Below are 115,343 nucleotides of genomic sequence, written 5' to 3' on the forward strand. Positions count from 1 at the left end.
AACCGCATATAAATCTTAGGAAGATAACAGCAAGATGATGAAAGGAGATTTTACCATGCCAATAAAGCCTAACCGTCTCCAAAAAGGAGATACAGTTGGAGTCATTGCTCCTGCCAGTCCCCCCAATCCTGAAAATCTGAAGAAATCTCTTCATTTCCTGGAGGAGCTGGGACTGAAAGTGAAAATAGGGCAGCATGTTGAAAGGCTGAATGGATATTTGGCGGGTTCTGATGAAGAAAGGCTCCAGGATGTTCATGATATGTTTTTAGATCGTGAAATAAAAGCCATCTTTTGTGCCTGTGGAGGCTACGGCACAGGCAGGATAGCTGCAGGAATAGATTTTAATATCATCAAAGAAAACCCAAAAATATTCTGGGGATACAGTGATATTACCTTTTTGCATAATGCCATCAATCAGCAGACAGGCTTGGTGACTTTTCATGGGCCTATGCTTAGCTCGGATATAGGCAAGGAAGATGCAGATCCGCTTACAAAACGATTATTTTCCCAATTATTTGTTCCAGGAGAGTTCACATATACAGAAGATATTTCGCCATTAACATCTATGATTTCAGGAAAAGCCCGCGGACAGCTTGCAGGAGGGAACCTGACACTGCTGTGCAGCACTCTTGGCACACCTTATGAAGCGGATGTTAAAGGAAAAATATTATTAATTGAAGATATCAACGAAGAGCCGCGCAATGTAGACAGGATGCTCAATCAATTGCTGATGAGCGGAAAACTGAGAGATACAGCAGGCATTGCAGTCGGAGATTTTAACCAATGTGAACCGGATAGGGAGCAAAGCTTAACACTTGATGAAGTGATCGATCATTATATCGCTTTGGCAAATGTGCCGGCAATCAAAGGATTCAAGATCGGGCACTGCTCGCCGAATGTATCAGTTCCTCTTGGAGCTTATGCGGTCATTGATGCAGATGAAAAAAAATTAGCCATAGAAAGCGGCGTTCTATAAGGAGTGACCAGCTTGAATATTATTAAAATCGAAACTTTTCGAGTATCGGTTCCGTTAATTAAACCATTCAAGACAGCTCTCCGGACGGTGGAAATTGCAGAATCCGTATATATGAAATTGACCTGCGATAACGGCATATCAGGATGGGGCGAAGCGCCGCCAACCCTTGTCATAACAGGTGAAAGCATGGACAGCATTGAATCTTCCATCCACAAAGTCTTAAAGCCGATGCTGTTAAATAAAAATCTTCTGCAATATGAATCTATTTTCCAGGAAATGAAATCAGTGCTTACTGGAAACTCCAGTGCGAAGGCCGCAGCGGATATGGCTATTTATGACTGTCTTTCGCAATATTGCAAACTGCCTCTCTACCAGTTTCTGGGCGGATACAGAAAAGAAATAGAAACAGATTATACGGTAAGTGTGAATGGTCCTGAAGAGATGGGCGAAGATGCGGTTTCATATATTAAGCGGGGCTTTAATGTTCTGAAAATAAAGGTCGGCAAAGATCAGGCAGCTCTTGATATAGACAGAATCACAGAAATCCGCAGCCGTACAGGCAAGGATATTAAAATCCGCCTTGATGCCAATCAGGGCTGGACACCAAAGGAAGCCATCCGGACGATAAAGACATTGGAAGACCGCGGCTTGGATATTGAACTGGTAGAGCAGCCCGTGAAGGCTCATGATATTGAGGGGCTAAAGCAGGTAACAGATTCTGTAGAAACTAAAATTATGGCAGATGAAAGCATCTTTACTCCAAAGCAGGCTTTTGAGGTATTAAAAACGCGCAGTGCTGATTTAATCAATATCAAACTCATGAAAGCTGGAGGCATTTATCAGGCACAAATTATTAATAACCTGGCAGAAGCATGCGGGGTGGAGTGCATGGCAGGAAGCATGATTGAAACCAAACTCGGGCTGACAGCGGCAGCGCATTTTGCCGCAAGCAAAAAGAATATCACCCGATTTGATTTTGATGCCCCGCTTATGCTTGCAAGAGATTTGGTTGAAGGGGGCATTGTTTATAATGGGCGCAGAATTTCCCTTCCAGAGTCCCCTGGTCTTGGAATAAGCGCGGTACACGCAGAAGGAGGAAAAGGTATTGAAAGTGCAGGCTGAAATGATTGTTAATGTGCCGGTAGCAAATGTATGGACTTCTTACGGATCGCCGAGGGAAATAGACGAAGATGCTCTTTCGCTGCCCATGAAGCTGGAGTCCTGGCTGACCAAAATGTCGTTTGAGCAGAGACTGGAATTATGCAATGCCAATCTCCTTCAATCACAGGCATTATATGGACAAAAAGTGCTGGTGATTAATGAAAATGAAGACTGGGCAGAGGTCTGTATACCTGAGCAGCAATCAAATAAGGACGGAAGAGGCTATCCTGGTTGGATACCTAAAAAACATTTGGCATCACTGGCGGAGAACTTCGAACAGCATACTGGGCATGCTGCAATCAGAAAGAAGAAGGCGTGGCTTTTAGATGAAAAAAATCGCCAGCCCCTGCTTCAGCTGAGCTATGGAACGGCCCTGCCGGCAGCTGAAGTACAAAATGATTATGTAAAAGTAAGGACACCAGATGGATATGGTTTTTTTAGACGAGAAGATGTAGATATAATAGAAGATTTTAAGAGTGAAAAAGGCAGCGGCCAGGATATCGTGGATTCAGGCAAACAATTCCTCGGTCTTCCTTATTTATGGGGAGGAATGAGCAGCTTTGGCTTTGACTGTTCAGGTTTCAGCTATACGATGTGCAAAATGAATGGTTACCTTATTCCAAGGGATGCCGGAGAACAGGCTCAAAAAGGAAAGAAAGTAGAACTGGATCATATTCAGCCGGGAGATTTGCTGTTTTTTGCATATAACGAAGGCCAGGGAGATTTGCATCATGTAGGAATTTATTATGGAGATGGCAAATTGCTTCACTCGCCAAAAACGGGAAAAGACATAGAAATCATTTCGATAGCGGGAACATTTTACGAAAAAGAGCTTTGCACAGCAAGCCGTTATTGGCAGGAGACGAGGGCATAATCATGGAAAAACTATTAGAAGTGAAGAACCTGAAGAAGCATTTTTCATTAGCAAAAGGGGAATCTCTTAAAGCGGTTGATGGAATTTCCTTTTCTGTTAATAAAGGTGAAACATTTGGAATAGTAGGGGAATCAGGTTGCGGGAAATCTACGGCAGGAAGAACGATTATGGGTCTATATAATAAGACAGATGGTGAAGTTCTTTTTCATGGAAACGATATTCATTCACTGAAGGAAAAAGAAAAATTGAACTTTCATAAAAATATGCAAATGATTTTTCAGGATCCTTATGCCTCATTAAATCCGAGATCAACAGTCAGTGAGATTATATCTGAACCGTTGGAGGTACATGGCTTATTTTCGTCTAAGAAGGATAGGATGAACCGGGTTTATCAGCTGCTGGAGGATGTGGGGCTAAACCGTGACCACGCAAACAGGTATCCACATGAATTCAGCGGCGGACAGAGACAAAGGATTGGAATCGCCCGTGCACTCGCCTTGAATCCTGAATTCATTATAGCGGATGAACCGATTTCTGCCCTTGATGTATCTGTGCAGGCACAAGTGGTCAACCTGCTGAAACGCCTTCAGAAAGAAAAAGGGCTTACATACTTATTTATTGCCCATGACCTTTCGATGGTCAAACAAATCAGTTCTCGCATTGCTGTGATGTACCTGGGACATATCGTTGAGCTTACAACAAGCAGCGAGCTGTACAGCAAACCGCTCCATCCCTATACCCAGGCACTTTTATCTGCGATTCCGATTCCTGACCCGGATATTGAGGATAAACGGGAACGGATCATTCTGAAAGGGGAACTGCCAAGTCCGGTTAACCCACCGAGCGGTTGTGTGTTCAGAACACGCTGTTCTTTTGCCATGGATGCCTGTGCCGAGCATAAGCCAATATGGCAGGAAAAAGAGCCGGGACATTTTGTTTCTTGCCATCTGTATAATCCCGATATAATGCGTGACGGGAATCAGAGCAGTAAAGCCCTTGCCTTTAAATAGGAGGAAATCACTTAAAATGGATTTATCAAACCTGCAAAAAAAAATCGAATTGCATATTGCAGAATTCCCTGGCAGGATCAGCTATAAAATAGAAAGCGAAGATCAGTCCATTCAAAAAGATGCGGGTGAAGGTTTTCAAGCAGCAAGCTTGATTAAGATTCCAATTATAATGGAAGGTTTTCGCCAAATTGAAGAAGGCAAGATCCATCTTAATGAGCGTGCAGAGATATCAGACAGTGATCTTGCAGGCGGCTCGGGTGTCCTTCAAGCATTAAGTAAGTCAGGTTTCACGATAGAAGATATGCTGACACTTATGATTATCGTATCCGATAATACAGCAACGAATATGCTGATCAGGAAAATGGGAATAAATATAATTAATCAAACAATTGCTTCGCTCAATTTGAAAAAGACCATACTTGGCAGGTATATGATGGATTTCGATGCCATTGAAAACGGCTTTGATAACTATACTTGTGCAGATGATATGGTGACCTGTTTACGGAGTATCCATCAGGGAAGTTTTCTTTCTGGTGAGAGCAGGCAGCATATTCTCAGCATCATGGAAAAGCAGCAGCTGATCAGCAAGCTGCCAGCAATGATGAATTTGAATAAAGTGAAAGTTGCCAGTAAAAATGGAGCAATACCGGGAGCAGAACATGATTCTGCCATTATTACCAGGGGAGATGTAACGGTATTTGCAGCTGTATTAACGGACAGCCTGGAAAATGAGGAAGACGGAAGGAGAATCATTTCTCAGATTGGCAGGTATATTTATGAAGAAATGATGTTATCCTTTAAATGAAGAAAGGGAGTGCACACTCCTTTTCTTTATTTTTTAACGCATAGCAGTTTTCCCTTCATTCCTTCATGAAAAGGGGTATTCCGCTTCGTTTTTCTGCATGTATATTCTGCTGTGTACATTGCTTCAGTTTATTCCCCCAAATGCAATTACTCCCTATTATGGGACTGGAAAATCCCGTTCTATTGTTTTTTAATGCAATTTTAATGTTATTTTCATTTGATATTCACAGTACTTCTCTACACTTATAACAGTTAACTGCCAAGCGTCAAAAAGGGAAATACAGACCTTATCGAAAAAATTATTTCCATAAATGTAAGAAATAAACTATTATTTAACTAATGCAGCTTTTAGGCTGAAATGATAAGCAAGGATTATTTTTTTTGGCAGCATGAAGATTTGCCAAAGAAAGCGAGGTCACATGTGATTTTTTTTCTTTTGCTGATTTTACTTGTATTGGCCATTGTGGCATATGGTCCGCTTTCAACTATTATCATTAGAGTGTTTTCACTTGGAATATATAAGCGAGGATTAAGGGATAAGGGCATATGTCTTACATTTGATGATGGTCCGCACCCTGTTTACACACCTCAATTACTGGATCTATTAAAAAAATATGAGATTAAAGCTGTTTTTTTTGTAGTTGGTGAGCTTGCCAAAAGGTATCCGGCGCTTGTAAGGCGAATGAGAGATGAAGGGCATGAAATCGGCATCCATCATTATCGGCATGTAAGCAGCTGGATGCTGCTTCCGCATCAGCTCAAAAAAGAGATTCAGGAATGCTCGAAAATCATTGAAATTATAACAAATAAGGAACCGTTATATTACCGGCCTCCATGGGGACATTTTAACCTTTTTACGTTACTGCTTTCTAGGGGGTATAAGAAAATTTTGTGGTCTTCAATCTCAGGAGACTGGAAAATACAGAAAGAAAATGATCTTATAAAGCGGATCACTGCAAGTGCCTCTGACGGCACAATCATCCTATTGCATGATAACGGAGATACGAAGGGCGCTGATCCTGAAGCTCCAGCTGTCATGCTGAAGGCACTGAATCAAAGCATTCCTCTGTTAAAACAGCAAGGTTTGCGGTTTCTTCCGCTGAATTCGCTGATTAACGGAAATAAAGGGACAGCAGGTATAAAGAATGAGCATTGAACAGATTATGCCTTATTTGCAGGTGTATGGTTACTGGATCATCCTTCTCATCCTTTTTTGCGGCATCGTTGGCATACCTGCGCCGGAAGAAAGCTTTATGGTGTTTCTCGGGGTGCTGTGCGGTGCACATCAATTGAACTATTCATTAAGTGCATCCGCTGCAGCCATTGGGGCGGTAAGCGGAATGATTACGGCTTATTGGATAGGCAGGACACTAGGGCAATCTTTTATCCGCAGGTTCGGGAAATATATCAAAGTGACACCTGAGCGCTGGGAAAAAGTTGAAGGCAAGTTCCAAAAGCATGGAAAATACTCACTGCTGATTGGCTTTTTTCTGCCGGGTTTAAGGCAGCTGAATCCATATATTGCCGGGACAAGCGGGTTTTCCTTTCCGGTTTTCCTCATTCTGTCAGCTGCCGGAAGTGTCATTTGGGTAATTACATTTGTGACACTGGGCTTTTTTCTTGGTGATAAAATACATGTCGCTTATATACCGCTGCTCGCTGCAGCATTTGTGGCAATCCTGCTGCTGTATAAATGGTTTAAAAAAAGGCATAGCGCATAAGCGGCCCAAAATATAAAATACATTAAAAATGTAAGTGTACTCTCGCTGGGAGGGAAAACTATGAAAAAAATTCTTATCATGCCATTGTTGAGAATGCCATCTGGCCATCATCAGGTAGCAGAGGCCGTTGCAAATATGATACAACAGCAAAAAAAAGATGTTGAAATAAAAAAAATAGACTTTATCAGTTACACAAGCGGGATTCTGGAAGCGATAGTCACGAATCTCTATTTAAAATGGATCCGATATACACCGGGATCTTATCAATGGGTATACGGCAAGTATGTGAATGCCGATTCCAAAGAAACGGCCCTTCTGAAGTTTTATAAACATCTTTTTATGAAAAAAATGAAACAATTGGTGGCTGAGGAAAAGCCGGATTTAATCATCTGCACCCATGGCTTTCCATCTCTGCTGCTCAGCCAGTTAAAAGCTGACGGCAAGCTTAGCATCCCGGTTGTCAATGTATATACAGATTTCTTTATGAATGATATGTGGGGTAAAGAAGCCATCGATGCCCATTTTGTACCAAATAAACAGGTTCAGCTATCTTTAATGAATAAGTTTAAGGTTCCGAAAAAAAACATCTTTATAACAGGCATACCTGTACACAGTGAATTTTTGCTGAAGAAAAAGGATGGACTGCAAAGGGGCGGGGAAAATCGGAAAAAGGTCCTGATTTGCGGAGGCAACAGCGGATTAGGGGACATTATCAATCTTCTTCAAGATGTAAAAGATGCCCGGGACTTCGATTATCGGGTATTATGCGGAAACAACCAAAAATTATTGAAACAGATTCAGTCATGGAAACTGCCGCATATTACCCCGATATCTTATATTACGTCCAGAAGCGCAATGAATAATTTATACAATGAAGCAGATGCAATCATTACCAAGCCTGGTGGAGTGACCATCAGTGAAGTGATCCGGAAAAATATCCCAATCTTTATCCATTCTGCACTTCCCGGCCAGGAAGAGGTCAACCTGAAGTTTTTGAAAGACAGGGGCCTTGCATTTGAATTCATGCCTGATCAGCCAATTGAAAGCCAGCTGGCTAAGGTGATTGGCAATGATAAGAAGATGTCCACTTTTAATAAACATCTGGCTGCCTATAATAAGGAGCTGAATGTTAAAGAAAAGGATATTGCCAGCTTAATTGAATCACTGCTGGAGAATCATGCATATAAAGAAATGAGACAAGCAAGGAATGATAGTTTTTACGTATCAACTTCATATTGATGAATGCCGTATACGCCAGGATATCATGTGCCTGAACGGGAGATTTAACTCCCTAGTTATTATCCGGCCCTATAAAGTTTTATATTCAATTAAGGCTCCGGCGATTGCCGGAGCCTTAAAGGGAAGTCTTTAAACTTATGCAACGAGGGTAGTGCTTCTGGCACTTAGCGTGCTTGCAGTTCATTTAGTATCTGTCTGAGGCTTCCCCTGATATTGAACGATTGAAAATCAAGACCCAGCCTTATGATGGTTTGGGCGATTCTGGGGCGGATTCCCGTCAAAATGGCTTCAACTCCCGTAAGTTTGAGCGCATTGATTATTTCTCCTATTTTATGGGTAGCTGTTTCATCAATCATCGGGACACCGGAAAGGTCTATTATTAAAACTTTCAGGTTTAACTTGGTACTTTCCCGCAATGTAATATCCATGATTAATTTTGCACGGTCAGGATCAATTTCGCCGATGACCGGCACGATTGCAGTGTTTTCATAAACTGGCACAATAGGTACGGATAGCTCTTCAAGAGCAGAGTATGCTATATTCATTAGATTTTTATTATGTTTCTCAAATTCATCGCCAAAAGTTTCGGTGATGGAATCAAGCAGCGGATCGATTTTTTTGCTTACATCAAGCATGGTAATGGCTGCGAATTGACGTTTCTCCAGCTCCTCAGTAAAAGCATCCCAAATGACGGAACGATAATAGGTTAGAGCTCTTAGAGTATCAACAAGCCGAACGTGATTTCGGATTGAATATTCTCCGATCATCATGGCCCAGTCCTTTACCTTTTTCTCTATCTCTTGCTTGTTGCCGTACAGAGACTCCCCTAAATAGGATATAAGCATTGATCTCCAATCAATAAGCTGTTCCTCGGAAGCGTTGCTGGACCTTAAACGCTCTCTATACTCACTATCCTGAATTGAACCCAGGTTTTGTGCTAATTTGAGCTGATTCTCAACAATTTTTTTGCCGATATACTGTAACTCAAATTCCATCACGTTTTCTCCTAATAAAAAATAGTATCATTTAGTGAAAATGATTCATTAGTATTATGATAATAGTTAAGTCCATTATCATCAAGATATAAGCGTAAAAAACCGTTCATTCGCCAATAAGCCGGATTGCAGCATACTAGCTTGATGCATAAAGCGGGCAAACGGAATAATTGATTAAAGGATAGGGAAAGCCGATGAAAAGAAGGAAGAAAGTTATGCTGGCATTTGCTGCTATTTGTCTTATATATCTCATATTCCTCCAAGTGAAAATATATCAGGCCAGCACCGGGGCTGTACCAAAAGATGCTTCGTACCTGATCGTGCTGGGAGCGAGAGTAAATGGAACGATTCCATCCCTAGCTCTCAAAAACAGAATACACTCTGCTGCCCATTATTTGCGGGAAAATAAAGATACCATTGTAATCGTATCTGGAGGAAAGGGTCCTGGCGAAACGATTTCTGAGGCAGAATGCATGAAGAGGGAGCTTACTGCACTGGGCATTGAAGCTTCCAGGATCATTATGGAAGACAAGTCAGTCAGCACCTATCAAAATTTAGCTTACTCCAAAAAGCTGCTGCCTGATACGAAAGCAAGAGGTATCTTGGTTTCAAATGATTTTCATATTTATCGCGCAGGTTTAATGGCTGAAAAACAAGGCCTTCATGTAACAGGGCTTCCTGCAAAAACACCGAAGGTAATCATACTGAAAACGTATCTCCGTGAATATCTCGCTATTACAAAATTTTATATAGCAGGCTCGTAATGCGATAGGGCGAAATAAAAAATGATGCCTTACAGGCGTCATTTTTTTATGTTCCTGTTTAAGCTTAAAGCTGATTAAGTTTAGCAGCATTTAGATTATGTCTGCTCAATATGTGGAAGGTTCACGGATGAAAAAATGATTAAAATAGGATTAAAATTTCATGATATTCAGCGTTCAGTGCTACATTAATAAGAAGAGATTGTACAAAAGAGCTATATGCTGAAAATAGTGTAATCAGCAGCTGCATCAGAGGTGAGGAAAATGAAGAAGAAGATATTGGTTGTTGAGGATGAAATGCAAATAGCCAAGGTATTGAAAATAGAACTGGAATATGAGGGATACGAGGCGGCTGTTGAATATGATGGCAAGTCTGGTCTTCAGGCTGCATATGATTTTAACCCTGATTTAATTATATTGGATATCATGCTGCCTGAACTGAGCGGCATTGAGGTTTTGAGGAGACTGAGAAAAGAAAATAATCATGTTCCGGTCATCCTGTTAACAGCAAGGAATTTAACGATGGATAAAGTTCTTGGTTTAGATCAGGGTGCCAACGATTATATAACAAAGCCTTTCGAGATTGAAGAATTGCTTGCAAGAGTCCGTTCCTGTATCCGCCATTATGCTTATGATAAAAATGGAAGCATCAATGAAGACGGAAGCAAGGTCCTGCATATAGCAGATCTTAAAATTCATTTGGAGACCCGTGAGGTAATACGGGAGGGTACCCAGATTATCCTGACTCCAAAGGAATATGATCTTCTCGTTTATTTAATCAGCAATAAAAATAAAATAGTAACTCGTGAAAATATCCTCATCAATGTCTGGGGCTATGAATATGAAGGAGAAACTAATGTCATTGATGTCTATATCAGGCATTTAAGAAAAAAGATCGATGAATGCTTTTCATCTCCAGCGCTTATTCAGACCGTTCGCGGTGTCGGGTATACGGTAAAGGAGAATTAACTTTGAAGATCACAACAAAGATCAATCTTATGACAACAGCATGGCTGATGTGTATTTTAATCGCAATCAATGCGGTTGTGCTATTTTCATTCATGAAAATCACTGTAAATATGGAGCAGGAAACTGCTCTTCAAAAAGCGGATTCCATTATTAAAGAAATTAATATCCTGGATACCCCCCTGCAAACAAAAGAAAAATTGAATCCTTTCTTAACGAATCATTCGTTTATCAGGATTGTTCAGCCGGGTCCAAAAATCCTGAGTCAGGCAGCCAACGATAAGCATCTGGCTGAAATAGGGGCGAAATTCAGCGATAAGGTGAGTACCCAGCGGCGGGTGATGCATGAAAAAGAAGGAGAAGAACAGGTACTGATTGTCAGAGTGCCCATTCATGATAAGCAAAAAGTGATAGGGACGCTTGAAATTGGTGAAAGGCTTTTGGGCCTCGAAGTAAGAAAGGACATTCTTCTGTCCATCCTCATTACCTGCACGGTCCTGGCTGCCATCCTTTCATTATTTGGCGGTGTGATCTTATCAAATATCATTATACGTCCTATCACCAATATGGTTAAAACAATGGAGGATATCGAACAAAGCGGAATTCCCCAAAAAATCGTGATGCAAAAGAAAGCGAAAGACGATCTGCAGAATATGGCAGATACATTCAATCGGATGATCATGAGATTAGAAGATAACATAGAAAAACAAAAGCAATTCATTTCGGACGCATCACATGAAATTAAAACGCCTCTGACAGTCATTAAAAGTTATGCAAACCTTCTTAGGAGGAGAGGCATGCAGAATAAGGAAATTACAGATGAAGCGATAGATTCCATTCTTTCAGAAGCTACACGGATCCAAAAAATGACAGAGAATTTTCTTGACCTGGCAAATACTGAAAATGAGAATGCACTGGACATCAAACAAGTCCATATTACATCATTGTGCCAAAGTATCTTGAAGCAGTTAAAAGGAGCCTATAAAAGAGAACTCCTGCTTCATTATAAAGATTCCCAAACCGTTATTCAGGCAGATGAATTGAAAATTAAACAAGTCATCATTATCCTGCTTGATAACGCCATAAAATACAGCACGGAAAAAATTGATGTTTTTATTGAAGGTTATGAGCAGCATGCCGTTATCCGGGTGAGAGACAACGGAATCGGAATACCGGCTGATGAACTTAAGAAGATATTTGAAAGGTTTTACCGGGTGGATAAAGCAAGAAGCCGGGAAACTGGGGGAACAGGCCTTGGCTTAGCGATTGCTAAAAATATTGTAATTCAGCATAAAGGAGAAATAAACATAAGCAGCGAGGAAGGAAAAGGGACAGAGGTTGAAGTGATTCTGCCATTAATCCATCCGGCGGATCAAAAACAGGGGAGCTGACCATACACGGGCTGCTCTTTTTGTCTTTTTTAAAGGCACTTTTCTAAAAGATGCTGTTTTTTAAGAGTTCTGTGAGGAAATCATATTTCTAAATCAGCCACTTGTTGAATAGCAACAAATTTTATGAAAACAGCCTTCTAAAATACGTCCAGGCTTGAGTAAAACCTATAAAGCAAAACAGCAGAGCCATCAGTTTAGCAAGCGGTATGCCGCTGTACACCTATTAGTATTGTTTTAATTAAATTTTAATGTGATTTTCATAGATAATTAAGGCTGGGTTGGTACATTTACTAAAGATCATTAAAATCCTATTCAGAATCAGCAGTGAAGGAAAAGAAATATTTTCAAAGCTGAATGGATACTATTATAGTAAGACACGAAATACTGGAAATCATTTTTCCTGCCAGTGATTATCTGCAGGATAAAATCGCTGTAAAAGCAAGCGGAAAACAATGCCTTTTCTTATTTGGAATGGAGCTGGAGAATATAGAGCATATGGAAAAATTGCTCAAAAAGTCGCATCATTACATATTCATTATCATGTACACTGAGTATGTGACCGAGATAACGACATCTAATCTCAATTCGGCATTATAGGATAACATCAGGGTCTGGTGTTTCCGCAGTAAACATTGTGTGGACAAGGCTTAAGGGAATCCAGAGTTTCAGCAGATATGAGTGGCCGTCTATCAAATAGCAGGTTATTAAATTACCGGAAATGCAGGGTTCTTTCAGTCATGCTGAAAGCCTGGTACCTGGAAGTCTTAAAGTTAAAGAATATAAAAAAGGATTTCATATACAGAATATAGTACAATAAGAAACGATCATTTTATTTACAGAAATGTAAAATATTTACACATTTGATATCAGGGGAAGTACAGCCATAAGCTTAGTTTCAAAAGAATGCCATTTAGCCTGAAGGTACTTAGGATTTTTAATCTGAAGAAGTTCCAAGTGGTTCTTTGGCCTTACATCAGCAGTTTGGCAGTTTCAATGGCGACCCAGCAGAGTTATGCCGGTGCTTATAAAGGGTATATAGCCTTGTGGCGCAATTCTATATTCATGATATGGAGAGGCGTGCGAAGTAACATGGATTTATCTATCATTTTAAGTCACGCGGGTTTTAAGGAAGTGAAGGCCAAAAGGAATGAAAAGCGGAGAAGATAGACGAAATGATTTAATGGGCTGCCTTAGTCCTATGCTGGTTTTGGCTGGCAGTGATTGAGCCGGAAGGTGCGTAAACCTTATAAGCTTAAAAGCTGCGGGCGGTAAGCAGGGTGCTGAAGCGGAAATCAGCAGGGAAGATACTGAAGCCGATAAATAAAAAAATAGTTGGATATAAGGAGAAAATAAGATGAAAAAAATCAGAAAAGCAGTTATACCTGCAGCAGGACTTGGAACAAGATTTTTGCCGATTACAAAGGCTATGCCCAAGGAAATGCTTCCAATCGTGAATAAGCCGACCATTCAATATATTGTAGAAGAAGCTATCGAGTCTGGCATTGAAGATATCATCATTGTGACGGGCAGAGGAAAAAGAGCCATTGAGGATTATTTTGATCATGATCCGGGTCTTGAGCAATTTTTGCGCAAAAAAGGAAATGATGCGCTTTTAAAAGAAGTAGAAAAGGCGAGTGAATTGATCAATATTCACTATATCAGGCAAAAAGAACCAAAAGGTCTGGGCCATGCTATCCTGTGCGCAAAGTCATTTATTGGGGACGAGCCTTTTGCAGTGCTTTTGGGTGATGATATCACTGAGGCTAAAACTCCGTGCCTTCAGCAGCTTATAGAACAATATAATCAGCATAACTCTTCTGTAGTGGGCGTTAAACAGGTGCCGCTTCAATCCGTTTCAAGATATGGGATTATAGATCCTGAAACAAATGAAGGGTTACTGTATAAGGTCAAAAACTTTGTTGAAAAACCTTCTATTGAAGAAGCGCCATCTGATCTCGGTATTATTGGCAGATATGTATTGACTCCGGAGATATTCGGGCTGCTTGAAAGCCAGGAAGCCGGAAAAGGCGGAGAAATCCAGCTGACGGATGCTATTGAAAGATTAAACGCCTTCCAATCTGTCTATGCCTATCAATTTGAAGGTGAAAGATACGATGTGGGCGAAAAACTGGATTATATTCTGACAACTATGTCATTAGCTGTGAAGGATCCGGGTTTAAGAACACCAATTTTGGAAAAAATGAGAGAGATACTGGAAGAATCTAAGCAATACCAAAATTAAAAGTTAGGAAATTGGATAATGAATCAAAATAAGTTTGCAAGCAAAGAACGAATTTTTCTATATGGGGCTTTTGCACTGATTATTCTCTTTCTTTCACCCATGTTCTTTTTGGGTCAGGATGCCCATATGAGGGTTCATGATAATTTGGATTCAAACATTGCCTGGTATAAGGTTCTTCGAAACAGCGGGGAATTGTTCGGCCCTGTTGATGCAGTAATACCTCAAATAATAAATGGATTGCCGCGCAATGCATTTGGAACAGAATTCAGCGGTATACAGTGGCTTCATAACTTGTTTGATCCAATGACTGCATATTCATTGAGCCAGGCACTTACAAGGATAATTGCCTTCATAGGCATGTACATGCTTTTAAAAAGGCACTTTATTAAAGACCAGGATGCATATCCGATTACAATTGGCGTTTCATTGGCATTTGCTTTAACTCCCTTTTGGCCCTCAGGCATGCTGAGCACGCTTGGACAGCCGCTTGCTTTATGGGCGTTCCTGAATATTAGGAAACGCGAAGGAAGCTGGAAGGATTGGCTGACACTCACATTGCTGCCTCTTTACTCTAGTTTTGTATTGGGATTTTTCTTTTTTCTGGCGGCGATGGGCTTGCTATGGCTGCGTGACCTGGCTGTGAAGAGAGAGATAAATGCAAAGTTTTTGGCAGGCATAATGTATATGACTCTGTTATTCTTATTGATTGAATACAGGCTTGTATATTCTCTTGTGATTCCTGAAGCTCCGACAAGCAGGAATGAATTTGTCAGTTCCACTCTTGGGTTCTGGCATACCATTCGTCTTGCAATCAAGAATTATTTTCTTGGACATACCCATGTCATGACCCTGCATACACTTATTATTGTGCCTTTGTCCTTCATTGTGATTTGGTTCATTGCAAGACAGGGAATATGGAAACAGGAAAAGCAATTCGTCCGTCTGTTTATTTTGAATGGAGTACTGTCCATCTGGTATGCTTTTTGGTTTTTTAAAGGATGGGAGCCATTGAAGGAAAAGGTTGGACTCTTAAATACATTCAACTTTGCCCGTTTTCATTTTTTGAGGCCGATGATCATTTATATGATGTTCGGGTCAGGTGCTTATATCTTATGGAAAAAGGGCATGGCTGCAAAACAGCTGGTTAAGATTTTCCTGATCCTGCAAATTGCACTATTATTCCTGGGCAATCCGGAGTTATACTACCGCGTCGTTCATCAGCCATCTTTCAGGGAATTTTATGCTGAGGAACAATTCAGGGACATAAAGAACTACATAGGGAAACCACAATCATCCTATAGAGTCGCCAGCATTGGCATACATCCTTCTATTTCACAATATAACGGTTTTTACACACTCGATACGTACAACAATTTTTATCCATTATCATATAAACATCAATTCCGCAAAATTATAGCAAAAGAGCTGGACAAAAATAAAAAAGAAAAAAGATATTTTGATACGTGGGGAGGAAGGTGCTATATCTTTGTTGCAGAGCTTGGGAAGAAATATGATTATCGTAAAGACAGCAAAAAGAAAATCCACAACCTGCAGCTAAATACGGCAGTTTTCAAAAAAATGGGGGGACGCTATATTATGTCCGCAGTGCCCATCCTAAATGCCGAAGAAGATGGCCTTCATTTCCTAAAGTCATTCAATTCAAGCTATTCAGCATGGAAGATTTATTTATATAAAGTTAAGTAAAGTTTATTGGTACCAAAAGGAGGTCATTGATTTTGCACTATCCCGTATTAACGATTGTAGTGCCTTGCTATAATGAGGAAGAAGTTTTCCAGTCGACAGCAGCACAGCTAACATCTGTAATGGAAACACTGATAAGTGATAAGCTTGTTTCCGAAGAAAGCAAGCTTCTATTTGTCGATGATGGCAGCAAGGATAACACTTGGAAGCTTATTGAGCAGGAATCAGAAAATAATGAATATGTAAAAGGACTGAAGCTTGCACACAATGCAGGCCATCAAAATGCGCTTTTGGCAGGATTAGCGACGGCAAGCAAGCTATCTGACTGCGTCATTTCAATTGATGCAGACCTACAGGATGATGTGAATGTCATTCATAGCTTTGTAGAAAAGTATTGGCAAGGATATGATATCGTTTATGGCGTGAGAAATGACAGAAGCACAGATACGTTCTTTAAAAGAAACACTGCTGTCGGGTATTATCGCTTTATGAACAAAATAGGGATCAGCCTTGTGCCTAATCATGCGGATTTCCGCCTGATGAGCAAAAGAGCTTTGGAAGAGTTGCTAAAATACAAAGAGACGAATATTTTCCTGCGGGGAATCATTCCTTTAATCGGGTTTCCGGCAACAGAGGTGGCGTATGCCCGCAAAGAGCGGCTGGCAGGGGAATCTAAATATCCTCTGAAAAAAATGATCGCATTTGCCCTGGATGGAATTACATCCTTTAGTATCGCACCTATCAGGCTTGTAACTGCAGTCGGATTTCTGGCCTTTTTCATCAGTTTATTGGCAGGAGTCTATAGTTTAATTGTTAAACTGCTGGATCATTCTGTAACCGGCTGGTCATCGCTCATGATGTCAGTCTGGCTGATTGGGGGATTGCAGCTAATAGGAATCGGCATTATTGGGGAGTATGTCGGGAAGATATTTAAAGAAGTGAAAAAAAGGCCGGTTTATGCCATTGAAACGGATCTTTATACACCGTCTTCAGCTGGCCGGCATTCCTACAATTCCTTTAATAACCCGTCTGTAACAGAAGAATGGTGAAACTGCTCTCAGGCTCTTTCATCCGTTTTTTGGCGGTTGGAATCATTAATACACTCATAGGATTGGCTATTATCTTTACATTCATGAATTTGCTTCATTTTTCCTATTGGACATCCACTTTAATGGGCAATATTATTGGTGCTGCAGTAAGCTATATATTAAACAGAAAATTTACTTTTAATAGCACCAAAAATCAAGCAGGGAGTGTATTGAGATTTATCCTTGTTATATTGGCCTGCTATTTTATTGCATACGGCCTTGGCTTAAGAGCGGTTCATCTGGCTTTGGGACATCTTCCAGCCATTCCCCAGCATTTCGAGAAAAATCTTGCCGTGATAATAGGGATGGGGTTATATACCATTTTGAATTATTTCGGGCAAAAGAAGCTGGTATTCTAAAGGCCTGATTAATATGCAAAACGCCTGGATGGTAAAATCCAGGCGTTTTTGCATATTAATTATTAAAAAGCCCAGTCGCCGTTTCTGAATACAGGCTCTGAAGTTCCATCTTCTTTAATTCCATCAATATCCATTTGATCTGAACCGATCATGAAGTCTACATGTGTAAGGCTTTCGTTCAGCCCGTTTTCTTCCAGTTCTTCTTGGCTCATTTTTTTGCCGCCCTCAATGCAAAAAGCATATGCGCTTCCGATTGCTAAATGGTTTGAGGCGTTTTCGTCAAATAGTGTGTTGTAAAATAAAATATTTGATTGGGAAATTGGCGAATTGAATGGTACAAGTGCAACTTCTCCAAGATAGTGTGATCCCTCATCCGTTTCGACAAGCTGCTTTAAAATTTCCTCACCTTCTTCTGCCTTCACTTCTGTGATTCGTCCATCCTTAAAGGTTACAGAGAAGTTATCAATGATGTTGCCGCCATAGCTAAGCGGTTTTGTGCTGGAAACTGTACCATTTACACCGGTTTTCAAAGGAACCGTGAATACTTCCTCAGTTGGCATATTAGCCATGAATTCATGGCCTTTTTCATTGATGCTGCCGGCACCTACCCATAGATGCTTAGACGGGAGCTCAATGGTTAAATCAGTTCCCGGGGCGCGGTAATGAAGTTTTGTATAGCGTTTTTCATTTAAATAATCCACTTTTTCATGAAGGCTGCTGTCATGGGCTTTCCATGCATCTACTGGATTTTCCGCATCAATGCGGGTTGCTTTAAAGATGGCATCCCAAAGCTTATGTATTCTAGTTTCTGCAGCATCTTCAGGGAAAACTTTATCTGCCCATGCCTGAGAAGGAACGGCAACAATTGACCAGCTAACCTTGTCTGACTGCATATATTGACGGTATTTTTTAAGGGCTGTTCCTGCTGCTTTTTGGAAATTGGCAATTCTTTCTGATTGAATTCCTTTCAGGAGATCAGGGCTTGATGAGATGACCGATAAAAAGGCAGCACCATTTTCAGCTAATTCTATTGTTTCTTTAGCTCTATACTCCGGATATTCGCTGAAAACATCGTCAGGAGCCAGTTCATATTTTGTACGTCCGACAATATCATCATTCCAGTTAACAATGACATTGCGCGCTCCTGCTTTGTAGGCTTTTTTTACGATTTCCCTTACAAGCTCGGCTCCTTCAAGCATAGTATTGATAACAAGGGTTTGTCCTTCTTGGACGTTGACGCCAACTTTAACGGCAAGCTCTGCGTATTTTTCTAAATTTGTCTGAAAGTTGCTCATTAATCATTCTCCTTTTTCATTATCTACATTTATTGTACTTATTGTCCTATAAAAAAGATACTATTTACTCTGAAAATTTTCACTATAGAAAGGGGAAAGACAGCAAGATAGCCGCTTATCAAAAAGCGGTCAATCGTATGGCTGACGATGCGCAATACCATGAAAAAGAGCCAAAGAAACATTCTTTGGCTTCTCTCTTAAAATAGGCTGTTTTTCGTAAACTTTGCTGTTTCGGAACAAGGAGGCTGATTTTTGAATCAGCCTCTTTGAGACTGTTATCTGCCAAGATTTACCCAGACGCTTTTAACTTCTGTATAATTATTGAGTGCATAAGAGCCCATTTCGCGGCCCATGCCTGATTGTTTATACCCGCCGAAAGGAGAGGCAGCATCAAAAGCGTTATAGCAGTTAACCCAGACAGTTCCTGCGCGCAGCTTGCTGGCAACATAGTGAGCATTTGAAATGTCTCTTGTCCACAGGCCGGCAGCCAGTCCATATTCGCTTGCATTAGCACGATTAATCACTTCATCAAGGTCTTCATATGGAAGTGCAGCGATGACCGGACCAAATATTTCTTCCTTCGCAATGGACATTTCGTCATTGACCGCTGCAAAGATCGTTGGAGAAACGAAGTAACCGTCCTCCTGGGGCTTGCTGCCGCCCACAAGCACTTCAGCACCTTCATTTAAGCCTTTTTCGATATACCCAAGTACACGGTCCTGCTGTTCTTGAGAGACCAGCGGGCCAATCTGTGTATTAGGGTCAAGTCCGGCACCCTGTTTGATGTTTTTGGCATGGCTTACCATATCGGCAACCACATTGTCATAGTGTTTCTTTTGTATAAATACACGTGAGCCGGCACAGCAGACCTGGCCCTGGTTAAACATAACCCCATTCAATGCTCCTGGGATTGCTTTTGAGAAATCCGCATCAGGAAGTATGATATTTGGAGATTTTCCTCCAAGTTCAAGTGTTACGCGTTTCAATGTATATGCTGCAGATTTCATAATCGATTTTCCGACTTCAGTTGATCCGGTAAAGGCGATTTTATCAACAAGCGGATGGTTTACAAGGGATTGTCCTGCAGTTTCACCGAATCCGGGAACAATATTTACCACGCCTGGAGGGAAGCCTGCTTCATTTATCAGTTCGGCTAAATAAAGAGCTGACAGCGGAGTCTGCTCGGCGGGTTTCAATACAACTGTACATCCTGTAGCAAGTGCGGCACCAAGCTTCCACATTGCCATTAGAAGAGGGAAGTTCCATGGAATGATCTGTCCGACAACACCAACCGCTTCATGCCGGGTATAGTTAAAGTAATTTCCGCTCACAGGAATGGTCTGGCCGACGATTTTCGTAGCCCAGCCGGCATAGTATCTCATATGCTCAACAGCAAGCGGGATATCTGCATTTGTTGTCTCGCCAATAGGCTTTCCGTTATCAAGGGTCTCCAATTGAGCCAATTCCTGTTTGTTCTGTTCCATCAAATCAGCAAGCTTGTACATCAGATGGCTTCTTTTGGCAGCGCTCATTCTAGACCATTTTCCTTCATCAAATGCCTTTCTTGCGGCTTTGACAGCCAAATCGATATCAGCCTGGTCTCCTTCGTATACGTCGGCAAGTTTTTCTCCTGTTGCCGGGTTAGGAGTAGAGAAAGTCTTATTAGAAGCACTTTCAACAAATTCTCCGTTAATAAAAAGTTTTTTCGGGCCTTGCAGGAATTTCTGCAATTTTTCGCTAATTTCCAGCGTAAGATTTGCCATGAATACCCTCCTCATTAATTAGTGTAAATGCTTCTTTTGAAAGCGGTTACAACATCCTTCGGGAATATCATATCGAAAATTAAATGAATATTCAATTAATAATTACCGACAAAAAAAATGAAATTTCGCGTTCCTTACATCATGAAGAGGAATTCAGGGCATAAAAAAATACAGATATTGAATCTGCGGAGGGATTGTGGTAGCATAAAATGAGGTTTAAAACTTAGTTACAAATAAATTATAATTACCCTACTTTATATTATACACATAATGAATGGTGATGTCAATTAAAAATTTGTTGATCAGGAGGCTCGCTATGAGGAATTGGGAAGAAGAAATACAGCAAGAGCAAAAACGGGTGAGTGATGTTGTTCACAGAATCAATATCTCGACAGCGGTATTTATGCAGCAGATAGGTGAAGCAGGAACTGATATTTCGGGCTTGAGAAAAACCTTCTGGGATGATGTCACGGTGAATCTTGATAATCCTGACGATCTTGCAGAAACATACATCAGCATACGTCAGCAAACAGAGCTTTTATCTGAGAGAGAGCGGCGGCAGGATCATTCAAGAAAACAGCTGAAATTGCTAAAAAAACTAAAATACTCCACTTATTTTGGAAGAATAGATTTTATGGAAGCTGGAGAAACAGAGACAGATCAAGTGTATATCGGGATAGGTTCATTTTATGACGATGAGTCAGACTCTTTTCTTGTCCATGATTGGCGTGCACCAATATCCAGCGTGTATTATGACTATCTGCTTGGACCTGCTCATTACGACGCTCCTTCAGGGAGGATGGAAGGTACATTAACGCTGAAGAGGCAATATATTATTAAAGAAGGCAAAATCGTCAGTATGTTCGATGCAGGTATCACGATAGGAGATGAGTTATTAAAAGAGGTTTTGGGCAGCCAGGCTGACAGCCAAATGAAAAGCATCGTTGCCACCATCCAGAAAGAACAAAACCTGATTATCCGGGATGAAAGAAGCAAGCTGCTTATTGTTCAGGGTTCAGCGGGCAGCGGAAAAACATCATCTGCCCTTCAGCGGATTGCCTTTTTGCTATACCGTGACAGAAACAATATGAATGCAGACCAGATTTTGCTTTTTTCCCCTAACGCACTTTTTAACAGCTATGTGTCTAATGTGCTTCCTGAACTTGGGGAAGAAAATATGCAGCAGACAACCTTCGAGCAGTATTTGCTGCAATTTCTCCAGGAAGATTTAAAGATGGAAAGCCTGTTTTCTCAAATGGAATATGTGCTGGCCACATCAGAAGATCCTGAATATCTGTCAAGACTGCAGAATATATCCTTTAAATCTTCTTTAGCGTTCTTAAAAATAATAGAAGAATATCTATTATTTCTTAAGAAGGATGGAATGCTTTTTAAGGATATTATATTTAGAGGCAGCGTGCTTATATCTAATGAGGAACTTAAAGAGCTGTTTTATAAAGAAGGACAATCAATTCCCATTCCAAACAGGCTGGCATTGCTGTCTGAAAAACTGCTCCGCAAAGTCCGGAAAATGGAGATAAATGAAAGAAAGCAATCATGGGTTGAAGAAGAAATGCAGTATTTAGATAAAGAGGATTATTTAAAAAGCTACAGAAAGGCTTTGAAAGTCAAAAATGGCGAGGACAATGATGATTTTTCAGATAGTAAACGGGAAGAAGCCATTTTATCTTCTTATATTGTGAAGAAAAGCTTCAAGCCTATCTATCGTCAAATCAAAACTCTTGGCTTTCTGGATGTTGTCTCTATCTATAAACAGCTATTTCTTGATAAATTGAATTTTGGAGGAAATCCTTCTTTATTTCCTCAGACGTGGAATGAAATTTGTTTAAGTACTGTAAGGATGCTTGATGGAAATGAATTATATTATGAAGACGCAGCACCATTGTTATTTTTAAAAGAAGGCCTTGAAGAAGGAATGAAAAATACAGGAATCCGGCATGTGTTTATTGATGAGGCACAGGATTACTCTCCTTTTCAATTCGCATTCATAAAGAAGGTTTTTCCGAATAGTAAAATGACTGTTCTGGGGGACAGCAGCCAGACTATTTTTGCTCATGGAAATGAATTTGGCATGGATATTCTCTCTGAATTATTTCAGCAGGAAAAAACCAGGAAGATTGAATTAACAAAAAGCTACCGGTCCACACGTGAAATTGTTGAATTTACAAAATCCCTGCTTATTGACGGTGAGAACATAACGCCATTTAACCGGCCGGGAGTAAAACCGGAAATTATTATATGCCGGCAATCTCAGCTTATAGAAGCGGTAATTAAGGCGGCTGAAAGTCTCCGTGAAAGAGGCCATGAGTCCATAGCTGTCATTTGCAGGACTGAGGGAGAAAGTATTCAGGCTTATCAGGAATTAAAAGACAGCATCCCTCTAAAGCTTATCAGACAAGGCAGGGGGGAGTTTGAAGAAGGAATCGTTGTCATTCCTTCTTACCTGGCAAAGGGAATAGAATTTGATGCCGTAATCATTTATAACGGTTCAGAAGCTGTATATAATAGAGAATCCGAACGGAAGCTGTTTTATACAGCTTGCACGAGGGCCATGCATGAGCTATATATTGTTTCTCCCGGCACATTGACTTCCTTTGCAGGTGAGGCTTCAAAATCCTTAGCTAACGTATGGTATCTTAATGCTGAATAATTCAAACGAAAGAGCAATCTTTGAGAGATTGCTCTTTCGTTTTGTATGTATATAGAGAGACTCTCTTACAGCCATTCTCATTTTCTATTGGCTCTGTTATAGTGTAATGCTGATTTCTCGCATTTTGCTGAGTGAAGATTGCTTTACTCCTGGAGGACTTCTGGTACAGGATAGACCCTGCAGGGACCAGGCTGAAGAGGATATGTGAAAAAAAACTATGAACAGAATGATGAAGAAGGAAGGTGTCATGGTTTTTATAGCTGTATTCTTTTTTTGTGTTTTTTGGCTCTTTTCTTACATTATTGTTTTTTTATGTGTTCTGTGAGGCGATTCCATTGTTAAGTCAGGTTGATTGGAGCGTAAGGTGCGAGACTCCTGCGGGCTCACCGCCCGCCCCGCGGAAAGCAAGCATCCTGGAGCGGAAATCAACCACCTTGTTCCATAGCAACAAAGTTTACGAAAAAAAGACTTTTTTTAAAATGAAGAGTTTGGAAAAACAACCCAGGGGTACTAAGTATATGAATTATAAAAACTAAAGGAGGATTCATAACTTATGTTCCGACATCAAAAAGAATTACAATTTGAAGTGAAAGTAGATCGTCCGGATCCGATGCTTGCCCGTCAGATTCAGGAAGTATTGGGCGGACAATTTGGAGAAATGACAGTCATGATGCAGTACCTCTTTCAGGGATTTAACTGCAGAGGTGAAGAGAAGTACAAAGATATGCTTATGGATATCGGGACTGAGGAAATTGGCCATGTAGAAATGCTGTGCTCTTTAATCAGTCAATTGCTTGACGGTGCAACACCAGCAGACCAGGCCGAAGCAGCTAAGGATCCTGCAATTGCAGCGATTATGGGAGGCATTAATCCGCAGCATCTTTTAGTAAGCGGACTTGGAGGGCTGCCTACCAATTCAAATGGTATTCCCTGGAACGGGGGATATATTGTGGCAAGCGGAAATTTATTAGCTGACATGCGTTCAAACCTGCATGCGGAAAGCCAGGGCCGCCTTCAAGTTGCCCGATTATATCATATGACCAAAGATGAGGGAGTTCGTGCCACTTTCCGTAAAATGCTTGCCCGCGACCGTTATCACCAGTATCAATGGATGGCTGCGATAGCTGAACTGGAAGAGAAAAATGGTGTTGTCGTGCCAGCCTCATTCCCGCCGGAAGCGGAAATGGAATCACAGCAGGAAGCATATGAATTCTGGAACCTGTCAGAAGGAGAAGAATCCTCTGAGGGCCTTTGGGCTCAGGGAACAGCCCCTGATAAATCCGGTGATTTTGTTTATGTGGCAAACCCGGTAGCGAAAGGGCAAATTCCTAATCCGGCAATCCCATCTCCTGAACTTCACCATGACCTTGATGATATCAAACAGCGTGTTTCTAATAAATAAATAAATAAATAAAGACCCCGGAAAAAGGATGCTAACATTCCTTTTTTGAAGTGACCCCTAAAAGTTAGACACGGTTATTTCATTAGGCAGCGAGTGTGAAATGAGTTCGGTATTGTACCGGACTCATTTTTAATTTTGCCTTAATCCGTTTAGTATTATAGTAATTGATATATTGTTGTAATTCTCTTTTAAAATGATCAACACTCTCAAACTCCTTCAAGTAGAGGAGTTCAGATTTCATAATTCCAAAGAAATTCTCCATGACAGAGTTGTCGTAACAGTTTCCCTTTCGAGACATACTTTGGACGATCCCTCTTGATTCAAGAGCGTGACGATATTGCTTCATCTGATAATGCCACCCTTGGTCAGAATGCATGAGTAGCTGATTGTTCTCAGGTAAACGTTCAAATGCCTTCTCCAACATGCCTGAAACAAGTGAATAGGTTGGTCTGGAACCAATCGTATACGTGATAATCTCCCCGTTAAATAAATCTAAAACGGGTGATAAATAAAGTTTCTGGCCGAATAATTTAAACTCCGTAATGTCAGTTACCCATTTTTCATTTGGCGCGTCTGCCGTGAAATGGCGGTCTAAAATATTGGGTGCAATTTTCCCCACTGTGCCTTTGTAAGATTTATATTTTTTCATACGTACTAAGCATTTCAAGCCAAGCTCTTTCATAATACGCTGCACTTTTTTATGATTTACCTTTTGTCCACGATCGACCAGCTCATCACGAATACGGCGATACCCATAACGCCCCTCATTTTCTTCATAAATTGCTTTTACTTCAACTTTTAAATCAGCGTCTGGGTCTGGAAGATTTATACGTCTGACTAAATCATAGTAAGTACTGCGCGGAATGCCCGCGAGTCGTACAAGTGCTTTCACCGGATATGTATGCCTTAATTCATAGACTACTTGCGCTTTGTCTTGTTTGGTGATTTTTCTTTGTTTTGAACTAAGGCATTCAACTTTTTTAAATATTCATTTTCCATTTCCAATTGTTTTATACGCGCTTCAAGTGCTTCTTTGGATCCTTCAACTGGTAATTGTTTTGAATGTTGATCAGACTCTTTTTTCAAGGATGGACGCCCCTTTTTCTTTGATTGAAGGGCATCTATTCCTTGTGTTTCGAACTGTTTTCTCCACACACTAATTGTGGAAGGGGCAAGTATTTTAAAAATCGCTGCCGTTTCGTTTAAGGATGTACCATTTTCAATCATAAAATTTAGTACATCCAGTTTAAACTGTTGTGTATGCTTTGTATATGACTTTATAAAAGCGTCTTTGCCATTGTATTCATATTGTTTAATCCATTTAAGAATGGCTTTATGATTAGTTCCTAAAGATTTGGCTATTTCACGTAAACTCTCATTCCCGTTTGGATAACGATTGACCGCTTGTAATTTATCATTGGCAGTAAATTTAACCATATAAAAACTGCACCTCCAACTGTTAGATGGTGTCTAACAATTGGGGTGCAGTTCATTTCCGGGGTCTTTTTATTGGGAATAACTTATCGGCCCATGTCTGAAATGCCGGGGCTATGCATGTTGGGTCTTTCAGGAAGCTGCGGAACCGGGAAGCCATTAGGAGGCTGTACCACGGAAAGCTCTCCGCCATTTCTGCTTGGGGTTTGCCCTGAGAAAATTTCAGCAATCCTTGTTTGATCTAATCTGAAGTTAAATTGTACATTATGGAAGCCCATATCAACATACTTTTTACACTCAGGATATTTGTTAATATCATAATTAGGCACAGGGAAAAGTTTAGCCCAATCGACTCCTAATGTTTCCAATGCTTTAGCAAAAGCATTTTGGTGGGCATTGTCCCTCACTATCAAGAAAGCAACTGTCTCTCTAAGTGTTTTATTTGAGCTCATTTCATAAATTCTGGATTTTTGTAAAACTCCAGTTGATTCCAGTACCAAATTATCCAGCAAATCAGCAATTAGATTTCCGTGGCTGTAAACATAAGAGCCCAGCCAAGGATTTCCATTCGCATCTTCTGCTAGAGAACCGCCCATAATATAGTGGTGCGGCAGGGCATGCTTAATAGCTTCATCAAATGGAGCTCCATCAATTCCGGAATTCCCGGGAATTTGTGATCCAGAGTCATCGAGTAAGGCATTGATGGTATGCTGTACAAGTTCAACGTGAGCTATCTCTTCAAGGAAAATTCCTTTAAGAAGGTCCCGAAATTGCAGTTCTTTACCCCGGAAGTTTGAGCTTTGGAAGAAGAACTGGTTCATAGTCCGCATTTCACCAAACCGGCCGCCTAATATTTCCTGCAAGACCTTAGCTGCTGCTGGATCTGGTTTATCTGCAACAATAGGATTAATTAATTCCTCTTTGTAGTAATACATTATATCCCTCCAAGCCAGTATTAAGTTACCCGATTATTATTCCGGGCAGGCGGGGAGGTTATACATATTTCCGTACAGTTGAATAGCGGGCTGGACTTTAAACCAAACCAGTCATTCAGCGGACAAATAGCCTGGTATATCGCCGGGGTTTAACTTTTAGAGTTAACTGGAAGTTCTCTTTTTACATAATGGCTGTTTACGAAGCTTGCTATGGAACAAAGTGGCTTAGCTCCAATCACCCCGGTTTAAAAGCGGGATCGCATCACAGAACATTTTAAACAACAATCTTTAAGAAAACTTAAAAGGGTGAGGACTTAATGAATAATTAAATCGCCTGCATTTCATAATAATAAAAATGTTAGGTAAGATCCATTCATTTGGAAATGTGGTTAGCAGTGATTTCCAAGATTATGGATTTTAACTGCAAAGGATAAGGTCACAGCTCGTTTGTGAAAGTTAAAATAGAGGGTTTTATTAATGAAGAACAGGGGGGGGTTTCATGAGTCAATCAGAGTGTGGAACAGGCGGAAGTAAACCTGACAATTCAAGTAAAGGGCAAATGAAATGGTGGCAGCTGTCTTTAATGGGAATCGGATGTACAATTGGTACCGGTTATTTCCTTGGATCAAGCATAGGGATAAAAACAACTGGCCCTTCTATAGTTTTTTCCTTTATCTTAGCTGCGATTGGCACCTACATCGTTTTTAATGTGCTGGCAAAAATGACTTCCGATGACCCGCATGAAGGATCTTTTTGTTATTATGCGAAAACTGCTTATGGAAATTGGGCAGGCTTTAGCTGCGGATGGAATTACTGGAGTTCTAATATCCTCATTATCGGGAGCCAGCTGACTGCGCTTTCTATTCTTTCGAAATTTTGGTTTCACCAGGTTCCTCTTTGGGTTTTCGCCGCTGGTTATGCAGTGGCATCGATTGGCGTGGTGCTGCTCGGCACAAAAGGATTTGATAAAGTAGAGGGAATTCTTGCCGTCGTAAAAACGGCTGCCATTTTTATGTTTATTGTTGTTGCGGCAGCTGCTATATTCGGATGGATTCATGGAGATGGAAGCTCTATACATTTTCCGAAGAAGTCTCACGAAATTTTTCCTGAAGGGTTTAAAGGATTTTGGGCCTCACTCATTTATGCATTTTATGCATTTGGAGGCATTGAAGTAATCGGCCTGATGGCAATGCAGCTTAAAAAGAAGGAAGAAGCCCCAAAATCGGGGATTGTCATGCTAATCCTGCTCACCATCATTTATGTCATTTCTTTGGTATTAGCGGTAAGCATGGTTTCATATGAAGGATTCAATGACAAGGAAAGTCCGTTTGTTAAAGCGATGGAAAATTTCCACCTTGCCTTTTTTCCTCATGTATTTAATGGAGCTATCATTATTGCAGGTTTTTCAACGATGACCGCTTCCCTTTTCGGTGTAACCACTTTGCTGGCTACGATGGCGGAGGATGGGGATGCCCCTTCTTTTTTCAGTAAAAAAATAAAGAAAATGAAGGATCTGCCCCTGCCATCCTTAGGTCTTGCGGCAATAGGGCTGCTTGCTTCTATTATTACCGCACTTTTATTGCCGGGAAAAATATACGAATATATTACAACGGCGGCAGGTATTCTGATTCTGTATAATTGGCTGTTCATAATTATATCTTCACTGAAGATCCTGAAAATGAAGGTATTAGCAAAAGTAATGGCTTGCATCGGACTGGCACTGATGCTAGCGGCCATCAGCGGGACGGCTCTGGAGAAAGACATCAGGCCGGGCTTGTTTGTGAGCCTTGGTGTAGTCGTGCTGATTGCCTGTGTAGCGGTTGTGAAAAATAAAATTCAAGGAAAGAAAAAGACTTCGGAAGAATCTTAAATCCAGGATGAATAAGAAATATTCGATGCAACTGAAGCAGATGCGGTATGAATCTTTGCAGCAGGGGAAAATTCGGACAACCGCTGGATGCTCCGGATTTTTTCCTATTTGCTTTTTACACCTATTAAGACTAGAGCAACACCCAAAAATATACAGACGATTTTAACAAGAGAAAGTTTTTCGGATATCCCAATCAGGCCTATCGTTGTCGTGAGTATTAAAACAATTGGCCCGATTAGCGATAGAGAGCTATTTACCATAAGTGCTTTCTCAATATCATTCAGCTTGTACATAAGGATGGCGGCCGATATTTCAATACTTCCGGAGATGAGCCGTAAAAAAGCCATAATAAGCACCGTTTTCTCAATTGCTATAAACATTGACATCCCCCAACTTTAGAATGAGCTAATTCTTGTTTTATGATTAATTAATGGATATGTCACCCCGCCAAAGCTGCTATTCCCTGCAAACCAAAGTAAACGCCAAACCCGATCAGCGATATGCCGCTGATAACTGATATGGCTTTAAGGCTTGTGGTATTTAAAAACTTTCTGAAGCCTGTGGTCAGTGCAGCAACGAAAATATCCCACAAAGTCAAACCTGCAAAAATCATTGAACTATAAATTAATAGTTTGCCGTTTCCATTTACTTGTGCTGTTTTGGCCAAAACGGATCCGTAAATTCCTAGCCAAAATAAGATAGATAATGGACTTGTGATAGACATGATAAAACCTGTTAAAAAGCATTTAAAAATGGATTCTTTTTTTCTGCTTAGTGAGAGGGTAATGGAGTTAGCCTTAAAAATACTTTCTGTCCCGGTATAGATAAGGATAAATCCTCCAAATAGCCACAAGAAAATTTGGACGATGGGTATGGCCAGGAACTGTACCATGCCTAAATACACAAGCAGCATAAAAAAGGCGTCCGCGACCATTGAACCCGCACCAACAAACCAGGCATGCCAAAAGCCGTTTTTAATTCCCTTATCAAGGCGTGCTGAATTAACCGGACCAATTGGCGCTGCTAAAGTTAATCCTAAAAGTATGTAACTGATTAGTATGCTGATACTCAAGGGGACTTGAACACCTCCATAAATTAACAACTTGTACATTTTATGACCTGTCTTCCTTTCTAATGCCTGACAAAGTGAGATGTGTATATTTTTATTGGCCAGAGGCAATCGTCACATTATCCTGATTCATTCATACATTAGACTTAGGTTTTTTAATCGGGTATCCTTAGAAAAACCCAGGTATATTAGAAGCTGGAGGATGATGGAACTGGCCAGATCATTGGAATTGCCGCGTGGATATAGATCAGCATTGAGTGGAATTAATACAGAGAAAGCTATTAAATTGATAAAAAATCATTTTGAAAATGCATTGTCACAAACACTTAATCTTACAGAAGTGTTTGCTCCATTATTGCTGGATGAAGGAACAGGACTCAACGACAATTTGAATGGAATAGAGAAAATTGTCTCCTTTGATGCAAAAGACGTTGACAGGGGAAGGGTGGAAATTGTTCAATCTCTGGCGAAATGGAAAAGGGCGGCGTTAAGCAGGTATGGATTCATGGCCGGTGAAGGCCTTTATACGAATATGAAAGCAGTAAGGGGAGATGAGGAATTGGATAATCTTCATTCTCTCTATGTGGACCAATGGGACTGGGAGAAAGTCATTACAAAGGAAAACCGCAGTCAATATACATTGAAAGATGAAGTCAGAAAAATTTTTTCTGCGATAAAATTAACGGAAAATCATTTATATAAACATTATCCGGAATTTCAGCCGATTTTGCCTAATGACATTTATTTTGTATCTTCTCAGGAGCTAGAGGAACAATTTCCTGAACTATCTCCAAAACAAAGGGAAGATGCGATTGCAAAGGAGCATGGAGCAGTATTTATCATGCAAATAGGCGGGTTCTTAAAATCCGGGCGTAAACATGATGGACGTTCACCGGACTATGATGATTGGACGCTGAACGGCGATATTATATTTTGGAATCCGCTTCTAGAAAAATCTTTTGAAGTCTCATCGATGGGAATCAGGGTTGATGAGAAATCGTTATTAAGACAGCTTAGGATATCCCGCATGGAGGAACGAAGATCACTTGAGTTTCATCAATCCATCCTGAGCGGCAAACTTCCATATACGATTGGCGGGGGAATTGGACAGTCAAGATTATGTATGTTCCTGCTTAGAAAGGCGCATATAGGTGAAGTCCAGGCGTCTGTCTGGAATGAAAGAGAAAAAAAGTGGTGTCTGGATCATCACATTAACCTCCTATGAAATAAAAGGGAGGATATTGTTAAGTCAGGTTGATTGTAGCGGAAAACAGCCACCTCGCTCCATAGAAGCAAAGTTGGCGAAACAGACTAGAACTAATTTAATTAAGAGGGTGCAGGGAGAATTGCCATCTCCTGCACCCTCTTAATAATGTAAATAAAGAAAGTTTATACCTCAATAATAATAGGAAGAATCATCGGCTTTCTTTTGGTTTGCTCGTATAGGTACTGTCCAATGGTCTTTCTGATGCTTTGTTTCATGGCATTCCACTGATAGACTTTGGCTTTTTGAAGATCCTTGACTGTTATCTTCACCATTCTGTTCACTTCACTTAAGAGATCCTCAGAGTCACGTGCAAAAACAAATCCGCGTGAAATGACATCAGGGCCGGATATAATCCTTCTTTCAGACTTGCTGAGCGTGACCACGATTACAAGCATTCCATCTTCCGAGAGAAGTTTACGGTCTCTCAGTACAATATCACCAACATCTCCTATTCCCACTCCGTCTACAAAAATATTCCCTGCAGGCACTTTCCGTATTTGCCGGGCTTCCCCGTTTTCGATATCGACGACTTCACCATTGCTGATAATAAAGGTATTTTCCTTATTAACTCCAACAGACTCTGCCAGCATGCTGTGATGGTGCAGCATCCTGAATTCTCCGTGAACAGGGATGAAGTATTTAGGCTTCATTAACGTGAGCATCATCTTTAATTCTTCCTGATAAGCATGTCCTGAAACATGCATTCCTGTCGAGGAGCCAGAGCCATAAATTACATTGGCGCCAAGCTGAAAAAGGTTATCGATGATTTTCGTAACATCGCGCTCATTCCCCGGTATAGGGGAGGAAGCAAATATAACGGTATCGCCTGGGAGGATTGCGACATCCCTGAAATTTGATGAAGACAGGCGTGATAAAGCGGCCATAGGTTCGCCCTGGCTTCCTGTACAAAGAATGCACACTTTTTCAGGTTCGAAGTCATTCACTTGATTGGCATCAATAAGCATGTTTTCCGGTATGTCTAAATAACCGCGTTCCATTGCAACTGAAACGACGTTCACCATGCTTCTCCCAAGCAATGCAAGCTTGCGTCCGGTCTTATGTGCGGCATCTGCTATCTGCTGAAGCCTGCTAACATTGGAAGCAAAGGTCGAAATGATTACTTTATTTTCGGCCCTTAAAAAAGATTCCTCGATATGAGTGCCTACCACCCGTTCAGAAGGGGTAGAGCCGGGACGTTCAGCGTTTGTGCTTTCAGACAATAAAGCCAATACTCCGTCACTCCCGATTTTAGCCATTTTGTGAAAATCAGGGAATTGATTATTAGTTGGAGTCAGGTCAAACTTAAAATCCCCTGTATGGACCACAGTGCCTTCAGGTGTTTCAAAAACAATTCCGAGGCAATCAGGTATGCTGTGATTTGTGTTGAAAAAACGGAGGCCGATCTTGCCTAATTGAAAAACGGAATCTGAATGAATCTGGATTAACTTGCTTTCTCTAAGAATTTTATGTTCTTTCAATTTCAATTCAATTAATCCCAGAGTAAAGAAAGTGGCATATATAGGGATATTTAATTTTTTGAGAAAGTAGGGAATTCCGCCAATATGGTCTTCGTGACCATGAGTCACAATCATTCCGCGGATTTTTTCTTCATTTTCCTGCAAGTATGTAATATCAGGAATAATCAGATCGATTCCCGGCAATGTTTCATCAGGAAATTTAGATCCGCAGTCAATCACAATGATGTCATCGGAATATTGAAGGACATACATATTCTTTCCAATTTCATTCACTCCGCCTAATGCAAATAACGACAGCATGTCTTCACTTTTTCCCATAAAAGAAACCTCCCAGCTGAAATGTATGTTTCTTAGTATGCTCAGTTTATAAGCTATTAGTCATAATTTAGCAGGTGCCTATCGTCCTATATCTGCGGCTGTGTTTCGGACGTAAATGGCAATAAAATGATTATGTTAAGTATGTCTTTTTTTAGACAGTTTTCGTAAACTTTGTTGCTATGAAACAAGGTGGTTGATTTCCGCTCCAGGATGCTCGCTTTTCACGCAAGCCGGTGAGCCTCCTCGGCTGCGCCTGATCAGGTCTCACCTGTTCTGCTCATCTAAGCAGGAGTCTCGCACCTTACGCTCCAATCAACCTGGCTTGACAATGGGAACGCCTCACATAACATAAAAAAACAACAATCTTTAAGAAATGAGCCTTTTTTAAAAATCACAATGTAGTAGACTCATGATGTAATGCTAAAGGGTGCTGCATTTTGTTATGCAGCACCCTTTTTTCTTCTTAGTCCCAAATGTTAATCCTCGGTATTCCCGCCGTTCTTAAATAATCTAGCAGCTGCCCTGTATGTATTGTTTCGTGATAAGCCACTCGTAATAACATATCTCCTAAATTTCTGATATACCCTGCATCAGAGCGGTCAATTTTTATATTCTCTAAGTCATTTTCTGAAAATGACCTGATTGTATCCATAAACTGTTTTCGGTAAGGTTCTGCAAAACTGATTTCTGACTCTGCTGTAGTATAGGGACGATTTTCAAATGGCGAATGAAACTCAGTTAAACTGCCCTGATTTTTGATGGCCAGGTGATAATAATGGTCACTTTCTAACACATGTCTGATCATTTCCAGACAATTCATGGCTTCGCTGTCTGGCCTCCATTGAAGCCGGTCAGCAGGAATAGAGGTCCACACCTTTATGCTTCTTCTTCTGACTTCATTAAAATTTAAAATAATAGAATCAACGGCATTCATGTAAAATATCCCCCTTTTTAAGAATATATGGTTTAAGTATACACGAGAAGCGGGAGGAAACTGAATAAGATTAAAGATGAACTCCATTGTGACGCGAAAAATTAATCTTATCCTGGTTATCTATCTTCTTATGCCATCGAAATTGGAGCATAAATAAGATGCTGATAAATTCAGAAAATATCTATCCATATATTGACGGGTTTGTAGAGCTGCATTATAATAAAACAAAATTGATAATGATAATCGTTATCAATTAAATTCTGAGACTTAACATGCAATTGAGGTGAAAGATTGATTAATTTTCAATAAAAGCAGGGAGGGATTGCCGATGTCGAGACTATTCACTGAGAATTTAAAAATTGTATACGGTGATCATGAGATTGTAGAAAATCTGAGCCTGGAAATTCCAGACGGGAAAATTACAGCTGTTATCGGGCCGAACGGCTGCGGAAAGTCCACCGTATTAAAGACACTTTCCCGCATACTTTCGGCAAAGTCCGGTGCAGTATATCTGGATGGAAAAGAAATCAGCAAGAAGTCTACTAAAAAAATCGCTCAAGAAATGGCGATACTGCCTCAGTCACCGGATGCTCCGGAAGGCCTAACTGTTTCAGAGTTGGTTTCCTACGGAAGGTTTCCTTATCAAAGGGGCATTGGAAGAAGGAATGATAAAGATAAAGATAAAGAAGTGGTCGAATGGGCTCTTGGGGTTACAGGGATTCATGCATTTAGAGACAAAACGGTGGACGCGCTTTCTGGAGGTCAAAGACAAAAAGTATGGATTTCCATGGCATTAGCACAGGAAACCGATATTATTCTTCTGGATGAACCAACAACCTATCTGGATTTATCACATCAGTTAGAGGTATTGGAGCTGCTTCGGTACTTAAATGAAGCAGAAAAGCGCACCATCGTCATGGTTATTCACGATTTGAACCACGCCGCCCGTTTCGCGGACCATATCGTTGCTTTAAAGGATGGTTCAATCATAAGAGAAGGAACAGCAGAGGAGGTCATGACTCCAGAGGTGCTGCGCCTTGCCTTTAACATTGATGCTGTGATTGGCACTGATCCCAGGACAAATAAGCCAATCTGCTCCACTTATAATCTAATAAACTCACATAAAGTTCCCGAAGTGGTTGTCATCTAAAGGCAGAAGTTACATAGGTATGAGGAAAAAAATGACTAAGAATTTGGAGATGAATAGTATGCGAAAAAAAAGAAATTCTTTATTAAGTATAATTGCCGTGTTAATGATCGGGTTACTCTCGGCGTGCGGCGGCCAATCGGACAAGGAGAAAAAAAGTGATTTAACATCTGATACGGCCCCGGAAACCAGAATTTATCATGGTGAAAAAGGTGATGTAAAAGTACCCGTCAAGCCGAAACGAGTCGCTATGCTGGCAGCAACGTATGCAGGAAACCTGCTTGCGCTCGGCATAACGCCAATTGCAGTCAATGAATATCCAAAGACAAATAAGTTTTATGGACACAAACTGGATCATGCAGAAGTTGTAACAGCAGATTCCATGGAGAAGCTCTTGGCATTAAAACCCGATTTAATCATTACATACTCTGATGACAAAAATCTTAAAAAATATTCTGAAATAGCCCCGACAGCTGTTTTAACTTACGATAAGTACAACTACCTTGATCAGCATATTGAAATAGGGAAAATTGTCGGAAAAGAAAAAGAAGCAAGAAAATGGGTTTCCGAATGGAATGATAAAGCAGAAACTGAAAAGAAAAAAGTACAAAAAGCAATCGGAGCCGATGCAACTGCCATGGTTTTTGAGACCTACGGAAAAGATATGTATGTTTATGGAAAGAACTGGGGCCGGGGTACGGAAGTCATCTATCAGGCACTGGGTTTAAAAGGAAATGATCGATTAAACAAAGATGTTATGGGGCCTGGATACAAGGCGATTTCTGCCGAACTGATTCCTGAATATGCAGGAGACTATATCTTTGTAGGCGAAGGGGCTTCTACTACGAATAACTCATTTATGAAATCTGATGCCTGGAAACAAATACCTGCAGTGAAAAGTGGCCGCGTTATAAATTTTGATTCCAAATCTTTTTACTTTAATGATCCGATTTCCCTTGAAAAAGAGATGGACTATATTGTAAAAGCCCTTACTAAAGTTAAGTAACTGAAAAGGAACTAGCTAATGATGATGAATAAATCCGAAACAGCTCAAGAAAGCAAGGTGTATTCAAGACCTGCGTTAGGTATATCCATTTTGGCTTTAGGGTCCATATTACTTATAGGCAGTATGATTTTGGCGGTTTCTGTCGGGGCAGCCAACATAGACTTTTTGTCAGTTTGGAAATCTGTATTTTCATATGATCATGCAAGAAGAGCCGATCAAATTATTGTCGGCTTAAGGCTTCCGAGGGAATTAGGAGCCGCCATTACGGGAGCCGGTTTTGCTGTCAGCGGGGCAATCATGCAGGGGATGACAAGGAATCCCCTTGCTGATCCCGGGTTACTAGGATTAAATGCTGGGGCCAGTCTGGCACTTGCGATTGTTTTTGCTTTTTTCTCCGGTGCTGGCTTCATAGCCATCATGTTCATATCATTTCTTGGAGCAGGCCTTGGAGCAGGTATGGTCTTTGGCTTAAGCTCATTAAACCGCAAAGGGATGACCCCATTGCGCATTACGCTTGCAGGAGCGGCCGTGTCCGCTTTATTGTCTGCGTTAGGTGAAGGTATTGCAATCTTTTTTAAATTATCTCAGGATCTTGCATTCTGGTCAGCCGGAGGAGTATCCGGAACCACCTGGTTTCAGCTGAAATTGGTCTTTCCTGTTATTATTTCAGGGATTCTTATTGCACTCATGTTCTCAAGAGGATTGACCGTTTTAAGCTTCGGTGAAGAAATGGCAAAAGGCTTGGGGCAGCGTACTGTTTTTACAAAAACGGTCCTGATGATCGTTGTGCTTGTTCTGGCAGGAGCCTCAGTGTCACTTGTTGGCCCTATTGCTTTTGCGGGTTTAATCGTGCCTAATGTTGTCCGTTTCCTAGTCGGGACTGATTATCGGTGGATCATCCCCTGCACGGCCATCTTTGGCAGTATACTCATGGTTGTGGCGGACACAGCGGCTAGAATGGTTAATATACCTTACGAGACTCCTATGGGTGCCATTGTATCCATAATAGGCATTCCTTTTTTCCTTTATCTTGCAAGAAAAAGGGGGAAAAGGCTCTCATGATACAAGTTGAAAAACAAAAAAGAAACAGAATCATAATGATATCTTCCTTTGTCTGCCTGATTTTGGTTTTTGTTATAAGTGTAGCGACTGGATATGTTTCTTTAACACCCTCACAGCTTGGCAGGACAATAATCGGGCAGGGCACTGATAGAGAAAACCTCATTTTATTTGGTTTTCGCTTGCCAAGAATCATGATTGCTGTTCTTGCAGGAGCAGGGCTGGCTGTATCAGGTGCGATTCTTCAGAGCATAACCAGAAATCCTCTGTCAGAGCCGGGAATACTCGGAATCAATGCAGGCTCTGGCCTGATGGTAGTTTTTTATGTTATGTTCTTTTCTGCTGAATCTTCAAATTTTATATACATACTTCCGTTTATGGCTCTAATAGGAGGGGTTTTGACTGCGTTAGTCATCTATTTTATGGCATTTAAGAAAGGGGAAGGCATTGACCCCTCCACACTGGTATTGATAGGTGTAGGGATGGCGGCTGCTCTGTACGGAGCGATTTTGACGTTATCAATAAGATTGGAACGTCAGCAATATGACTTCTTTGCTAACTGGCTGGCGGGAAGAATTTGGGGAGATGACTGGATATTCGTTCTTGCTTTGCTTCCGTGGATTGTCTTGCTTTTGCCTTACGTTTTTATTAAATCAAATGTATTAAACACCTTGAGTTTAAATGAACATATATCTATTGGGCTTGGTGTCCGTGTAGAAAAGGAAAGAGTGGTGCTGATTTTTATTTCTGTTGCCCTTGCTTCAGCATCAGTTTCTGTAAGCGGAGGCATTGCCTTTGTAGGTCTCATGGCACCTCATATTGCCAGGGGTCTTGTCGGGCCCAGGCATCAGACATTCCTGCCGATTGCTGCCTTAATAGGAGCAATCCTGCTTTTAGCTGCTGATACTGTTGGAAGAGTTATCTTAGATCCCAGCGGAATTCCGGCAGGTATCATCGTAACAGTAATAGGTGCACCGTATTTTATGTATTTAATGGTCAAAAAATAGCATTATATATATTATTCCGGCGCCACTTTCAAAAACAGCCTTGTAATCCAGGATTGGAATACACAGGCTGTTTTTTAGAAACTGCTCAGTGTCTTTTACGTTCTTTTATTCAGGTTATTAGCATAAACAATTTCGGGTAGTAAGAGATTTAAAAGCAGCAAAATAATCAGCTGATGACACCCAAAACCACTCGCTTACTGAATGTTAAGATGTTAAAGCAGATGGTTTAATATATTTAGCAAGCAGCCAGCGTGATATCGGTCCAACAATTAACAACTGTGAAGGCAGAGCAACGATAAAGTTCAGACAAGCTGTTTTTATATATGCTCCGAAGATAGAGCCAATAATTCCTGTCGTGCAGGCTGTTAAAATAAGGCCGTATACAGACATTATTAAAACCATCATAGGGACCATGCAAAAAGATAATGCCATAATAAAGTTAATTTCTACTTCGAAAAAGCTCTATGGTATAAATGAATAAGTGCAGGTAGAATAAGGGAAGCAGGTTTAATGTAAATATACCTGAAACAAGATAAATGATCCGTCATTGGGAGGGTTTTATGGAAAAGAAGAAGATTTCGGAAAAAAGACTGCTTGCAGTTGCAGGATTAGGCTGGCTGTTTGATGCGATGGATGTTGGAATGCTTTCTTTTATTATAGTAGCTCTGAAGCAAGAGTGGGGTTTAACGGCAGGGCAAATGGGCTGGATAGGGAGTGTCAATTCTATTGGCATGGCAGTTGGAGCATTGTTGTTTGGGTCTCTTTCTGATAAAGCAGGACGCAAGAATATCTTTATTATTACTTTATTGTTTTTCTCAATTGGCAGCGGTTTATCAGCAGCTGCAACTACACTTGCAGTATTTTTAATATTAAGGTTCTTTATTGGAATGGGACTCGGCGGGGAGCTTCCAGTTGCTTCCACGTTGGTTTCGGAAAGTGTTCCCGCTCACCAGAGAGGAAAAGTCGTCGTATTGCTTGAAAGTTTTTGGGCAATCGGTTGGATTGCGGCAGCCTTGATTTCTTATTTTGTCATTCCTCATTACGGCTGGAGAATTGCGCTTATTCTTAGTGCCATTCCTGCACTGTATACCTTATATCTGCGCTGGAGTTTACCTGATTCACCGCGGTACGAAAGCCTGGAACCACAGCAGAAATCATCCGTTATGCAAAATATGAAGAAGGTGTGGGGAAAAAAATATTTGCGCCAGACCCTTGTATTATGGATACTTTGGTTTTGTGTCGTGTTTTCTTATTATGGAATGTTTTTATGGCTTCCAAGCGTAATGGTGCTGAAAGGCTTCAGTTTGATCAAAAGCTTTGAATATGTCTTGATTATGACTCTTGCCCAGCTTCCTGGGTACTTTACGGCAGCATGGCTTATTGAAAAGGCAGGACGGAAGTTTGTTTTGGTTACATACTTGTTAGGCACGGCTGCTAGTGCATACTTTTTTGGCCATGCAGCAAATTTGCCTTCTTTGATTACGTCTGGAATTTTTCTTTCTTTCTTTAATCTCGGAGCTTGGGGAGCGATGTATGCTTATACACCCGAACAGTATCCAACATCATTTAGAGGAACCGGATCAGGAATGGCTGCTTCATTTGGAAGGATAGGCGGCATTTTAGGCCCGCTTGCAGCCGGCTATCTGCTTGAAAGAGGAGTATCTGTGTCAGCAATTTTCACGATTTTTACCATTTCTGTTTTTGCCGGTGCGGCAGTCGTACTGATATTTGGCAAGGAAACAAAAAATACTGAACTAGCAAAAGGATAGGCAGGGAGCCTTAAGGCTGGAATGCATGCTGTTATCAGACATTTAAATGCTGAGCTGGCTTAAATTGCATCTGCGGGAAGTTTCATTTTATAATGTGCAGTAAAGATGTTTAGAATGAAGCAATAAAAGGTATATAAACTTTGGTGCTGCTTATTTGAATAAAGCTTAATAGGCCTGCCTTTTTTGAATTCCAAGCAAGCCGTCTATTTTAGAAGAGCAGACCTTACTGAGCTTTGCAGCATCATTTACCAGCATATGAAAGGAAAATTTAGAATGAAAGAAACTGTCCCTATAAATGAAAACAGGAAAACATGGCTGATTGAGCAGCTGCTGGCCCAGGGTGTATTCAAAACCTCTGACGAAAAGCATTTATATGATGCTTCCTTAAATATATTGGAAGCTGAACTGGATTCCGTTCTCAAAAAAAAAGAATTCATCATGTAAACGCAAACATTCTGCATTAGTTTACATAGGGTGCCCTCTTGCAGCCAAAGAGGGCACTTTGATTGCATAGGGATATTAACTTTAAAATGATTGGTACATCTTTATTACAAAAATAGTTTTTTGGTAAGTAGATTTACGGCTGAATACGGCAGGCAAAAAATAATTTTTTTAATAGGATTGTAATATTACCCTGCAATCATTGGTTTTTCCCAAATACATACATAGGGTTTAAAAGAATATATGACTGAAAAACTTTGAGAAAATAGTAAAAAATAATGAATTCGCCTTAATTTTTCCCAATATTCTTTCTATTAAAAAGATAGTAAAATAGATTTAAGAAAGGAGGGCACATTTATACTAAATGGTCGAACTTAAATAGTAGGAGGGAATGTAATGAGGAAAAAAGTTGGGAAAGTTTTTGCTGGTTCTATTTTAGGAACTGCCATTGCCACATCCTCTGTATATGCATCCAACACATTCAACATACAAAATCATGTTGAATTCACCCTGCTTAACCAACAGTTTGCCAATCAAACAGATGGTTTAAATAATGCCCGGCCATTGTACAATCCAGATTTGCACAAGTTAAGTTCTGGCATTACGCAGAATAACGGCAGTACTCAAAGTGAACCAATTACAAAACAACATCATTCAAGTTCAGTTCCGCACTTTAATGTCCCCACTTCAGGCAATCATCAGGAAAACGGAACCGATGATCCCGCAAACCGCCGAAAAACTGTGAATAAAATCCCCGTATATGATAAACATGCAGCAGGCATTCAGAAGCCTGTGATTTCTGATAAGTCAGCCTCCATCCTTGCTCATCATCCAGCCCAAAGGAATAGTATTGAAAAAGAGAAGCAGACTGCAGGGAAATACAGAGAAAACAAAGGAAGTATGACGGTCAATAACAGAAGCCAAATAGATGGAAAGAAGACAAATTCCTTATTTGAAGAAGAAGAAGGCAATGGCGTATTGGGTCTCACATATCAAGCCAGCGCGTTGAAGGGATTGTTATTTTATACTGTCGGCATTTCTTTCAGCAAAGAAGCATTAAAACTGGGGGTTGAGTTATTTAACGGAGGCAGGGAAGAAATCGGAAAATATTATGCTGAAGTTCCGGTCAATGGGCTATGGGGAAAGGTTAAGGGAGGCTTTATGAATAAGATTATATTACCGGCAAGGAACTTATTATATAAAAGCCTTATAATGGGATTTCCTTTAGCAGCTAAATATTCCGGACTTGGCTTCAAAGAAAAAGCAAAGTATGAAAAATAAGTGCAAGCCAAAAGCATTCAGCAGTTTGTGCGTTACAGCAAAAAATCAGCCGGACATGGATTAGCTGTCCGGCTGATTCATGGTTTCGGCACAAAAGCAGTTCATTTTATAGAGGTGGCCAAATAGGATGTGCAGATATGGAAGAAGACACTGCTGCATGGGTCAGTCCAGCTGTACCTGAAAACGATAAACTCAATACAGAAATAGCAAGGGCAAACGCTAGCTTTCTCATATTCTTTTCCCCCTATTCACTTTGAATAAAATAATAAATGGCAGGCTCATATTTCCCTGATTCATGATAATACTTGGCGAGCATTTTTGAATAATAATGAAAATCTTGCTTGTTTTCCTTAGCTTGCAGAAAGGGAAGCACTTTTTCTTCGAGATGAACATAAGCAGTATCCTTTTGCTTATGAAGCAAATACAGGTAGAAAGCAGAGAGAAGGCTGTATTCTTGATTGTTTATGCACTTAGCCAAAGCCGATGCTTTCTTAAAATATTTTAAAGCAAGTTCATTCTCCGCGGCTGAATAAAAAGTTTCAGCCAATGAATACACGCTGACCAAATAATTGGGATGCTGCTGATTTTGCAGACTTAGGCTTTTTCTGTATAGATAAATTGCTTCTTCCTGATTCCCCATTTTTTTTCTTAAATCGGCAAAGTTATGATAAATTTGCGGAACCAGTTCTTTATCGCCAAGTATTTCTGTATTTCTCAGCAAATGTTTATAACATTCCATTGCTTCAGCGTATATATCTGACTGGGTATAGTTGATTCCTAAAATCATGTGTGTATGAAGCATTCTTCTGAGGTTAAAGTGATTCGTGTAAAGCTGAAGGGCCTTCCTCGCATAAAATATGGCCTGGCCTGGCTGATTAAGGTAGCCCTTAACCATAGCAAGATGATAATATACCTCTGCACTAAGAAAGAGTTCTCCATGCTGATTATGAATAAGGCTCATCAAAAGTGAATCAGCTTCTGATAATTTCCTTTTCACTATTAAATATATGGCGCTGTAGCAATTATATAAGTATGTTTCATGTTGGGAAAAATTTTTTTTGTGTTTTTGAAGCCATTTTTTCTGATCTTCACTTTCTTGAATTTGATAAGTAAAAAGGCAATATCTGAACTTATACAGTTCATAAAGATAAAGATAGTCTGTGTGGGGGATCAGTTCGAGTTTATCTTGAAGAGTATCATAATCTGCCTGTGCATTTTCTGTTTGATAGAAATGTATATTCTCTATCAGCTGATCAAGAATCTGTTTGATTTTTTGTTCGTTTTTCTCGATATCTTTCACATTCTTGCCCAATTTCTGTAAAAGCAATGCTAAGGTTTCAGCATTAGCCTCTTTTGAATTGTTTTCAATTTTACTTAAATGAGGTATTGAACAAATTCCTTCTGACAATTCGCTTTGTGTAAGCCCTTCTTTAGTCCGGTAATATTTGATAAGAGAACCAATTTGCATGATATCACTCTCTTTCACATTAATACCTTTCATATATTATAAGCGAATGTATGTTTTTTCCCAATTAACCTAAAGAAGGATTTTATAGTTAAATACCTAATTATAAAGAAGGATGTAATTAGGGTTAAGTCAGCAGTGTATTTGGTTTTTGTGGGCTATTTACCCTGATATAGTCTGCATTTCCTATTAGTTTAGTTGTATAGAGGATAATATTGTATGAAAATCTTGATTTTGGTTAATTTTGAAATTATGATAGAGTGGTAAAATTACCTAAATTAATGAAAGGGAAGCAGGGGGATGATTTGTATGGAAGCTGTGGATGCACTTATTGAAAAAAAACGCCAGGAAATGATCAGGATTGCAGGTGTTTGGGGATTTACAAGTCAAGAAACCATTAAAGCCAGCCAGGAATTAGACTCCCTGTTAAACATGGTCCTTTTAACTGATAAATATATAAAAGAAACCGTAAATGTGTAGCGTATTTCATGGGCGGAGAAAAATGGCTTTATATATACGATAGAATCAGCTGAAGAATCCTTTCACTTAAATGCCTTTTTTATTTGGCAGTGATGGAAGCGAAGAGACGATTAGCTTTACGCAGGTTTTGGGCGGGCCTCTTAAGCCCGGAAACTGCTGATTTAATTATTTATATTTTTAAAAGTTACACGTTCAAATGGTGTGAAAAATATAATACATTGGAGGGGGTGGAGAGAAATTCAAAACCTGATCATTATAACGGTTATTTTAATAATTGTCATCGCAGCATTAGCGTCCTATTTATTAAAGAAGCATCCATCTAAGAAAACTTATACACTGCCGGGTTTGATTTTAACAGCGTTATCCTTAATCACAGCAATAATATCTTACTTAACTGCAGATGGCTGGAACGTCATGGGGTATAGCATTTTGTTTGCTGCTGTTGCGATAGCCTCGCTTATAGGAACAGCAGCGGCGAAAATATTTACCAAATAAAAATGGATAGACTTCACTTAAGCCGCGTTTGCCTCATCAGCGCAGCTTTTTTATTGTTCAGCTAAGTTTAAAAGCCTCAATACCCGTTTAAATAGAAGCGACAGGGAAACAGGGGGCAGCTGCGAGGATGCTCACTGCCCGCCCTGAGGAAAGCAAACACCCTGGAGCGGAAATATAAGCTTGCCTTGTTCCATAGTTCAGTCTCTTGATGATACAGAAGCCAGCATTTCGTTAAGTTAGGTATTTCCCAAGAAAATGGAGCGTTTATTAAATAGGTGCGGATTCTCCATCCTTCACAGCTATTGTTCTTGGGTATAACCCCTTTAACCGGAGAACACCAAGGAAATGAAATATGTATGCCAAAAAAGAAGTGGCTAGCTCAAAATCATTAAAGCCAGTCACATTTTGTTCGTTTTGGCTGGTGCTGCTATCTTTTTTCCTAGTATTATTAAATCTCTTTCTTCATCGTCCAGTACTGCAACTCCCGGAAGATGCCCCCACTGTTCAAACCCGAATTTAGAAAATAGCTTCAGGCTCGGCAGATTGTGGCCGAAAATGAAGCCAAGAAGATTTTTGATGCCTAACTGAGGAGATATTTCTATTGCTTTTTCGAGGCATAGCCTTCCAATGCCCATCCCCCTAAAACGGCTGTCCATATAGATGCTGAGCTCAGCTGTACTTTCATAAGCAGGCCTTCCATAAAAGGATTGAAAACTTAACCAGCCGGCTATTTCTTGCTCTGACATAATCAAATATAATGGTCTTTTATTCACTGAATGCTCATGGAACCAGGAAATCCTTGATTCAATGGTTATAGGTGATGTATCTGCTGTAACCATGCGGGAAGCTATGGTCGAATTGTAAATATCAACAATTGCCGGAAGGTCTTCTAATGCAGCTTCTTTAAAAAAAATGGATTTAGTCATAATTGTTCCCGTGCCTTTCTTTGTTACGATATCGGTTGTCTTAAATATGGATCCTTGAAAGATGATTAGCAAGGCAAAGAGCGCGCCTTCTATTTTTTTGCGTCTTATGCTGGTCGAGGGCCCCCAGGACGGGGGTCACAAAGACGTTGCCGCAGGATGCGGCGTTCTTAGTCTTTGTTCCTCAAAACAGCGCTTGCGCTTTTTTGAATCCAGCTCCAGCGCCTAGCCCGCTGAGGCCTGCAGGATGCAGGTCATGAAGGCGTTTCTGCAGTATGCAGAGCACTTAGCCTTCGTTCCTTGAAAGATGTTTTGTTCTCAGAAGGCAAAGAGCGCCTTCTAAGACCAAAACCCTATTTGCTTAGGCCCCCAGGATGGGGGTCACAAAGACGTTGCCTCAGGACGCGGCGTTCTTAGTCTTTGATCCTATGAACAGGCGCTTGCGCTTTTTTTTGAATCCAGCTCCAGCGCCTAGCCTGCTGTGCAAAAGATGATTAGCCCTTAGAAGGCAAAGAGCGCCTTCGAAGGTCAAATCCCTATTTGCTTCGCAGGCTGAACAGGCGCTTGCGCTTTTTTATCATACATGAGTTTTTGTTTTGTGTGCCAGTTAATATTTAACAGCTTGAGGAATGGTTTTTGTTTTTCAGTGATTAATCGGTGTTGTTTCTTTGAGTATCGGGTATATGAATATGAAAACATCTTAGACAAATTTAAAAGGAGATTATCATGAAAGTAATGGCTTGGGGGCTTCTGCTTCTCTCAATTTTATGTTTGATATGGCAGGTGCATTTTTTTAATAAAGGGAAAAACGAGCGGGTGCTGATGGCATTTGGCGATTCTCTTACATATGGATATGGAGACAGGGAGGAAGAAGGATATGTGGGCAGGCTTAAGGACAAGGTGAACTCCCGCAATTCAAAAGGAGATATTCATGTTTGGAATTACGGTATATATGGACAAGAAACGGATGGAGTTTTAAAACAGCTGGATGATTTAAAAATCAGGACAAAATTAAAAGAGGCAGAAAGTATGATTGTTTTTATCGGGACGAACGATTTACTGAACAGCAATGGCGGCGACCTTTCTCCTTTGCATGTAAACAATATACGCAAAGAAAAGCCAGTATACATACAGCATTTACATAAAATACTGAGCATATTGAGGAGTGAAAATAAGCAGGCTCCAATATTGGTGCTGGGGCTTTATAACCCGTATCCCGCCAGCCCTTCAATTGAAAAGCAAATTGATGACTGGAACGATTCCATTTTGGCAGAAACGAATAAACATACTAAAATGAAGTATGTACCAACAAATGATTGCTTTAAACACATAGAAAAAAGTAAATACTTTAGTGATTCTCTTCATCCGAATAAAAAGGGATACGATTTAATAACGAAAAAAATCCTTGAAGTACAGCATTTTTAGGATAAATAACAAGCACATGCCAAATGTCGGCATGTGCTTGTTTGCATGCTGGAGTTTAAATAAGTGTAAGCAGCTGGCTCCTAAAGCAATGCCGCCTTGTGGCTGCAATGGGCCAGGCATTTATTTTTTGTTTTCTTTTATGCCCTGTTTTGGGAATTGCAGATTATGCAAGGTTTTGTATCTGCCCCCTGCTTCCAGCAATTGGCTGTGAGTCCCGGACTCTGCGACTTGCCCATCTTCAATGACAATAATTTGGTCAGCCATTTTTATCGTTGATAGCCTGTGTGCAATTACAATGCTTGTCCGGTTTATCAAAAGGTGTGACAAAGCTTCCTGGATTAAATGCTCGGACTCTGTATCAAGAGAGGCGGTCGCTTCATCTAAAATAATGATTTCCGGGCTTCTTAATAAAGCTCTGCTGATGGCAATTCTCTGTTTTTGCCCACCGGATAGTTTCACACCCCTTTCCCCGACTTGAGAATCATAGCCTTGCGGGAATGCCATAATGAACTCATGTGCATTGGCGGCTTTTGCCGCATTCATTATTTCCTGATCGCTTACTGAAATGTTTCCATAGGCGATATTATCCCTGATGGTTCCATTGAATAAAAAGATATCTTGAGAGACTATCCCTATTTGGCCCCTGAGTGATTTTAAAGTAACATCTCTCAGGTCATAACCATCTATTTGAATGCATCCCTGTACGGGGTCATAAAACCTTACAAGCAAACTGGCAATTGTAGATTTTCCGGCACCTGAGGAACCAGCAAGTGCAGTGAGCTGCCCCTTTGGGATCTTAAGATTGAGGTTTTTAATAACAGGAACATTCTCATCATAAGAAAAATGGACATTTTTGAACTCGATGCCTTCTTTAAGCGGCGGAAGTTCTATTGCCTGTTTTTTATCAAAAATGACAGGTTTGGTTTCAAGTATCTCTGTAATTCTTTCATATGCTGCTGCGGATTGCTGAACAGTGCTTATCACTCTGCTGAAATTACGAACTGGGCTTTGAAGCAGCCTTAAATAGGCCATAAAAGCCACAATGGATCCTATAGTAAAATGGCCGGTCATCACCTGCCATGCCCCAATTACAATGACGGCAATCAGTCCGATATTATTAAATAAGTCGATGATAGGGCCGAGCAAAGCCCTTAGTCGAACTGACTTAAGATTTGCTGACATGTTTTCTTTGTTTTTTTCTCCAAAGCGCGCTGACTCATGTTCTTCGTTTGTAAAAGATTGAATCAGCCTCATTCCGGATATGGAATCCTGCAGCTGATTGCTGACATCTGCAACGGAATCCTGCACAGTCCGAAAAGACCTTCTGATTTTCTTTCCAAATGAACGGGTGAAATATATCATGAACGGAAATGTCAGCAATAAAACAACCGTAAGCTTCCAGTTTATAAAAAGCATATAAACGGCAATGGCGAAGAATGTAACAATATCAGTGAATACCGCAAGCATGCTTGATGATATCAGCTGCTGAAGAATATTAACGTCGTTTGTGACTCGGGACATAATGTCACCGGTTCTGTTTTTATCAAAAAATTTCATATCAAGTGTTTGTATATGGCTGTACATATGGTTGCGCAGATCTAAAATGGCATGCTGGCCAATTACAGATACCATATAGGTGTTAAAGTAGTTCAAGATACCAAGCAATATGGCTGCGCCAAGTATAGCTAGCGCTATAATGATCAATTGGTGAAATTGCTTGCCTGGAATAAGTTTGTCGATTGTGTACTGAGTCATTTGCGGAATGACAAACTCCAGGCATGATATGGAAAGCATGCTAAGAGCAATGCCGATTAAATAAATCCATTTGGACTGCACCCTCCGAAACATTTGCTTGAGCATGCTCCAAATGCTTCCTTTAGAAGGAGCTGCACTCGCTGCACTGCGGCCGCTATGGCTAAAAGGAATATGGCCTGCCAACTTGTTCCCTCCTTATTCGGTAAACAATTTTAAGTAAATTTCTATTTATATGCATCTGAAATTCAATTTAAATCGTTATATTGGCTGAAGTCAAATTTTGATAGGCTATCTGTAAAACTATTACAAAAGACAGTTATACGAAAACTGTTATAATCAGGTGGGATGAATAAAGAAAAAGGAGATATATATGAGTGATGTTGAAGCACAGCTATATCAAAGAATGAAGCTCGGCGATAAGAAGGCTTTAGAAGCTATTTATGACCGATACGCCAAACTCCTGTTTTCCTTTACATACAAAATGACAGGACAAAGCGAGTTATCTGAAGAAATTGTCCAAGAGGTATTTATTAAATTATGGGCCGGAAAAGGACATTACGATGAAGGAAAAGGGAAGTTTTCAAGCTGGCTGCTGACGGTGACCCGAAATACTTGCATTGATCAGCTAAGAAAAAGGAAGGAATCAGCAGTACTTGAAAATCAGGATACCATTCCAAGTGATAATCCGAGTGTGGAAGATTTAGCGGAGTGGAGAGAAAACGGAAGCATTCTCAGGAAAGCTATATCAGAGCTTGGGGAAGAACAGCAGAAAATGGTGGAACTGTTTTATTTTAAAGGATTATCTCAGCAAAAGATTGCAGATTCCTGTAATTTGCCGCTCGGTACAGTAAAAGGAAGAATCCGTCTTGCGCTTGCACACCTAAAAAAACATTTACATGCATTTGGATATAAAGGGGGGGAATACCTTGGAAAAAAAGAATTGTGAACCAATTTTGGATTATATGAATGGCCAACTGAGTGATATGGATAAAAAAAGATTTGAAAAGCATCTTACAGGATGTGAAGAATGCCGTAATGAATTAGACGAGTGGCAAATACTTATACAAGACCTGCCATTTGCATCTGAGCCGATCGAACCGCCAATTGGCATGAAGGAACGTATTCTTGGGAATGTATTCACAGAGGAACCAGCGGCAGAGCCCGCGAAAAAAGCTCCGCGTGAAAATAGCTGGTTAAAGCCAATGCTTGCGGCAGCCCTGTTTTTATCTCTTCTTGGGAATGTCTATGCTGTTGTGAACAGCGGCAGTCAGAAATACAATGCAACAGAACAGGGAAATGCCATAGATAAAGTTGAAAAAGCTGTGAGTTTAAAGGCCTCAGATCACATACAGTCAAATGCAAAGGCACTTATGATCAAGAATGATACCAGTTTAGAATTGGTGGTGCATGCTGATAAGCTGGATAAAATGAAAGGAAAAGAAGTTTATCAGGTTTGGCTTTTGGAAAAAGGAAAGCCATATCGTGCCGGATCCTTTGTGCCAAACGAATCTGGTGAAGGAGGAGTCGTATTTAAGCTGGATTCATTCGGCAGCCATAAGTGGGATACTATTGCCATCACGCTTGAACCTGATGAAAAAAGCCAGACGCCTAAGGGAAGTATTTTGCTGAGCAAACCGCTATAGCATGTAAGTTTTATAGAATTTTAAAGCTTTGTATGTAAAAAAGCTGCAAATGGAGGAGATATAAATGAATGAAAATGATGCTATCAGAAAATCCGTTTTGGAAAGTGTTGAAAATTTACCGCAGTCAAAATTGAATGCAGTGCCAGAAGACGGAGGATGGAGCATTATGCAGATTCTTGAGCATTTATACTTGATGGAACGGTCTATAACCAAGTCGTTTGCAGTTTCACTTGCAGGCAATGAGAAAAAGGAAGTTTCCCCTAAACCGATAGAAATGACAACAGACCGTTCAACAAGGGTCGATGCTCCTCCTTTTGTTATTCCTGAGGATTCCGATATTTCTCTGGATGAAATGAAAAAGAAACTTGAACAATCAAGAATGGATTTTATTAAAGTGACAGGAACCGCCAGTGAAGATGATTTGAACCTAAAATCTTTCAGGCACCCGCTTTTTGGAGACTTAAGCTTAAAGCAATGGGTTCCATTTGTGGGCCTGCACGAAAAGCGGCACCTTCAGCAAATAGAAGAAACCAAATCAAGAATCTAATAAAGTGTTTATTATAAGTTATTCTCTTAAGAATTGTTGGTTTTTAATAAGTTCTGTGGGGTGAGTGGAGCGTAAGGTGCGAAACTCTGCGGGCTCTCCGCCCCCGCGTGGAAAGCGCGCATTCTGGAGCGGGAATCCCCCCTCGTTCCATTGCCGCAAAACTTTTGAAAACAGCCTTGTAATAAAGCCAGGCGATTATTTAGAGAGGAAAATAAGAGTTTGTAAAATATACTAAGAAAATGATTTTTAAATAATTTTTGCCAATAGGGTAAAAAAAGAGTTATATTAGCCTTTATTTGGCATAGGTAAATTACTTTAGTATAATGTAAATACAGAAAAACTTTACGTTGAAAAAGGAGATCGAAAATATGGAAGAAATCAAGTATTGCCGTGATTCACTGGTGATTAAAACCAGCATGGTGCTTCCCCCTGATACGAATAATATCGGGACAATGTTCGGAGGCAAATTAATGGCTTACATAGATGATGTTGCGGCAATTTCTGCAATGCGCCATGCCAGGAATTCTGTGGTTACAGCATCTACAGACTCCGTGGATTTTATGCACCCTATTCTTGAAGGAAATGCCGTTTGTCTTGAATCCTTTGTCACTTACACAGGAAGGTCTTCTATGGAAATTGTTGTTAAGGTTGTGGCTGAAGATCTGCTTTCTGGAGAACGGAATCTTTGTGCAATGTCGTTTTTAACATTCGTTGCAATTGATAAAGACGGCAAGCCGCAGCCTGTTCCTAAAGTTGTTCCGCAGACAGAAATGGAGAAAAGCCTCTATCAGACTGCCAAATCGCGAGCTGAATTGCGAAAAAACAGAAGAAAAGATACCCAGGATATTGCAAGCACGTTTGGCGTTGACCTGCCTTGGTAAACACAAAAAAACCAGCCTTCCAGGAAAGCTGGTTTTTTTTGTGTTTTTTGTCTGTTTAATGTTCTGTGAAACTCTTCAAGCTGTCCCTTAATCGTCGTTTGAGAGGATCCCAAAGAAACGAAGGATATTTATGAAAAGGTTAATGAAATCCAGATACAGATTCAATGCCATCAGCGGCACTTCTTTGGCACTTACTCCATAGTGTTTCATTCTGTTGATATCAAATAAAACATAACCGCTGAATACTAATATTCCAATAAAAGAATAAATCAGCATGGCCATTGAGCTAAGCGGGGAAAAAATATTGAAAATGCCCAGTACCACTAAAGCAAGAAGGGCAGCAAACAAAAATCCGCCAAGAAAAGAAAGGTCACGTTTAGTGGCTGAAGCATAAAGTGCCAACCCGCCAAAAACTGCAGTAGCAGTAACTCCGGCCATTAATACCACATTAGCTCCAGATTCGGCAATATAGTGGGCAATGATCGGATAGGTTGTAATGCCAGAGATAAAAGTGAACAGATAAAGGAACGTATATCCTATGGATTTTCTCTTCCTCATGATAAAGGCTCCGATCAGCATGGCTACTTCAAGAAGGGCTAGAGGGAGAAACAGCGCCTGCGGAATGTACATCCCCGCTGCCATTCCAATAACGGAAATGGCCAGTGATAAAGCAAAAGATCGAAGCACGGAAGGCATATAATTAGGGGCAGTCTGTGTATACATGATTTCACCTCGAAAAAGAATTATATCTATTAAGCTCTGCTTAGCATAGAGCTTTAACAGTACTATTTATTAATACGAAACAAATGCAGATAAGTTTCATTTTTATCATTTTTGGACTAATCTTATTCAGTATCGAAGGAAAATTGGTATGGAGGGAAATTAAAATGAGCGAATGCAAATTGAATCATAGTGAAGCAGATATAAAACTAAAAATTGAACAGCAGCGAAAATTTTTGCCAGAAGATGTTTTAAACGGGCTTAAGCAGTTTACTGTAGTGGAATCTCGCCAGGAACAGCTTAATGAGGTATTTCATTTATTGAAAAAGTATGACCTTTCATCCAAAGAAGAACAAGAGAAAAGAAATCAATTGTTTTTACAAATATTCAAAGAAACACTGTGATTAAAGGAGGCCCGGGATTCCGGTCCTATATTTATGCAGAACTCTTTTCTTAAAGATTGTTGTTTTTAATATGTTCTGTGTGATTCCGTGTTCAATAGCCGCAAAGTTTCTGGTAATGCGTAAGTCATTATAGAATCTTATTCCGGATATAAGAAAAATAAAGATGAAATAGTATTAAATTTTTTGCAAATAAATTGAATTTGAAGATTTATCAAAGTATTGCAATATTTGTAAAAAGCAATAGAAAAAAGAAAATAAAAAAATTTTACTGCAATATAATATCTGAATATTTATTTTTATCTAAAAACGGTAGCGGTAAGCAATCCGCTGTTGAAATAATTTTGTAATCCTATTTCAATACATTAATTATCTCTACAAATGGTAATTGTATCTATTATTTATAGAAAATTTATAATTTTCTAATTTTTTTACAAAACTATTGAATATTTATTAAAAATTGTTTACACTCAGAATAATTATCAGAAAATTTATTATTTTATTAAAAAAGTAAAAGTTAGGGGGGACTTCAATGGGTAAACCAATTCTTCAGCTAGAAAACCTAACAACATCATTTCAAATTGGTGATGAATATCACGCTGCTGTAGACGGAGTTTCATTTACAGTTTATGAAAATGAAATTGTGGCTGTTGTAGGCGAATCAGGCTGCGGAAAAAGTGCACTGGCGCTATCCATAATGAAACTTCATAATCAGAAACGCACCAAATTTGACGGGGCTATTAAATATAAGGAAACCAATATTGTTCCATTGAGTGAATCGCACATGAATAAAATCCGGGGTAAGGACTTAGGGATGATCTTCCAGGAGCCGCTTACAGCTCTTAATCCTCTGATGACAATCGGCAAGCAGATCGAGGAGAACCTGGATTTTCATACCGACTTGACAAAGGAGCAGAAGAAAGAGAGAACGCTTGAACTGCTGGCACAAGTGGGCATTCCCTATCCAGAGCGTACATATAAACAGTATCCTCATGAGCTTTCCGGCGGAATGAGACAGCGTGCGATGATTTCCATTGCGATTGCATGCAGCCCTGCTTTGGTTATTGCTGATGAGCCGACAACGGCCCTTGATGTAACAATTCAGGCGCAAATTCTGGATTTGCTGAAGTCCATCCAGGAAAAAACTCAGATGGGAATCATTCTAATCACACATGATTTAAGCGTTGTTGCTGAAGTTGCAGACAGGATTATAGTCATGTATGCCGGCCAGGTGGTTGAAACGGGTTCAGTGAAGGATATTTTCAATAAGCCCCTTCACCCATATACACGATCCCTTTTAAATTCGATTCCTTCTGCCACAACGAACAAGGACCGTTTGCATGTCATTGAGGGAATTGTTCCATCACTTGCAAATATGGACCGGAAAGGCTGCCGGTTTAAAGAAAGAATTTCATGGATTCCTGATTATGCTCATGAAGAATCTCCTCAGCTGCACGAGGTGGATAAAGATCACTGGGTACGCTGCACCTGCTATAAACATTTTCATTTTCAGGGTGAAGAAGGAGAAGAGATCACACATGACTTTACTCAAAGTAAATGACTTAAAAGTCCACTTTCCAATAAAGGGAGGCTTTTTCAGAAGAGTTGTCGACTATGTAAGGGCCGTTGATGGTGTTTCTTTTGAACTTCAGCAAGGGGAAACATACGGATTGGTCGGCGAATCTGGAAGCGGTAAATCCACAACGGGCAAGGCGATTGTGAAACTCGAAAAAGTGACTTCAGGACAAATCTTATTTGACGGCAAGGATTTGGCAAAACTGAACCGAAAAGAAATCAAGCCTTTCCGGAAAGACATACAAATGATCTTCCAGGATCCTTACTCTTCTTTGAACCCTAAAAAAAGAGTCCTGGATATAATCGCTGAACCTCTTCGCAATTTTGAGAGAATGTCACCAGGTGAAGAAAAAAAGGTTGTCCAGAATTACCTGGACAAAGTAGGGCTTAACCCTGAATCCATTTACAAATATCCTCATGAATTTTCCGGCGGGCAGAGACAGAGGATTGGGATTGCCCGGTCTTTAACCCTTAAGCCAAAGCTGATTATTGCAGATGAGCCTGTTTCTGCGCTGGACGTATCCGTACAGGCGCAGGTGCTGAATTTTCTTCAGGATCTTCAGAAAGAATTTAACTTAACATATCTTTTTGTCGGCCATGACCTGGGAGTAATCAGGCATATGTGTGACAGGATGGGAGTGATGTACCGCGGCCGTCTGGTAGAAGAAGGAACCAGCCAGGAAATTTATGAAAACCCGCAGCATATATACACTCAGCGGCTGATTGCTGCGATTCCTGAAATTCAGCCGGAGGTACGTGAGAAAAGGGCACTTATGAGGCAAACAGTTAATGAAGAATTTAAACGCTCATATTCCTCCTATTTTGATGATAATGGCAGGGCCTATGACTTAAAACCTATTTCCAGCACACATAGAGTGGCATTACCATAGGGGGGCGAAGAAGAAATGTGGAAGTTTATATTAAGACGATTGCTGATCATGATTCCTCAGCTGTTTATTTTAAGTATCATCATATTCCTATTGGCTAAAGCTATGCCGGGAGATGCCCTGACAGGAAAGCAGATGGATCCCAAGGCAGATGCCAAAAGAATCGAAGAAATCCGAAAGCAAATGGGGCTTGATGATCCTGTACCGGTCCAATATGTCCATTGGATTAAGAACATTTCGCACGGAGACTGGGGAGTTTCCTATACGCATAAAACACCAGTGCTGGATGTTATTGGCGACCGGATATGGAATACAATCTATCTGGGCATCGCAACACTTATTCTTACATACCTGATTGCCATCCCGCTTGGAATTCTGAGCGGAAGGTACAATGATTCGTGGATTGATAAGCTTATTACCGGCTATAACTATTTAGGTTATGCAACACCCATATTCATTTTCGCATTGATCGTACTGTTTGTTTTTGGGTTTAAACTTGAATGGTTCCCGACTGGCGGAACGGTTGATCCTCAGGCAGTACCCGGGACTTTTGCCTACTTTACGAGCAAAGTCTATCATCTGATTTTGCCGACCCTAAGCGGAGCACTCATTGCCACAGTGACCACTGTCCAATATTTAAGAAATGAAATTATTGATACGAAGATCAAGGACTTTGTAAGGACAGCGCGTTCGAAAGGGATTCCTAATTCAAAAGTGTATAACCGCCATATTTTAAGAAACTCGCTTCTTCCAATTGCTGCTTTTATGGGATACGAAATTACCAGTATAGTTGTTGGTTCCATTTTCGTAGAATCTATCTTTGGATATCCTGGAATTGGGCAGTTATTTGTTAAGTCGGTTCTGCTTCGTGACTTTAGTGTAGTCAATGCGCTGGTAATCATGACAAGCTTTGCCACACTGCTGGGCACTCTTCTTTCAGACATTATATTAAGTGCGGTTGATCCGCGAATACGCATTGAATAGGAAGAAGGTGAATATACATGGAGATGAAAGTTGAATCGGCAAAACCTGTAAATATTAAAGAAAAAAGCCCCTCAGGCTTCAGGGTCATACTCAGGGAATTAAGAAGAGACAAGCTTGCAATAGCATCCATAATTATTCTGGGCCTCATCCTGATAGCTGTATATGGCACTTCTATTGTTATGGATGTTAATAAAATAGTCAAAGTGGATTTCCTTTCCATCTATATGCCTCCGTCGGCTGAACATTTGCTTGGCACAGATTATGGCGGCCGGGATATTTTTGGACAGCTTATCATAGGTACCAGGAATTCCTTTACAATCAGCCTTTGCATCACGACCATAACGGCTATTGTCGGCCTTATTGTGGGATTGACTGCAGGATATTTTGGGGGAATTATTGACGGCATCATCATGAGGGTCATTGATTTTATTATCATTCTTCCGTTTTTGATGCTGGTAATCGTTATCGTAACGATTATACCGAAGTTCAATGTCTTTGCCTTCATTTTAATTATTTCTGCCTTTTACTGGACAGGCAAAGCAAGGCTGATCCGTTCAAAAGTACTGTCAGAAAGGGAATTGGATTATGTCCATGCTTCCCAGACACTTGGCACGCCGAACTGGAAAATCATCCTTTTCCAAATCCTGCCTAACGTAAGTTCTTTGATTATCGTAAACTTTACACTTAATCTTGCAGGCAATATAGGCATTGAATCCGGCCTGACTTTCCTGGGCTTCGGCCTTCCTGAAAGCACGCCGAGCCTTGGGACACTGGTGGCATATGCAACAAATCCGGATGTTCTGGAAAATAAATGGTGGATCTGGGTACCTGCATCAGGCATTATTTTAGTGCTAATGTTGAGTATAAATTTTATTGGCGAAGCGCTTAAACGCTCTGCTGATGCAAGACAAAGAAGAGGTTAATTAAAGGGGAGTGAATCACAATGAAATTAAAAACTTACAGTAAAGTATTAAGCGCTATGGCAGTATCTGCACTTCTGCTGTCCGCATGCTCATCAGACGGCGGTTCAACGAAGTCAAACGGTAAAGAAAATAATACTGCAAAAGTTGATACTTCAGCATTCAAGACCAAATCATCTAATACTAAAGCAGATGTTGCCGATGGTGTGTTCAATTATGGACTAGTTTCAGATACCCCTTTTGAAGGAATCCTAAACAGAGCATTTTACGAAGGACAGCCAGACTGGGAAGTTATGAAATTCTTTGATGAAAACCTTCTCGGCGCTGACGATAACTTTATTTATGATCAGTCAGGTGCAGCAACCTATAAGCTATCGAATGAAAACAAAACGATTACAATTAAAATCAGGGATAATTTAAAATGGCATAATGGAGATCCGGTAACAGCTGAAGACCTTGAATATGCTTATGAAGTAATAGGGAGTCCGAAATATGCTGGAGCACGCTATGATACACAAATGAGCATGGTTGAAGGAATGGAAGCTTATCATGCAGGAAAAGCCAAGAAAATCTCTGGGATCAAAATTACCGATCCTCATACAATTTCCATCACTTTTACGCAGGCTAACCCGTCCATGCTGACTGGCTTATGGACTGATCCGCTGCCGAAAAAGTACTTAGCAGGAATTCCTATTGATAAAATTGTTTCATCTGATCAAATCCGCAAAAAGCCGATTGGGTTTGGTCCATATAAAATTAAAAGCATCGTGCAGGGTGAGTCTGTAACATTCGAAGCCAACAACGATTACTGGAAAGGCAAACCGAAAATGAAAAGCGTCGTACTGAAGGTTGTCAATCCGCAAATCGCTACTGCTTCTCTTGAAAAAGGCGACCTTGACGCAGTCGGACAGCTTCCAGTTGAACAATATGATCAGGCAAAAGCGCTGAAAAATATTGAAATTTTAGGAACGGTTGATTTGGCTTATTCTTACATCGGATTCAAAATGGGCCATTATGATGCGAAAAAAGGTGTCAATGTAATGGATCCTAATAATAAATTCAAGGATAAGCGCCTTCGCCAGGCGATGGGCTTTGCACTTGATAATAAGACGGTTGGGGAGAAGTTGTATAAAGGGCTTCGGTTCCCTGCAACAACGGTTGTGCCTCCTTCCTTCCCGAAATATTATGACAAGGATGTAAAAGGTTTCACATATAACAAAGATAAAGCGAATAAGCTTCTTGATGAAGCAGGCTACAAGGATACAAACAAAGACGGCTTCCGTGAAGATCCTAATGGCAAGGAATTCAAGCTGAATTTTTCATCTATGAGCGGCAGCGACGTTTCTGAGCCGTTGGCAAAATTTTATATTCAATCCTGGAAGGATGTTGGCCTAAATGTTCAGCTTCTAGACGGACGCCTTCAGGAATTCAATTCTTTCTACGATAAGCTGAAAAAGGATGATCCTAAAGTGGACATCTACGCTGCTGCATGGGGTACTGGCTCGGATCCAGATCCATCCGGCATCTGGGCAAAAGAAGCGCCGTTTAACTACACCCGCTGGGTAAATGATGAAAACGATAAGCTGTTAAAAGAGGGAATCTCTCCAAAATCGTTTGACGAAAGCTACCGAAAAGACGTTTATAACAAATGGCAGGAGCTAATTGATGAAGAAGCTCCAGTAATTCCAACTTTGTTCCGCTATACTTTAGCTGGCTTTAACAAGCGTGTTAAAGGTGCTAAAATGCTCGGCGGCGAAGTGGATGACTGGTATGATGTGTCTGTAACTTCTGAATCACCGGAAAAATAATTAAAAAAAGAGGCGGCAGGTTTCCAACCCTGGCCGCCTTTTTACTTGTAAAGAATTATTTTTTTGGCTCTTTTCTTAAAGATTGTTGTTTTTTAATGAGTTCTGAGAGGTGATCTCATTATTAAATGAGGTTGATTGGAGTGCAAGGTGCGAGAGCGGGAAGGTGAGACCCCGCAGGCATTGCTGTGGAGGTTCACCGCTTGCGTGGAAAGCGTGGACATCAACCCCTTGTTCCATAGCAGCACAGTTTACAAAAACAGCCTTTTATTAGTAAGCAGCAGCCATTAAGAAAGGCTTCTTCTCAAATGTAAACGTTTCATTTGGGTTAAAAGTGGATATATATAGATAAATGTTCTTTGAAGGAGTGGATTTTAATGGAAATCATTAATCCGAATGAGACAAAGAGGGAGCTTGAGAGGATGTTTACCGAAGGCCTTGGAAGAACTCTTTCCCCTTATGAACATGAAATCCTGGATGATATCGTGGCCTATCCAGATGAAAAGAGAATTTCCTTTTTGGAAATGATGAAAGAACTGATTAATAAGCATGCAAGAATCAGCTAATTAGAATTAATCCCAACAAAGGAGTGAAGAACCATGAGCTATGGAGAATGGTATCAAAAGCGAAACCCTATATACACTAAATGGAAGCATCGTTGGAGCAGCAGAGCGAATATGGAAAACGGTTTGCTTTATTCAATACCTTCCGCTATCATGATTGCTCTTCCTTTTATGGTTTATCTTTTTTAGCAGACAGTGAAGAGAGCTCCATTCTCAGGTTGAGGATGGAGCTTTTTAGGTTCAAAAGCATCTCAATTATTATTTTAGTTTAGCATGATGATTCTTGCCTTAAATAGGAAGGAAGCATGATATTTATCTTTTTAAAAAATGAAAAAGAGATATATAATAGAAAACATTCAAAGTATTAGGGGGAGATTAAGCTGACCGGGCTAATTAATGAAAAAGATATTGTTTCATACATAAAAGAATTAGTTGAAATTCCAAGTCCATCGGGGTATACGGAAGCTGCTATTGCACATGTTGCTTCATTCATGCAAGAAAAGGGCATCACCGCACAGATTACGAATAAGGGTGCCTTGCTTGCGAGCATAAAAGGACAAGATGACAGCAAGCACAGACTTTTAACAGCTCACGTAGATACGCTGGGTGCCATGGTGAAAGAAATTAAAGAAAATGGCCGTTTAAGGCTGACTATGATCGGCGGTTTCCGCTGGAATTCAGTGGAGGGAGAGTACTGCAGCATCCATACAGCAGACGGCAGGATTTTCACTGGGACTATCCTGATTGATCAGACATCGGTTCATGTTTACAAAAATGCTGGAGATGCAAAAAGGGATGATAAAACCATTGAAGTCCGCATTGATGCTAATGTCAAAACCAAGGATGATACAGAGAAACTTGGGATTTCTGTAGGAGATTTTATTAGCTTTGATCCCCGCGTTGAAGAAACAGATCATGGCTTTTTAAAATCCAGGCATTTAGATGATAAAGCCAGCGTTGGCATCCTGATGCATTTAATAGATGTAATAAAAAAAGAAGGAACCGAATTGCCGTATACAACACATTTCCTGATTTCTAATAATGAAGAAATCGGCTATGGAGGAAACTCAAATATCCCTGCTGAGACAATAGAATATCTTGCGGTTGACATGGGGGCGATCGGAGAAGGGCAAACCACCGATGAGTACAGCGTTTCAATCTGTGCCAAGGATTCATCTGGTCCTTATAATTATAGATTGAGGCAGCATTTAGTTTCACTTGCTAAAGCAAATGAAGTGGATTACAGAGTCGATATTTATCCGTATTATGGATCAGATGCCTCAGCAGCCATTAGTGCTGGCCATGATGTTGTCCATGGCCTTATTGGTCCCGGTATTGACGCCTCCCACGCGTTTGAAAGAACACATACAAAAGCATTAATCCATACTGCAGGGCTGCTGTACCATTATTTGCATTCCCCGCTTGCGTAACTCTATAGCAAAAGCGGCTCCCTTATCAGGGTGCCGCTTTTGTTTTGACTATTAATGCTAGGCCTGCAGCCAGCACATTATCCGAATTTAATGCTTTGGTTTATCAGTATCTCTCTGGGGATCGATATCCTGCCCGTTTTCTTTTTTCTTATCCTGTTCTACTGAATCATTATCTTTTTTCTTATTTTCTTCCATAAAACATTCCTCCTTAAAATTATCCTGGCTGTTATAATTCAAGTTTTTTTGGACCTTCGCCTTTGCTGTTCATAAGCAGAATGCTGTCTGGAATAATTTCAAGTATTACATAATTGGGATCTTCCGGACCGTCGAACCATGGTTTAAGATGGTCATTCCACATTTTCTTTTTCAATTCAGGAGAATCCTTTACCTGGGAAGTACCGCTGACTTCAACATATGAATCACCGAAACCTTCTCCATCATATCCAAGCAAAACATGCACATATGGGTTGCTTTCAATTTCGTCCACTTTTTCTGTTTCACCGTTTGTGGCGGTATAAAGAGTAGTGCCGTCATTAAAAAACGTCATATATCTCGCATGGGGACGGTCATTTTGTACCGAAGACAGTACTCCGACTTTATTTTCTTCAAGAATTTTTAAGACTTTCTCCTTTAATTCCTGCTGTTCCATTTTACCACTCCTCTTTAGTAACATAGTGTTACTTTTCCTCTAAAAGAAAAAGTCTAAACCTTCTTTTATTATGGCTGTTTTCGTAAACTTTGGTCTATGGAACAAGACGGCTGAGATCCGCTTCAGGATGCCCGTTTTCCGCGAGGCGGGCAGTGATGAGCCTCCCAGAGCTGCTGAAACTGCGGTGTCTCACCTGTTACGCTAATCCTATACAGACTACGCTCCAATTAACCTGACTTAACAAAGGGAATCAGTTCTTGATTTTTCGGACAGATTAGTCAGCACCGCCATGTACCTGGAAGTTACGGAAATGATATTTGCTGATGCAAATTAATTTTATATGAATGAAAGCCTGATAATTTTTGCATACTACAAAGTATGCATTTTTAATCTTGTGTCTTTTGCTGAAAAGGCAATCCAGGATTTCTTACAATTCCAAAAGCAAAGGTGAGCAATCAAAAATGAATGTTGGAGAATTACTTATTATCGGCGGGGCCGAAGAAAAATGTTCTGACGCAGAAATTTTAACAAAATTCATTGAATTAGCCGGTGGAAGAGATGGCAAAGTAGGCATCCTGCCAACAGCAAGCAAAATTCCAGTAGAGGTTAGTGAAGAATACATTAAAACCTTTAAAAAATTAGGAGCCGAAAAAATAGAAGTTATTCACGTGGAATCCAGGGAACAAGCAGAGGATAAAAGGGTCGCCGATCTAATTTCGTCTCTGTCAGCCGTTTTTATTTCCGGGGGTGACCAAAGCCGTTTAACAGACTTGATTGGAGGAACAAAACTTCATCAATCTCTAAAAGACAACTGGAGAAGGGGCATGGTGCTTGCCGGAACATCAGCAGGGGCAAGTATTATGGCAAAACAAATGATTCTCTCTGCAGATATGAAATTAACGGACAATAAGTTGAAGGTCAAGCTTGGAGAAGGGTTCGGTTTCCTGGACACCATTCTGATTGATCAGCATTTTTCTCAAAGAGGGAGATTTGACCGGTTATTAAGTGCAATTGCCCAAAACAAAGATACCATAGGGATCGGTATAGATGAAAACACGGCCATTTTAATTGATAAAGAAAAATTTGAAGTATTCGGCCAGCATCAGGTACTGGTGATGGATGGAATTAACAGTGATTTTATAGACGTCAATATTTCTGAAAACGGCAGCGAAGAACTGACCGTTTCTCAATTTCAAGTAACTGCGTTAACAAAGGGATTTCAATTCGATTTGATAAAAAGAAAGCTAATACACCAAAAGGGGATAAAGGAATGAAGATCAACTGTGTAAAATACTTGAAGGGGCCAAATTATTTTACCTATTCACCTTCAATTTTCATCGAATGTGATATTGGAGAGCTGGAATACCGGCCTTCTGATTCTATCCCTGGTTTTACAGAAACCCTGCTGAAGCTGCTGCCGGGCCTTAAGAAGCACACTTGCTCTCCTGGATATGAAGGAGGATTTGCAGAGAGGCTTGCAAGCGGCACCTGGATGGGGCATATTCTTGAACACATGGCTATAGAAATACAGGTTTCAGCAGGCATTGATGTTAAAAGAGGCAAAACACTGACAGGGAATCAGCCTGGGATTTACTATATTACTTATAGCTATAAGGAAGAGAAATCAGGATTATTTGCCTTTGAGGCAGCTGTTGAAATCATTAAAAGCATACTTGCGGATGAAAAAAATATCCCGGTTAATGGCTATATAGAAAAAACAGCAGACCTTTTTTATAAAAATAAGCTTGGGCCGAGTACAGAGGCAATCTACGAAGCGGCACTTGCTGCCAAAATACCCGTCCAGAGAGTCGGCACCGAAAGTATGCTTAGATTGGGCACAGGCTCCAGGCAGAAATTCATGCAAGCCACCATCAGCAGCCAAACTTCAAACATAGCAGTGGAAACTTCCTGCAATAAGCAGCTGACAAAAGAAACCCTGCAGGCATGCGGGATTCCAGTTCCGCAGGGGGAAGTTGTCTCTTCTATGAGTGAAATATTTCATACTGCAGACAGACTTGGTTTTCCTTTGGTCATCAAGCCTTTAAACGGAAGGCAGGGACAGGGAGTCATTACAAATATAAAAAATAGGGATGAACTTTTTAATGTGGTGAACTGCCTGGACAAGCATGAAGATACCTATATTTTAGAACGATATTTTGAAGGCAATGATTATCGTCTGCTGGTTGTTGATGATAAGCTTGCTGCTGCCAGCATGCGTACGGCTCCATTTATCATCGGCAACGGAAAAGATTCCATCCGCAATTTAATTGAGGAAGAAAATCTGAACCCGCTAAGAGGAGATGGACATGAAAAACCCATGTCAAAAATCCCGCTTAATCATTCGGTTTCCTGTTATCTTGAGAAATTCGATTTAACCCTTGAAAGCATCCCGGAAAAGGGCAAGATCATTGCAGTTGCAGGAAATGCCAATCTTTCTACAGGGGGGAGAGCGAGTGACGTTACAGACCAGGTGCACCCTTCAATAGCTAAAATGGCTATATCTGCAGCGAGAGCTATCGGCCTTGACATAGCCGGAATTGATTTAATTTGCAAGGATATCTCTAAACCAGTGAATATAAATAAAATGGCAATTATTGAAATAAATGCAGCACCTGGAATACGGATGCATCTGTATCCTTCTGAGGGGAAAATGAGAGACGTTGGAAAAACAATTGTGGATTATCTGTTTCCAGACAGAAGGGAAGCTGCCATCCCTATCATCTCAGTAACGGGAACAAATGGAAAAACGACGACCGCCCGCCTCGTCCATCACTTTCTTTCTAAAGAAGGGATAGCAGTGGGAATGGCCAATTCTGATGGGGTTTTTATCGGTCAACAGTGCCTTCATCAAGGAGATTGCAGCGGACCTATCAGTGCAAGACAGGTGCTTAATCATCCCATGGCCGATTTTGCTGTTCTTGAAACAGCAAGAGGAGGCATACTTCGTGAAGGGCTGGCTTTTAGGAATTGTGAAGTAGGGATTGTCACCAATGTGGCGGAAGACCATTTAGGGAGCGATGCAATAGATACTTTTGAACAGCTCGTTAAGCTTAAAAGGCTTATTCCTGAAGTAGTCCATGAAGAAGGATATTGTATATTAAATGCTGATGATGAGCAGGTTGCAAAAATGGCTCCATACTCCAAAGGAGAAATCATTTATACTTCAATTCATGAGCATAGCCGGTATATCCAAAACGCCATCAAAAACGGGAAAAAAGCCTGGTTCTTAAATCATGACTCCCGGGTGGTTTATCATGATGGAAACGAATTAATCATGTTCCTGGATTGCCGGGATATACCAATAACAATCAATGGTTCAGCTAAGCACAATATTTCCAATGTTCTGCAGGCGCTTGCAGCAGCTCATTCACAGGGAATTTCCCTGCATGAATTAAGAAAAAAGGCTAAATCATTCATTCCTGATTCTGTTTTATCCAAAGGGAGATTTAATTATCAGGAAATCAGAGGCAGGAAAGTTCTTGTTGATTATGCTCATAATACCGCAGGGTTAAAAGCCATTTTTGATACGATTGCAGTATTTGATAAAAAGCGTGTCATATCAGTAATTGCGGGGCCAGGAGACAGGAAAGATGAAGATTTGAAAAAAATGGCGAAAATCACAGCGGATCATTCGGATATTTTTATTATTAAAGAAGATGATGACCTGAGAGGAAGAAAGCCTTTTGAAGTCGCGTCAATCCTAAAGGAAACTGCACTGGAATGCAGTATGGAAGAAAATCAGACTCTCATTGTCCCGAAAGAGCTTGAGGCATTCAAGAAAGCCTGGGAGATATCGGTGCCAGGTGATATGCTTTTGTTGTTTTACACAGATTTCGCGTATGTGAAGGAGTTTTTGCAAGGAACCATGAAACAATCATCGTATAAGCGGTAAGAAAAAGGTCCGGCAGGTAAGCCGGACCTTTTTGTGAGTTTTTTATTAGTTTTTGTCTATAGAAGTTTGTCTGCCAGGCTGCGGCAATTCATCCTTCTTGTAGATGCGCTTCAAGACCATGGTCTGGATAATCAGGAATAGTCCTCCTACTGACCAGTATAACGGCAATGCCGCTGGTGCAGTAAATGAAACAAACAATATCATTACTGGCGAAAGAAGGCCCATGAATTTCATGGTATTTTGCTGTTCAACTGGCATCTGCTGCAGGGAAACACGGAATTGCAGGTAGTAGATGATGCCGGCAATGATTGCCATGATATGGCTGGCCTGCCCAAGATTGTACCAAAGGAAGTTATGTGTCGCTATCTCATGTGACCCTTTAATTGCATAATAGAAGCCCATAAGTATCGGCATTTGAATTAAAATCGGCAAACAGCCCATGTTCAGCGGATTGACGCCATGTTTTTGATAAAGCCCCATCATTTCCTGCTGAAGCTCCTTTTGTTTCGCGGGATCTTTTGTTTCTTTGATTTTCTTTTGGATGGCATCCATTTCAGGCTTTAAAAGGGCCATTTTCCCCTTCATCTGATTTTGCGTTTTATATTGTTTCATTGTCAGCGGCATTAATACCAGCCTGATGATAAAGGTCATCATGATAATGCTGATTCCGAAATTTCCATGAAAAAGACTGGCGTTGAATTCAAGCATTTTAGTCATCGGATTAACAAGCAGATTATGAAAAACTCCGGTGCCCCCAGAAGTTGCCTGGCACCCTGATAAAGCAAATAATAAAGTTAATGCAGTTAAAGCAAGTACTATTTTTTTCAATTTCTTTCCTCCTCAAATTGTTTTACATTCATTTCAAGAGAGAAGGAAAGCTTGGTCCATCTGAATCATCAGGAGATTCTTTTCGTCTGACATAAGTGAAAAAGCGCTGCAGGCCCAGCCTGTTAAACTGGAAAGAAACAAGATTTGCCTGCTTCCACTGCTGTGTGCGAAGAAGATAATCGTACTTTTTAAAAGAAACCGAATCCTTTTTATTGATGATATATACAGCCGCAAAAGGTAGCAGGAAGGTTAGCATATAGCCTGCCCACATTGCGCTGCGAAGGGTATTATAGTCTATTTCAAGCATTAATTCCCACATAGGAAACCCTCATTTATTGTATAATGTCGTATCAGTATGCTGTTAGGCTGTTTGTTTGATTGTGTACGTTCAGCCCGATTCATTTTTTCATGAATCATATTTACCACTATAACAGTTTTTGTCCCGAAAACAAAAAAAATTAATGGAATTGTGCAGCCTGTCCTAATAGTAGTATATGATTTCCAGAGATACTGTAAAACATGTTATCAGGGGTGTGAATTTCATATTGGCTTTATTTATCCAAATGGGTGTTTGGGCATGCATCTAAATAAATCAATCTTCATAGTTATATTTAGAGCTAATATTAGGAGTGTGATGCCCATGAACGAATATAACCCGCAGCACCCATGGTACTATGGCCAGTATTTTAAAAAAGAACCTTACAGTACCTTTCAAGAAAGATTCCCGCCATCTGGATTTCCGCAATTTCCGCCGCCAGGTTCTTTCTTTCCCCCAGGCGACTCCCAGAATCCTTTGGGGCCGCAGCATCCTCCGCAAACGGGAGGAGGTCAGGGAGGAAGCCAGCCTCCAGGGCCGCCGCCAGTCCATATTCCATATGAAGCCCAGGGCCCCCAATTGAATGCAGTAGATCCCGGTTCGCTTCGCGGCTGTTTATACAGATATACGTATATATGGCTTCGAGGCGGGCGCTCCTTCTGGTACTACCCGACATACATTGGACGCAGTTCTGTAGCGGGTTACCGGTGGAAACCTAATTCAAGGCAATGGACCTATTATGGAATAGATGCGAATGAAATACGTTCCTTTGAATGTACCTGACGGGGCTATTTAAAAAGAGAGATTTTTAATTTACTGATTTAACAACAGAATGGAAATCACCAAAAGAAAACAGCTGCAGATTTTATCTGGCAGCTGTTTTTATATGCATGGAAGATTACTGCAGATTTTTTAAAAGTAATCAGGGAAATCTGTTGTTATGCCGTTAACACCAAGACGGCTGAATTTCTTGATATACCTTTTGCTATTGACTGTCCAGGTAAATACAAACATATTATGACTTCTTATGCGCTTAATAAGCTTTTTATTGATCATTAGCCATTTAGGATTCACAAAGCTCGCAAATTCGGATATTTCAGCTAAGGTTTTTTCTGGAATTCCCCGCGGCGTATATTTAAAAAGAACGCCCACCTGTATGTCCGGCAATAGCTGATGTACTTTTTTCATTGAATCAATACTAAAAGAATGAATCATGATTTTTTGGCTGCTTTGTACATTGCGCATAATAAGTTCTTCTGCAAGCTTGTTTTCGATGCCTTCATGCATGCCGGGGTGCTTTATTTCAATGAGCAATCCGGCATGGTGCAGGTATTTGTCTAAAACCTCGGCAAGAGTTGGTATTCTTTCATGTTTAAAAGCAGGGTCAAACCAGCTTCCTGCATCAAAACCTTTTAATTCCTGTGCAGAATAATCGCTGACTTTTCCTTCCTGTTCAGTTGTCCGTTTGAGTGTGTAGTCGTGGCAGACGATTAATGTTCCATCTTTACTGAGCTGAATATCAATCTCAATGAAATCAGCACCCATTTGTATGGCTCTGTCAAAAGCGGATATTGTATTTTCAGGGCAATAACCGGATGCTCCCCTGTGCCCTATTTTTAGAGGGCGGTTTTTGTTCTGAATGCGGCTGCCATTCCTGATCTTGCACAGCAGCCAAAAAAAGAGTGCAATACCGGCAGCTCCAGTAATAATCCAGACCATCATAATCCCTCATTTGTATATGGATGAAAAGCACTTAACTGTATTCGTCTGCTGGAATAAACCAGCCATAAAACTTAAGCAAAAGAAGGGACAGCCGCCCGCCCAAAATTAGCGGAATATCAATAAAGAGTGAAGTAACCCGCTGGTGGAAGTGTCACTTTATCATAGTAGATATAATTTGAAGAATCAAAAATTAATTTCATCATTATTTATACTACATGCTGCTTTTCCTCCATTCAAGTATATATAGAGTTTGAAAGGAGGTGAGGATGATGGCAAATGGAGTCCTTTACTCGAGCACACTTAAATTAAGCTTTGACACAGGCATGAATGAAAAGGGAGAAGCTGTGCTGAAAAGAAAGTCGTATGCAAATATCAAAACCCAGTCTGCAGCTGATGAGCTGTTTTCAGCTGCTAAATTGATAGCCAGCCTGCAAGTATATCCGCTTCAGGAGGTTGTCCGTGAAGATGCAGCAAGTCTGCATGAATAAAATAATAGGAGGGATATTAAATGGCTAAAACTCTCGAATTGCTGTTTACCACTCTGCAGGGCAAAACGGTCGTGCTTTCCATCGATGACCCGAAAGAGCCTGTAGATATGGCTAAGGTCAAACAGGCAATGGATCAAATTATTACATTAAATGTTTTTACTTCACGAACAGGAGATTACATCAGCAAAAAAGGAGCCCGTGTAGTAGAGCGAAACGTTGATGATTATGAAATGAATTAAGAATCTAGCTGCTTCCATAAATCGCAGCCGAAGCAGGTGTTTTTGAAATTTTTTGCAGGGAAGTGTGGTGCTGAAAAAATGGATCAGCTTCTTCCATTTGTAAGCGATGTAGGATTTCCTATTATCGTAACCCTTTATTTGCTTCATAGAATTGAAGCAAAACTGGATATGGTGAATGAAACCCTTATTGCTCTGCCAGATCGATTGAAAGATGGAATCCATAAGAAAGCAGGCTGACAGAAGAAAGGCATGATGAGCTGTGCTCATCATGCCTTTCTTCTATTACTGATATAAAAATTACACAAGAATTAATGTTACATCGATATTGTTTCGTGTCGCTTTTGAATAGGGACAAACCTCATGCGCTTTTTCCATGAAGGATTTAGCTTCTTCGCGCTCAAGATCGGGAAGTGAGACATCCAGTCTTACCGCAAGCTTAAAGCCGCCGTCTGCTTCATCTTTGCCAATAGTTACATTTGCTGTAACAGATGAGTCAGTTTTTTTTCGTGCTTTGCTGAGTACAAGGTTAAGGGCGCTTCCAAAGCAAGCAGAATATCCCGCAGCAAAAAGCTGTTCAGGATTAGTTGCATTTTCTCCGGATCCGCCCATTTCTTTAGGGGTTCTTACATCAAAGTCAAGAATGCCATCCTCTGATTTAACATGGCCATCTCTTCCTCCTTCAGTTGTTACAGCCGCTGTGTATAGTGGTTTCATACTGAACATCTCCTTTTTGTAGGTTTACGTATAATTCAATAATTCCCCGCACAGAATTTCTTAAACGGAATTATGTTCAGATGCTATATTTTTTTGTGAAAAGAGCGGGATAAAGGAGCTTTTTCATTAAATTAGGCTCTGTTAATGTATGTTGTTGATTTTCTTCTTAAACTAACAGGGCTTTTTAGTGAAATAAACAGTAACCCGAAAATTTTAATCGTAATGGTATCCACATATGTTAAAATTCAATAAAGTACCGTTATTTGTTTAACGTGGCAAGTAAACAATAATTATGGATAAAGTCGCTTAAAAGTAATAAATACTGAAAACGTTTATAAAGGACTAATATTATGATAAAAATTCGATTATGGCTTTGACTTTTCCAGAGCTTTTTTCAAAACTAGCAGTATCACCTATGTATATTATCGTTTTAGTATTGTGTATTGGATACTTATTTTTCACCTGGAAAGACAAGGGGATCTTCGTTTTTATTCCTAGGATTTATTCAGTTATTATAATTGCTATATATCTTATTTCACTTTATTTTCGTTTCTTTTACTAAGAGGTACTTTATTAAATTGTGAAAAATTTCACTTCAACAAACGGGTACTATAGTTGGAGAAATCACACTTTTTACATACTTTTCTTTTGGTATGGCTTGAGTCAGCGTGCTGATTATAAAAATTGTTTCTGTATTTCTTGCCAATTGATAGGCCATAATCTCGTTATTGTACAAATCTCAACAACACATAAAACAGTCTGAGAAAATTACTCCTCAGACTGCTTTACATCATGTCTCTACTCATACTGCCACAGATTCTACAATAGTAATATCAGCTTTAGATACTATTATTACTCCTCCTGCCTCTAGCTCAATCTCATATATCCAACCATAGTCTCCTACAATCTTACCTTTAATCTCTTCTGTATTTTTGAATAGAATTTTCATCAATTGGATTCTCCTTTTTGAAAATAAGTTATTAAGAATGCACTAGCAAAATAGAAAAAGCCATCGAAGAAGATCTACGGCTAAAGCATATTCCGAATCAAACCTTCCGAAGATTAGCTCCTCACGTTTCTTGTTCAAGAAACGTGACAATGCTGTACCTATTCGATAACAGCCGAAATATACTTTAAAAGAGAGTTAAAGCATATTTCGGAACTTTTCCTTCCAAACGCAGTCTATGATATCTCTTTTCTTGTGCGTTTTACTAATAAAAGTTGCAGCCTCTACTCAATCGGTTAAGAGGAAATATTTTATTATTCTAATATTGTATATGGACTCTAATATAAAGACAAATGCTAAATTTTGGTTTTTAGTATATTTCTTTTTCTTGCTTATCTCTTCTTCCCCAAGATCTGAAATGTGAGATGAATGTAATATTGTAATAGCTGTTGTACTAGAGAGGTGGTTACTTTACTCCCTTTTTTAATTCTAATTACAAGATTGTGATGACGTGTACTTAAACTAACGGGTGATTTTAGTTGAAGCAGATGCCTGCAAGAAGAACTCATAAATGGGTTCTTTACTTTTGATGAAATATCAGCATTAACGTTTAACAGAGCTTTAAATTAAAAAAGCAGAAAAATAGGGGAGCGGCTTCCTGAATAAAAAAATGAAGAGGATGCTGCTTGCAGGCTGCATCCTCTTCATTATGGTTTAATTCCCTAAATTATAATTTCACGACGTTTTTAGCTTGAGGTCCGCGGTTGCCTTCTTCAATTTCGAATTCAACTTCTTGGCCTTCATCAAGGCTTTTAAAGCCTTCACCTTGGATAGCAGAAAAATGTACAAATACATCGTCTCCGCCTGGAACTTCAATAAATCCAAAACCTTTTTCACTGTTAAACCATTTTACTTTACCTGTTACCATTGAAAAATCCTCCTAAAAATAAACAAAAATTAATATGCAATTCCAGCTTCCCATTTGTGAATGTGAAGTGGAAATTCACACATTATCAAACCCCCGCTGTGTAAGGATGCAGATGTTTGATAATGTATGAATTTAAGGAATTTCTGGTAGAACATCAGTTAATAAAATTATAATTCAATATTTGAAAAATAACAACAAATGTGACGGTGAAAACTCATTCCATATCATCTCCTGCTTTTAATGGAATATACATCTGTAAATATCACCGCGATTTTTTTTTGCTGTTTTCCCTGCACTTTGCGCAGGAAGAGTGAAAGCGGCTTCCTGCGCAAAGTGCAGGTTATAATAAGCAAGCCAAAAAGATATGATTGGCTTTGTCGTTTTTTTACCCGCATCGATTAAAATTAAACCCTATAATTTGAATTTTTTTCTGAAGTTTATTTTTTACTTAATAGGAGAAACTCTTTGGAAAAGGAGGCTCTATAAATGTTGAAACTTAATAAATGTATACCTTTTCCTGTACTATGTATGGTTTTGATGGCTGGCTGCGGGGCGGGAGGGAAAAATGATGCTTTGCAGCCTGTCCGGGAGCCGAGTGTGAAGGCAGCACAAAAAGACAGCTTGAATGATACAGACGTACATACAGCAAAAGAACTAAAATCCGGATCTATGGAGGTTTTGTCTCTAATTGAGGGCATGGTAAAAAAAATGAAGCTGTCAAGCGATGCGGAAATCAATAGTATGGGCGCTGAAACAGAAAGAAAATGGGACAAGATAGAGAAGCTGGTAGAGAAAAAGTATCCGCGGGATTACAAAAATATTGAACAAAGTCTGTATCCTCTGATTGCAGAGGCGAAAAAGAAAAAACCCGACAGACAGAAGCTTGTTGAGTTTTCCGAGGAAACTAGACAAAAACTGATTTTGTTTCAGTCACATTTAAATCTTCCTTAAACATTCTCAATTCTTCTCTTCATATTATCATCATGTTTCTTTTTTAGTCTTACGGGTAAATGGAGAGTAAGAAAGGGTGATAAAGCATGGCAAAAGGAATTTTTAAAAAAGTGATCATTGCAGCGGCACCGCTTATAATCAGCCAGGCAGGCAAGTATTTAAGGAACAGGAAAAGAGTAAAAAACATGCAGCAGGCAAATATGGTAAAATAAAAGGCGCTTACTGAGCGTCTTTTTATTTTGACTAAAAACTGGATTCAGCGGCATTCAGTTTGAGAGGTAAACGAACTGAGATGCAGGTTTCTGCATATAATGGCAGGCAATGAATGACTTGGCAAGGTTTACATTTTGATGGGCATGTAGCCAAGGAATAAGCAATTATGATATATTTTTTTATGTGTATAAAAATTTGCATCAGAGGCTACATATAAGGATGCTGACAGGTTTTGGGATGTTACGCATTTTTTGAAAAAGAGAAGGAAAGGTTGCATTCCAATGTAAAGGAATTGAAGGCCCTTAAAGGGCATTACAAATAAAACAGGCAAATTGAACGATGAAAGGATTATGATACATGACTACTTTAAAAGATGAGGTTCAGTCAAGGCGGACCTTTGCCATCATTTCTCACCCTGATGCCGGTAAAACGACACTGACTGAGAAATTGCTGTTATTTGGCGGTGCGATCCGTGATGCTGGAACAGTAAAGGCAAGAAAAACAGGAAAATATGCGACAAGTGACTGGATGGAAATTGAGAAACAGCGCGGAATTTCGGTAACATCCTCCGTTATGCAGTTTGACTATGATGATTTCCGGGTCAATATCCTTGATACCCCTGGTCACCAGGACTTCAGTGAAGATACGTACCGTACGCTTATGGCAGTGGATAGTGCGGTTATGATTATCGATTCGGCAAAGGGTATTGAAGATCAGACAATTAAATTATTCAAGGTTTGCCGGATGAGGGGCATCCCCATTTTCACGTTTATCAATAAAATGGACCGCCAGGGTAAAACTCCGCTTGAATTGCTTTCTGAGCTTGAGGAAGTACTTGGAATAGAATCTTATCCAATGAACTGGCCGATCGGGATGGGTAAGGACTTTGTAGGAATTTATGACCGGTTTAATAATAGAATTGAACAATTTAAGACCGAAGGGGAAGACCGCTTTCTGCCGCTGAATAAGGATGGAGAGCTGGCAAACGGCCATGCTCTGAAAGATTCTCCTTTATATGAACAGACACTGGAGGAAATTATGCTTCTTTCTGAAGCAGGAAACCAGTTTTCTGAAGAAAGCATCGCAAGCGGCAAGCTGAGCCCTGTGTTTTTCGGAAGTGCGCTTACAGCTTTTGGGGTACAGACATTTTTAGATGCTTACCTCCAATTTGCTCCGGCCCCTCAGCCCCGCTCATCATCAGCTGGAGAAGTAAACCCGGTTGGCAATGAGTTTTCCGGTTTTATTTTTAAGATTCAGGCGAATATGAATCCTAAACATCGTGACAGGATTGCCTTTTTGAGGATTTGTTCAGGTAAATTCGAAAGAGGGATGAGCGTATTTTTAAGCCGGACGGGCAAGCCGATCAATCTATCTTCATCCACCCAATTCCTGGCAGATGACAGAAATACGGTTAATGAGGCAGTTGGCGGCGATATTATCGGTTTATATGATACAGGGAATTACCAAATTGGCGATACAATCACGACAAGCAAGGATATGTATCAATTTGAGAGGCTCCCGCAGTTTACACCCGAGTTGTTTGTGCGGGTTACGGCCAAAAATGTCATGAAGCAAAAACATTTCCACAAGGGAATTAACCAGCTTGTACAGGAAGGGGCCATTCAGCTGTTCAAGACAGTAAGGATGGAAGAATATCTTTTAGGTGCAGTCGGGCAGCTTCAATTCGAGGTTTTTGAACACAGGATGAAAAATGAATATAATGTTGAAGTGATTATGGAGAGAATGGGCAGTAAAATTACACGCTGGGTTGAGGATGAAAAACTGGATGAAAATCTGCACAGCTCAAGAAGCGTACTTGTGAAAGATCGTTATGGCAAATATGCATTTTTATTTGAAAATGAGTTTGCTCTTCGATGGTTCAATGATAAAAATCCGGATGTAAAGCTATTTAATCCGATGGATCTTAAATAAGGCCAAAACAAAACCGCACAGCTTGTGCGGTTTTATTTTGGCTTGCGGCAAAAAGCTCTTTTCATCACCCTGTAATTAGGCAGTATTCAGCCTGCAGAAGGCTTTCTGACTCTGCAAAACTCATCACCTGTGAGAAAATGGAAGAATGAATCTTTTTAAAGTTCCGTCTTTGCGTTACAATGATAAATAAAGGAATATTCATAATCTTATTCTAAATAAAGGGGAACGCGGAAGAATATGTTAATCATTATTGTGCTGATTATATTATCCTATCTTTTCGGCAGTATAAACGGCGCCTATTATGTGACGAAGCTTGCCTCCGGGAGCGATATCCGCCAGCTTGGAAGCGGAAATGCCGGTGCAAGAAATGCTGGCAGGCAGCTTGGGAAGTTTGGTTTTTTAGCTGCATTGCTGATTGATGCAGGAAAAACCCTTGTCATGCTTACCATTGCCAGTTCAGTATCACATGACAGGCCATTTATAAATATCCTGTGTGCCGCTTTTCTATTATTAGGCCATATCTGGCCGGCTCAGCTTCGTTTTCATGGAGGAAAGGGTGTTGCTGTTTTGCTGGCATCGGTCCTTTTTCTGGTGCCTGCATCCATTCCCGTTATAGGTGTTTTGATGGCAGTCTGCTGCTTACTGATGAAAAAATTCACCGTTCCCGGTTTGGTTTGCCTGCTGAGCATTCCAGTTACATCGTATATAACTGGAAAACCCGCAGCATATACAATAGGGCTGCTTATCCTCACTGTTTTCGTAATAGCAGCGCATATACTGAAGCTTCATCAAATAACCCCAGCTACTACATAAGAGGAGTGACCAATATGAAATCTTCTTCGTTCATCTACAAAATTGCATCCGAACAGGATGAATTTGAACAAATTAACGAAATGAACTATCAGACTTTCGTTGAAGAAATTCCCCAGCATCAAAAGAACGGGCAATCCAGTCTCGTTGACCGTTTCCATAAAGAAAATACCTATGTGATAGCCAAACAGGGAAATATAGTTGTCGGAATGATCGCCATCAGGGCAAATCGGCCATTCTCCCTTGATGAAAAACTCGGAAATCTTGATGAATATTTACCTCAAGGATCAAAGCCATGTGAAGTTAGGCTGCTTTCAGTCAAGAAAGAATACCGTAAAAGCTATGTATTTTATAAAATGACAGATTTACTTGTATCTCATTGTCTGGAGAACCAATATAATATGGCACTTATCTCCGGTGTTGAAAAGCAGATTCCGCTTTATAAACGAATGGGCTTTGTGGCTTTTGGAAGCATGACGGGGACGGGGGATGCCAAATTCCAGCCCATGTATCTCACTAAGGAAAAATTTGAAAAATCCACAAAAGCCTATAAACGGATGATGGAACGGAAGCAGCAGGAAACAAGACAGTACAGCTTCCTGCCAGGTCCTGTTCCAGTTGGGGAGGAAATAAAGAAAGCTTTTTCCATGCCTGCAATTTCCCACCGGGCAAACAGCTTTCACAGTGACCTCCAGGAAGTGAAGGATCTGCTGGGCCATTTTTTTCAAGCAAATTTTTCAGAAATTACAGTGGGTACAGGCACACTCGCCAATGATCTTGTGGCTGCCCAGATTTCTTCTCTGAACAAGAAAGGGCTCATCTTGTCTAATGGAGAATTTGGCTGCAGGCTCATAGACCATGCTGCGAGATTTCAACTGAATTTCGATTATCTGGAAAAAGAGTGGAACATGCCGATTTCCCATGAAGAAATAAGTGATGTTTTGCAGACTAATCCAGATATCGGGTGGCTATGGACAGTACATTGTGAAACATCTACAGGTTATATGTATGATTTAGAAGCCATCCAGAAGATCTGCGATGCATACGGTGTAGAATTATGTGTGGATGCCTGCAGCTCTCTTGGGACGGTACATGCCAATCTGTCAAAGTGTTATCTTGCTTCTGCGGTCAGCGGAAAAGGACTGGGCTCATTTCCAGGACTCGCAATTGTTCTTCACAGAGAATCAATACAGCCAAATCCCAATCTCCCCCGGTATCTGGATTTGGGATTGTACCAGGAAAAGGACAGTGTGCCTTTCACTCATTCTTCTAATTTGGTAAAAGCACTGAAGGCTTCCTTACATACTCTAAATATTACGGAAAAGAAACGGTTATCTGACTTTGCCAGAAATCAATTGCAGTCAGCCGGCCTAGAAGTTTTAGGGAACTCCGATTACTCTCCGGGCATTATTACAATTGCTATCCCAGCATATCTTTCCTCCCGGGAAGTGGGGGATAGGCTTTCTGAAAAAGGTATTCTATTAAGCTATGAAAGCGAATATTTACTTAAAAAAAATTGGGTCCAGGCGGCATTTATGGGGGAACAGACTCGTGAAGCAGCATTAAATATGGTTACAGAGCTGAAGCAGCTATGCTGTAATCCAAGGGAAGAATCAGTGATATGGTGAAAGGAAGAATAAATCTGCCTCCTGAAAAACTAGTGTTTCTCGCTTTCCTTCTTCTTTGGCTGAAAACAGCCATCGTATCATTTATTGGATTCGATTTCAGTATTGTATCCTGGCTCGATGTGCTTCTTTTAATGATTAATCCAGCTGGCTCGCTTTTGCTGATGCTGGGACTGAGCTTTTATTTTGGGAGAAGGCTGAACAGGATTATCCTGATTGTCATAATGGTTTTGATAACAGGGCTTTTGTATGCAGATTTGCTTTATTACCGGTTTTACATTGATTTTGTTACAGTATCGGTTTTCTTTCAATTCAAAAATGTGGGAGGCATAGGACCAAGCACATTTGAACTGGTAAAGGCCTGGGACCTGCTTTTACTTGCAGATATCTTTTTAATCGCCTGGCTGTCTAGGCGCTGGGACATGCAGAGACTTGTGATACCTTCTATCATCAGGAAACGCTATATTGCTGCAGGTATTGCTCTTGTCCTGCTTGTAGCAGGTTTGGGGCTTTTTCAGTCCTCACGGCTATTCTCTGCTGCCTATAACCGCAGCCAGATGGTAAAAACGATAGGGCCCTACAATTATCATTTGTATGATATTGCTATGGCGCTTCGGCCCCCGCTCGACCAGGCGCTTGCAGATAAATCTGATACTGCTGCCATAAGCCAATATGTGTCATCACATAAACAAAAGCATTCAGGCCTATTCGGGATCGCAAAAGGGAAAAATATCGTGTTGATCAGCATGGAATCGACCCAAAATTTCGTGATTAACCGGAAAGTAGACGGAAAGGAGATCACCCCCTTTCTCAATAAGCTAGTGAAAAAAAGCTATTATTTTAATTCCATTTACGATCAGACTGCACAGGGAAAAACATCGGATGCGGAATTTATGGTTGATAACAGCCTTTATCCGCTATCAGGAGGATCAGTCTTTGTCAGGAGGCCGGAAAATACCTTTAATAGTCTGCCGAAAATATTAAAACAGCATGGAAACTATTATTCTGCCGTTTTTCACGGAAATGATGCAAGCTTCTGGAATAGGGAGAACATGTATGATCATCTGGGATACAATCGTTTTTTCTCAAAAAAAGATTTTACGGTGACCGAGGAAAATTCAATAAACTATGGCATCAAGGATATTCCTTTTTTTGAGCAAAGCATTCCATACCTGAAGAGCCTGCCTCAGCCCTACTATGCGAAGATGATAACATTGACCAATCATTTTCCTTTTTTGCTGAATGAAGAGGACCAGATGATATCAGCAGCAAATACCGATGAAGGTGTTGTAAATAGATACATTACTACTGTCCGGTATGAAGATGAGGCACTGCGGCACTTTTTTCAGAAGCTGAAAAAGAATGGCATGTACAAAAATACGATTTTCGTTTTATACGGAGATCATTATGGGATTTCTGAAAAATACGAAGATGCCCTGAGCACATTATTAGATGAAAAGGATACGCCGGCCAATCACACGAAATATCGCCAGGTGCCGCTTATCATCCATATTCCCGGCCAGGAAGAAAAGACTATTTCCACACTGGGAGGAGAGGTGGATATCAGGCCGACCCTGCTGGATCTGCTGGGGATTGATGACAGCAGGCATATCTCGTTCGGTCAAAATCTCTTTTCAAGAGATCCCAAACATCCTGTCATCTTCCGTAATGGCGGGTTTGCTGCCGGCAATCTGATTTATCAGGATAATATCTGCTATAATGCCAGGTCGGGTGAGGAACTGGAAAGCAAGTCCTGCGAGCCTTATCAGGATACCGTGCATAAGGAGCTTGATTTATCCGATGAAATCATTTATGGAGACCTGCTGCGTTTTAAATGAACAACTCTTGAGCCTGCGTAAAAATACGCAGGCTCTTCTTCGCTATCCTGGCAGTGATTTCTTTATAGAATTATCGAAAAGTAGGGGGGTGGAAAACCGGTTTTTCGAACCTTAAGCATGCGGAAAAAACCTTGCTGCCGGGAGATTTATCTATTCATAGACCAGATGCTGGGGTATGAAAGCAGAAAATGCTATTATTCCGGCAAGCTGGAAATCATACAGTAAATATTAATGGCTCTTTTCTTAAAGACTGTTGTTTTTTTAATTTGTTACGTGAGCCGTTCCCATTGTCAAGTCAGGTTGATTGGAGTGTAAGGTGCGACCTAAGCGGGCGAAGCTGAAGAAGGCTCACCGCTTGCGTGGAAAGCGAGCATCCTGGAGAGGAAATCAACAACTTGTTTCATAGCAGTAAAGTTTACGAAAACAGCCATATTAAAAAAGTCCCGGATTTTTAGCGTGTAAAAACAAGAATTTTAACTTTATATAGGAATAAAGTAACTGCTTTTCTGGCAATATACCAGAATCATCTGTAAAATATAATAGATAAATAAGTAATAAGGAGAATATTATGGAATACGGATGTGCAAGCTGCGGAGTTACATTTAATTTACTTAACAAAGGATATTTATATGTAAAGGGAAGCAGGGAGATACCCAGTATATTTTCTCAGGCAATGCCTTATCTGAAGGGATATGCCATTTCATTCAGCAGTGAAGCAGAATTGAGTGAATTGGTGGAGACATTGTTGTCTTCAATAGGGGACGCGAGCCTTGAAGGCAATATCATGCCTACATTAAATCAATATTACCCCGTGTATCCTCTTGGTGAAATAGCTGTGAGAATCCAGAATTACGAAATTGTAGATATGATTCAGTCTACAGAATTTACAAGTTTTTTCCAGCCTATTATCTCATTGAAGGATGATCGTTTATTTGCCTATGAATCTCTTTTGCGCGATCCAAAAGGAAGAATATCTCCTGGTGATTTATTTGAAGTTGCCCATAATGCAGGAATGCATAGCCTTTTAGATCAAAAAGCGAGGGAAACAGCAATAAGGACACGTTCTGCAAAAATACAGGATGGCATTAAAAGCTTTATTAATTTTTTGCCTTCCACCATTTATAATCCTGAATTCTGTTTGAAACATACTTTTCACAACGTTAAAAAGTATAATGTCAATCCTGATGATTTGGTTTTTGAGGTCGTTGAAACCGAAAAGATTATTGATATCGATCATCTTAAGGAAATTTTCAGAGTGTATAAAAGAGAGGGCATCCAAGTGGCGCTTGATGACTTTGGAAGCGGACATTCAACGTTGGATGTACTGATTAGGCTTGTTCCGGATTATGTGAAAGTGGACCGGTCGAAAATCATGTATTGTGACCAAAACGCTGAAAGTCAAGAATATTTAAGAGAATTAGTGAGGATTTCAAAAGAACTCGGCATCACCGTGCTTGCAGAAGGGATAGAAAGACAGGAAGAGCTGGCATTTTGCAGGGAAATTGGCATGAATCTTGCGCAAGGATATTTTTTAGGCAGGCCGCAAAGCGAACCGGAGATATTCAGCAGCATGGTGTAAATCCTTTGCTTCATACATAAAAACAGAAGGCAGGCGGATTATCCGCCTGCCTTCTGTTCGATACTGCTATAAAAGTACAGTAACTTCTATTTATTGATCGAATGGAATGATTTGCTGCACTTCTGTTTTTTGCTGAAGCAAATTCATGCGCATGACTACATTTTGCAGAATGCCTATCGACAGCATAAGAAGCAAAAGTGAAGAGCCTCCATAACTGATAAATGGAAGTGTAATCCCGGTAATTGGAATCAATCCAGTCACACCGCCTATGTTAATGCACACTTGAATTCCAATCATTGATGAAATGCCGATCAGCAGCAGGCTGCCGAAGGGGTCTTTACATCTTGCGGATAAAGTGAAGCCTCTCATCACGATGAAACCCAGGGTAAGCAAAACAAATAAAACGCCGAAAATCCCTAATTCTTCTGCAATAACAGACATAATAAAGTCTGTATGTGACTCAGGAAGGTAGCCATATTTTTGAGTACTGTTGCCAAGACCGACCCCTTTAAGACCTCCGGATCCTATCGCTAAAAGAGAATTGGCAAGCTGATATCCATCGTCCCCGGCTTTTCCTGCCCCAAAAGGATCGGTTAGCCCGTTAAACCTTGAAAGCCTCTCTTTCGAAAGAACGGACGAAAGGTTCCCGGTTACAAGCATACCGAAAGCGAATATCCCTGCGATGCCAGTACCCAGCACACCGAGCTTTCCGAGGCTCTTCCATGACATTCCTGAAGAAAGTATGATGGTACTTGAAATCGCAAGAATGATTATTGCGCTTCCATAGTCAGGCTGAAGAATGATCAAAAAACAAATTAACACCAAAAAGACAATAGGAGGAATGACAGCTTTGTCGATGTTATTGATCCGATCCTGCCTTTTCCCGTATATGGCCGATAAATAAATAATCATTGCCAGTTTGGAGAATTCGGCAGGCTGTATGGAAGTAGACCCGAATTTAATCCAGCTGGTTGCATTTCCTGCTGTGTGTCCAACAAGTGTAACCAGCAGCAGGAATAGTGACATGCCAAGCATCATAATCATAAGGAATTTTTTACTTTGATACGCCTTATAAGGAAAAATCATGGCTGCAATCATTACAATGAATGAGAAGATCATGGCTAGTTTTTGTTTTTGATAAAAGTAATCCATAGATTGTCCATAACGGGCCACTGCTGTTATCATACTTGAACTGTATACCATCACTAATCCAAATAAGCAGAGTAACACAACAGCTATGAAAATGGGGTAATCGTAAGCTTTTACTATTCTTTTCAATTGTGCTTCACCTCTGATTTTGCGTACGCTTTACATGGAACGCTTTCTTCTATAGTAACTGAAAAAGCGTACAATGATAATAGAATTCTAATCTTTTTTCAAGAACTAAATCAATAATAAATGACTATTAATTGAATGTTAAACCAGAATACCTGCTTTATTTCCGGAATTTAGGTGTGTCCTTTTGTTCGGATACATGAATTTTCCCAGGAGACAATTTTTTTGGAGAAATGAACGCGGAAATTGAGAAAAAAAACGATTGCCATTCTCCATGATTTCTTATATAATATATATAAATTAATACTGATTTCCTTTCAAAGGGGAGTAGCGTTAGGGTTCGCCCTAAAACAAAGTCGTCAATTCGTGGATGCTATATCCATCGGCTTTGTTGACATGATTTCATGTTCAGCAAGACCTTTGCCTATGTTGGCAGAGGTCTTTTTATTTTATCCGGACCGAAGTGCCAATACTGATAGGGAAAAGGAAAAATTCTTATATCGGAGGCTGGGTTATGGATGCTGCAATACTAATGGAATACGGATGGGTACTTTTGATACTTGTCGGCCTTGAAGGGATTTTGGCAGCTGATAATGCTGTGGTTATGGCTGTGATGGTCAAACATCTTCCTTCTGATCAGCAGAAAAAGGCACTTTTTTATGGTTTGCTTGGAGCATTTATTTTCCGGTTCCTAAGCTTGTTTCTAATTTCATACCTGGCAGATGTCTGGCAGGTTCAGGCGATTGGGGCTGCTTACCTGTTTTTTATCGCCGGGAAGCATATATTCAGCAGGAATCCTGCTGAAGAACAGAAAGAAATATCCAAAGAAAAGAAAAACTCGGGATTTTGGCTTACTGTATTAAAGGTTGAAGTGGCTGATATAGCTTTTGCTGTGGATTCCATGCTCGCAGCAGTGGCACTTGCAATAACTCTTCCGGAACTCGGCTGGATGAAAGTCGGGGGTATTGACGGGGGGCAATTCACCATTATGTTCCTCGGAGGGATGGCTGGTCTGATCATTATCCGATTTGCTGCCAATTCTTTTGTGAAATTACTTAAAAAAAGGCCATCTCTTGAAACAGCAGCCTTCTATATTGTAGGCTGGGTCGGTGTGAAACTGGCGGTTTTTACACTTGCACATCCGTCAATAGGAATACTTGATAAACATTTCCCGGAATCATTAGGATGGAAGCTGGTTTTCTGGATTGTTTTAATCGGGATTGCTGCCGGGGGATATATTTTTTCCAAGGAAAAAGACAGCGGTACTCAAGAAGCATAAAGGGAAACCCGGATAAGAGTCATTCTTAACCCGGGTTTTTTTTGTTGCTCTGAAAAAAGTGCCCTCATGGGTAAAGAACCCTTTTGCTTTACAAGGCTTAGTCCCCCGGCTTTTAAAAAAAGTCAGCCGGTTTATGAAGCGTATTTTTAAGAAAATGGTAAAAAAGGTCTATGAACCAGCAAACAAAATAGCGGAAATGGTTCTTTTGGTACTTTTATTCAGGCTTCATGACCCTAAGAATGGATATGTTGGCGTCTTGCAGGCGAAAACAGGAACGGGGTGAGAAGATGCTTGGCATGTTATTTGCGGCATTTAAAAAAGAACGCTCATTAGAGAATACCGTAAAAAAAATACAAGAAGGAGATATCCTCCTTCGAAATGAAGTTATCCAATCCTTTAAGCCATTCATTGCCAAAGCAGTTTCAGCCGTTTGTAAACGATACATAAGCGAGTCGGATGATGAATTCAGCATAGGCATGATTGCTTTTAATGAAGCCATAGATAAATTTACTCCTGAAAAAGGCAGTTCCCTGCTGTCTTTTGCAGATACACTTGTGAAAAGAAGAGTCATTGATTATCTCAGGAGCCAATCAAAAAATAATGAGCTGCTTATAGATGTAACGGCAGATGATGATGAATATAGCCAGTCTTTCATAGAATCAGAAAAGTCCATGCAGGAGTTTGATAAACAAAATGATTCAAAAAAACGAAAAGAAGAAATCTCTTTGTTTCAGGAGCGGTTAAGAACCTTTAATATTTCTTTTTCTGATCTTGTCAAAAATTCACCTAAACATTCTGATGCCAGGAAGGGAGCGATTGGCATAGCTCACATACTAATGGAGGATCCGGGATTAGTGAATGCGGTCTATAAGAGTAAACGCCTTCCAATCAAGCAACTGGAAAAAGTGGTTAAGGTCAGCAGAAAAACAATTGAGAGGAATCGAATTTTCATTATTGCAATGCTGATTATATTGAATGAAGATTTTTTATATCTTGGAGATTACTTGAAAGGGGCAATTGATAAATGAAAAAGGGAATAATTTTATCAATAGATCAACGTTTTATCACTCTATTGACCCCTGATGGCGAATTTTTGCGTATATTTCGCGATAAGCGTGCATATGAAGTGGGAGAGGAAATGATTTTCACGCCAGTTAAACGCCATAACAAGCATTTTCCCATTCCTTTTTCATTTATAAAAACCCCGTCTTTTGCCATTATAGCTATTCTTTTAATTACATGTATTTTTTTTCCTGTAAATGTTGGGAACAGCGTTTCAGCCTACATGACTTTCGATGTGAACCCAAGCATTGAGCTTGCCCTTGATGATCATTTACATGTCATAAATTTAAATGGACTAAATTCTGATGGAAAAAAGGTTATCAGTAAACTTCCTGACTGGAAAGACGCTGATGTAAAAGTAATAACCAGCCAGATTATCAGGACCACCAACCGCCTTGGATATTTTTCGGATAATAAACAGATTGTTGTTTCTACTACAATTCTTAATAGAAATAAAGAGCTTGATAAACGTTTAGATAAAGACTTGGAGGAGGTATCTAAGGATACAGAAGTACCTGATACGAAAATGAAGGTAATCGCGGCTACAGAGAAAGATAGAAAGAAAGCCAAAAAACAGGGCATTTCAACAGGCAGGTTCATAGAGGGCGAAAAGGAAAAAACAGAAAGCAAAAGGATAATGAAGCAGGATGAACCAATAAAAAGGCGGAACACAAGCGGAACAACAAGCAAACAGCACACAGTCCATAAACAAGTTCAAAAACCAATAAAGAAATTAAAGAATAAGTCCTCTGTAAAGGCTGTGTATCCAAAAATATCAAATAGGAAAACACACACTGCTTTTTCACAAAAAGCGGGTATTAAACACAGGAAGAAATATCACACTGCCCCCCGTTTAAAAAAACATGCTGCCGTTTTGAAAAGAACGACAATAACTGCAGCTTATAAAAAAAAGAATCACAGCCATCCTTTCAAGCCAAGAAAGCATGATCAGCATAAGCACGAGCGTACACATTCCTATCACAACCTGCACAGCAATAAAGAATGGGAAAGATCCAGGGGCCATCAATGGAAACATTCCAACAAGAGGGGGGAAATGCCAATTAATAAAAGAAATAAAGCCAAGGACCCGGCATAGCCGGACCCTATAATAGCTTAAGCAAATGTTTGCTTATATATTTTAAAAAATTCCATCATATATTTAATTTTTTGCTTAATCTCTATTCAGCTGAGCTTGTGCTTGCTGCACAAGACGTTTAGTGATTTCTCCGCCCACAGATCCATTGGAGCGTGATACGGTGTCTGATCCTAATGTTACGCCGAATTCCTGGGCAATTTCATACTTGATTTGATCTAATGCCTGCTCGATCCCTGGAACCAGCAGCTTATTTCTGCTATTCGCCACTAGAATAATCCCCCTTCTTTATTTCTTTTGCAGCCATTTTCCGGCTGTAAATTTAGTATGGGCGGGATTTTTTTTTTTATAGATAATTACGGTCATTTTGTAATGGAAGCATAGGCTATAATTGCAAATATCCGATGAGCTGGTCTCGATTAACAGCAGAGAACTGGTGCTGCATGTAATGATTCATATCTCTATAATCATGGCTCTGAACGGACAGAATGTTTTTTGAATTTTCGGTTAAATAGTTGAAATATATAAAGAAAGACGTATACTTAAACTTAATACTGACCGGTTGGTTAGTTGAAATTTGACTGTTATACCGTACCATATGGAGGTGAAAGGAGGATTTATTTGTAAGCGCATTCAAACTGCGATGCCACCTTAAAAATATGACCGTATAAACATTGGCATTTTTTCCTGAAACACTTTTTTACCTTGAATTTCATTGAATGAAGATATTGGAGGGAACTTGATGAAAGAAAAAGTGTGGCTGTCCGTATATCCTGAATCAATCAGCAAAGAAATTGAAATTCCTGACAAAACTCTGCCCCAAATCCTTCAAGAAACAGCACAGCAATTTCCCCATAACAATGCAATTACTTTTTACAGCAGCAAAATGAACTACCATGAATTAAATCATGCAGCGCTCACCTTTGCAGAGGCCCTGCAGACACAGGGAATCAAAAAAGGCGACAGGGTTGCAATCATGCTGCCGAACTGCCCCCAGTATGTCATAGCTTATTATGGAATTCTTTCGGCAGGCGCCATCATTACACAGGTGAATCCCATGTCTGTATCCCGTGAACTGGAGTATATTCTTAATGACTCCGGAGCCGAGATGATTGTCGTGCTGGATGATCTTTATCAAAGGGTAAAAGAAGTGCAGCCGCGTACAGCTATTAAGAAGGCCGTCGCTGTATCACTTGGTGCTCCTGCCAAATTGGCTGAGGAAGACATCACATTTGAGGCTTTTTTAAAAAAGGGAAGCGGACAGCCTGATGTACCCGAAATTGATACAGAACATGACATTGCCGTTCTGCAATACACGGGCGGAACTACAGGGCTCTCTAAGGGAGCAATGCTCACTCATAGAAATATACTGGCCAATGTGATCCAGTCCTATGAATTTTTCAAGCAGGAAATAGAATTGGGCAAAGAAAGATTCTTGACAGTCATCCCATTATTTCATGTGTTTGGCATGAGCTCTGCCATGAACTTTGCTGTATACACAGCAGGTGATTCAATCATGCTTCCGCGCTTTCAGCTCGAAGAAGTATTACATACAATCAAGCAGGAACAGCCGACCATTTTCCCGGGAGTGCCGACGATGTATGTGGCAATTAACAGCCACCCGAATGCAGAGGAATTCGGGATAAATTCAATCAGGGTCTGCAATAGCGGAAGCGCACCGATGCCTTTAGAGCTTCTGAGAGAATACGAAAAGAAAACCGGCTCTAAGATTTTGGAGGGATATGGATTGTCTGAAGCATCTCCTGTAACACATTGCAATCCGATGTTTGCCAAACGAAAACCTGGGAGCGTAGGCATAGGAGTTCCGTCCACACAATATAAAATCGTCGATTTGGCAGCTGGCACAGATGAAGTGGAAGCTGGAGAGCTGGGAGAATTGATTGTAAAAGGCCCTCAAATTATGAAGGGATATTGGAATATGCCACAGGAAACAGCGGCTGCCCTTAAGGATGGATGGCTGTATACAGGAGACATAGCGAAGATGGATGAAGAGGGTTACTTATATATTGTCGATCGTAAAAAAGATCTGATCATAGCGAGCGGCTATAACATTTATCCACGGGACGTAGAGGAAGTCATTTATGAACATCCCTCTGTCAAGGAAGCTGTGGTGATAGGAATTCCAGATAAATATAGAGGGGAAAGCGTAAAGGCAATCATCGTACTTAAGGATGGAAAAACGGTTTCAGAAGATGAAATCAGTCATTTTTGCCGCGAAAATCTGGCCGCTTATAAAGTTCCGCATTTTATTGAATTCAGAAAAGAGCTGCCAAAGACGAATGTAGGAAAAATTCTGCGAAGGGCATTAAGGGAAGAAGCACAGTCACAAATAAGCAGGTGATCTTTGGAGATGATTATCATGCCTGCTTACCATCCGGATTGATGATTTTAAAAACACTGGATGTATGCAGAAGGAGGAGAAACGATGAAAAAAATCGAAAGAATTTCTGTGATCGGGGCAGGGCAGATGGGCCATCAGATTGCCATGCTGTCAGCACTTGCTGGATACGAGACGATTCTTCAGGATGTAGAAGAAAAAGCCTTGAAAAGTGCTGAAGAAAAGCTGCACAGCATTTTAGATAAATGGGCGGCAAAAGGGAAGATAAAGGATGATGAAAAAATGGCAGCGTTTCACCGGCTGCAATATTCAACAAGCATGGAAAAGGCTGCAGAAAAAGCGGACATGGTGATTGAAGCGGTAGTTGAAAAGCTCGATGTTAAAAAGGTGGTTTTTGCCGAGCTGGACAAACTGGCCCCTAGAGACACCATACTCGCTACAAACAGCTCTACCATTGTAAATAGTCTGCTTGCAGAGGCAACAGGCAGACCGGATAAAGCAGTGAATATGCATTTCTTTTTCCCCCCGCTTATCATGGAATGCGTGGAAGTGGTCATGAGTGAAAAAACATCTAAAGAAACAGCTGATGCGGCCATGGAAGTGACTAAAAAGATGAATAAAACTGGTGTTCTTCTTCAAAAAGAAATATCCGGGTTCGTTGCAAACCGCATACTTGGCGCACTTCAAAGAGAAGCCGTTTATTTATATGAAGAAGGAATTGCTGATTTCAGGGACATTGACCTTATTTGCAGGAAAGCCCTGAACCACCCGATCGGGCCTTTTGAATTAATGGACCTTTCAGGAATAGATGTGGGCTATTTTGTTATGCAGCAAAGATATGCAGAAACGGGGCGGCCAGAAGACAAACCATTTGCATGCTTGGAGGAAAAGATGGCACAGGGGCATTTGGGAAGAAAAACCGGTAAGGGCTGGTACGAGTACGGTGCAAAAGAATCGGCAGCAAAATAAGATCGGCTGAAATACACGGTTTTAAATTAAGCTGATGAAAAACCAAAAGACATTAAGGATTTTGCGCTATATAGGTTCGGAGATGAGCGGCCCGCACTTAATGTTAATAAAGCAGAAAAAGTGCCAAGGAGGGAAAGTATGCGGGATATAGAGGTGAATGTAAGATTTTGTGAAACAGATGCACTCGGTCATATAAATAACACAAGCTATTTTATTTATCTTGAAGAAGCAAGAATCAAGTTTTTTGAAAGCTTAGGCTACAAAATGGATGCGAATCATTGGAATTTCATATTAGCATCTGCCCATTGTGATTTTATTAACCAGGGCTACTTTAATCAGCTGCTGACCATTACCACGTATGTAACGGAAATAGGGAATAAAAGCTTTGAGATTTCACATGACATTCTTTGTTCGCAAACAAAGCAGCTGATCGCGAAGGGAAAAGCGGTTATGGTTTACTTTAATTTTGACGAGCAAAAAAGCGAAAAGCTTCCGGAAGCGCTGAGGGAAAACCTGTCCCTTTATATAAAGGCTCCTTCTTTATAAACAAAAAAATACTAAGCCCCTAAGGATGATTATGATGAGATTTCAGCAATCAATTGCATTGGTTACAGGAGCAGGCACTGGTATTGGCAAAGCTGCTGCATTAAGGCTTGCGAGTGAAGGTGCCAGGGTAATTCTGACAGGCAGGACGAGACAGACGCTCGAGGAAACAGCACGTGAAATAAACGATGGAAAAGAAAGGAAAGCTGAGATTTTCTGTGCTGATGTGACGAATGAGAAAGATATTCTTACCTTAACGAATTATATTAAAGAAGCATTTGGAGACTTGCAGATTTTAATCAATAACGCAGGAGGATCCAAGCAGACAAACATTCTTGAAACCACAGAAAGAGAGTGGGACATGGTTCAGAATGTGAATTTGAAAAGTGTTTTTCTGGTATCTAAGCATATTGGCAGGCTGATGTACGAGTCAGCAGAAAAAAGCGGCACACCCTGGAAAAACAGGGCTATAGTGAATGTGGCTTCGTTATCCGGCCACCAGGCTGGGGCTAATATCCCGCACTACAGCGCAGCTAAAGCAGGTGTTATGAATTTAACTAAATCGCTCGCATTTGAACTTGCTCCTGCTGGCATCCGCGTCAATTCAGTTTCACCAGGATTCGTTGAAACTCCTCTTACTGAAGAGGGCCTTTTGAATGAGCATTTTCAGAAATCAATTAAGAGGAATACAGCTTTAAAGCGGGTTGCCAAACCTGAGGAAATTGCCAATGTCATAGCTTTTGCAGCTTCAAATGAAGCATCCTATATGACGGGCAGCGATATTTTGGTGGACGGCGGCTGGCTGATCATGTAAGAGGAGGGAAATTGGTGGAAAATGAAGATATCTTAGTGAATATTAAGGATGGCGTGATGCATGTCACACTGAATCGTCCGGAGAGCCTGAATTCATTCAGCCCTGATATGATATCTGGTTTGTCACAGGCAATTAGTGATGCACAGGAAAGTACGGAAGTGAAAGTTATGATTGTATCAGGAGCAGGCAGGTCTTTTTCTGCAGGCGGAGATGTGAAGACGATGGGGCAGGCCACAGCATTGGAGACATATGAGCATATTGGCAAGCTCAATCAGTGCATTGCTGCCATACAGAATTCAAAGGTTCTCATTATTGCAGCAGTTCATGGATATGCTGCTGGAGCGGGATTCAACCTGGCACTTGCCTGCGATTTGATTGTAGCCGAAGAAGGCAGTAAATTTGCCATGAGCTTTTCACAGGTAGGCCTTGTTTCTGACGGAGGAGGATCATATTTCCTGCCCCGTCTTACAGGACCTTACCTTGCTAAGCAGCTCTTCTTCAGCGGTGAGCCTATGGCAGCCCATCGGCTTTATGAACTTGGAATATTGCATTCAGTTGTGCCTGCAGGACAATTGAAGGAAGCAGCAGCAAATCTCGCTGTGAAATTGGCGCAAGGTCCTGGAATAGCCTACGCAAAGATGAAACAGCTGATACATCAGTCATATACGTCAAGTCTAGAAGAAATGTTAGAGCAAGAAAGGCTGACCCAAACTTTAATGATTGCTACAGAAGATCATTTAGAGGGCATTTGTGCTTTTAAGGAAAAAAGAAAACCTGTGTTTAAGGGCAAATAAGGACAAAGGGGTGTTTTATGAAAGCTATTCAAATTAGTAAGTATGGCGGACCGGATGTGCTAGAGCTGATTGATATGGAAAAACCCGTACCTGCTCCAGATGAAGTCCTCATTGAAATACATGCGTCTGGAGTGAATTATGCGGATACCGCACGAAGAGAAGGCCAGTACGTCGTGCCAACTCCGCTTCCTTTTATACCAGGAGCGGAAACGGCAGGCATCATATCGGAAGCGGGAGCCAGTGTAAGCAGTGATTTGAAGCCTGGAACCAGGGTAGTGTGCCTTGTGGATTCAGGCGGCTATTCGGAATATGTCCGGGTTCATGCAGCCTCTGTCATTCCAATCCCGGATGATATGGATTATCAGACTGCAGCCTCGATACCGCTTCAGGGGTTAAGTGCTTACCATATCCTTAAAACAATGGGACGTGTGCAGAAGGGAGAAACAGTCCTTATACATGCTGCTGCAGGAGGTGTCGGTCTCCTGGCCGTTCAGCTGGCAAAAATATTCGGGGCGGGCAAGGTTATCGCAACTGCAAGTTCGCCAGAAAAATTAAAGCTTGCAGAGGATATGGGAGCGGATGTGCTTATTGACTATACGGCGGAAGGATGGGAAGAGAGGGTTTTAGAGGCAGCAGAGAAAGGCGTCGATGTGGCCCTGGAAATGGCTGGAGGCAGCGTATTCAAAAAGACACTAAGATGCCTGGCACCATTCGGCAGGATTATTGTTTACGGAAATGCCAGCGGAGAGCAATATAAAATGAATCCTCAAATACTGATGCGAAGAAATCAATCCGTAATGGGGTTTTTTCTGCCGCAAATTATGAAAAAGCCTGAGCTTCTTCAATCAAGCATTAATGAATTGTTTGCCTATGTGAATGATGGCAGGCTGAAATTATCTATTGGCGGAGTGTATCCTCTCGATCAGGCTGCAAAGGTACATAAAGACCTGCAATCACGCCTGACAAAAGGCAAGCTGATATTAAGCATAAAATAAACGAAAGCCTGCAGGTTTCTCAATGGATCTGCAGGCTTTCGTTTTATTTAAATTCGTCTCAAAGCTGTACAATTTCCAATTTCACCATCCATCATTTTGCAGCTCCTCACTTTAATATTCCCTTTCTGAATCCCTCAGCGACAGCTTGAGACCTGTGCTTCACTCCTAATTTTCTGTTCACTGAAGAAAAGTAATCCCTAACCGTGAACTCGCTGATTTTCATGAAGGAAGCCATCTCTTTTAGTGAATAACCATCGGCAAGATGCTGAAGGACTTCTGTTTCCCTTCTGCTGAGCAGCAAAGTGGTGTGAGCAGAGGCTTTGATGTTTTCGGCTGCATGCTGAAAATACAGGTACAGCTGTTTCATATACATGTTTAAAATAGGGGCATCTCCTGTATATCTGTCCATGAATACACATCCTACCACAATGTTAATTCTGCTGATCGGGACAATAGCCAGGGAGGTTAAATCAAATTGCCGGATATACTTTTCAGGAAAAGAACTATTGTTTTTCCGGGTGTCAATAAAGAGTGGCTCATTGTTCATAACAGCAAGATAAACGGATGGAATTGAGCGTATGTCCTCTTTAATCCAATCCATATTGTTTACCCTGTTATTTTCCACCTGGAAAATTCCTTCTCCGATGTAATTTAGCAGAGAGAAAGTAAAGATTGAAGCTCGTTCGAATGGAAAAAAAAGCAAGGAACCCCGTACAATCATTTCTGTTCGTTTTTTTAAATCATGAATGGACGAAACTTCTTTCAAATAATTACTTACTTTATTATCCAGCATTCGACTTTTTTCACCCCTATATTTTCAGATATTTAAGGTTTGTCACATTCATCGTACAATAATATGTAAGCCCTTACAATAATTAGCGTGTTTAATGGTTTGAATGGAAGGAGGAAGCAGAATGAATGAAAAAAGAAGGATGATCACCACTAGCAACAGAGGATTGCAGGAGGATTCATTTCCATACCGCCTTTATCAAAAAGCAAAGAGGTTTGGCATCTGGAATCCTTCTGACATAGACTTTTCACAGGATAAAGAGGATTGGCGAACTTTAAACAAGGAACAGAAAAATGAGATATTGAGGCTGATCTCGCAATTTCAAGCGGGAGAAGAAGCAGTTACACTTGATCTGCTTCCGCTTATGTTTGTCATTGCAAAAGAAGGGCGACTGGAAGAGGAAATGTACTTAACGACTTTCTTATATGAAGAAGCGAAGCATACTGAGTTTTTCAGGCTGGTTCTAAATACTCTGGGAGAATACGATGATTTATCGCTGTTCCATTCAGAAACCTATCACAAAATCTTTGGCGAAATACTGCCGCAGTCTATGGAACGGCTTATTACGGATTCATCTCCAGAAGCCATTGCTGAAGCTTCAACTGTTTATAACATGTTTGTAGAAGGTGTTCTGGCAGAAACGGGATATTTTTCTTTTTATCAATCCTTGGAAAAAGCCGGAATCATGCCGGGACTGCTAAAAGGGATTTCTTATTTGCAAAAAGACGAATCAAGACATATCGGCTACGGAACCTACCTGCTTCAGCGCCTGATCAGTGAGCATCCGCATCTGTATGAGTGTATTGCCGGCAAGATGGAGGAATTAACTCCATTAGCAATAAAGCTTAATCAGGAAGGATTCAGCCAAAACGTGAGTACATTCGGCAACTCGGCGGAAGACACAATGAATTTCACCATGAAGCAGCTCTCTGTCCGAATGGAGATCCTCTCAAGGGCAAGAGGGAAAAAAACCGAAGAAATCTTCAGGGTGCAGGAAAATGAGTTAGGCGTATTTTAAGGAAGATGAGGAGGAATGAATTGTGGCAGTTAACGCAGATGTAATGACTTTTCCATTATTTATCAATGGAAAATGGGAGCAATCAGGAAATCAAGAATTCTTTGATGTTTTGAATCCAGCGAATGGAGAAGTTGCAGCAAGGGTCGCAAAGGGAACTAAAGAGGATGTTGACAAAGCGGTTTCTGCAGCAAGAGAGGCTTATGACCATTCCGATTGGAAGATGATGATGCCCAAAGAGCGCTCCAATGTCCTTCATAGCCTTGCCAGGCAAATCATAGCCAATGCAGAAGAACTGGCCTATCTGGAATCTATAAGTTCGGGAGGTACAATCCGCCGAATCGGATCTAATGATATTTTGCAAATGGCGGATTTATTTCAGACTCTGGCTAATTTTGTTCTGCAATATCCTTTTTCTGAAACATTGCCAAGCCCGTCTTTTCCAGGACCAGCCCATAATTTTATTTGGAGGGAGCCGATTGGTGTTTGTGCGGCCATTACTCCATGGAACATGCCCATGCTCATTGCATGCTGGAAAATAGCACCTGCTCTTGCGATGGGAAATACAGTGGTGATAAAACCTGCCAGTTATACCCCCCTTTCAACACTTAAACTGGCAGAGATTTTATCAGCAGAATTGCCTGATGGAGTACTTAATGTTGTAACAGGCTCGGGTTCAGAAGTAGGCGAAGCCCTTGTGAGCCATCCTAGGGTGGACAAAATTGCATTTACCGGCTCAACAGAAGTCGGCAGGAAAATCATGGCGCTCGCAGCGGGGACGATAAAACATACGACTCTCGAGCTTGGAGGAAAATCGCCAAATATCATTCTTGAAGATGCAGATCTGGACATTGCAATTCCTGGAAGCTTATTCGGGGTATTTTTGCACTCTGGCCAATTATGCGAATCAGGAACCCGCCTATTTGTTCCGGACCATCTTCATGACATTATTGTTGAGAAGCTTGTTCAGCTTTCTTCGAAGCTTAAACCAGGTAATCCTCTAGACAGCCGCACGGATATGGGGCCGGTCATTTCAAAAAAACAAAAAGAATCCATATTGGCGTATATCGAAGAGGGAAAAAGGGAGGGAGCGAGGCTTGTCTGCGGCGGAAAGGAATGGTCTGTGCCGGGCTGCAAAGCGGACACTTCATTGAACCGACCATCTTTACGGATGTTACCAACGATATGAAAATTGCACAGGAAGAAATATTCGGGCCAGTTCTTACCGTCATCCGCTACTCTTCAGTGGACGAGGCAATTAAGATGGCCAATGATACTATTTATGGATTGGCTGCAGGTGTATGGACAAAGGATGTTAATAAGGCTTACAAAGCTGCAAGAGAACTGCAGGCAGGTGTTGTCTGGATCAACGATTGGCATATGCTCCGCAATGATGCTCCTTTTGGCGGATACAAGCAAAGCGGCATTGGCAGGGAAATGGGAAAGCATTCTTTAGATGCATATACACAGTTAAAGCATGTCCATACTTCAATGGTGCCTGAGATTGAGCATAAAAGCTGGTATGGTTTATTATTTTCAGAAACTGACGAGGGGTGAGATGATGTTAAACAATACGTATTCTTCTTTCATGCTGCGGACTGCCATTTACAGCGGCTCCAATACCCGTGCACTTGTACCTGCCCTGTTTCAGGGCCTTGGAGCAAAAAAAGTAGTTTTATTCAGTGACAGAGGATTAGAAAAAGCAGGCATTGTGGATAAAGTTTCGGAAATATTCGATTTGTCACAGTATGGGACAGGTCCTGAACTTGCAGGCATCTATTTAGATATATCACAGGACGCAGAAAGCCAATGTGTGAATGCCGCAGCGCGTTTTGCCAGAGAGAAAGGGGCAGATGCTCTATTAGCAGTAGGCGGAGGAAGTGTTCTTGATACCGTCAAGGGAGTGAAATATTCGCTGCATAAAGGCCTTTCCGATATCAAAGAAGCCATCCCGGGCGGCCTTTTATTCGAATCATTCCCTCAGGCGAATTTTATGTCCATCCCGCATATTGCGATTCCAACTACTGCAGGTACAGGCTCTGAAGTCTCTCCAATAGCTGTTATTTATAATGAAGAAATTAAAATGAAAACCAATATTATCAACCCTTTCATCAATGCTGACATGGCTATTTTAGATCCGGATTTAACAGTGAAGCTTCCGCCATTCATAACAGCTTTTACAGGATTTGATGCACTTACACACGCCATTGAGGCCCTGGCATCGCCATATGCAACCCATTTTACTGATGCACAGGCACTCCATGCCATCCGCCTTATTGAGAAGAACCTGCTGTTAGCTGTTAATGATGGAGAAAACCTTGATGCGAGAATGGCCATGCTGCAGGCAAGCAACATGGGAATAACGGCTTTCAGCTTTGCACTGCAAGTCATTCCGGTCCACAACTTTGCGCATGCATATGGTGCCATGTTCCGTATTCCTCATGGACTTGCTAATGCTGTTTTCCTGCCTGTTGTGATGGAAAGGATTCCACATTTATATCTGCCGAAAGTAATGGAACTTGGGGAAGCATTAGGAATCAGCATCCGCCACCTTGATCATGAAGCGGTTTTGGAAAAGGTTATTGAAAAAATTCGCCTGTTGCAGTTTAAATCAGGGCTGCCAAGAGATTTCTCTGATTATCATATCAGTGATGAAAATGTCAGAGATACAATCAAAGCCGTAAGCATGGATCCGGCATCGGTTTTCTTTCCAATGCCTGATGAACTCATTCAGGCAGTAGGGGAAGCTGTGGTTCCTGTGAGCGTAAAATAATAGGCTGTTTTTATAACTGCTATGTAACATGGCAGTTGATTTCCGCTCAAGGCTGCCGGGGATTGGAGTGTAAGGTGCGAGACTCCTGTGGGATTAGCGGGAAGGTGAGACCCCGCAAGCGAAGCTGAGGATGCTCACCGCCCGCCCCACGGAAAGCGAGCATCCTGGAGCGGAAATCACCCCCTTGTTCCATAGCAACAAAGTTTACGAAAACAGCCTTAAGAAAAAAGAAATAAAAGGACTGCTTATGCATTATACGGCGGCAATCACAAGAATACATCATGTAAGGAGGCTCCGCCTTTATACATGATGTATTTTCCATGGGACCGTAAGTCAGGATAGAATACATGAAATATCAAACACTATAGAAAGACTCCTGCTGCAATCAGAAATAACGGAGATGACTGCGGGAGTTCAATCATTATATTCTGCAAAGGGGATATGCGAGCCATGAAAAGAAAGGCAAATGTTGACGGTGCCGTTAAGGCAAGTAAAACACCTAAGAAAAACCAGGGTACAGATGAGTTCTCTAATGAATTTGCAGCCGATGAAAATCCAATGAAGGGTGCAAATCGAAATTCTAAGCAAGGGAGAAAAGGAAGGATATAAATGGGGCCTGATAAAAAGAAGCCGCAAAAAAGAGAACAGGCAGAAAATGTACGTGAAGAATTTGGTGAAGAATTTAATGGAGATATGAATGCTGCAAAAATTTTTGACGTCCTTCAGTCGGGCAGCACCAAAAAGAAACGTTAATAAAGAAAATGGCCAGAGGTATCTGGCCATTTTCTGAATGAAGCAGCTTTACTTATTTGCCTGCAGTGTTTTTTCTTCTGAATATGAAAAAATGGAAGACCCTATCCCTGAAGGATCAAAGTAGGATAGCATGATACCCCGCTCCCGTACAATACTTCCGTTTTTCAGGTATTCATTGAGATCAAATGGTATTTCCTCAAGCATGGTGTGTTTATATAAATCCTTTTCATTTAATTGAAGACTCTGGTAGCCCTCACCAAGAATGGCCCCATTTTGCAGAATCGTTTCGTAAATTGCCGTTCTCTCGGCTTTTTCAAAAGATTGTTCCCACCAGGGTTTTCTTGGCTTGTATTTTTGAGTGTTGAAATAATCGTATTTCATAAATCCGACAGCAATATCCAGTTCAGCAATCTTTTTGTCCTGAAGGAACTGGTGAAGCCTGCGGAATAAATCTTCAAGCTGATGGCCAATTCTTGACCATCCCTGCTGATCCCAGTATGTTCCGAACTCCTGGAAGAAATCAAAAGCAGAGTCAAAAACGCGCGTAACTAGGAACTCAACTGTCTGGTTCATCCGATGATCATTCCAGTATTTTTCGAGAACATCCTCAACTTGCTTAATCCTGACAATATCATCAAATGAAAGAACATTATTCCCTAATATTTCATAGGGTGAATAATCACTATAAATATACTGATGATCACTGGCCCTCAGCCGGAGCCCGGTGCCCCTGAGCATCTTGAGGAATCCCAGCTGAAGTTCTTCCGGCCTTAATTCAAAAACATCATTAAAGGTTTTGCGGAATGTTGAATAATCCTCTTCTGGAAGCCCTGCAATCAAATCAAGATGCTGATCAATTTTTTGGCCTTCTTTTACCATGGTAACAGTTCTCGTAAGCTTTTCGAAATTTTGTTTCCGTTTTACTAATTCATTTGTAGGGTCATTGGTGGATTGTACGCCAATTTCAAAGCGGAATAATCCAGCTGGCGCATTGTCATTCAAAAATTGAATAACCTCAGGTCTCATGATATCTGCAGTTATTTCAAATTGAAAGACCGTGCCGGGAAGATGTTCATCTATTAAAAATTGGAACATTTCCATGGCGTAGCTTCTGCTGATGTTAAAGGTTCTGTCGACAAACTTAATCGTTTTGGCGCCATTTTCCATAAGATAGCGAATATCATTCTTGATTTTTTCACGGTCGAAATATCTTACTCCAACTTCTATGGATGATAAACAAAATTGACAGTTGAAAGGGCAGCCCCTGCTTGTTTCGATATAAGTCACCCTTTTTGAAAGATGCTGCTGATCTTCTGGGAATCGGTAGGGTGATGGCAATTCCTTTAAATCCAGTTTTGAAATTTGAGGATGGATGATCTTTTTATCATTCTCCCGGTATGCAATTCCGCCAATTTTGCCGAATTGCTTTCGTTCTCCATTAAGTTCTGCCAGAAGCTCTTTAAACGTTGATTCACCTTCGCCAATAACGATAAAGTCAGCTTCAGGTATCCGGTCAAGCCAATGTGAAACATCGTAAGTAACTTCCGGACCGCCCAGAATAATAGTTATTGCCGGATTAATTTTCTTTAGGGTCTGAATGACCTCGATCGTTTCCTCAATATTCCAAATGTAGCAGCTGAATCCGACTACATCAGGTTTTTTTGAATATAGATCGCCTACAATATTCATGATTGGGTCTTTTATGGTATATTCAGCAAGCTTAACGTCAAAGTCGGGTTCTGCATATGCCTTCAGATAACGGATTGACAGGCTTGTGTGGATATATTTTGCATTTAGGGTACTAAGGATTATATTCATATGTTTACAGCGTGTTTACGCGTTCTCCTTTCGGGAAGGAATACTCCATCCATTACTAACATTTTATTTTACCATAGTATAGTCATTTGAACAGATGAAAATAACAATCTGGGGAATAAGTAAATTAGAGGATGGAACACAGGGACTCAAATATTACTGATTATTAGTAAAAATGGCCCCCGCTTGATAAGCGGGGGCCATTTGTTATTAACTGACTCGTTTTTTATTTGCATCCCTTACCATTTCAATAAACAGTTCGATAAAACGGCCGTCATTTGTAAGCTCTGGATGAAAGGCACTGACTAGAATATGATTCTGCCTTGCCGCAACAATTTTATCATTCAATGATGCTAAAACTTCAACATCACTGCCTGCTTTTTCAGCATACGGGGCACGAATAAAGACAGCGGGGAAAGGTTCAGAAAATCCTTTAACATCAAGCGGAATCTCAAAGCTGTCCCGCTGCCGGCCAAACGCATTGCGCTTGACTGAAATATCCATAAGATTTAAATGGGCGTCTCCGGAGTCTGATTGCTTTTTGGCGACTAGTACCATTCCTGCACAAGTGCCGAAAATAGGCTTTTTCTCTTCAGAAAATTGCTTAATCGGCTCCATAAAACCATACTGATCCATCAGTTTTTTTATGGCGGTGCTTTCACCGCCTGGGATGATAAGCCCTTCAATTTCCTTAAGCTGTTCAGCTTTTTTTATGACAACAGCGTTTAATCCTGCTTCCTGAATTTGTTTCATATGCTCTGCTACTGCACCCTGCAAGCCTAATATACCTATTGTCAGCATATTACCAGCCGCGCTCCTGCATACGGTCAGAAGGCTGAAGTTTAGAAATATCCAGTCCCTTCATGGCGGTTCCAAGTTCTTTTGAAAGATTTGCAATCAAACCATAATCAGTATAGTGAGTGGTTGCCTGGACAATGGCTTTTGCAAATTTTTCAGGATGATCAGATTTGAAGATTCCAGAGCCTACAAAAACTCCGTCCGCTCCCAATTCCATCATAAGGGCAGCATCAGCAGGCGTTGCAATACCTCCTGCAGCAAAGTTAACAACAGGAAGACGGCCTTCTTCCTTGATTTGTTTTAAAATTTCAAAAGGAGCACCAAGCAGCTTGGCTTCTGTCATGATTTCATCATCATTCATGCTGGCTAATTTGCGCACCTGGGCATTAACTTTTCTCATATGCCGCACAGCTTCTACAATATTCCCTGTCCCTGGTTCTCCTTTTGTGCGCAGCATGGATGCGCCTTCTCCAATGCGGCGCGCAGCTTCTCCCAAGTCACGGCAGCCGCATACAAATGGAACGGTATAGGTGCTCTTAAGCAAGTGATACTCTTCATCGGCAGGAGTAAGAACTTCACTTTCATCTATATAGTCCACACCCATCGCTTCAAGAATGCGGGCTTCAACGATATGGCCGATTCTTGCTTTCGCCATTACAGGAATCGTGACGGCATTCATTACTTCTTCTACAATACGCGGATCAGCCATTCTCGCGACTCCGCCTGCTGCCCGGATATCAGATGGAACACGTTCTAAAGCCATGACTGCAACCGCTCCTGACGCCTCGGCAATTTTAGCTTGCTCAGCATTAATAACATCCATAATGACGCCGCCTTTTTGCATGCTGGCCATCCCTCTTTTTACAGCTTCAGTTCCTAATGTTCTTTCCATCATCATCATCCTTTATGTAAGAATAGTTTGTTAATTCTTTTAATATCTACTAGTATAAAAGAAAATGACTGTATTAAAAGTGTCAGTTTTGTTAAACTCAATGGGGTCAGATGTAAGGAGGGAATAGTGATTTGAATATGCTTTCATGTCAATTAAACCGAACAAGTGAAATCCCGCTTTATGAACAATTATATTTGTATGTAAAAAATGAAATTGCAGAAGGGCGCCTGGAATTTAACACCAAGCTGCCTTCTAAACGCAAGCTCTCAGATCATCTTCAAATCAGCCAGAATACGGTAGAATCGGCATACGGCCAACTGGTTTCAGAAGGGTTCATTGAGGTAAGAGCGCGAAAAGGTTATTACGTAATGGCCTCAGAAGACCTGGAATATTTGCGCCAGGCCGGATACCAGAATGACAATAAGTCTGAAAGGGAGATAGAAGTCATAAAATATGATTTTCATCCAAGCCAGATTGATACAAAGTCGTTTCCTTTTAGGGTCTGGAGAAAATATTCGAGGGATATGATAGACGAAAAAAAAGAAAAACTCCTGCTGATGGGAGATCATCGCGGGGAAAGCGGGCTCAGGCAGCAAATTGCTGCATATCTGTATGGATCAAGAGGAGTGGTCTGCACACCTGATCAAATCATTATTGGCGCAGGTATTGAAATTCTGCTGCAGCAGCTTGTTTTGTTATTGGAGGAGAATACCGCTTACGGGGTGGAAGATCCAGGGTACCATCTCATTTACCAAATACTAAAAAGCTACGGAAAAACAGTGAACCCTATTGAAATTGATGAAGAAGGAGTGAATGTGGAGCAGATTGAACATTCAGGGGCCCAGGTGGTGTACGTGACTCCATCCCACCACTTTCCATATGGGACGATTTTATCTATTAATCGCAGGATGAAGCTTCTGAACTGGGCTTCTGCAAGCGAAGAACGATACATTATTGAAGATGATTATGACAGTGAATTCCGGTATAGCGGAAAGTCGATACCTTCCCTTCAAAGCATGGATAATGGGGAAAATATCATTTTTCTGGGGTCTTTTTCAAAATCGCTGATGCCCTCAATCCGCATCAGCTATATGATACTGCCGCAAAGACTTATGGACCGCTATCAGGATAAGCTTTCTTTTTATCATTCTACTGTTTCCCGCCTTGATCAGCAGACGCTTGCTAAATTCATGGAAGCGGGAGAATTCGAAAAACACCTGAACCGGATGAGGAAGGTGTATCGAAGCAAGCTTGATACGGTTGTTACAGTGTTAAAGGAATATGATAAAAAAATCAGGGTTATCGGAGCCAATTCTGGTTTGCACATCGTGCTGGTCATAGAGAATGGTCTGAATGAAGAAACACTCATAGAAGAAGCACGTAAATCTCAAATCCGGGTATATCCTCTTTCACTGTATAGCATAGAAAGACCGGCAGCCCCCCCTAAAGTTATCTTAGGTTTTGGAGGGATTCCTCTGGATGAACTTGAATCCGCGATAAGAGCATTGTTGAAGAGCTGGAAAATCGGCTAAAAAAAGCAGGAGACATTTTTGTCCCCTGCTTTTTACCGCAAGCTTGAAGAATGACTTTGAGAGCGGCTTTTAATTGCCTTTAGACGTTTCAATACAGTATAGAACAGCTTTTTGAATTTTGATATCTTCAATTCAATGATTGGCTGTGCCAAGGATTCGATAATTTGGCTGGATAATAAGATGGTGATCAGCAGGGCAAAGCCTGCAAGCATGATAAAGCTTTCGGTGCTGGTAAAATACGTATGGATCCGGCTTTCGCGAAAAATTCGGACAAAAAAACCATGAAGCAGATAGACATAAAGAGTCTGTGCCCCCCATCTTGAAAAGAAGTGTTTTCCGCGGGGAACAAAAGCAAGAAAACTGAAAACCATGATCATGGAAACTGTGTAAACCCCTAGTCTGGTAAACATGGATAATATATCGGGATTGCCAAGCTCAGCGTAAGGCTTAGAACCAAGAAGCCATTTATCGCTTATATCCGGATGCAGGTAAGATTCGGCAAAAACAACAGTGATAATGACAAATGCCGTAATTCGCCACTTTACAGAAAACAGCTTCTTTATTTGCTCTTTCGAGAGATGGTATCCAATCAGATACATGGGAAAGAAAACAAATGTCCTGGATAAGCTCAGATAGTTGGAGACAGTGTCTGCATAACCAATCAAGAGAGCAGCAAGGACGGCAATGCCAATCCCTAAAGCAGGCTTTAGCTTTGCAAAAACAAGAAGCATCAGATTCCAGCAGAATAAACTGATAAGAAACCACATGGCCCACTGCGGATCAAGCAAATCCATTTTAAAGTCTGATTTGCTGTAAAGAAAATAATAAAATACTGTATAAATTGTCTGGAAGATCAGGTAAGGCAGTATTAATTTTTTTGTAATTTTCGATAGATATCCCTTCTTATAAAATCCTTTTGCAAAAAAGCCTGAAACCAGGATAAAAGCTGGCATATGAAAGGTGTAAATAGTTTTATAGAGAGCGTAAATTTCCTCGCTTTCATGGATATATGATTTTAGCAAATGGCCAAAAACAACAATGGCCATCAATATGAATTTAGCATTATCAAAAAAGTAATTTCGTTTAGTCATGGCTGCCTCCGTTTTTATTTAGTGGGAAAACGGGGTAATTTCATTAAACTTTACCCCTGCACGATCCTGCTTAATCTCCTTTTTTTCAGGAAAAATAAGGAAGGGCGGAAGAATCTAACGCATATTGGTCATTCATATAGAAAATGGATGAGTCTAATGCATTTCTACTATTTTTGTCAGACAGATAGGAAAATAAGGCGGATATGTAGAATATTGGTGGTAAGTGGATGCTTCGGAGGGGAAAGTATGATGGAAACAGAGTTAGCTGAAATTGCAGCTTATAAAAAGGAAATTTCAAAGCTGAAATCGCAGCTTGAACAGTGCAAGCTGCTTTCTGATAAAATTATTGAACCATTTATTATCGTTAATCAAGAGAGGGATATTCTATACGGTAACCAATCAGCATGTCTTCTTTTGAATACTCCAAAGGAAAAACTGCAAACGATGAAAATCACCCATTTTTTAAAGGTTGTACCTTCCCATATTTTGCAGCTGCAGGAAGAGAAAATAGAGACGGATGGAATTGTGGAGGACGAATGGCTCATTCAGCTGCTGGATGGAGGGCTCAAGCATATTGAGTTCACGGGCTATACGTATAATGCACTAGGGCATACGATTTTTAAATTAAAGGATATTACGCTGGAACGCTCACTTGAACGGGAAAAGATGATGAGCATGCAAATGTTTCTCGATGTTTTCAATCAGGCGATAGACAGCATTGTCATTTATGATCGTTCGGGAATCATCATAGACAGCAATACCCCGTTCTGCCAAAGCCTGAAATTGGATAAATCCGAAGTAGTCGGCAGGAATATTACGGATTTCATTTCGGAAAGTTCCCTGGGAGTCTGGGATGCATGCTTCAATCAGGTACAGGCAGAGGGCTCCTCATCAGGAGTTATGGAAATAAAATCGCATGCGGCAGAGCTCAAAGTTGATTTTTCGTCAACGGCAAATATATTTAATGGCTTTTATATGTGCATTCTTAAGGATATTACTGAGAAAAGCCTTATTGAGCAAAAGCTTATGGACAGCGAAAGAATATTTTCGGAATTATTTGAACAGACAATGGACGCCATTGTCTTTTGGGATCAGAACGGAACAATATTCAGGGTAAATGATTCTGCATGCAGAATTTTCGAATCAAGCAGGGAAAACCTTATTGGCTGCCTTATCACAGAGTATGTAGCTCAAAAGGATGAACGGTTTTATAATATGATTGATACATTTAATAGGTATGGGGCCGTACGTGAAGAGCTTTTTTATAAAATGCCTAACGGTCAGCTGAAACTATTGGAGCTTACCGCAAAAATGCATTCCAGTGAAGGGTACAATATAACGATTTTCAGGAATGTAAGCGAGCGATGGCGGATAGAAATGGAGCTTAGGAAAAGTGAAAAAAAATTCCGTAAAATTTTTGAGGGATCTCTCGATGGAATGATTATCTGGAATTTGAAGGGTTTTGCAGATATTAATGAAACAGGATGCAATATACTGGGATTTAACAAGGAAAAGCTTTTATCCATGAACGTGAATAAGCTGCTGGAAAGTGTTCCTGAAAACGCAGTCCTTCTCCACGAGCATATTGACCAGGTTCTGAAAAAAGGCTCGTTCACTTCTGTCATTCCTGTAAAATTCGAGGAAGGAAGCACCAAGTATATTGAGTTTTCCACAAGGAAAAATCTATATTCAGGTCTTCACCTGACCATTTTCAGAGACATCACAAAAAGTCTGGAAATGCAGGAGCAGCTCAAGAAGTCCGATACACTGAATGTGGTAGGCGAGCTTGCCGCGGGAATTGCCCATGAAATCAGAAATCCCATGACTGCACTTAAAGGGTTCATACAGCTGCTGCAGGGAAGCGTCAAGGAGGATTTTTCAAATTATTTTAATGTGATCACTTCAGAGCTGCAGCGCATAGAAACGATTATTACGGAATTTTTGGTCCTTGCCAAGCCGCAGGCTGTGAAATATTTCAGGCAGAATATCAATTCAATCATGAAGGAAACACTGGAACTTCTCGCGGCGCAGGCCCTGATGTTAAATATTCAGTTTGAGGTGAAGTACCAGGAAGCTGATTTGATGATTTATTGTGAAGGCAACCAATTAAAACAAGTATTTATTAATATAATCAAAAATGCCCTGGAGGTTATGCCTGATGGAGGAATTGTCAGGGTGGAAACCAGCAGGGAAGGTGACAGGCATATAAAAATAACGATTGCCGACCAGGGAATAGGAATTTCAGAAGAAAAGATAAGAAAACTCGGAGAGCCCTTTTATACGACAAAAGAAAGAGGAACTGGACTAGGATTGATGGTCAGTTATAAAATTGTAGAGGAGCATAGAGGATGGGTCGAGGTTGAAAGTGAGGAAGGAAAAGGGACAGCCTTCCATTTATTTCTTCCTATGGACCGGAGCCAGAAGGAGCCAAGATAATGAAATACTATTACAGCCAATATGAAAGGCCGGAAATCGGCAAGTTATACTTACTGGCGGATGAAGAAGCCATGGTGCACATGACCTATAATCCGGCGGATTTTGAAAAGCAGGCTGCAGCCTGCCATCCAGTCCAAATGGATGAGCATCAGGTTTTTAAGGAATTAAGAATTTGGCTGGACGGATATTTTTCAGGCGTGAATGAAGAGTTCACGATTCCTCTGCGCGAGAAGGGCACAGAATTCCAGAAGCAGGTATGGAACAGGATGAAGGAAATTCCATACGGAGAAACTAAGTCATACAGTGAAATTGCCTATGAAATAAACAGGCCGAAAGCTGTCCGCGCCATCGGCCAGGCCAGTAAGGCCAATCCTTACCCAATTCTTGTGCCCTGCCACCGGGTTGTTGGCAAGAAGGGGCAGCTTACCGGGTATGCAGGAAGCAAAACAGATATAAAAGATAGATTATTGACCCTGGAAAACAAAAATTGGGTTACCAGATAAATTGTTTGATTATCGCCAGGGTGCCTGGCACTTTCTTAGTAATATGCAGGATATTCATTGAAAAACGCATTTCACGTGCCTGAGAGGCTTAGGAAATGCGTTTCTTTATTACTATTTAACTGTAATGGCAAGCTGTTTTTCCCTTTGCCATTGTTCAAACAATACCAGATCCTTATCAATCTGTGATAAAACAAAAGCCACAACTGCAGCGTCATCAATCAAACCAAATCCTATCAAAAAATCAGGGATGATATCTATCGGCGATACAAAGTAAATGACAGATATTAATATCATGATCAGTGAACGGTATGGCACCTTGCGGTAAGAACCGTTCGACCATGCCTTCAATAAGGAAAGCATAGTCTGCAGTTTTGCCCACAAATTTTTAAAAGAAAGCTGGTTTGAAGCTGCCTTTCTTTCTGCGTTTGCCAGTAGCCCCTTCGCGCTTCCTTTATTTCCCGCATAACGCTTTGCCTGCTTACTGAAAAGCGTATAAGCAACTTTCCTGAACAACCATTTCCGCAGCATATTTCCACCCTCTTTTTTCAATTATGATACCACTCTTCAGAAAAATAAAAACCTGTATAATCTTGTGAAAAAGAAGAATGTATACCGTGGATATTGGCGTAAAATGAGAGGTTTTGTCATATTATGCTAACCTATTTACATCTGAAGAAAATTTTGTAATAATCCTTAAGTGCTTATTTTTAAAAAAGTGAGAAAGGATGTAAGCTAAGTCATGATATGCAGAAATGAAACTGCAATTTGCTCTGAGATAACAGTTAAGCGGATGGAAATGATCAGGATAGCGGATGTTTACGGCATGACTGCCGAAAAGACCATTCGATGCAGCCAGGAACTTGACGGTCTGATCAATGAGTATCTGCTATTACAATACCACTCGGATTTTTTGCTGAGTAAATTTGAAAGTTATGATTTCAATACAGAGGTGAATGCATGACACTCTTTCTGTGGAAAATGAAGGGAATAGGGAATGGCAGGGGATGGGGATTGCAGTGCTGAAAAAAGCAGGCAGAAACATAAATAAAGCAAAAAGACCTGTCTGCACCCGCCTTCACAAGGATGCAATAGGTGCAGACAGATCTCAATGAACATCTCCGAAATAAAATTCAGGCCGGCCGGCACCCATCTTCCAATAAATACTCTACTTCAGCCCAAAACCGCTCATCAGGATACAGCATCATAATAAACGATATTGTAACTCCCAGCTCAGCTTTATACGTGATGCGGATTTTGCCAATCTTTCAATGTTTTATCCGATGGAAGAAGCAGACTAATAAGGCCCAGAAGCGGCAAAAATCCTACATACTTAATGGTGGCAGCAATGCCGATTGAATCTGCCAGTGCACCAAGTGCAACCGAGCCTATGGCCCCCATGCCAAAAGCAAGTCCCACGGTCAGTCCTGCCATCGTTCCCACTTTACCCGGCACAAGCTCCTGCGCGTAAACAACTGTCACAGAAAAACTCGTCATAATAATAAATCCGCTTGCCAATAACAGAACAAAAGAAGCCCATGATGGGAGAAAAGGCAGCAATATAGTGAAAGGCGCACACCCTGCCAATGAATATAAAATAATGTTCTTCCTTCCGAAACGATCTGCAAGCGGGCCGCCGAAGAAGGTTCCAAGCGCACCGGCAGCAAGGAAAGCAAAAATATAGAGCTGTGCTTCACTAATGGAGAAGCCATTATGCTTTATCAGAAAAAAAGAATAGTAATTTGTCATGCATGAAATATACCAGGATCTGGCAAAAATAAACAGTAGAATAAAGGTTAAAGCTTGGGCAACTTTTTTATTGAACACACCTTTTGAACCTGCTTTGCCTTTTGCATGGTGAACCGGTGATTTCAGCTTGCGCCCATACCATATGGCGATATAAAACAGCATGATAACCGCGCAAAGGGCAACAGGAGCAAACCATAATGCTCCTTTTTGTCCGAATGGCACGAGGACAATAGCGGTAATAAGGGGAGCAAGCGCTTGTCCGGTATTGCAACCGACCTGATAGATGGATTGAGCAAGACCTCTCTTTGTTCCTGCTGCCATATAAGCCACGCGGGAGCCTTCAGGATGGAAAATAGCAGAGCCGATCCCAATCAGGAAAACAGAAAACAGGATGATTCCATAGCTTGGGGAGATGGCAAGCAGAATAATGCCTGCAAGTGTACTGGAAAGCCCGATTGGCAACGCAAAGGGCAGCGGTTTTAAATCGCTGTACCAGCCTACAGCAGGCTGCATGATGGAAGCTGTAATATTTAGCGCAAAGGCTATATAGCCAAGCTGGGTATAGCTTAAGGACATTGAGTGTTCCAATATTGGAAACATTGCAGGTACAACGGCTTGAAGAGTATCATTTAATAAATGGCAAATACCCATGATAATAAGGATTCTAAAAACCGTTGCATTGGCACTTTGATTTTTTTGAAGTTTAAGAGAAATACTTGACATTCAAAAGACTCCTTATGAGTAAAATATTTTCCTTGTGTAATGGCCCCGGCTGAGAAAGGGCAAACTATAAATCGAGGGTTGTCCGGGAATTCCCGGTTATCATACCTAATTTATATCAGAAAAAGGCAAAATGATTTCAGCTTTAGTTCCCTTAGCCTCCTGGCTTGAAAGGATGATTGACCCATTAAAGAGTTCAACGATCCTCTTGCAGACGTACAGGCCAAGCCCTGTTCCAGTATCTTTATTCGTATAAAAAGGATCAAACACTTTTCCGACCTGCTTTTCGGTCATGCCAATACCTGTGTCAGCAATTTCAATCACTGCTTCTTTTTCCCTTTGATATACAGTGATGTCAAGGGTTCCCCCTTCCGCCATAGCTTCACACCCGTTTTTTGCAATATTTAAAATTACCTGCTTCATCTGGTCTCGTGTACAAAGCACTATAACAGGCTTATCTGGCATGTGGAGGCTGAAATCAACATTATATAAGCGTGATTCAGATTGAATAAGAGGTTCAAGCTCTTCTAAAATCATGCAAAGATCTATGCTTGATAAATGCTGGGCGGTAGGTTTTCCTAAAATCAGGAATTCACTTACGATAGAATTTATCCTCTCAATCTCATTTTTTATGACCGAAAAATACAGTTCATCCTGTTTATCTTTATATTTCTCCTCCAGGAGCTGGACAAGTCCTTTAATGCCGGTCAGCGGGTTTTTGATTTCATGGGCAGTACTTGCAGCAAGCATTCCGACAACCTCTAATTTTTGTGATTCCATCATCGACTTTTGCTTTTTTGCTTCTCTTCTCAATAGAAGATACTTAACCGTGAGAAAAAGGATATGTGTAATGATGAGCCCGAATATTGCGAAATTAAAGAAAGCCCTATAATCTACAACTGGAAAATTTTTATCAGGTTTTACAGAGAGTCTCCATGGCACCTCATCAAGTGTACCTGCTGTCCAGGATCCAGCTGCAAGGGTGCTTTGCGGATTAATTCTGATCAGGCTTCCTCCGGATTTGTTCTGCAATTTCACAGAGTAGTCTGGGGTCAGGATTTTCATGACATTTTCCATGTAATCCAGCCTGATTCGCGCTAAAACAAATCCTTCAACTTCACGTTCCTCATCCAGGATAGGTGCAGACACAGAAAAATAATCGTATCCGTTTATATGCTCGCGTTCATCTTCTACAACTGTGCTTTTAGTGAGTAGTGCCATGCGCCTGTAGTTTTCTGTCAGTACTTTTTTTCCGTCCTCGCCAGACTCAGAGCCTGCCATCACAGTACCGTTGAGATTCAGTAAATACATAGCACCATATCTTGGATCTGTTTTTGAAGCTTTAATTAGCAGAGCCATCATTTTTTCTTTGTCAGATATAAAGGATGTCCCGCTTAATGCAAGCATCTGCAGGTTTTCCCTGGTTTCTTTAATAACCTGATCAATGTATTGATGGTGAATGGAGCCGACCCACTCTGACTTTAGTTTATATTTTAATTCACCTTTTTTTTCAAGATGGAACCAATAAATGACCATCAAAAAAATCATCGGCAAGACGACGAATAAAATATATAATGCATGATTTTGCCTAATTTTCATCTTTTCACTACTTTTTATTTTTTTCACTAGTATAACAAATCGTTTTATGAAACAATAGATAAACCTATGCTGGAAATTGACAAAAAAAAAATAATTGAATATAATAATTTTCAATTCGAGATATATGAATTAAATATATTCAAAAGGTTGGGAAAAGCAATGAATGAAAGTATTCAGCAATCCTTAAAGCTATTTATTGTTTTGTCGCGGGCTAACAGGTCCATTAATGATGTGGTAAATAAATATATTGCCGAACAAGGTTTAAATCCTACAGAATTCGCTGTATTGGAGCTTCTTTATCATAAAGGAGATCAGCCGCTTCAGCAAATTGGCGGGAAAATCCTGCTGGCAAGCGGAAGTATCACATATGTAGTCGATAAGCTGGAACAAAAAGATTATTTGAGAAGGGTAGCGTGCAAAGAAGACCGCCGCGTCACTTTTGCACAAATAACCGAAAAAGGAAAAAATTTCGTAGAATCTATTTTTCCTGAACACGAAAGCAGAATAGATGAAATTATGAATGTATTGACTGCGGAAGAAAAAGAAACAGTTATTGAATTGGTTAAAAAAATAGGTTATAAAGCATTAGACAATTAATGCCCAAAAAGAGCACCTTACATATGGGGTGCTTCTTCTTTTGCTCTTTTCTTAAGGCTATTTTCGTAAACTGTATTTCTAGGCGGCAAAGTGTAGAAAACTAATGCAGCGAGATATGGAAGCTTGCAAAAAATTCCTCTTCCGCAGGCAGGAATTCCCGTTAGGCCAGCGAATATTATTTTAAGTGTGAAATTTTCCTGTATACAGGGAAAATAAATGTATGTAAAGGAAGTGTCATTGTGAATTTTGATCAATATGAATATAAACGGCCTGACATGACGGAAATAAAAACAGCCTTTACTGCAGCTTTGGAGCGCTTCAAATCAGCTGCAGATGAAAAAAGCCAAAGCGAAGCCATGAGAGATATCAATGATGTAAGAAATGATATAGGCACAATGTTCAATATTTGTTACATAAGACATTCAATCGATACTAATGATGAATTTTATAAAGCAGAAAATGATTATCTGGATGAAATTGCCCCGGAAATCGAAGAATTGGTTTCACAGTACTATAAGGAGCTGGTTTCTTCTAATTTTCGCAGCCAGCTGGAAGAAAAATGGGGCACACAGCTTTTTGCATTGGCCGATGCCCAGCTGAAGACCTTTTCTCCAGAAATCATTCCGCTCCTTCAAAAAGAAAATAAGCTTTCTACGGAGTATACTCAATTAATTGCATCTGCGAAAATTAACTTCGAGGGGGAAGAGAGGACACTGGCGCAGCTTGCTCCCTTCGCTGAATCCTCAGACCGTGAAGTGAGAAAAAAAGCGAGCCAGGCCCACAGCGGATTCATGGTTGAAAATGAAGAAAAGCTTGATGGGATTTTTGACAGGCTTGTTAAGGTCCGCCATGAAATTGCCCGCAAGCTTGGTTATAAAAACTTCGTTGAACTTGGCTACTACCGGATGGCACGTACAGATTATAATGCTGAAATGGTTGCCGATTTCCGCAAGCAGGTAGAGGAATATATAGTACCTCTTGTTACAAAACTCAAGGAACGCCAGCGCAGCAGAATTTCTGTTGACGAACTGAAGTACTATGATGAAGGCTTTGAATTCAAATCAGGCAATGCAGCTCCAAAGGGCAACCCAGATTGGATTATTGAAAACGGCCAGAAAATGTACAGTGATTTATCAAAGGAAACAAAGGAATTTTTTGAGTTTATGATCAGTAATGGGCTGATGGATCTTGTTGCAAAGAAAGGCAAAGCAGGCGGGGGCTACTGTACCTACATTGAAAACTACAAAGCTCCCTTCATTTTTTCAAATTTCAATGGGACATCAGGGGACATAGATGTACTTACACATGAAGCAGGCCATGCATTCCAGGTTTTCAGAAGCCGCGGCTTTGAGATTCCGGAATACAACTGGCCTACATATGAAGCATGTGAGATTCACTCAATGAGCATGGAATTCTTTACATGGCCATGGATGGAGCTGTTCTTTGAAGAAGATACGGATAAATACAAATTCAGCCATTTAAGCGGCGCACTTACATTCTTGCCGTATGGAGTAGCAGTCGATGAATTTCAGCATTTCGTCTATGAAAATCCGGATGCCTCTCCTGAGGAAAGAAAGCAGGCTTGGAGAAACATTGAGAAGAAGTATCTTCCGCATCGCGATTATGGAGATAATTCTTACTTAGAGCAGGGCGGATACTGGCATCGCCAGGGCCATATATTTAACTCGCCTTTTTATTATATTGACTATACACTTGCCCAAATATGCGCTTTCCAGTTCTGGAAGCGCTCAAGAGAAAACAGGGAAGAAGCATGGAAGGATTATGCTGCACTATGTGAAATGGGCGGAAGCAAGTCATTTCTTGGCCTTATTGAAGCGTCCAATCTGCAGTCTCCTTTTAAAGAGGGGACAGTAAAATCGGTTGTTGATGTCATCGATGAATATCTGTCTTCTGTAGAAGACCAGTCTCTTTAAAACAACCAAACACTGATAATCCTCCATGGTGAGTCCAGTCAATCTTTTTCCGGATGTGCCGGACCTCAGGCTGGAAGTCGGCACCGACAAGAAACCGGCTGAAAGTTTACAAAGGCTAAATAGGACGGGAATATCAGGGAAAAGCTGTTCAGAAGATTATTCTTTTGAACAGCTTTTTTGTTGTCTCCTTGTAATTTAATAGCTAATAGAAGGTTTTGCCTTTACTCTTTAAAATGAGCATGTAATGGAAGAAAAGGAAAAGTGCCTGATGCTTGTCTTAATAGCTGAAGTTGCGCATATATATGTCAGGAAGGAGGGGGAGGCATGCTATCTAGGTGGACAGGTGCTTTTCAGGTTGCTGCTGTATATGTCGGCACTATTGTTGGAGCCGGATTTGCAACTGGAAAAGAAATCGTTGAATTTTTTACCCGTTTTGGTTTTTACGGGTTTATAGGGATATTAATAGCAGGCTATATTTTTATTTTTACAGGCTCAAAAATGATGATCCTTTCCTCACGTGCGGGGGCTGCTACATTTGAAGAATTTAATCTTTTTTTGTTTGGAAAAAAGCTTTCTTCCTTGGTAAATGTCATATTCATTATGATGCTGATTGGTGTAACAGCTGTAATGATTTCAGGGTCTGGTGCCGTTTTTGAGGAACAGCTTGGCTTTTCTAAGCTTGCTGGCGTGGCAGTGACCATCATTTTAGCCTCGCTTGTTTTGATGTTCGGCATGAAGGGGTTATTTGCTGTAAATTCTTTTGTGGTACCTATTATGATTTTTTTTAGTGTGCTGCTGTGCATTCTGACCATTAACAATGGCCAGTTTACTGCATCCTTTTTGACTGTGCCGGATCAAGGATTAACCTTTGGAGCCATAATTTCTCCGCTCACATATACAGCTTTTAATTTGGCGCTGTCGCAGGCAGTTTTGGTACCTGTAGCATTTGAAATTGGCGATGAAAAAGTCATAAAGCATGGAGCTGTTTTAGGAGGCATTTTTCTGACAGTCATTTTGCTTTCTGGCCATTTCGCTCTTATTACCCTTCCGAATCTGACGGATTATGAAATACCCTCCGCTGAGTTAATGAAAACGGCGGCATCCAATCTTTATTGGATTTTCATCCTGGTAATATATGGAGAGATCTTTACATCGGTTATTGGAAATATTTTCGGACTGCAGAGGCAGATTGGAGCATACGTGAAAATTCCGGGAATAGTCATTATTGGAGGGATTTTTCTGCTGGCTTTTATTGCAGGCAAACTGAAGTATGGAGTGCTGCTGGGGTATTTGTATCCTCTTTTTGGATATATCGGCATGAGTTTCTTGCTGCTGATATGGATCAAGAGGCTGAATAAATAACCTCACCTGCCGTGATGCTTGCAGATGAGGCAGTGAAGGCCCTATTTCTTTTGATCTTTTAAAATGGTTTTTCCCATTTCTATAAATGCTTTTCGCTGATCATTATCCTTTGTAGTAAACAGAGTAAGCCTGACAGGGTTATTTTCATCCTTAATGATGATCCCGGTGACTATATCATGGCCGTTATTAGCTTCAAGCATTTTCGCGTTAGGGATGGAAAGGTTTGGATCGCTTACTTCCTTGATATTTTCTGAGATACTTTTCAGCTGCAATTTTGTATTATTTTCAATGTCTGCCCAATCTGCATCAGCAGGGAGAATTTCTATTCGCATAAAAATATCTTCTTTGCCTTTTACAAATAAAGAATCCTTCATTGGCTCCTCGGCAGTCAACACATATCCAGGCAGTACATACATACTGAAATGCTGATTTTCGCTTCTTTTAAGAAAGGCCGTATTTTTCTTTTCCGCACCGTTAACAGAGTATGAAAGGTTTTTTTCCATTACCCTCACTGAAGGGTTTGCACTGTCTGTTTTGCTGTCAGTATCGCTTTGTTTGGCCGGAGTTGCTTTTGAGTCTGTTTGTTTAGGTGCATCTGTCTTTTTTTGCCCTTGTTTATCACTAGGAGTGCTGGCAGCAGTTGAGGCATCACTGCTGTCTTCCTTTTTCTGGATGTCTCCGCTGCCGCTTTCTGCCGTTCCGCATCCTGTTAAAGCTAGTGTGATTGAAGCTCCTGCTAGAATGGCCTGTAATCTGTTCATTGATTCTCCTCCTCGTGTAGTTGGTTCCAGCGTTGAGAGAAAAGTAAATGGTGATTCAATCAGCGTGGAGCCTGCTTATGTCATTATAGACGAAATTTGGCAGGTGCTAGTTACAAATTATGATAAATCCTGCAAAAATGTCCAGCTTATCTTTCTATTATAATAGTATATGATTTAAAAAAGAAAGAACGTTTCAGTTCTGAAACGTTCTCTTGGAATATTATCATGCTTGAGCTTGTATGACTCTGTAATTCTTATGGTTCACTACAGTTTTTTGCTCCAATTCATAATCACGGTAGTTGTCCATATAAGTTACATCAACGATGACAGAGTTTTCATTCACTTTTTCTACAATTCCCTTTAAGCCATCGCGAAACTCAATTATATTTCCTACGTCTGCCTTTTTCATATAAACCATCCTTTTCCATTCCATTTTCATTTCTAAAAATAGCGAAGATAAAAATTGGTATTGTGCCAAAAATATCGAAATTTCTTTTTCACTCTCATGCTGTTTTAAAGCCTGGAGGATATTAAATAAATAGAATTATGTAATCATTCATAGTGTGTGCTGGAAGTTTATGCACAGAAAATTCTAATATTTTACTTTACAGTTTGCACTATTTTGAAGAATACGTAAAGAAAAAAGTTGAAAATATCACAATTATTTCCTCAGATCCTTGAGGGCCAATTGAGTGAAAGACTAGAGTAAAGTATGATGGTAAAATAGAAAATACATTATATGATCGGGAGGCAAAAGGAATTGGATAAAACCCAGGTACATGAGATATTGGAAAAGCTCGCAAGTAAAGAGATTGACCACTATAAAGTAAGCAAAGAGCAATTCATGGATTTTCGCAATGTTTTGGTCAAGCGTGATGATTTTAAGCATTTCAGAGGTACTGCACAGCATAATGGCGAGGTAATATACGAATATACGGAAAATCCGCGCAGCTAAAGCAGATGTAAGGATCAGAAATGAAAAAGAAAATTAAAAATAACCCCTGACAAAGTTCGACATTATTCAGTATTTCCTTATATTA

The 115,343-nt window shown here is 40.6% G+C and carries 112 protein-coding genes, 1 pseudogene and 1 riboswitch; of the genes and pseudogenes, 78 read left to right on the forward strand and 35 right to left on the reverse strand.

What is annotated here, in order from left to right:
* Window positions 1-37: 37 nt before the first annotated feature.
* The 8 genes from BM126_RS02035 to BM126_RS02070 all read left to right on the forward strand — a co-directional run bounded on the left by BM126_RS02035 (window position 38) and on the right by BM126_RS02070 (window position 7,785).
* Window positions 38-976 carry a S66 peptidase family protein gene (locus BM126_RS02035; protein ID WP_256212973.1) on the forward strand — a complete coding sequence of 313 codons (939 nt, stop codon included), beginning with the start codon at window positions 38-40 and terminating at the stop codon, window positions 974-976.
* Between the two features lie 12 nt (window positions 977-988).
* Window positions 989-2,098, forward strand: coding sequence for a mandelate racemase/muconate lactonizing enzyme family protein (locus BM126_RS02040; protein ID WP_090987701.1), 1,110 nt, complete (start codon window positions 989-991; stop codon window positions 2,096-2,098).
* Window positions 2,088-3,011, forward strand: a complete 924-nt coding sequence (locus BM126_RS02045) for a C40 family peptidase (protein WP_371261401.1) — start codon at window positions 2,088-2,090, stop codon at window positions 3,009-3,011. The genes BM126_RS02040 and BM126_RS02045 overlap by 11 nt, the downstream gene beginning before the upstream one ends.
* A gap of 2 nt (window positions 3,012-3,013) precedes the next feature.
* The gene (locus BM126_RS02050; protein WP_177201277.1) at window positions 3,014-4,021 is read left to right on the forward strand and encodes an ABC transporter ATP-binding protein; all 1,008 of its coding nucleotides are present in this window, start codon (window positions 3,014-3,016) and stop codon (window positions 4,019-4,021) included.
* Window positions 4,022-4,037: 16 nt separating this feature from the next.
* A complete protein-coding gene (locus BM126_RS02055) occupies window positions 4,038-4,826 on the forward strand; it encodes a serine hydrolase (protein ID WP_090987705.1) in 789 nt (262 codons plus the stop codon).
* Between the two features lie 396 nt (window positions 4,827-5,222).
* Window positions 5,223-5,981, forward strand: a complete 759-nt coding sequence (locus BM126_RS02060; protein WP_256212943.1) for a polysaccharide deacetylase family protein — start codon at window positions 5,223-5,225, stop codon at window positions 5,979-5,981.
* Window positions 5,971-6,546, forward strand: coding sequence for a DedA family protein (locus tag BM126_RS02065; protein ID WP_090987708.1), 576 nt, complete (start codon window positions 5,971-5,973; stop codon window positions 6,544-6,546). Before BM126_RS02060 ends, BM126_RS02065 begins: the two co-directional genes overlap by 11 nt.
* A 60-nt stretch (window positions 6,547-6,606) precedes the next feature.
* Window positions 6,607-7,785 (forward strand): MGDG synthase family glycosyltransferase, encoded by a 1,179-nt coding sequence (locus tag BM126_RS02070; RefSeq protein WP_090987710.1) that lies wholly within the window; start codon window positions 6,607-6,609, stop codon window positions 7,783-7,785.
* A 164-nt stretch (window positions 7,786-7,949) separates the two neighbouring features.
* Here BM126_RS02070 and BM126_RS02075 read toward each other — a convergent pair whose 3' ends face one another.
* Window positions 7,950-8,780, reverse strand: a complete 831-nt coding sequence (locus BM126_RS02075; protein ID WP_090987712.1) for an STAS domain-containing protein — start codon at window positions 8,778-8,780, stop codon at window positions 7,950-7,952.
* Between the two features lie 194 nt (window positions 8,781-8,974).
* Here BM126_RS02075 and BM126_RS02080 point away from each other — a divergent pair, with 194 nt between their 5' ends.
* The 8 genes from BM126_RS02080 (at window position 8,975) to BM126_RS02120 (ending at window position 17,288) form a co-directional block, all read left to right on the forward strand.
* A complete protein-coding gene (locus tag BM126_RS02080) occupies window positions 8,975-9,544 on the forward strand; it encodes a YdcF family protein (RefSeq protein ID WP_090987714.1) in 570 nt (189 codons plus the stop codon).
* 261 nt (window positions 9,545-9,805) lie between these two features.
* A complete protein-coding gene (locus BM126_RS02085; protein ID WP_090987715.1) occupies window positions 9,806-10,510 on the forward strand; it encodes a response regulator transcription factor in 705 nt (234 codons plus the stop codon).
* Between the two features lie 2 nt (window positions 10,511-10,512).
* A complete protein-coding gene (locus tag BM126_RS02090) occupies window positions 10,513-11,898 on the forward strand; it encodes a sensor histidine kinase (protein WP_090987717.1) in 1,386 nt (461 codons plus the stop codon).
* A 354-nt stretch (window positions 11,899-12,252) separates the two neighbouring features.
* Complete coding sequence (locus BM126_RS02095; RefSeq protein WP_090987719.1) at window positions 12,253-12,495, forward strand: hypothetical protein; 243 nt, start codon at window positions 12,253-12,255, stop codon at window positions 12,493-12,495.
* 757 nt (window positions 12,496-13,252) lie between these two features.
* On the forward strand, window positions 13,253-14,140 hold the full coding sequence (galU, locus tag BM126_RS02105; RefSeq protein WP_090987723.1) for a UTP--glucose-1-phosphate uridylyltransferase GalU: 888 nt from the start codon (window positions 13,253-13,255) through the stop codon (window positions 14,138-14,140).
* Between the two features lie 18 nt (window positions 14,141-14,158).
* On the forward strand, window positions 14,159-15,844 hold the full coding sequence (locus tag BM126_RS02110) for a DUF6044 family protein (protein WP_090987725.1): 1,686 nt from the start codon (window positions 14,159-14,161) through the stop codon (window positions 15,842-15,844).
* Window positions 15,845-15,876: 32 nt separating this feature from the next.
* Window positions 15,877-16,890 carry a glycosyltransferase family 2 protein gene (locus BM126_RS02115; RefSeq protein WP_090987728.1) on the forward strand — a complete coding sequence of 338 codons (1,014 nt, stop codon included), beginning with the start codon at window positions 15,877-15,879 and terminating at the stop codon, window positions 16,888-16,890.
* A 29-nt stretch (window positions 16,891-16,919) separates the two neighbouring features.
* Entirely contained in the window at window positions 16,920-17,288 is a 369-nt protein-coding gene (locus BM126_RS02120; protein WP_256212944.1) for a GtrA family protein, read from the forward strand.
* A gap of 62 nt (window positions 17,289-17,350) precedes the next feature.
* Here the strand turns inward: BM126_RS02120 and BM126_RS02125 are convergent, their stop codons facing one another.
* Window positions 17,351-18,583, reverse strand: a complete 1,233-nt coding sequence (locus BM126_RS02125) for an aminopeptidase (protein WP_090987730.1) — start codon at window positions 18,581-18,583, stop codon at window positions 17,351-17,353.
* A gap of 275 nt (window positions 18,584-18,858) precedes the next feature.
* Window positions 18,859-20,346, reverse strand: coding sequence for an aldehyde dehydrogenase family protein (locus BM126_RS02130; RefSeq protein ID WP_090987731.1), 1,488 nt, complete (start codon window positions 20,344-20,346; stop codon window positions 18,859-18,861).
* A gap of 316 nt (window positions 20,347-20,662) precedes the next feature.
* Here BM126_RS02130 and helD point away from each other — a divergent pair, with 316 nt between their 5' ends.
* Both helD and BM126_RS02140 read left to right on the forward strand, forming a co-directional pair.
* On the forward strand, window positions 20,663-23,017 hold the full coding sequence (gene helD / locus BM126_RS02135; protein ID WP_090987733.1) for an RNA polymerase recycling motor HelD: 2,355 nt from the start codon (window positions 20,663-20,665) through the stop codon (window positions 23,015-23,017).
* A 553-nt stretch (window positions 23,018-23,570) separates the two neighbouring features.
* Entirely contained in the window at window positions 23,571-24,419 is an 849-nt protein-coding gene (locus BM126_RS02140; protein WP_090987735.1) for a manganese catalase, read from the forward strand.
* Between the two features lie 82 nt (window positions 24,420-24,501).
* On the opposite strand, the gene BM126_RS02145 is transcribed toward BM126_RS02140, so the two are convergent.
* Both BM126_RS02145 and BM126_RS02150 read right to left on the reverse strand, forming a co-directional pair.
* Window positions 24,502-25,856 (reverse strand): IS3 family transposase gene (locus tag BM126_RS02145; protein WP_090987737.1). Its coding sequence is split into 2 segments (ribosomal slippage): window positions 24,502-25,403 and window positions 25,403-25,856, totalling 1,356 coding nucleotides; the frame shifts between segments, so codons are not numbered across the junction.
* Between the two features lie 83 nt (window positions 25,857-25,939).
* Entirely contained in the window at window positions 25,940-26,788 is an 849-nt protein-coding gene (locus BM126_RS02150; protein ID WP_090987739.1) for a manganese catalase family protein, read from the reverse strand.
* A gap of 499 nt (window positions 26,789-27,287) precedes the next feature.
* Between BM126_RS02150 and BM126_RS02155 the strand changes: the two genes are divergently transcribed.
* Entirely contained in the window at window positions 27,288-28,658 is a 1,371-nt protein-coding gene (locus BM126_RS02155; protein WP_090987741.1) for an amino acid permease, read from the forward strand.
* A 104-nt stretch (window positions 28,659-28,762) separates the two neighbouring features.
* Here BM126_RS02155 and BM126_RS02160 read toward each other — a convergent pair whose 3' ends face one another.
* Together BM126_RS02160 and BM126_RS02165 are read right to left on the reverse strand one after the other, a co-directional pair.
* On the reverse strand, window positions 28,763-29,038 hold the full coding sequence (locus BM126_RS02160; protein WP_090987743.1) for a YqhV family protein: 276 nt from the start codon (window positions 29,036-29,038) through the stop codon (window positions 28,763-28,765).
* A gap of 59 nt (window positions 29,039-29,097) precedes the next feature.
* Window positions 29,098-29,730 carry a LysE family transporter gene (locus BM126_RS02165; protein ID WP_090987746.1) on the reverse strand — a complete coding sequence of 211 codons (633 nt, stop codon included), beginning with the start codon at window positions 29,728-29,730 and terminating at the stop codon, window positions 29,098-29,100.
* A 202-nt stretch (window positions 29,731-29,932) separates the two neighbouring features.
* Here BM126_RS02165 and asnA point away from each other — a divergent pair, with 202 nt between their 5' ends.
* The gene (asnA, locus tag BM126_RS02170) at window positions 29,933-30,952 is read left to right on the forward strand and encodes an aspartate--ammonia ligase (RefSeq protein WP_256212945.1); all 1,020 of its coding nucleotides are present in this window, start codon (window positions 29,933-29,935) and stop codon (window positions 30,950-30,952) included.
* Between the two features lie 164 nt (window positions 30,953-31,116).
* On the opposite strand, the gene BM126_RS02175 is transcribed toward asnA, so the two are convergent.
* Window positions 31,117-32,790 (reverse strand): ribonuclease J, encoded by a 1,674-nt coding sequence (locus BM126_RS02175; protein ID WP_090987749.1) that lies wholly within the window; start codon window positions 32,788-32,790, stop codon window positions 31,117-31,119.
* Between the two features lie 463 nt (window positions 32,791-33,253).
* Window positions 33,254-33,724 carry a DinB family protein gene (locus BM126_RS02180; RefSeq protein WP_090987750.1) on the reverse strand — a complete coding sequence of 157 codons (471 nt, stop codon included), beginning with the start codon at window positions 33,722-33,724 and terminating at the stop codon, window positions 33,254-33,256.
* Between the two features lie 328 nt (window positions 33,725-34,052).
* Between BM126_RS02180 and BM126_RS02185 the strand changes: the two genes are divergently transcribed.
* From BM126_RS02185 to BM126_RS02200, 4 genes are read left to right on the forward strand one after another with little or no spacing between them, the layout of a single operon-like run.
* Window positions 34,053-34,874 carry an ABC transporter ATP-binding protein gene (locus tag BM126_RS02185; RefSeq protein ID WP_090987752.1) on the forward strand — a complete coding sequence of 274 codons (822 nt, stop codon included), beginning with the start codon at window positions 34,053-34,055 and terminating at the stop codon, window positions 34,872-34,874.
* Window positions 34,875-34,932: 58 nt separating this feature from the next.
* The gene (locus tag BM126_RS02190) at window positions 34,933-35,877 is read left to right on the forward strand and encodes an iron-hydroxamate ABC transporter substrate-binding protein (protein ID WP_090987754.1); all 945 of its coding nucleotides are present in this window, start codon (window positions 34,933-34,935) and stop codon (window positions 35,875-35,877) included.
* A gap of 18 nt (window positions 35,878-35,895) precedes the next feature.
* A complete protein-coding gene (locus BM126_RS02195; RefSeq protein ID WP_090987756.1) occupies window positions 35,896-36,939 on the forward strand; it encodes a FecCD family ABC transporter permease in 1,044 nt (347 codons plus the stop codon).
* Window positions 36,936-37,943: a FecCD family ABC transporter permease gene (locus BM126_RS02200; RefSeq protein ID WP_090987758.1), complete on the forward strand. Its 1,008-nt coding sequence runs from the start codon at window positions 36,936-36,938 to the stop codon at window positions 37,941-37,943. Before BM126_RS02195 ends, BM126_RS02200 begins: the two co-directional genes overlap by 4 nt.
* Before the next feature lie 204 nt (window positions 37,944-38,147).
* Here BM126_RS02200 and BM126_RS02205 read toward each other — a convergent pair whose 3' ends face one another.
* A complete protein-coding gene (locus tag BM126_RS02205) occupies window positions 38,148-38,348 on the reverse strand; it encodes a DUF2798 domain-containing protein (protein ID WP_256212946.1) in 201 nt (66 codons plus the stop codon).
* Window positions 38,349-38,503: 155 nt separating this feature from the next.
* On the opposite strand from BM126_RS02205, the gene BM126_RS02210 reads away from it, so the two are divergent.
* The 3 genes from BM126_RS02210 (at window position 38,504) to BM126_RS02220 (ending at window position 41,434) form a co-directional block, all read left to right on the forward strand.
* On the forward strand, window positions 38,504-39,712 hold the full coding sequence (locus BM126_RS02210; protein ID WP_090987760.1) for an MFS transporter: 1,209 nt from the start codon (window positions 38,504-38,506) through the stop codon (window positions 39,710-39,712).
* Window positions 39,713-39,967: 255 nt separating this feature from the next.
* On the forward strand, window positions 39,968-40,156 hold the full coding sequence (gene fbpA / locus BM126_RS02215; RefSeq protein ID WP_177201278.1) for a Fur-regulated basic protein FbpA: 189 nt from the start codon (window positions 39,968-39,970) through the stop codon (window positions 40,154-40,156).
* A gap of 393 nt (window positions 40,157-40,549) precedes the next feature.
* On the forward strand, window positions 40,550-41,434 hold the full coding sequence (locus BM126_RS02220) for a hypothetical protein (protein ID WP_090987763.1): 885 nt from the start codon (window positions 40,550-40,552) through the stop codon (window positions 41,432-41,434).
* Window positions 41,435-41,540: 106 nt separating this feature from the next.
* Here BM126_RS02220 and BM126_RS22695 read toward each other — a convergent pair whose 3' ends face one another.
* Together BM126_RS22695 and BM126_RS02225 are read right to left on the reverse strand one after the other, a co-directional pair.
* Window positions 41,541-41,666, reverse strand: coding sequence for a hypothetical protein (locus BM126_RS22695; RefSeq protein ID WP_256212947.1), 126 nt, complete (start codon window positions 41,664-41,666; stop codon window positions 41,541-41,543).
* Window positions 41,667-41,678: 12 nt separating this feature from the next.
* Window positions 41,679-42,935 (reverse strand): helix-turn-helix domain-containing protein, encoded by a 1,257-nt coding sequence (locus tag BM126_RS02225; RefSeq protein WP_090987765.1) that lies wholly within the window; start codon window positions 42,933-42,935, stop codon window positions 41,679-41,681.
* A gap of 273 nt (window positions 42,936-43,208) precedes the next feature.
* Here BM126_RS02225 and BM126_RS02230 point away from each other — a divergent pair, with 273 nt between their 5' ends.
* Both BM126_RS02230 and BM126_RS02235 read left to right on the forward strand, forming a co-directional pair.
* Window positions 43,209-43,379 (forward strand): aspartyl-phosphate phosphatase Spo0E family protein, encoded by a 171-nt coding sequence (locus BM126_RS02230; protein WP_141770020.1) that lies wholly within the window; start codon window positions 43,209-43,211, stop codon window positions 43,377-43,379.
* 201 nt (window positions 43,380-43,580) lie between these two features.
* Window positions 43,581-43,874, forward strand: a complete 294-nt coding sequence (locus BM126_RS02235; RefSeq protein ID WP_177201279.1) for a YesK family protein — start codon at window positions 43,581-43,583, stop codon at window positions 43,872-43,874.
* A gap of 398 nt (window positions 43,875-44,272) precedes the next feature.
* On the opposite strand, the gene BM126_RS02240 is transcribed toward BM126_RS02235, so the two are convergent.
* Window positions 44,273-44,800, reverse strand: a complete 528-nt coding sequence (locus tag BM126_RS02240) for a GNAT family N-acetyltransferase (RefSeq protein WP_090988380.1) — start codon at window positions 44,798-44,800, stop codon at window positions 44,273-44,275.
* A gap of 723 nt (window positions 44,801-45,523) precedes the next feature.
* Between BM126_RS02240 and BM126_RS02245 the strand changes: the two genes are divergently transcribed.
* The gene (locus tag BM126_RS02245; protein WP_090987771.1) at window positions 45,524-46,222 is read left to right on the forward strand and encodes a GDSL-type esterase/lipase family protein; all 699 of its coding nucleotides are present in this window, start codon (window positions 45,524-45,526) and stop codon (window positions 46,220-46,222) included.
* 120 nt (window positions 46,223-46,342) lie between these two features.
* Here BM126_RS02245 and BM126_RS02250 read toward each other — a convergent pair whose 3' ends face one another.
* Window positions 46,343-48,160 carry an ABC transporter ATP-binding protein gene (locus tag BM126_RS02250; protein ID WP_256212948.1) on the reverse strand — a complete coding sequence of 606 codons (1,818 nt, stop codon included), beginning with the start codon at window positions 48,158-48,160 and terminating at the stop codon, window positions 46,343-46,345.
* 187 nt (window positions 48,161-48,347) lie between these two features.
* Here BM126_RS02250 and BM126_RS02255 point away from each other — a divergent pair, with 187 nt between their 5' ends.
* The 4 genes from BM126_RS02255 (at window position 48,348) to BM126_RS02270 (ending at window position 51,048) form a co-directional block, all read left to right on the forward strand.
* The gene (locus BM126_RS02255) at window positions 48,348-48,923 is read left to right on the forward strand and encodes an RNA polymerase sigma factor (protein WP_090987773.1); all 576 of its coding nucleotides are present in this window, start codon (window positions 48,348-48,350) and stop codon (window positions 48,921-48,923) included.
* Window positions 48,904-49,620 (forward strand): anti-sigma factor, encoded by a 717-nt coding sequence (locus tag BM126_RS02260; protein WP_177201280.1) that lies wholly within the window; start codon window positions 48,904-48,906, stop codon window positions 49,618-49,620. The genes BM126_RS02255 and BM126_RS02260 overlap by 20 nt, the downstream gene beginning before the upstream one ends.
* 64 nt (window positions 49,621-49,684) lie before the next feature.
* Window positions 49,685-50,167, forward strand: a complete 483-nt coding sequence (locus tag BM126_RS02265; RefSeq protein ID WP_090987777.1) for a DinB family protein — start codon at window positions 49,685-49,687, stop codon at window positions 50,165-50,167.
* A 368-nt stretch (window positions 50,168-50,535) separates the two neighbouring features.
* Window positions 50,536-51,048 carry an acyl-CoA thioesterase gene (locus BM126_RS02270; protein WP_071350378.1) on the forward strand — a complete coding sequence of 171 codons (513 nt, stop codon included), beginning with the start codon at window positions 50,536-50,538 and terminating at the stop codon, window positions 51,046-51,048.
* 87 nt (window positions 51,049-51,135) lie between these two features.
* On the opposite strand, the gene BM126_RS02275 is transcribed toward BM126_RS02270, so the two are convergent.
* Window positions 51,136-51,771, reverse strand: a complete 636-nt coding sequence (locus BM126_RS02275) for a Bax inhibitor-1/YccA family protein (RefSeq protein ID WP_090987779.1) — start codon at window positions 51,769-51,771, stop codon at window positions 51,136-51,138.
* 164 nt (window positions 51,772-51,935) lie between these two features.
* Between BM126_RS02275 and BM126_RS02280 the strand changes: the two genes are divergently transcribed.
* From BM126_RS02280 to BM126_RS02315, 8 genes are all read left to right on the forward strand, one after another.
* A complete protein-coding gene (locus BM126_RS02280; RefSeq protein ID WP_090987781.1) occupies window positions 51,936-52,172 on the forward strand; it encodes a hypothetical protein in 237 nt (78 codons plus the stop codon).
* A 529-nt stretch (window positions 52,173-52,701) separates the two neighbouring features.
* Window positions 52,702-53,730, forward strand: coding sequence for an ABC transporter ATP-binding protein (locus tag BM126_RS02285; protein ID WP_090987783.1), 1,029 nt, complete (start codon window positions 52,702-52,704; stop codon window positions 53,728-53,730).
* On the forward strand, window positions 53,708-54,634 hold the full coding sequence (locus BM126_RS02290; RefSeq protein WP_090987785.1) for an ABC transporter ATP-binding protein: 927 nt from the start codon (window positions 53,708-53,710) through the stop codon (window positions 54,632-54,634). Before BM126_RS02285 ends, BM126_RS02290 begins: the two co-directional genes overlap by 23 nt.
* Before the next feature lie 15 nt (window positions 54,635-54,649).
* A complete protein-coding gene (gene opp4B, locus BM126_RS02295; protein ID WP_090987787.1) occupies window positions 54,650-55,615 on the forward strand; it encodes an oligopeptide ABC transporter permease in 966 nt (321 codons plus the stop codon).
* A gap of 23 nt (window positions 55,616-55,638) precedes the next feature.
* Complete coding sequence (locus BM126_RS02300) at window positions 55,639-56,538, forward strand: ABC transporter permease (protein ID WP_371261402.1); 900 nt, start codon at window positions 55,639-55,641, stop codon at window positions 56,536-56,538.
* A gap of 20 nt (window positions 56,539-56,558) precedes the next feature.
* Window positions 56,559-58,343 (forward strand): oligopeptide ABC transporter substrate-binding protein, encoded by a 1,785-nt coding sequence (opp4A, locus tag BM126_RS02305; protein WP_090987791.1) that lies wholly within the window; start codon window positions 56,559-56,561, stop codon window positions 58,341-58,343.
* Window positions 58,344-58,717: 374 nt separating this feature from the next.
* Entirely contained in the window at window positions 58,718-58,906 is a 189-nt protein-coding gene (locus tag BM126_RS02310; RefSeq protein WP_090987793.1) for a hypothetical protein, read from the forward strand.
* 377 nt (window positions 58,907-59,283) lie between these two features.
* Window positions 59,284-60,333 (forward strand): M42 family metallopeptidase, encoded by a 1,050-nt coding sequence (locus BM126_RS02315; protein WP_090987795.1) that lies wholly within the window; start codon window positions 59,284-59,286, stop codon window positions 60,331-60,333.
* 87 nt (window positions 60,334-60,420) lie between these two features.
* Here the strand turns inward: BM126_RS02315 and BM126_RS02320 are convergent, their stop codons facing one another.
* Window positions 60,421-60,528: a 3-methyladenine DNA glycosylase gene (locus tag BM126_RS02320; protein WP_090987796.1), complete on the reverse strand. Its 108-nt coding sequence runs from the start codon at window positions 60,526-60,528 to the stop codon at window positions 60,421-60,423.
* Window positions 60,529-60,559: 31 nt separating this feature from the next.
* Window positions 60,560-60,982, reverse strand: a complete 423-nt coding sequence (locus BM126_RS02325; RefSeq protein ID WP_090987798.1) for a pyridoxamine 5'-phosphate oxidase family protein — start codon at window positions 60,980-60,982, stop codon at window positions 60,560-60,562.
* 461 nt (window positions 60,983-61,443) lie between these two features.
* Here BM126_RS02325 and BM126_RS02330 point away from each other — a divergent pair, with 461 nt between their 5' ends.
* Window positions 61,444-62,256 (forward strand): cyanophycinase, encoded by an 813-nt coding sequence (locus BM126_RS02330; protein WP_090987800.1) that lies wholly within the window; start codon window positions 61,444-61,446, stop codon window positions 62,254-62,256.
* Entirely contained in the window at window positions 62,253-64,874 is a 2,622-nt protein-coding gene (cphA, locus tag BM126_RS02335; RefSeq protein WP_090987802.1) for a cyanophycin synthetase, read from the forward strand. Before BM126_RS02330 ends, cphA begins: the two co-directional genes overlap by 4 nt.
* A 45-nt stretch (window positions 64,875-64,919) precedes the next feature.
* On the opposite strand, the gene yidC is transcribed toward cphA, so the two are convergent.
* The gene (yidC, locus tag BM126_RS02340) at window positions 64,920-65,702 is read right to left on the reverse strand and encodes a membrane protein insertase YidC (protein ID WP_090987804.1); all 783 of its coding nucleotides are present in this window, start codon (window positions 65,700-65,702) and stop codon (window positions 64,920-64,922) included.
* 28 nt (window positions 65,703-65,730) lie between these two features.
* Window positions 65,731-66,021 (reverse strand): hypothetical protein, encoded by a 291-nt coding sequence (locus tag BM126_RS02345; protein WP_071349972.1) that lies wholly within the window; start codon window positions 66,019-66,021, stop codon window positions 65,731-65,733.
* 321 nt (window positions 66,022-66,342) lie between these two features.
* Between BM126_RS02345 and BM126_RS02350 the strand changes: the two genes are divergently transcribed.
* The gene (locus BM126_RS02350; RefSeq protein ID WP_090987806.1) at window positions 66,343-66,801 is read left to right on the forward strand and encodes a hypothetical protein; all 459 of its coding nucleotides are present in this window, start codon (window positions 66,343-66,345) and stop codon (window positions 66,799-66,801) included.
* A gap of 129 nt (window positions 66,802-66,930) precedes the next feature.
* Here the strand turns inward: BM126_RS02350 and BM126_RS02355 are convergent, their stop codons facing one another.
* The gene (locus tag BM126_RS02355) at window positions 66,931-67,737 is read right to left on the reverse strand and encodes a glycerophosphodiester phosphodiesterase (protein ID WP_177201281.1); all 807 of its coding nucleotides are present in this window, start codon (window positions 67,735-67,737) and stop codon (window positions 66,931-66,933) included.
* 272 nt (window positions 67,738-68,009) lie between these two features.
* Here BM126_RS02355 and BM126_RS02360 point away from each other — a divergent pair, with 272 nt between their 5' ends.
* From BM126_RS02360 to BM126_RS02370, 3 genes are read left to right on the forward strand one after another with little or no spacing between them, the layout of a single operon-like run.
* Window positions 68,010-68,228: a DUF1659 domain-containing protein gene (locus BM126_RS02360; protein WP_177201282.1), complete on the forward strand. Its 219-nt coding sequence runs from the start codon at window positions 68,010-68,012 to the stop codon at window positions 68,226-68,228.
* A 20-nt stretch (window positions 68,229-68,248) separates the two neighbouring features.
* Window positions 68,249-68,467, forward strand: coding sequence for a DUF2922 domain-containing protein (locus BM126_RS02365; RefSeq protein ID WP_090987812.1), 219 nt, complete (start codon window positions 68,249-68,251; stop codon window positions 68,465-68,467).
* Between the two features lie 42 nt (window positions 68,468-68,509).
* The gene (locus tag BM126_RS02370; protein WP_346417297.1) at window positions 68,510-68,704 is read left to right on the forward strand and encodes a YvrJ family protein; all 195 of its coding nucleotides are present in this window, start codon (window positions 68,510-68,512) and stop codon (window positions 68,702-68,704) included.
* A gap of 60 nt (window positions 68,705-68,764) precedes the next feature.
* Here BM126_RS02370 and BM126_RS02375 read toward each other — a convergent pair whose 3' ends face one another.
* From BM126_RS02375 to cspD, 3 genes are all read right to left on the reverse strand, one after another.
* The gene (locus BM126_RS02375; protein ID WP_090987814.1) at window positions 68,765-69,181 is read right to left on the reverse strand and encodes an organic hydroperoxide resistance protein; all 417 of its coding nucleotides are present in this window, start codon (window positions 69,179-69,181) and stop codon (window positions 68,765-68,767) included.
* An 802-nt stretch (window positions 69,182-69,983) separates the two neighbouring features.
* Window positions 69,984-70,130 (reverse strand): hypothetical protein, encoded by a 147-nt coding sequence (locus tag BM126_RS22125; RefSeq protein ID WP_177201283.1) that lies wholly within the window; start codon window positions 70,128-70,130, stop codon window positions 69,984-69,986.
* Window positions 70,131-70,236: 106 nt separating this feature from the next.
* Window positions 70,237-70,422, reverse strand: a riboswitch (Lysine riboswitch).
* Between the two features lie 432 nt (window positions 70,423-70,854).
* Complete coding sequence (cspD, locus tag BM126_RS02380) at window positions 70,855-71,055, reverse strand: cold-shock protein CspD (RefSeq protein ID WP_071349965.1); 201 nt, start codon at window positions 71,053-71,055, stop codon at window positions 70,855-70,857.
* Between the two features lie 486 nt (window positions 71,056-71,541).
* Here cspD and BM126_RS02385 point away from each other — a divergent pair, with 486 nt between their 5' ends.
* From BM126_RS02385 to BM126_RS02410, 7 genes are all read left to right on the forward strand, one after another.
* A complete protein-coding gene (locus tag BM126_RS02385) occupies window positions 71,542-72,006 on the forward strand; it encodes a hypothetical protein (protein ID WP_090987816.1) in 465 nt (154 codons plus the stop codon).
* A gap of 86 nt (window positions 72,007-72,092) precedes the next feature.
* Window positions 72,093-72,218: a hypothetical protein gene (locus BM126_RS22700; RefSeq protein ID WP_256212950.1), complete on the forward strand. Its 126-nt coding sequence runs from the start codon at window positions 72,093-72,095 to the stop codon at window positions 72,216-72,218.
* A 358-nt stretch (window positions 72,219-72,576) separates the two neighbouring features.
* Window positions 72,577-74,151 carry a peptide chain release factor 3 gene (locus BM126_RS02390; protein ID WP_090987817.1) on the forward strand — a complete coding sequence of 525 codons (1,575 nt, stop codon included), beginning with the start codon at window positions 72,577-72,579 and terminating at the stop codon, window positions 74,149-74,151.
* Between the two features lie 237 nt (window positions 74,152-74,388).
* Entirely contained in the window at window positions 74,389-74,964 is a 576-nt protein-coding gene (locus BM126_RS02395; protein ID WP_090987819.1) for a glycerol-3-phosphate acyltransferase, read from the forward strand.
* 14 nt (window positions 74,965-74,978) lie between these two features.
* A complete protein-coding gene (locus BM126_RS02400) occupies window positions 74,979-76,589 on the forward strand; it encodes an aminotransferase class V-fold PLP-dependent enzyme (RefSeq protein WP_090987820.1) in 1,611 nt (536 codons plus the stop codon).
* Window positions 76,583-78,424, forward strand: a complete 1,842-nt coding sequence (locus tag BM126_RS02405; protein WP_090987822.1) for an LTA synthase family protein — start codon at window positions 76,583-76,585, stop codon at window positions 78,422-78,424. Before BM126_RS02400 ends, BM126_RS02405 begins: the two co-directional genes overlap by 7 nt.
* 568 nt (window positions 78,425-78,992) lie before the next feature.
* Entirely contained in the window at window positions 78,993-80,003 is a 1,011-nt protein-coding gene (locus BM126_RS02410) for an EAL domain-containing protein (RefSeq protein ID WP_090987824.1), read from the forward strand.
* Between the two features lie 90 nt (window positions 80,004-80,093).
* Here BM126_RS02410 and BM126_RS02415 read toward each other — a convergent pair whose 3' ends face one another.
* Window positions 80,094-81,281, reverse strand: a complete 1,188-nt coding sequence (locus BM126_RS02415) for an FtsW/RodA/SpoVE family cell cycle protein (RefSeq protein WP_256212951.1) — start codon at window positions 81,279-81,281, stop codon at window positions 80,094-80,096.
* A gap of 511 nt (window positions 81,282-81,792) precedes the next feature.
* On the opposite strand from BM126_RS02415, the gene BM126_RS02420 reads away from it, so the two are divergent.
* The 4 genes from BM126_RS02420 to BM126_RS02430 all read left to right on the forward strand — a co-directional run bounded on the left by BM126_RS02420 (window position 81,793) and on the right by BM126_RS02430 (window position 84,715).
* A complete protein-coding gene (locus BM126_RS02420; RefSeq protein WP_090987826.1) occupies window positions 81,793-82,557 on the forward strand; it encodes a TerC family protein in 765 nt (254 codons plus the stop codon).
* A 133-nt stretch (window positions 82,558-82,690) separates the two neighbouring features.
* Window positions 82,691-82,840 carry a hypothetical protein gene (locus BM126_RS22130; RefSeq protein ID WP_177201284.1) on the forward strand — a complete coding sequence of 50 codons (150 nt, stop codon included), beginning with the start codon at window positions 82,691-82,693 and terminating at the stop codon, window positions 82,838-82,840.
* A gap of 4 nt (window positions 82,841-82,844) precedes the next feature.
* Window positions 82,845-83,585 (forward strand): RNA polymerase sigma factor SigI, encoded by a 741-nt coding sequence (gene sigI / locus BM126_RS02425; RefSeq protein ID WP_090987828.1) that lies wholly within the window; start codon window positions 82,845-82,847, stop codon window positions 83,583-83,585.
* Window positions 83,582-84,715, forward strand: coding sequence for an anti-sigma factor domain-containing protein (locus tag BM126_RS02430; RefSeq protein ID WP_090987829.1), 1,134 nt, complete (start codon window positions 83,582-83,584; stop codon window positions 84,713-84,715). The genes sigI and BM126_RS02430 overlap by 4 nt, the downstream gene beginning before the upstream one ends.
* A gap of 75 nt (window positions 84,716-84,790) precedes the next feature.
* Here the strand turns inward: BM126_RS02430 and BM126_RS02435 are convergent, their stop codons facing one another.
* Window positions 84,791-84,982 (reverse strand): alpha/beta-type small acid-soluble spore protein, encoded by a 192-nt coding sequence (locus BM126_RS02435; protein WP_090987831.1) that lies wholly within the window; start codon window positions 84,980-84,982, stop codon window positions 84,791-84,793.
* A gap of 472 nt (window positions 84,983-85,454) precedes the next feature.
* Here BM126_RS02435 and BM126_RS02440 point away from each other — a divergent pair, with 472 nt between their 5' ends.
* From BM126_RS02440 to BM126_RS02465, 6 genes are all read left to right on the forward strand, one after another.
* Window positions 85,455-87,074, forward strand: coding sequence for a long-chain-fatty-acid--CoA ligase (locus BM126_RS02440; RefSeq protein WP_090987833.1), 1,620 nt, complete (start codon window positions 85,455-85,457; stop codon window positions 87,072-87,074).
* Between the two features lie 84 nt (window positions 87,075-87,158).
* Window positions 87,159-88,040 carry a 3-hydroxyacyl-CoA dehydrogenase family protein gene (locus BM126_RS02445; protein ID WP_090987835.1) on the forward strand — a complete coding sequence of 294 codons (882 nt, stop codon included), beginning with the start codon at window positions 87,159-87,161 and terminating at the stop codon, window positions 88,038-88,040.
* A 138-nt stretch (window positions 88,041-88,178) separates the two neighbouring features.
* On the forward strand, window positions 88,179-88,586 hold the full coding sequence (locus BM126_RS02450) for an acyl-CoA thioesterase (protein WP_090987837.1): 408 nt from the start codon (window positions 88,179-88,181) through the stop codon (window positions 88,584-88,586).
* A gap of 34 nt (window positions 88,587-88,620) precedes the next feature.
* Complete coding sequence (locus BM126_RS02455; RefSeq protein ID WP_090987838.1) at window positions 88,621-89,397, forward strand: SDR family NAD(P)-dependent oxidoreductase; 777 nt, start codon at window positions 88,621-88,623, stop codon at window positions 89,395-89,397.
* A gap of 14 nt (window positions 89,398-89,411) precedes the next feature.
* The gene (locus BM126_RS02460) at window positions 89,412-90,191 is read left to right on the forward strand and encodes an enoyl-CoA hydratase/isomerase family protein (protein ID WP_256212952.1); all 780 of its coding nucleotides are present in this window, start codon (window positions 89,412-89,414) and stop codon (window positions 90,189-90,191) included.
* Between the two features lie 17 nt (window positions 90,192-90,208).
* On the forward strand, window positions 90,209-91,186 hold the full coding sequence (locus tag BM126_RS02465; protein ID WP_090987840.1) for a quinone oxidoreductase family protein: 978 nt from the start codon (window positions 90,209-90,211) through the stop codon (window positions 91,184-91,186).
* 106 nt (window positions 91,187-91,292) lie between these two features.
* Here BM126_RS02465 and BM126_RS02470 read toward each other — a convergent pair whose 3' ends face one another.
* The gene (locus BM126_RS02470; protein ID WP_090987842.1) at window positions 91,293-91,979 is read right to left on the reverse strand and encodes a response regulator transcription factor; all 687 of its coding nucleotides are present in this window, start codon (window positions 91,977-91,979) and stop codon (window positions 91,293-91,295) included.
* Between the two features lie 121 nt (window positions 91,980-92,100).
* Between BM126_RS02470 and BM126_RS02475 the strand changes: the two genes are divergently transcribed.
* From BM126_RS02475 to BM126_RS22140, 5 genes and pseudogenes are all read left to right on the forward strand, one after another.
* The gene (locus tag BM126_RS02475) at window positions 92,101-92,994 is read left to right on the forward strand and encodes a R2-like ligand-binding oxidase (protein ID WP_177201285.1); all 894 of its coding nucleotides are present in this window, start codon (window positions 92,101-92,103) and stop codon (window positions 92,992-92,994) included.
* A gap of 43 nt (window positions 92,995-93,037) precedes the next feature.
* Window positions 93,038-94,548: pseudogene (locus tag BM126_RS02480) on the forward strand (aldehyde dehydrogenase).
* A 4-nt stretch (window positions 94,549-94,552) separates the two neighbouring features.
* Entirely contained in the window at window positions 94,553-95,764 is a 1,212-nt protein-coding gene (locus BM126_RS02485; protein WP_090988393.1) for an iron-containing alcohol dehydrogenase, read from the forward strand.
* A gap of 450 nt (window positions 95,765-96,214) precedes the next feature.
* A complete protein-coding gene (locus tag BM126_RS22135; RefSeq protein WP_090987846.1) occupies window positions 96,215-96,373 on the forward strand; it encodes a hypothetical protein in 159 nt (52 codons plus the stop codon).
* Window positions 96,374-96,517, forward strand: a complete 144-nt coding sequence (locus BM126_RS22140) for a hypothetical protein (protein ID WP_177201286.1) — start codon at window positions 96,374-96,376, stop codon at window positions 96,515-96,517.
* 48 nt (window positions 96,518-96,565) lie between these two features.
* Here the strand turns inward: BM126_RS22140 and BM126_RS02500 are convergent, their stop codons facing one another.
* From BM126_RS02500 to pdxS, 3 genes are all read right to left on the reverse strand, one after another.
* A complete protein-coding gene (locus BM126_RS02500; protein ID WP_090987848.1) occupies window positions 96,566-98,335 on the reverse strand; it encodes a B12-binding domain-containing radical SAM protein in 1,770 nt (589 codons plus the stop codon).
* Between the two features lie 207 nt (window positions 98,336-98,542).
* Window positions 98,543-99,133 carry a pyridoxal 5'-phosphate synthase glutaminase subunit PdxT gene (pdxT, locus tag BM126_RS02505; RefSeq protein ID WP_090987850.1) on the reverse strand — a complete coding sequence of 197 codons (591 nt, stop codon included), beginning with the start codon at window positions 99,131-99,133 and terminating at the stop codon, window positions 98,543-98,545.
* A 1-nt stretch (window position 99,134) separates the two neighbouring features.
* A complete protein-coding gene (gene pdxS, locus BM126_RS02510) occupies window positions 99,135-100,022 on the reverse strand; it encodes a pyridoxal 5'-phosphate synthase lyase subunit PdxS (protein WP_090987852.1) in 888 nt (295 codons plus the stop codon).
* Between the two features lie 137 nt (window positions 100,023-100,159).
* Here pdxS and BM126_RS02515 point away from each other — a divergent pair, with 137 nt between their 5' ends.
* Window positions 100,160-101,554, forward strand: a complete 1,395-nt coding sequence (locus BM126_RS02515) for a MocR-like pyridoxine biosynthesis transcription factor PdxR (protein WP_371261403.1) — start codon at window positions 100,160-100,162, stop codon at window positions 101,552-101,554.
* Window positions 101,555-101,586: 32 nt separating this feature from the next.
* On the opposite strand, the gene BM126_RS02520 is transcribed toward BM126_RS02515, so the two are convergent.
* Window positions 101,587-102,645 carry an acyltransferase family protein gene (locus tag BM126_RS02520; RefSeq protein WP_090987856.1) on the reverse strand — a complete coding sequence of 353 codons (1,059 nt, stop codon included), beginning with the start codon at window positions 102,643-102,645 and terminating at the stop codon, window positions 101,587-101,589.
* A 246-nt stretch (window positions 102,646-102,891) separates the two neighbouring features.
* Between BM126_RS02520 and BM126_RS02525 the strand changes: the two genes are divergently transcribed.
* Together BM126_RS02525 and BM126_RS02530 are read left to right on the forward strand one after the other, a co-directional pair.
* Complete coding sequence (locus tag BM126_RS02525; RefSeq protein WP_177201287.1) at window positions 102,892-105,081, forward strand: PAS domain S-box protein; 2,190 nt, start codon at window positions 102,892-102,894, stop codon at window positions 105,079-105,081.
* A complete protein-coding gene (locus tag BM126_RS02530; protein ID WP_256212953.1) occupies window positions 105,081-105,584 on the forward strand; it encodes a methylated-DNA--[protein]-cysteine S-methyltransferase in 504 nt (167 codons plus the stop codon). Before BM126_RS02525 ends, BM126_RS02530 begins: the two co-directional genes overlap by 1 nt.
* Window positions 105,585-105,695: 111 nt before the next feature.
* On the opposite strand, the gene BM126_RS02535 is transcribed toward BM126_RS02530, so the two are convergent.
* Window positions 105,696-106,112, reverse strand: coding sequence for a YkvA family protein (locus BM126_RS02535; RefSeq protein ID WP_090987860.1), 417 nt, complete (start codon window positions 106,110-106,112; stop codon window positions 105,696-105,698).
* Window positions 106,113-106,323: 211 nt separating this feature from the next.
* On the opposite strand from BM126_RS02535, the gene BM126_RS02540 reads away from it, so the two are divergent.
* Entirely contained in the window at window positions 106,324-106,545 is a 222-nt protein-coding gene (locus BM126_RS02540; RefSeq protein WP_090987862.1) for an aspartyl-phosphate phosphatase Spo0E family protein, read from the forward strand.
* 275 nt (window positions 106,546-106,820) lie between these two features.
* Here BM126_RS02540 and BM126_RS02545 read toward each other — a convergent pair whose 3' ends face one another.
* Window positions 106,821-108,053, reverse strand: a complete 1,233-nt coding sequence (locus tag BM126_RS02545) for an MFS transporter (protein WP_090987864.1) — start codon at window positions 108,051-108,053, stop codon at window positions 106,821-106,823.
* A 105-nt stretch (window positions 108,054-108,158) separates the two neighbouring features.
* Window positions 108,159-109,649 (reverse strand): PAS domain-containing sensor histidine kinase, encoded by a 1,491-nt coding sequence (locus BM126_RS02550; protein WP_090987866.1) that lies wholly within the window; start codon window positions 109,647-109,649, stop codon window positions 108,159-108,161.
* A 159-nt stretch (window positions 109,650-109,808) separates the two neighbouring features.
* Here BM126_RS02550 and BM126_RS02555 point away from each other — a divergent pair, with 159 nt between their 5' ends.
* The 3 genes from BM126_RS02555 to BM126_RS02565 all read left to right on the forward strand — a co-directional run bounded on the left by BM126_RS02555 (window position 109,809) and on the right by BM126_RS02565 (window position 113,542).
* Window positions 109,809-110,246 (forward strand): MarR family winged helix-turn-helix transcriptional regulator, encoded by a 438-nt coding sequence (locus tag BM126_RS02555; protein WP_090988397.1) that lies wholly within the window; start codon window positions 109,809-109,811, stop codon window positions 110,244-110,246.
* A gap of 275 nt (window positions 110,247-110,521) precedes the next feature.
* The gene (locus tag BM126_RS02560; protein ID WP_371261404.1) at window positions 110,522-112,180 is read left to right on the forward strand and encodes a M3 family oligoendopeptidase; all 1,659 of its coding nucleotides are present in this window, start codon (window positions 110,522-110,524) and stop codon (window positions 112,178-112,180) included.
* Window positions 112,181-112,504: 324 nt separating this feature from the next.
* On the forward strand, window positions 112,505-113,542 hold the full coding sequence (locus BM126_RS02565; protein WP_090987869.1) for a YkvI family membrane protein: 1,038 nt from the start codon (window positions 112,505-112,507) through the stop codon (window positions 113,540-113,542).
* 41 nt (window positions 113,543-113,583) lie between these two features.
* Here the strand turns inward: BM126_RS02565 and BM126_RS02570 are convergent, their stop codons facing one another.
* On the reverse strand, window positions 113,584-114,303 hold the full coding sequence (locus BM126_RS02570) for a hypothetical protein (RefSeq protein WP_090987871.1): 720 nt from the start codon (window positions 114,301-114,303) through the stop codon (window positions 113,584-113,586).
* Between the two features lie 223 nt (window positions 114,304-114,526).
* Entirely contained in the window at window positions 114,527-114,712 is a 186-nt protein-coding gene (locus tag BM126_RS02575) for a YkvS family protein (protein WP_090987873.1), read from the reverse strand.
* Between the two features lie 351 nt (window positions 114,713-115,063).
* On the opposite strand from BM126_RS02575, the gene BM126_RS02580 reads away from it, so the two are divergent.
* Window positions 115,064-115,258, forward strand: a complete 195-nt coding sequence (locus BM126_RS02580; protein ID WP_090987874.1) for an abortive phage infection protein — start codon at window positions 115,064-115,066, stop codon at window positions 115,256-115,258.
* Window positions 115,259-115,343 lie beyond the last annotated feature (85 nt).

Origin of the sequence: Bacillus sp. OV322 (genome assembly GCF_900112495.1) — a bacterium.
Lineage (GTDB): Bacteria > Bacillota > Bacilli > Bacillales > DSM-1321 > Peribacillus.

Excerpts from the sequence above, each read along its gene's own strand:
- BM126_RS02525 (WP_177201287.1), top strand. The coding sequence starts at position 102,892 with ATGATGGAAACAGAGTTAGCTGAAATTGCAGCTTATAAAAAGGAAATT.
- BM126_RS02110 (WP_090987725.1), top strand. The coding sequence starts at position 14,159 with ATGAATCAAAATAAGTTTGCAAGCAAAGAACGAATTTTTCTATATGGG.
- BM126_RS02070 (WP_090987710.1), top strand. The coding sequence starts at position 6,607 with ATGAAAAAAATTCTTATCATGCCATTGTTGAGAATGCCATCTGGCCAT.
- pdxT (WP_090987850.1), bottom strand. The coding sequence starts at position 99,133 with ATGCTGACAATAGGTATATTAGGCTTGCAGGGTGCAGTAGCAGAGCAT.
- BM126_RS02245 (WP_090987771.1), top strand. The coding sequence starts at position 45,524 with ATGAAAGTAATGGCTTGGGGGCTTCTGCTTCTCTCAATTTTATGTTTG.
- BM126_RS02430 (WP_090987829.1), top strand. The coding sequence starts at position 83,582 with ATGAAAAAGGGAATAATTTTATCAATAGATCAACGTTTTATCACTCTA.
- BM126_RS02515 (WP_371261403.1), top strand. The coding sequence starts at position 100,160 with ATGCTTTCATGTCAATTAAACCGAACAAGTGAAATCCCGCTTTATGAA.
- BM126_RS02530 (WP_256212953.1), top strand. The coding sequence starts at position 105,081 with ATGAAATACTATTACAGCCAATATGAAAGGCCGGAAATCGGCAAGTTA.
- BM126_RS02520 (WP_090987856.1), bottom strand. The coding sequence starts at position 102,645 with ATGACTAAACGAAATTACTTTTTTGATAATGCTAAATTCATATTGATG.
- BM126_RS02405 (WP_090987822.1), top strand. The coding sequence starts at position 76,583 with ATGGTGAAAGGAAGAATAAATCTGCCTCCTGAAAAACTAGTGTTTCTC.
- BM126_RS02560 (WP_371261404.1), top strand. The coding sequence starts at position 110,522 with ATGACGGAAATAAAAACAGCCTTTACTGCAGCTTTGGAGCGCTTCAAA.
- BM126_RS02450 (WP_090987837.1), top strand. The coding sequence starts at position 88,179 with ATGCGGGATATAGAGGTGAATGTAAGATTTTGTGAAACAGATGCACTC.
- BM126_RS02255 (WP_090987773.1), top strand. The coding sequence starts at position 48,348 with ATGAGTGATGTTGAAGCACAGCTATATCAAAGAATGAAGCTCGGCGAT.
- BM126_RS02210 (WP_090987760.1), top strand. The coding sequence starts at position 38,504 with ATGGAAAAGAAGAAGATTTCGGAAAAAAGACTGCTTGCAGTTGCAGGA.
- BM126_RS02185 (WP_090987752.1), top strand. The coding sequence starts at position 34,053 with ATGTCGAGACTATTCACTGAGAATTTAAAAATTGTATACGGTGATCAT.
- BM126_RS02540 (WP_090987862.1), top strand. The coding sequence starts at position 106,324 with ATGATATGCAGAAATGAAACTGCAATTTGCTCTGAGATAACAGTTAAG.
- BM126_RS02085 (WP_090987715.1), top strand. The coding sequence starts at position 9,806 with ATGAAGAAGAAGATATTGGTTGTTGAGGATGAAATGCAAATAGCCAAG.
- BM126_RS02075 (WP_090987712.1), bottom strand. The coding sequence starts at position 8,780 with ATGGAATTTGAGTTACAGTATATCGGCAAAAAAATTGTTGAGAATCAG.
- BM126_RS02205 (WP_256212946.1), bottom strand. The coding sequence starts at position 38,348 with ATGATGGTTTTAATAATGTCTGTATACGGCCTTATTTTAACAGCCTGC.
- BM126_RS22135 (WP_090987846.1), top strand. The coding sequence starts at position 96,215 with ATGAAAAGAAAGGCAAATGTTGACGGTGCCGTTAAGGCAAGTAAAACA.
- BM126_RS02365 (WP_090987812.1), top strand. The coding sequence starts at position 68,249 with ATGGCTAAAACTCTCGAATTGCTGTTTACCACTCTGCAGGGCAAAACG.
- BM126_RS02475 (WP_177201285.1), top strand. The coding sequence starts at position 92,101 with ATGAATGAAAAAAGAAGGATGATCACCACTAGCAACAGAGGATTGCAG.
- BM126_RS02375 (WP_090987814.1), bottom strand. The coding sequence starts at position 69,181 with ATGAAACCACTATACACAGCGGCTGTAACAACTGAAGGAGGAAGAGAT.
- BM126_RS02360 (WP_177201282.1), top strand. The coding sequence starts at position 68,010 with ATGGCAAATGGAGTCCTTTACTCGAGCACACTTAAATTAAGCTTTGAC.
- BM126_RS02410 (WP_090987824.1), top strand. The coding sequence starts at position 78,993 with ATGGAATACGGATGTGCAAGCTGCGGAGTTACATTTAATTTACTTAAC.
- helD (WP_090987733.1), top strand. The coding sequence starts at position 20,663 with ATGAGGAATTGGGAAGAAGAAATACAGCAAGAGCAAAAACGGGTGAGT.
- BM126_RS02565 (WP_090987869.1), top strand. The coding sequence starts at position 112,505 with ATGCTATCTAGGTGGACAGGTGCTTTTCAGGTTGCTGCTGTATATGTC.
- BM126_RS02150 (WP_090987739.1), bottom strand. The coding sequence starts at position 26,788 with ATGTATTACTACAAAGAGGAATTAATTAATCCTATTGTTGCAGATAAA.
- BM126_RS22140 (WP_177201286.1), top strand. The coding sequence starts at position 96,374 with ATGGGGCCTGATAAAAAGAAGCCGCAAAAAAGAGAACAGGCAGAAAAT.
- BM126_RS02550 (WP_090987866.1), bottom strand. The coding sequence starts at position 109,649 with ATGAAAATTAGGCAAAATCATGCATTATATATTTTATTCGTCGTCTTG.
- BM126_RS02545 (WP_090987864.1), bottom strand. The coding sequence starts at position 108,053 with ATGTCAAGTATTTCTCTTAAACTTCAAAAAAATCAAAGTGCCAATGCA.
- BM126_RS02200 (WP_090987758.1), top strand. The coding sequence starts at position 36,936 with ATGATACAAGTTGAAAAACAAAAAAGAAACAGAATCATAATGATATCT.
- BM126_RS02130 (WP_090987731.1), bottom strand. The coding sequence starts at position 20,346 with ATGGCAAATCTTACGCTGGAAATTAGCGAAAAATTGCAGAAATTCCTG.
- opp4B (WP_090987787.1), top strand. The coding sequence starts at position 54,650 with ATGTGGAAGTTTATATTAAGACGATTGCTGATCATGATTCCTCAGCTG.
- BM126_RS02265 (WP_090987777.1), top strand. The coding sequence starts at position 49,685 with ATGAATGAAAATGATGCTATCAGAAAATCCGTTTTGGAAAGTGTTGAA.
- BM126_RS02455 (WP_090987838.1), top strand. The coding sequence starts at position 88,621 with ATGAGATTTCAGCAATCAATTGCATTGGTTACAGGAGCAGGCACTGGT.
- BM126_RS02160 (WP_090987743.1), bottom strand. The coding sequence starts at position 29,038 with ATGTTTATAGCAATTGAGAAAACGGTGCTTATTATGGCTTTTTTACGG.
- BM126_RS22700 (WP_256212950.1), top strand. The coding sequence starts at position 72,093 with ATGGCAAAAGGAATTTTTAAAAAAGTGATCATTGCAGCGGCACCGCTT.
- BM126_RS22130 (WP_177201284.1), top strand. The coding sequence starts at position 82,691 with ATGAAGCGTATTTTTAAGAAAATGGTAAAAAAGGTCTATGAACCAGCA.
- BM126_RS02400 (WP_090987820.1), top strand. The coding sequence starts at position 74,979 with ATGAAATCTTCTTCGTTCATCTACAAAATTGCATCCGAACAGGATGAA.
- cphA (WP_090987802.1), top strand. The coding sequence starts at position 62,253 with ATGAAGATCAACTGTGTAAAATACTTGAAGGGGCCAAATTATTTTACC.
- BM126_RS02445 (WP_090987835.1), top strand. The coding sequence starts at position 87,159 with ATGAAAAAAATCGAAAGAATTTCTGTGATCGGGGCAGGGCAGATGGGC.
- BM126_RS02055 (WP_090987705.1), top strand. The coding sequence starts at position 4,038 with ATGGATTTATCAAACCTGCAAAAAAAAATCGAATTGCATATTGCAGAA.
- BM126_RS22125 (WP_177201283.1), bottom strand. The coding sequence starts at position 70,130 with ATGAAAATTCTATTCAAAAATACAGAAGAGATTAAAGGTAAGATTGTA.
- fbpA (WP_177201278.1), top strand. The coding sequence starts at position 39,968 with ATGAAAGGAAAATTTAGAATGAAAGAAACTGTCCCTATAAATGAAAAC.
- BM126_RS02320 (WP_090987796.1), bottom strand. The coding sequence starts at position 60,528 with ATGGAAGAAAATAAGAAAAAAGATAATGATTCAGTAGAACAGGATAAG.
- BM126_RS02300 (WP_371261402.1), top strand. The coding sequence starts at position 55,639 with ATGAAAGTTGAATCGGCAAAACCTGTAAATATTAAAGAAAAAAGCCCC.
- BM126_RS02350 (WP_090987806.1), top strand. The coding sequence starts at position 66,343 with ATGAACGAATATAACCCGCAGCACCCATGGTACTATGGCCAGTATTTT.
- BM126_RS02330 (WP_090987800.1), top strand. The coding sequence starts at position 61,444 with ATGAATGTTGGAGAATTACTTATTATCGGCGGGGCCGAAGAAAAATGT.
- BM126_RS02390 (WP_090987817.1), top strand. The coding sequence starts at position 72,577 with ATGACTACTTTAAAAGATGAGGTTCAGTCAAGGCGGACCTTTGCCATC.
- BM126_RS02465 (WP_090987840.1), top strand. The coding sequence starts at position 90,209 with ATGAAAGCTATTCAAATTAGTAAGTATGGCGGACCGGATGTGCTAGAG.
- BM126_RS02420 (WP_090987826.1), top strand. The coding sequence starts at position 81,793 with ATGGATGCTGCAATACTAATGGAATACGGATGGGTACTTTTGATACTT.
- BM126_RS02050 (WP_177201277.1), top strand. The coding sequence starts at position 3,014 with ATGGAAAAACTATTAGAAGTGAAGAACCTGAAGAAGCATTTTTCATTA.
- BM126_RS02220 (WP_090987763.1), top strand. The coding sequence starts at position 40,550 with ATGAGGAAAAAAGTTGGGAAAGTTTTTGCTGGTTCTATTTTAGGAACT.
- asnA (WP_256212945.1), top strand. The coding sequence starts at position 29,933 with ATGGAACTGGCCAGATCATTGGAATTGCCGCGTGGATATAGATCAGCA.
- BM126_RS02095 (WP_090987719.1), top strand. The coding sequence starts at position 12,253 with ATGGATACTATTATAGTAAGACACGAAATACTGGAAATCATTTTTCCT.
- opp4A (WP_090987791.1), top strand. The coding sequence starts at position 56,559 with ATGAAATTAAAAACTTACAGTAAAGTATTAAGCGCTATGGCAGTATCT.
- BM126_RS02035 (WP_256212973.1), top strand. The coding sequence starts at position 38 with ATGAAAGGAGATTTTACCATGCCAATAAAGCCTAACCGTCTCCAAAAA.
- BM126_RS02280 (WP_090987781.1), top strand. The coding sequence starts at position 51,936 with ATGAGCGAATGCAAATTGAATCATAGTGAAGCAGATATAAAACTAAAA.
- BM126_RS02155 (WP_090987741.1), top strand. The coding sequence starts at position 27,288 with ATGAGTCAATCAGAGTGTGGAACAGGCGGAAGTAAACCTGACAATTCA.
- BM126_RS02355 (WP_177201281.1), bottom strand. The coding sequence starts at position 67,737 with ATGGTCTGGATTATTACTGGAGCTGCCGGTATTGCACTCTTTTTTTGG.
- BM126_RS02285 (WP_090987783.1), top strand. The coding sequence starts at position 52,702 with ATGGGTAAACCAATTCTTCAGCTAGAAAACCTAACAACATCATTTCAA.
- BM126_RS02310 (WP_090987793.1), top strand. The coding sequence starts at position 58,718 with ATGGAAATCATTAATCCGAATGAGACAAAGAGGGAGCTTGAGAGGATG.
- BM126_RS02385 (WP_090987816.1), top strand. The coding sequence starts at position 71,542 with ATGTTGAAACTTAATAAATGTATACCTTTTCCTGTACTATGTATGGTT.
- BM126_RS02125 (WP_090987730.1), bottom strand. The coding sequence starts at position 18,583 with ATGAGCAACTTTCAGACAAATTTAGAAAAATACGCAGAGCTTGCCGTT.
- BM126_RS02240 (WP_090988380.1), bottom strand. The coding sequence starts at position 44,800 with ATGACTAAATCCATTTTTTTTAAAGAAGCTGCATTAGAAGACCTTCCG.
- BM126_RS02080 (WP_090987714.1), top strand. The coding sequence starts at position 8,975 with ATGAAAAGAAGGAAGAAAGTTATGCTGGCATTTGCTGCTATTTGTCTT.
- BM126_RS02395 (WP_090987819.1), top strand. The coding sequence starts at position 74,389 with ATGTTAATCATTATTGTGCTGATTATATTATCCTATCTTTTCGGCAGT.
- BM126_RS02180 (WP_090987750.1), bottom strand. The coding sequence starts at position 33,724 with ATGAATGCCGTTGATTCTATTATTTTAAATTTTAATGAAGTCAGAAGA.
- BM126_RS02230 (WP_141770020.1), top strand. The coding sequence starts at position 43,209 with ATGGAAGCTGTGGATGCACTTATTGAAAAAAAACGCCAGGAAATGATC.
- BM126_RS02270 (WP_071350378.1), top strand. The coding sequence starts at position 50,536 with ATGGAAGAAATCAAGTATTGCCGTGATTCACTGGTGATTAAAACCAGC.
- BM126_RS02555 (WP_090988397.1), top strand. The coding sequence starts at position 109,809 with ATGAATGAAAGTATTCAGCAATCCTTAAAGCTATTTATTGTTTTGTCG.
- pdxS (WP_090987852.1), bottom strand. The coding sequence starts at position 100,022 with ATGGAAAGAACATTAGGAACTGAAGCTGTAAAAAGAGGGATGGCCAGC.
- BM126_RS02575 (WP_090987873.1), bottom strand. The coding sequence starts at position 114,712 with ATGAAAAAGGCAGACGTAGGAAATATAATTGAGTTTCGCGATGGCTTA.
- BM126_RS02065 (WP_090987708.1), top strand. The coding sequence starts at position 5,971 with ATGAGCATTGAACAGATTATGCCTTATTTGCAGGTGTATGGTTACTGG.
- BM126_RS02570 (WP_090987871.1), bottom strand. The coding sequence starts at position 114,303 with ATGAACAGATTACAGGCCATTCTAGCAGGAGCTTCAATCACACTAGCT.
- BM126_RS02440 (WP_090987833.1), top strand. The coding sequence starts at position 85,455 with ATGAAAGAAAAAGTGTGGCTGTCCGTATATCCTGAATCAATCAGCAAA.
- BM126_RS02485 (WP_090988393.1), top strand. The coding sequence starts at position 94,553 with ATGTTAAACAATACGTATTCTTCTTTCATGCTGCGGACTGCCATTTAC.
- BM126_RS02500 (WP_090987848.1), bottom strand. The coding sequence starts at position 98,335 with ATGAATATAATCCTTAGTACCCTAAATGCAAAATATATCCACACAAGC.
- BM126_RS22695 (WP_256212947.1), bottom strand. The coding sequence starts at position 41,666 with ATGAGAAAGCTAGCGTTTGCCCTTGCTATTTCTGTATTGAGTTTATCG.
- BM126_RS02140 (WP_090987735.1), top strand. The coding sequence starts at position 23,571 with ATGTTCCGACATCAAAAAGAATTACAATTTGAAGTGAAAGTAGATCGT.
- BM126_RS02535 (WP_090987860.1), bottom strand. The coding sequence starts at position 106,112 with ATGCTGCGGAAATGGTTGTTCAGGAAAGTTGCTTATACGCTTTTCAGT.
- BM126_RS02325 (WP_090987798.1), bottom strand. The coding sequence starts at position 60,982 with ATGGAACAGCAGGAATTAAAGGAGAAAGTCTTAAAAATTCTTGAAGAA.
- BM126_RS02175 (WP_090987749.1), bottom strand. The coding sequence starts at position 32,790 with ATGGGAAAAAGTGAAGACATGCTGTCGTTATTTGCATTAGGCGGAGTG.
- BM126_RS02470 (WP_090987842.1), bottom strand. The coding sequence starts at position 91,979 with ATGCTGGATAATAAAGTAAGTAATTATTTGAAAGAAGTTTCGTCCATT.
- BM126_RS02275 (WP_090987779.1), bottom strand. The coding sequence starts at position 51,771 with ATGTATACACAGACTGCCCCTAATTATATGCCTTCCGTGCTTCGATCT.
- BM126_RS02225 (WP_090987765.1), bottom strand. The coding sequence starts at position 42,935 with ATGAAAGGTATTAATGTGAAAGAGAGTGATATCATGCAAATTGGTTCT.
- BM126_RS02345 (WP_071349972.1), bottom strand. The coding sequence starts at position 66,021 with ATGTGGGAATTAATGCTTGAAATAGACTATAATACCCTTCGCAGCGCA.
- sigI (WP_090987828.1), top strand. The coding sequence starts at position 82,845 with ATGCTTGGCATGTTATTTGCGGCATTTAAAAAAGAACGCTCATTAGAG.
- BM126_RS02190 (WP_090987754.1), top strand. The coding sequence starts at position 34,933 with ATGCGAAAAAAAAGAAATTCTTTATTAAGTATAATTGCCGTGTTAATG.
- galU (WP_090987723.1), top strand. The coding sequence starts at position 13,253 with ATGAAAAAAATCAGAAAAGCAGTTATACCTGCAGCAGGACTTGGAACA.
- BM126_RS02195 (WP_090987756.1), top strand. The coding sequence starts at position 35,896 with ATGATGATGAATAAATCCGAAACAGCTCAAGAAAGCAAGGTGTATTCA.
- BM126_RS02290 (WP_090987785.1), top strand. The coding sequence starts at position 53,708 with ATGACTTTACTCAAAGTAAATGACTTAAAAGTCCACTTTCCAATAAAG.
- cspD (WP_071349965.1), bottom strand. The coding sequence starts at position 71,055 with ATGGTAACAGGTAAAGTAAAATGGTTTAACAGTGAAAAAGGTTTTGGA.